Genomic DNA, 114,059 nt, shown 5'->3' with positions numbered 1-114,059 from the left:
TGCGGCTCGGGGTTGAGCCAGTGCGCGTGTTTGGCGGTTTCGACCAGACCGCGCAGCGTATCGACCCGCGGGTTGCGGTAATTGGTCCGGCCGTCGCCGAGGACGAGCAGCGAGGTGCGGCTGGTGACGGCGTCACCGAAGTTGTCGGCGAAGCTGGTGAAGGCCTGGCCGTAGTCGGAGTGGCCGTCGGAGTCGATGACGGTGGACTCGGTGAAGATTCTGGTGAGCACGTCGTCGAGACCGGTTTGCGGGCCGAAGTAGTCGGTGACCTCGTCGGTGCGGTCGACGAACGCGAAGATCCGCACCCGGGAGAACTGTTCGCGCAGGGCGCTCACCAGCAGCAGGGTGAAACCGCTGAAGCCGGCCACCGAGCCGGAGATGTCGCACAGCAGAACCAGATCAGGGCGCCCGGGGCGCGGTTTGCGCTGCACCAGATCGATCGGCACGCCACCGGTGGACATCGATGCCCGAAGGGTTTTGCGCAGGTCGATCTCGCCGCGACGGGAACGCTTGCGCCGCACCGCCAAACGCGAGGCGAGAATGCGCGCCAGCCGGTGGGTTCCCCGGCGCAGATCGGCCAGTTCGCGTTCGGAGGCGCGCAGGAAATCGGCGTCCTCCGCTTGCCGGGCCACCCCGTAGGTGGCGACCCGTTCCCGCCCGATCTGCTCGGCGACGCGGCGGTTCGTCTCCTCCTCCACGGTGGCGCGGAACCCGGCGATACGCATCCGCAGCAGGCGCTGCGCGATCTCGGCGTCGCGTTCGCTCGCGTCGGGTGGGAGGGCGAGACCGCCCAGCGCCCGCGCCAGCAAGGTCTGGGGCGCAAGGTCTTTGAGCGCCTGGTAGGCGGAGAACGACGGCCCACGCGCCGATTGGTACCGCCCGAGCTGCTCCACCACCTGGGCGGCGAGCAACTCGAGCTGGTTGCCGCTGTCGGGCGTGGCGAGCAATTCGGCGAGCTGTTCGCGCAGGGTGGGCAGATCGACGCGCCCGTCGGGTGTGCGCGGCAGTTCGGGCGCCTCGGCAGTGCGCTGCCCGACGGCGACCGGGAACCACAGGTCGAAGAGGCTGTCGAAGGTGGCGCGGTGGGTGGGCCTGCGCAGCAGAGCACAGGCCAGACCCTCCCGCACCGCTTCCCGATCGAGCAGGTCGAGCACGGTGAGTACCTGGCCCGCGTCGACGGTTTCCGACGGACCGACCGGCACGCCACGCGAGCGCAACGCCGCGACGAAACCCGCGACGTGACCACTGATGCCGTGGGGCGCGGGCGCGGTCATACCTCAGGCCAGTTTCAGCTCGGACAGTGCGCGCTGGTGGTCACTGCGGTGCTTGAGCACCACGCCGAGCGTGGCCCGCACGGTGGCGTCGTCGAGATCCTGGGAACCCAGTGCGAGCAGGGTGTTGCCCCAGTCGATCGTCTCGGCGACCGACGGCAGCTTCTTGAGCTGCATGCCGCGCAGCACATGCACGATGCGCACCAGCTGCTCGGACACCACCGCCGACAGCTCGGGTACCCGGCTGGCCAGGATGCGGCGCTCGAGATCCTCGTCGGGGAAGTCCAGGTGCAGGTACAGGCAGCGACGCTTGAGGGCCTCGGACAGTTCGCGGGTGGCGTTGGAGGTGAGCACCACGAACGGCTTACGGGTGGCGGTGATCGTGCCGAGCTCCGGAACGGTGACCGCGAAATCGCTGAGGACCTCGAGCAGCAGACCCTCGATCTCGACGTCGGCCTTGTCGGTCTCGTCGATCAGCAGCACCGTGGGATCGGTGCGCCGGATCGCGGTGAGCAGCGGACGGGAGAGCAGGAACTCCTCGGTGAAGACGTCGGCTTTGGTTTCGGCCCAATCGTTTTCGCTCGACGCCTGGATCCGCAGGATCTGCTTGGCGTGGTTCCACTCGTAGAGGGCGCGAGCCTCGTCGACACCCTCGTAGCACTGCAAACGCACCAGTTCGGCGTCGGCGACCTGGGCGACCGCGCGCGAGAGTTCGGTCTTGCCGACGCCTGCCGGGCCCTCGATGAGCAACGGTTTGCCCAGCCGGTCGGCGAGGAACACCGAAGTGGCCGTGGCCTTGTCGGCCAGGTAGCCGGTGGTGGCCAGCCGGGCGATGACGTCGTCGACCGAGGTGAAGATCGGTTCCTGTACCAGGGTCACGGTCACACCGGCCGAGTCTGGCCGTCGCCCCACACGATCCACTTGGTGGAGGTGAGTTCGGGCAGGGCCATCGGGCCGCGGGCGTGCAGCTTCTGGGTGGAGATGCCGATCTCGGCACCGAAGCCGAACTGCTCGCCGTCGGTGAACGCGGTGGAGGCGTTGACCATCACGGCGGCCGCGTCGACGCGGGCGGTGAACTCACGCGCGGCGGCCAGGTCGGCGGTGACGATGGCCTCGGTGTGGCCGGTGCCCCAGGTGTTGATGTGCTCGACCGCGGCGTCGAGGCCGTCGACGACCTTCACGGCGATATCCATGGTGAGGTACTCCTCGCCCCAGTCGGCATCGGTGGCGGGCACCTGACCGGGCAGGTCACCGTGAATGGTGACGCCCGCGTCCTCGAGTGCCTTGCTCAGCCGCGGCAGCGCGGTCTCGGCGACGGCGGCATCGACCAGGAGCGTCTCGGCGGCGTTGCACACGCTGGGACGGCGAGTCTTGGCATTGAGCACGATCGCCTCGGCCATGTCGAGATCGGCGGCGCTGTGCACGTAGACGTGGCAGTTGCCGGTGCCGGTCTCGATGGTCGGCACCTGCGCGTCGCGGACGACCGCGTTGATCAGGCCCGCACCGCCGCGCGGGATGACCACATCGACCAGGCCGCGCGCCTGGATCAGGTGGGTGACGCTTGACCGGTCGTTGCTCGGCAGCAGCTGCACCGAGTCGGCCGGAATGCCCTGGGCGGTGAGCGCTTCGCGCAGGATCTCCACGAGCGCGGCATTGGAGTTCGCCGCCGAGGACGAGCCGCGCAGCAGCGCCGCGTTGCCCGACTTCAGTGCCAGGCCGAAGGCGTCGACGGTGACATTGGGCCGTGCCTCGTACACCATGCCGACCACGCCGAGCGGCACCCTGGTCTGCCGGATCTCGAGCCCGTTGGGCAGGGTGCTGCCGCGCACGACCACACCGACCGGATCGGGCAGGCCGGCGACCTGACGCAGGCCCGAGGCGATCCCGTCGATGCGGGCCTTGGTGAGCCGCAGCCGGTCGAGCAGGTTCTCCTGGGTGCCCGCCGCGCGGGCGGTCTCGATATCGGCGTCGTTGGCCGCGAGCACGCGGTCGGCCGCGGCGAGCAGCGCATCGGCCGCGGCGTGCAGTGCGTCGTTCTTCTGCGCCGTGGTGAGCTGAGCGAGCGCACGGGACGCGACGCGAGCCCTGCGGGCGGCGTCGTGCACCGCTGCGCGGATGTCGAGCTCGGGGGTCACTTCTACCGTCATGGGTATCAGCGTACGCATTGTGCCTGTCCCGCTCGACGCCACCCGGGACCCGGAATGTGGCTCCGACCGGCAGCGGGACCGAGTTGTCCACAGGGTCTTGCCCGGTTGCCGCGCGCTGCACACGCCACTGATACCGAGTCGCGACGGACCGCGTCGCCTCGGCGAGCACGCAAAGGCTTGGTTCACACACCGACAGCCCGAAACCCGCATCGGCAACGCCGTCACCGCTAAATTCGACGCATGGACCGCTCCGCTGTGCCGACCGTCGTGGTGTTGGGCAGCGTCAACATGGATTTGGTCACCACCACGGCGCACCGGCCGGCTCCGGGCGAGACGGTGCTCGGGTCCGGATTCGCCACGATTCCGGGCGGCAAGGGCGCCAACCAGGCGATCGCGGCGGCCCGCACCGGTGCGCGCGTGCGTTTCCTCGGCGCGGTCGGCGACGACGCCTTCGGCGCCACCCTGCGCGCGACCCTCGACGACGCGGGCATCGACACCACCCTGCTGCGCACGGTCCCCGGCCCGAGCGGGGTAGCGACGATCGTGGTCGACGGTGCGGGCGAGAACAGCATCATCGTCGTGGCCGGTGCGAACGGCCGGATGACCGACCTGACCGAAGCGGAGCTCGCGGCGATCGGGGCCGCCGACATCCTGCTGTGCCAGCTCGAGATCCCCCTCGAAACTGTCACAGCGGCCGCACACCACGCCGCCTCCGCAGGAACACTCGTCGCCCTGAACCCCTCCCCCGTCCAGCCGCTGCCCGCGCGACTGTGGGCCGATGTCGACCTGGCGATCGTGAATTCGCTGGAGTACGAACAGTTCTCGTCGACCCTGGGGCCGGTCGCGCACGTGGTGCGAACCCTTGGCCCCGACGGTGCGGTCTACCGTGGCGGCGACACGGAACTGATCGCCGGTGGGCGCCGTGTCGACGTGGTCGACACGACGGGCGCGGGCGATGCCTTCACCGGCGCCCTCGTAGCAACCTGGTCACAGGGCGCGGCCGCCGCCCTGAACTGGGCGAACACGGCCGGTGCGCTGGCGACTACCCGCCTCGGCGCCAGCGCGTCCATCCCCGGCCGGGAACAGATCGCGGCCGCGCTCGCCGAGAATCGCTGATCCGCGGTGGCGAGGAAGGCACCGACCGCGCCGCCGCACTAGGAGCGAATGGGACACCGGCAACGTTCCACCCACCCGCGACCGCGTGGTAAATGGGGTGCGCCGCCCACGACACGGCCCCTACCGTTGGTATTACACCAAGGAAAGGACCGACCATGTTTCCCGTCGAGCTGCGCGGTACCCGAGCGCAGACGCTCATGTGGGCAGACGAGCACCAGATCGAGCAGGCCGCACTGAAGCAGCTCCGCAATATCGCGGAACTGCCCTGGGTGCACGGGCTGCGCGTGATGCCGGATGTGCACCTGGGCAAAGGCGCGACGGTCGGTTCGGTCATCGCCATGCGCGACGCGGTGGCGCCCGCCGCCGTCGGCGTCGACATCGGGTGCGGTATGGAGAGCGTGAAGACGGACCTGACGGCGGCGGATCTGCCCGACGACTTGCGCTCGCTCCGTTCGCGGATCGAGCAGGCGGTGCCGGTGGGTTTCAGCGCGCACAAGGAGGCGGTGAACGTCACCGCGCTGCATGCCGGGTCGCACGGGCAGTCCGCGCGTACCAAGGGATGGGACCGGTTCTGGCGTGAATTCGGCGAGCTGCACCCTGGTGTTTCCGCGTTGGAGTCCAAGGCGCACAAGCAGATCGGATCGCTCGGCGGCGGCAACCACTTCATCGAGATCTGCCTCGACCAGGACGACGCCGTGTGGATCCTGCTGCACTCCGGCTCGCGCAATATCGGCAAGGAGCTGGCGGAGCGGCACATGGCGATCGCGCGGACGCTGTCGCACAACCAGTCGCTGCCCGATCGCGATCTGGCCGTTTTCCTTTCCGGCACACCGGAGATGGACGCCTATCGCCGGGACCTCACCTGGGCCCAGGAGTACGCGGCGCGCAATCGCGCGGTGATGCTGTCGCTGGTGTGCCGGGCGGTGCGGGACGAATTCGGCGAGCGGCCGGTGCGTTTCGAGGAGCCGATCAGCTGCCATCACAACTATGTGGCCGAAGAGATCATCGACGATGTGCCGATGCTGGTGACCCGCAAGGGCGCGGTGCGGGCGGGTGCCGGTGAGCTGGCGCTGATTCCGGGGTCGATGGGCACACGGTCCTATGTGGTGCGCGGCAAGGGCAATCCGCTGTCGTTCCAGTCGGCCTCGCACGGCGCCGGACGACGGATGAGCCGCAACGCGGCCAAGCGGCAGTACACCGTCGCGGACCTGATCGCCCAGACCGAGGGCGTCGAGTCGCGTAAGGACGCGGGCGTGGTCGACGAGATCCCGGCCGCGTACAAGGACATCGACGAGGTGATCGCGGCCCAGACCGATCTGGTCGATGTGGTCGCGACCTTGCGTCAGGTCCTGTGCGTGAAGGGGTGACTCGGCGGGAGCTCTGTATCGCCGATCAAACCTGTCGGTGGGGTGGGGCAGCATAGAGCCCATGACCACAGCGGCAGGTAACGACGTGCTCGACCTGATGGCTCCCGACCTGCGCGAACGCGCCGAGGAGCTGCTCCGCGACCTCGCCGGGCCGCAAGCCCGGCTCCGCGAGGACCAGTGGACGGCGATCGAGGCGCTCGTCGTGCGGCGCAGCCGGGCACTGGTCGTCCAGCGCACCGGCTGGGGTAAGTCCGCGGTGTATTTCATCGCGGCCAAACTGCTGCGCTGGGCGGGTCGGGGGCCGACGGTGATCGTGTCGCCGTTGCTCGCCCTCATGCGTAACCAGGTGGCCGCCGCCGAACGGGCGGGGGTGGTCGCGGCCACCATCAACTCGGGCAATGTCACCGAGTGGGACGAGATCCATCAGCGGGTCGCCGACGGTGCGGTCGATGTGCTGCTGGTGAGTCCGGAACGCTTGAACAATCCCGACTTCCGCGACCAGGTGCTGCCGAGACTCGCGGCCGATGCGGGGCTGGTCGTGATCGATGAGGCGCACTGTGTGTCGGATTGGGGTCACGATTTCCGTCCCGATTACCGCCGCATCCGCACCCTCATCGCCGACCTCGGCACCGACGTGCCGGTGCTGGCCACCACGGCGACCGCCAACGACCGGGTCGTCACCGATGTGGCCGGGCAGATCGGCACCGACACGCTCGTGTTGCGCGGCACCCTGGATCGCGAGTCGCTGCACTTGTCGGTGGTCCGGTTCGACGACGCGGTGCAGCGCACGGCGTGGCTCGGCGCCCACCTCGATCGGATGCCCGGTTCCGGCATCATCTACTGCCTCACCGTCGCCGCGGCGAACGACCTGGCCGACGTGCTCGCCACCCACGGCCACACCGTCGCCGCCTACACCGGCCAAACGGACCCGGCCGAACGCGAAGCGCTCGAAGCGGCCCTGCTGAACAACGAGGTCAAAGCCCTGATCGCGACCTCGGCACTCGGGATGGGCTTCGACAAGCCCGACCTCGGTTTCGTGGTGCACGTCGGCGCGCCGTCCTCGCCGATCGCCTACTACCAGCAGGTCGGCCGCGCGGGACGCGGCACCGACCGCGCCGAAGTGGTGCTGCTGCCCGGCCCGGAGGACGCGCGCATCTGGAGTTACTTCGCCTCCGTTGCCTTCCCCCGCGAACACATCGTGCGCTCGGTGCTCGCGGCCCTCGACACGGATCGTGCGATGTCGACGGCGGCGCTCGAACCGCTCGTCGAGCTGAACCGTTCGCGGCTCGAGATGGTGCTGAAGGTGCTCGACGTCGACGGCGCGGTTCGCCGCGTGCGCGGCGGCTGGCTGTCCACCGGCCAGCACTGGACCTACGACACCGAACGCTACGAACGTCTCGCCGCCGCCCGCGACGCCGAGCAACAGGCGATGATCGACTACCAGTCGACCACGACCTGCCGCATGACGTTCCTGCGCCGCCAGCTCGACGACCCGGGTCTCGACGGCCTGGCCACCGCCGAGCTCGACTGCGGCCGCTGCGACAACTGCACCGGCACCCGTCCCGACACCAGCGTCGACGACGCCGCGATCGCCGCCACCCGGGCCCGGCTCGACCGCCCCGGCCTCGACCTCGCCCCCCGCAAACAGTGGCCGACCGGCATGGCGAAACTCGGAATCCCGTTGTCGGGCAAGATCACCGGCGGCGCCGAGACCGGACGGGTGCTCGGCCGGCTCACCGATCTGGGCTGGGGCCAGCGCCTGCGCGCCCTGCTCGACGGACCGGACGCCCCGGTACCCGACGCGGTGTTCGACGCCTGCATCGCCGTACTGCGCGACTGGGACTGGGCGGCTCGCCCCACCTCGGTCCTCGCCCTGGAATCGCCGCGCTACCCCCAGCTCACCACCAGTCTCGCGCAGCGGCTCGCCCAGATCGGCCGACTCACCGACCTGGGCACCTTGCACGCGCGCCCCGACCGCCCTCCGGTCTCGGCGGCGAACTCGGCCCACCGCGTGGCGGGATTGTTCGACTACTGGGAGGTACCCGACCTGTCGCAGGTGGACGGACCGATCCTGCTGGTCGACACCCTCACCGACACCGGCTGGACCATGACCGTCGCCGCCCACGCCCTCCGGACGAGCGGCGCGGACGCTGTGCTCCCGTTCGCGCTGGCCACGCCGACCTGATCCGCTCCCGCCCAGCGCGTCCGATCCCGTACTCTCAGCACGTACGCGCAGGTCGAACGGCCGACGATGGAGTCGTGATGACATCGAAGAAGCTGCCCCCGATTCCCGTGGTCCACGCGTTCGACCGGGTGCGTGACGCGCTGGCCAGACTCCACCGGCGGCTCGTCCCCGGCCACATCGCGCTGCTGGAACTGCAGTTCGCGGGGTTCCTCTCCCAGGCCATCAGCACCGCCGCCGAGCTCGGCATCGCCGACCAGCTCGCCGACGGCCCGCGCACTTCCGCGCAACTGGCGAGCGCGCTCGAGGTGGACGAGGACGGACTGCGCAGGCTCCTGCGGCTGCTCGTGAGCTACGAGGTATTCGCCCAGCGCCGCGACGGCAGCTACGCCCTGACCCGCATCGGTGAGGCGTTGCGCGGCGACGCGGCGGTGACCATGCGCGAGGTGGCCCGGTTCTTCGGCTCGCCCTACCACCGCAACCACTGGACCCACCTCGGCGATGCCGTTCGCACCGGCGAGGCGGTCGGGCAGGCGCTGGAGGGCGCGAGCTTCTTCGAATACGCCGCGCGCAATCGTGCGGTGGGCGACCTGTTCGACCGCGCGATGACCAGCATCGGCACGCTGTCGATCGAACCGCTGCTCGCCGCCTACGACTTCGGCCGGTTCGACACAGTCGTCGATGTCGGCGGCGGGCGTGGCAGTCTGCTCGTCGAGATTCTGCGCCGGCACCCGTCGTCCACCGGGGTGGTGTTCGATCTGCCGGGCGTGGTCGAGGATCTGAGCACCGATCTCGCCGCAGCCGGACTCGGCCGACGCTGCACGGTGGAAGCGGGCTCGTTCTTCGAGGCCGTGCCCGCGGGCGCCGACGCCTATCTGCTCAAGAACATCGTCCACGACTGGTCCGACGAGCACGCCGAACGCATCCTGCGTACCGTCCGCGCCGCCATGGGCCCGACCGCGACGCTGCTGGTGATCGAGCTGGTGCTGCCCGAGCATCATCGGCCGCACCCGGGCAAATTCGTGGATCTGGAGATGCTCGTCAATACCGAGGGCGGCCACGAACGCACCGAAGCCCAGTTCCGTGCCCTGCTCGACCGCAGCGGTTTCACCTTGAAGCGCACGGTGGAGACCGTGGCGCCGGTCTGTGTACTCGAGGCCGTCGCGCGCTGATCGGGCCCGACACGCCGTCGCCGATTGTGTATACCGCCGGTGAGCAGTGTTTCAATGCGGCTATGACCAGGACCACATTTGCTCGAACCCTGATGGCCGTCGCCACGGGCTGTGCGGCCGGCTTCACCCTTTTCACCGCCCCTGCCCAGGCGACGAACGAGAACCCGCTCGACTGCTCCGGTGTGCCGGGCGCCCAGGCCGCCGCCGACCGCGAAAGCGCACGGCGCGGCATCGCCATCACCCCGCTGTGCTTCAGCGGCGGTCTCTACAGCGGCATCCACGCGGGCATCCCGCTGGCGGTGCTCAACCCGTTGACGATGCCCGGCACCAACACCGTGTGCGTCGCCGAACGCGAAACCGTCGAGGCGGCGGCCAAGTTCGAATGGACCGAGCAGGTACATGTGATGCCGATGTGCATCCAGCACCGGGCTTTCGGGGTGTACGAGCTGTAGTCGCGCGCCACGCGGGTCCGCTACCCGGCCACGGGGCGGGCCCGCTCGTCTATCGTTGCGCGTGTGGCCAAGTCTGCGGCTCCGGCGGTCGAACTGCCGGTGGGTGAGCACACGGTACGGGTCAGCAATCCCGACCGGGTGTACTTCCCCGAGCTCGGCGTGACCAAGCTCGACCTGGTGAACTACTACCTCAGCGTCGGGGACGGCATCGTCGACGCGCTGCGTGACCGGCCGTGCATGCTGCACCGGTTCCCCAAGGGCCTGGCCGGTGACAAGGTCCATCAGAAGCGGTTGCCCGCCGGTGCGCCCGACTGGATTCCGACCGTGCGGGTGTACTTCCCGCGCTACGGCAGGCACGCCGACGAACTCTGTGTCGAGAAGCTCGCCGACGTCGCGTGGGCGGTGCAGATGTCCACCGTGGAGTTCCACCCCTGGAATTCCCGCTCGACCGACACCGAGTCACCCGACGAGTGGCGCATCGATCTGGATCCCATGCCCGATTGCCCGTGGTCACGGGTGCAGCGCGTCGCCGGGGTGGTGCGCGAGGTCCTCGACGAGTTCGGTGCCGTCGGCTGGCCGAAGACCTCCGGCGGTCACGGCCTGCACGTCTACGTGCGGATCGCGCCCGAGCACGGATTCCAGCAGGTTCGCCGAGCGGCGCTGGCCTTCGCCCAGGAAGTCGAGCGACGCGCGCCCGGCGATGTGACGACCGCGTGGTGGCGGCGCGATCGCGACCCGAGCGCCCTGTTCGTCGACTACAACCAGAACGCGCGTGACCACACCATCGCCGCCGCCTATTCGGTGCGTGGTGTCCCCGAGGCAACCGTGTCGACACCGGTGCGCTGGGACGAGATCGACTCCATCCATCCTCGTGATTTCACGATCCGGACCGTGCCCGCCCGCTACGCCGAGCTCGGTGACATCCAGGCCGACATGGACGACGCCGTCTTCGACATCACCCCACTGCTGGAACTCGCCGACCGCCACGGCGTGGACGAACCGGTCGATCTCGACGAATCGTGAGGTCCTGGCTCGACGCGGTCCCGGCGGTCCGGGAGAATCGGAACTCTGCCCGCCCCGGCACCAACCAGGAGGACTTTGTGCAGGAATCCGCGATCACCGTCGCGATCGGTCCGGACCCGAACGCTCCGCGACTGCTCGAGAAGGCGGTTGTGGGCGCGGGTGCCCGGGTCGGTCCGCTCACCGACGCCGACGCTCTGATCTGGACCGGGACGCCCGCTGACTTCCCGGCCGCATTGCCTGCGTCGGTGCGCTGGGTGCAGTTGCCCGCCGCGGGTATCGAGGACTTCTTCGATGCGGGCGTGTTCGCCGCCCACCCTGGCCCGACGTTCACCTCCGCGGCGGGCGCCTTCGCGCACAGCGTCGCCGAGCACGCGCTGATGCTGTTGCTGGCGGGCGTGCGGTATCTGCCCGAGCAGTTGCGCGCGACCTCGTGGCGGCAGCGCGAGTTCTTCCCGCACGTGGGGTCGTTGCGCGGCAAGACCGTGACGATCGTCGGCGCGGGCGGTATCGGCCGCGCGCTGATCCCGATGCTCGCCCCGCTCGGTGCGCACGTGATCGCGGTGAACCGGTCGGGCAACCGCGTCGCCGGACCCGGAATCGGCGCCGACGTGGAGACGGTGCCCGCCGACCAGCTCGGACGGGTCTGGTCCCACACCGACCACGTGGTCGTCGCGGCCCCGGCGACCGCGCAGACTCGTCATCTGATCGGGGCCGACGAGCTGGCCAGGCTCAAGCCGTCGTCGTGGGTGGTGAATGTGGCGCGCGGCAGCCTGATCGACACCGACGCGCTGGTCGACGCACTGCGGCGCGGCATCATCGGCGGTGCCGGACTCGATGTCACCGACCCGGAACCGCTGCCCGACGGGCATCCGCTGTGGGACCTGCCGAACGCGATCATCACTCCGCACGATTCCAATCCGCCGCAACTGCGCCTGGCCGCTTTCGCCGATCATGTCGGCGCCAACGTCGCCCGGTTCGTGGCGGGCGAACCCTTGCGGGCGATCGTGGATCCGCGGCGCGGTTACTGATCGATGCGGCCGCTGCCGACCCAGGACGCGATGCGGCTGCGGCTGGTGAAGCCGAGTTTGGTGAGAATGTGCTGCACATGGTTCTGCGCGGTGCGTTCGGACAGGACGAGCGCGGCAGCGATCTCCCGGTTCGTGAGGCCACGTGCCACGAGGCGGGCGACCTCGCGTTCGCGCGGAGTCAGTGTCGTGCCACTGTTTTCGTGCACCGCGACCATCCGCAACCGCTCGATCCACGGCGTCATCCCGACCGATTCGGCCACCGGCAACACACCCTCGGCCACAGCGACGGCTTCGGCGGTGGCGCCCCGGGCGAGCAGGAGTTCGGCCAGTTCGCAGTCGGCCTCGACGGCGAATCCGGGGGCGCCGATCGTGCGGGCGGTCCGCGCCGCCGCGCGCAGGTCCTTTTCGGCGGTATCCGGATCGTCCAGTGCGGCAGCGAATTTTCCGAGCCACATCGTGACGGGTCCGAGATAGTGCGCATTGCCACCGCCGCCGGTGACGTGGCCGTTGCGGTAGCGGGTCAGCCGCTCACGGAAGTAGGCCACGTCGTCGACGATGCCGAGACCGGCCGCGACCGCACCACCGACGGCGAGCACATCGAGCGCGAAATACGGTGGGAACACCCAGGTTCCGGGACGGCCGAGGCCACGGTAAAGGGACTCGGCCGCCGCGGTCATGCCGCTGTCCACCATCGGGAACGCGGTGCCGAGCGCGGCGAACAGCAGATTGCGCACCTCGCCACGCACCGGAGCCTGCGGCAATGTCAGTGCCTCCGGCGGATGGCCGCGGTGGTGCCCGACCACGATCAGCAGTGATCGGTAGGCGCCGAACGCGGCGGGATGGCCGAGCGCGGTGGCCAGCTCGTGCGCTCGCCGGGCTCGGTCGAGCGCGTCGTCGAACTCGGCGCGCGCCTGCGCCAGTGCGGCTTCCGCGACCAGCCGGTGCCACCGCGCCATCGGACCGCCGGTGTGCTCGGTACACCAGGACAGGCACGACAGCTCCCTGGTGATCGCGCCCAGATCACCCTGTTCCCACAGCGCATCGATGCGCCACAACCTGCCCCACATCTCCATGGCCGGGTCGCGCGCGTGCTCGCCCGCGGCGATCATTCTGGTGGCGAGTTCGCGATGTTCCTCGCGATGGTCGGGTCCGCTGCAGGCGAGCTGACGGGCCCGCAACGCGGCGGCGAGGACCGCCGGGTCGTCACTGCGCTCGGCCACCGCGAGCGCGACCCGGCTCGACGCGTCGACACCCTGTGAGCGGCCCAGATAGATCGCGGTTTCGGTGGACCGGGCCAGCAACCGGGCGCGCAGCGAAAGGGGCAAATCGGCGGCGGCGAGCGCTTCGGCGCACGCGTCGGCGATATCGCGGTCCCAGCCGCGCTCCCCGATCGGCTCGAGCACCAAGGCCGCCTCGGCCTGCAGGACCGGCTCCCCTGCCTTGCGGGCCAGTGCCTCGGCGGCGACGCAATCGGCACGGGCGGCGACGAGGCGACCCGCGCGGACCTGTGCGGCGGCCCGCTCCAGCAGCAACCTGCCACGCTCGAGCGGCGCCAGCTCGGCCGCATGGGTCATCGCCAGCCCGTAGAAGCGCACGGCGTCCTCGAAAGCCAGCTCCCGCAACGCCACCTGTGCGGCGCGGCGCGCCCAGCGCACGGCGGGTTCGTGTGCTCCGGTCACCGCCGCGTTCGCCCAGTGCCAGGCCAATGCGGCCGAATTCGCCTCCACCGCATCGGGATACAACGCCTCGATGGCCAGGGCCGCCCGCTGATGCAGCACCACGCGCTGGTGCAGCGACAGATCGTCGAGCAGGGCCGCCCGCACCAGCGCGTGCGCGAACCGCACAGTGCCCGGATCGTCGTCGGTCGCCAGCAAACCCGCGTCGACCGCTTCGTCCACCGCGGCCAGACAGTCGGCCGCCGAGCGCTCGACCAGCCGCGCGGCGACGGCGATCGAGAACCGCTCACCCAGAATCGAGGCCGCCCGCAACAGCTCGACGGCCCGGGCCGACCGCGGCACCATCCGCGCGCGCACCACCTCGCGCAGACTGGTCGGCAGGCGCAGCGCGTCGTCGGTGGCACCACGCATCGACCGGCCGAGTTCACGAAGGTAGAAGGGGTTTCCACCGGTCATGTCGAACGCACGGTCCGCGAGTTCGGCTGGCAAGGCGCGGCCGGCCTCGAGCTGCAGGCAGCGCGCCGAGTCCGCAGGCGAGAGGCCGCGCACAGGCAGCGAGGCGGTGACCGGTTCACGCAGCAGTTCGGGCTTGATCGCGGTCCAGCCGCCGTCCTCGGCACCGGTGCGCTCGGTGGCGCACACCATGACCCGGCGATCCCGCAGCCCGCGCACGACATAGAGCAGGGCCTGCAGCGACGGCTCGTCGGCCCAGTGGATGTCGTCGATCACCAGCAACGTGCCGGTTGCCGCGCTGTCGTCCAAGCTCGCCGCGAACGCCTCGAACAGCGCGACCCGGTCGCCGTCGGGCGCGGCGATCCCCGGACCGAGCGCCTGGCGCCACAACCAGAACGGCGGCGGATCGGGCAGCTCGAGCGCTCGCGCCCAGAGCGTGCGTACCCCGCGTTCACGTGCGCGCGCCGCCAGCTCGGCGACCAACCTGGTCTTGCCGACTCCGGCCTCGCCGGTACAGATCACCTGCTGTGGAACCGCGTGGACCGCATCGTCGAGCCGGGCCAGCAGGTCCGCCAGCTCCCACTCGCGCCCGATCAGCTCGGCGATCACACCTCACCTCCGAGTAGACGAGCCTACTCGCAGGTGAGGGGCTTGCAGAAGGGTCAGGAAGCGGTGCGATCGGTGAGCCCACCGACCGTCACCACATACTCGTCGGACGTATCGTCGAAGCTGATCGAATAGGTGGTCGGATACCGCGCGGTGCGCTGGTAGGCCTGTGGTTGCGGGATGTCACCGGTGAACGAGGGCTTGGTGAGCAACCATTCCAGGGTGAACATCGGCTCGGTGAAGATGTACTGGCCGTCCCAGGAGCCGTTGATCAGGGTGTGCGTGAATTGGCCCGGTGCGACCGGATTGCTCATATCCAGCCAGTGCACACCCATCGCGGGGACCGCCTGCACCTCGATCGGCTCGGGTGCCGTCACGTAACCGGCGGGCATGTATTTCGCGTCCGGGTTCACGGCCGCCTTCGCCAGGAACTGCGGATCCTGCGGGCTGATCGCCGTCACCGCCGCCGCGTCGATGAAATAGAAATGGGCGTCGAAGTGCGGCTTGTCGAACATGCCCACCGGTGGATGGCCGTGCGGCACCCAGTCGAAGGTGAGGTGGTCGACCACCGCGCCCGCCGCTTCCTTCGGCAGCGCCAGGGGTCTACCGGCGGGGGGTGGGCCCTCCGGCGCGCCGGCGGGCATGGGCAGCCCCTCCAGCGCCGCCTCCTGGATTCGCAGGCCGACCTCGGTCGGCTTGCCCGAGTCGTCGGTGGTCACGTAGGTGCGGATCTGCCCGTTGCCGAGGGCGAGTTCGTCGCCGTAGTAGGTCGTCGCGTCACTGTCGTCACCGCAGGCCGCGCCGAAGGCGAGCACGAGAACGGCGGCCAGTGCCGTGGTGATGCCGCGAGTACGCATGGTCATCACCTCAGTTCCGTGCGTCGGACGGCCGCCTCGAACACGTAGGTCATAGCTCCTCCAGTCAACGGATCTGTCCTGACGGTAGGAGTCACAGCGGCAACAGACGTCCGCCGAAATACTCATCCGGCTACTCATTGCGCCGCAGTTTCCATTCGGGCGGATGAACGGTGCGCCGGAATCGGACACTGCGGTTAGGCTGAGCTCGTCCTGGTTCGGTAAGGATGGGATCGGCAATGGGATGGACCTTCACCGCGGACGAGTTCGCGCACGTCTGGCGGGAGACCGGTCACGACCGGGTGCCTTTTCCGCTGCGGTTGCTCGAAACGCCGCGCACCGAGGACGAAGCGCGCCGATTACGTTCGACGCTCGACCAGCGACTGACGCCCGGCACCGATCCCGACCTCACCGCGTGCCTGCGGATCGTGGCCGAACCGCACGCCAGGATCGTGCTCGTCGGCGGCGGGCACACGCCGGGCAGCGAGATCCGGCTATTGGCCTGCGCTGTCTACGATCACGCGGTTCTCGTCGTGCAGGAACCCGGCACCCGGCCCGATTACGGTGGGCAGGTGCGGGTTTCGATCGGGCACAGTGCCGGAATCGGCGCGCGCGTCACCGCCTGTCTGCCCGACACACCACCCGGACGTGAACCCGCGCGTGAGGCGGCGGCCGACGCGGTGCGCGACGAGGAGACCGTGATCGCGGCCCATCCCGCGGTGCCTCGGATCCAGCGTTTGCTGCGCCGCCCGCACACCGCCGAGGGGCATATCCGCATCGAAACCGGACTCGACCGTGAAACCCCTTCCCCGCCGCTGCATTACAGCTGGATCGACGTCGCCGGCGACGGGCGCTACCTGCTGCGCGTGGGGGAAACGGTGCACGTGGTTCCCGCTTCGACCGGTCAGCTCGCCGCGCAACTGCAGCGCCGGGTGGCACCGGCGCACAGTTCGCACAATCGTAGGTCCGGCTAGCCTGGACACCGACGCTTGATCTGGAGGGGAGACGCGATGACGATCGACAGCAGCCGAGCCGAGATCTCCCGGTTCCGCAGCGCCGCCGCGGCGGGGACGGTGAAATTCACGCCCGAGGCCGCGCGCCGGTGTGCCGATCTCTACGCACAGCAGGCCGACCGGCTCGCCGAGTTGCGCCACGACCTCGAAAATGCCGCCGAGGCAGGCGGATTCGGTGGTTTCGTCTCCGCACAGCAATTACAGGCCGGCTTCGCCCACAAGGCGCGCGACGCCGCTGATCTGCTCGATCGCTACATCGAAGCGGCCTACCGGATGCGTGAGGCGTTCCTGCTCAGCGCGGGCCTCTACGAGGAAGCCGACGCCGCCGCGGCCGCCGCGCTGCGCGCCATCGATACGCGGGTGCACTGATGAGTACTGATCCCACCTACATCAGTGCGATGGAGCATTTCGAATCCATGCCGCACGAGCAGATCTACGCGCGCACCCAGCAGATCGACGCGGGCGAGATCCTCGGCGCCTCGATGGCCTGGCTGGAAACCGCCGCCGCCCTCGTCACCCTGCCCGTCGCCAAGGCCCATGCCGACCAGGTGATCGAGGAGGCGGGATGGGAAGGCGCGGCCGCCGAAGCCGCCGCGGCGAGCACCCGCAGCTTCGCCGCCGCCATCGACGAATTGGCCGCGGTGATGGCAGAAGTCGGCACCCGCCTCGGTGGGGTGGCGGCCGCCGCCGAAGCGGTGAAACTGGCGGTGGTCGCCCCCGGTGACTCCGGCCCGGTCGGCACCATCGCCCGTCTGCTGGCAGCCGCGGATGTCATCGACGCGCAGATGGCGGCCGAAGCGTTGCGCCAGGAAGCGCTCCTGGCCATGAACATGATCTACAAACCGGCCTACACCCTGGCCGGCACCGGCGTTCCCGCCCTTCCCCTGCCCACCGCTGATTCACCCGTCCCCCTGGACAACCCGCCCCGAACCAACGGCGCTCCCCCAGCAGAGAGCACCCCGCCGAACCCCGAAACCCCGGCACCCGGCAGTCCGAACAACTCCGCCCCCACCACCGAAAACCCGGGGCCCTCCAACGACGCACCTGCGCCCGAAGATCCGGCGCCCTCCACCGAAGCACCCTCGTTGCCAGAAGATCCGGCGCCGTCCGGCGAGCCCGCACCGCCGAACCCGAACCCCGCCACCCCCAGCGAAAGCCCCACCCCGACCACCGAACACCCGGCCCCGCCCAGCGAAAGCCCCTCCCCCACTACGGAACTCCCCGCACCGGCGAGCGAGATCCCGGCCCCCTCCAGCGCCCCACCGGAGCCACCGAGCGAAAACCCCATCCCGACAACCGAACTCCCAGCTCCGCCCAGCGAAGCCCCATCGCCGACGAGCGAGCTGCCGGCTCCGCCCAGCGAGAGCCCCTTCCCGACAACCGAACTCCCGGCACCGCCGACCGAGAACCCGCCGCCGAGCGAGCTCCCAGCTCCGCCGGGCGAGAGTCCGCTCCCGCCCAGCGAGGCTCCTGCTCCACCCACGGTGAATCCTGCTCCACCCCAGGCGGAGAGCCCGGCACCGCCGCCGAGCGCCCCACCGACTGCGAACCCTGCACCGCCGAGCGAGGCCCCGGCACCGCCCACCCAGCAGGACTCCAACCCGACCGCACCGGTACCCCAGAACGGCCCCGACATGTCCGACCCCGGCGGCCAACCCGGTGTCACCGGCCCGATCCCCGACGCCGAACCCCCATCGCAGCCCGCACCACCACGCCAATCCCCCAACGGCTTGGACCAACCCGGAGTAATACCCCCGCAATAGCCGTCGATCGGCCACCACCCCTCTTCGAGGTCGATGGCCAACAGAAGAGGAGTGATGTCGGAGTTCTTGTTGTGGTCGACAGCTGTGGCGGTGTGCTGTTTCGTGCTCGACCGTCTCGGGCTGTGGGTCGAGCGGCGGGGGTGGATCTACTGGCGCGCGACTCGGCGGTCCGGTAGCGCTGGTGCGGGGATGTTGGCGGCGGTGGACAGCGTGTTCAACCCGGCCGCGCATCACGTGGTGCAGGAACGGGAGTCTCGTCGGCTGATCCGACTCGACGCGGGCTCGGGCGCCGAACTCGAACTGTCGGGACGTGCGGTCTTCGTCAAAGCGCCGAAAGTTCGGGGCTCACACCTTGACCAGGTCGTCCGCGTGGATGACCGGGCGCTGCATGGTTTCGGGGAGGTCGGTGGTGGAGCGGCCGAGCATGGTTGACAGTTCGGTGCTGTCGTATTCGACGACGCCTCGGGCTACCACCTGGTCGTCGGGGCCGATGAGGTCGACCACGTCGCCGCCGAAGAAGCGGCCGCGGAGGCCGGTGATGCCCGCGGCGAGCAGGGAGCGGCGTTCGGCGACGGCGGCGACGGCTCCTTCGTCGATCAGGACGGCGCCGCGGGTGTCGGCGGCGTGGCGGACCCAGAACTTGCGGCCCGACAGACGGACGGGGCGGGCGGCGAAGGCGGTGCCGACGGTGCCGTCGGACAGGGCGGTCGCGGCGTCGGCGGCCGAGGCCAGCAGGACGGGGATGCCCGCGTCGGCGGCGAGGCGGGCGGCCGACAGTTTGGAGGCCATGCCGCCGGTGCCGAGCGCACCACCGCTGCCAGCGATGACGCCGTCGAGGTCGGCGCTGCCGCGCACCTCGGGAATGAAATTGGCTGGCCCTTTGCGCGGATCGCCGTCGTAGAGTCCGGCCACATCGGAGAGCAGGATCAGGGCGTCGGCGCCGACGAGGTGGGCGACGAGGGCGGCCAGGCGGTCGTTGTCACCGAAGCGGATCTCCTCGGTGGCGACGGTGTCGTTCTCGTTGACCACCGCCACGGCCCCGAGCGAACGCAACCGGTCGAGGGTGCGCTGCGCGTTGCGATGGTGCTCGCGGCGGGCGAAATCGTCCGCGGAGAGCAGTATCTGGCCGACGGTGCGGCCGTAGCGGGCGAACGAGGTTCCCCAGGAATGCGCCAGGGCGAGCTGGCCGACACTGGCCGCGGCCTGTTTGGTCGCCAGATCCTTGGGCCGCTTCGACAGGCCGAGCGGTGCGAGCCCGGCGCCGATGGCACCCGAAGACACGACGACCACATCGGACCCGGCGCGCATCCGCGCTTCGACGGCATCGGCGAGCAGATCGAGGCGGCCGGTGTCGAGACCGCCTTCGAGGCTGGTCAGGGCCGAAGACCCGATCTTCACCACCACGGTGCGCGCCGACACGATCGCGGCCCGCCCCTGACTCAGCTCCGAACCCACCTGCATCGCCCAACTCCCTGCACGAATCGTCGTCGACGGGCTCGCAGGAGCCCTACCGCAGTATGCCGACCGACTCGTCACGCCCGACAGCGAATTTCGCCGGGCGCGACACCACCGTCAACTCTTCCGTTCACCGTTCTCGTCGAGCAGACCACGCCGCGCCTGTGAGGCGAGCTTGCGCTCGGCCGCGCCGACCCGCTCGTTGTTCTCGAGCCGCAGGTCGGTGCCGCGCCCGGTCGGCTGCATGTCGACACCGGCCGAGATCTGCGGCTCCCACTCGAAGGTCACCTCGCCGATGGTCACCGGGCAGCCGGGTTCGGCACCCTGCTTCACCAGCTCCGCTTCGACACCGAGACGAGCCAACCGGTCGGCCAGGTAGCCGACGGCCTCGTCGTTGTTGAAATCGGTCTGACGGATCCAGCGTTCCGGCCGGGTGCCGCGCACGATGAAACCGCCGGGTTCCTGCGGATCGGCGATCACGCTGAAACCGGACTCGTCGGTCGCGATCGGGCGGATGATCGGACGCTTGGGCGCAGCCTTGGGGTGGTCTTCGCGGTACTGGCGGACCATGTCGGCCAGCGCGAAGGTCAGCGGGCGCAGACCGGCACGGCTCACGGCCGAGATCTCGAAGACCGGCCAGCCGCGGGCGGTGAACTCGGGCGTCACCATCTCGGCGAGCTCTTTGCCGTCGGGGACATCGGTCTTGTTCAGGATGACCACGCGGGGGCGGTCGGCCAGGTCGCCCAGGCTCTCGTCGCCGGAGAGCGCGGGTTTGTACGCGGCGAGCTCCGCCTCGAGCGCGTCGACATCGGAGACGGGGTCGCGACCGGGTTCGAGGGTCGCGCAGTCGACGACGTGGGCGAGCACCGCGCACCGTTCCAGGTGCCGCAGGAAGTCGAGCCCGAGGCCGCGACCCTGGCTGGCGCCGGGGATCAGGCCGGGCACGTCGGCGACGGTGAAGGTGGTGTCGCCGGACTGCACCACGCCGAGGTTCGGCACGAGCGTCGTGAACGGGTAGTCGGCGATCTTCGGCTTCGCGGCCGAGAGCACCGAAACCAGCGACGACTTACCGGCCGAGGGGAACCCGACCAGACCGACGTCGGCGACCGACTTCAGCTCGAGGACGAGATCTGTTTCCTCGCCCTCCTCACCGAGCAGCGCGAAACCGGGCGCCTTGCGCGCCTTGGACGCCAGCGAGGCGTTGCCGAGCCCACCACGACCACCACGGGCGATGATGAACCGGTTGCCGACGCCGACGAGGTCGACCACGACCTTGCCGTCGCTGTCCACGACCACGGTGCCGTCGGGCACCTGCAGCACCAGGTCGGTGCCCTGCTTGCCGTCGCGGTTGCCGCCCTCGCCCGGCTTGCCGTTGCCCGCCTTGGCGTGGGGATGGAAATGGAAATCGAGCAGGGTGTGCACGTTGGCGTCGACCTCGAGGATCACATCGCCACCGTTGCCGCCGTTGCCCCCGTCGGGACCGCCGAGCGGCTTGAACTTCTCACGGTGCACCGAGGCACAACCGTGTCCACCTCTACCGGCACGAACATGCAGCACGACGCGGTCGATGAATTTGGACATGGGTTGATCCTCCTCCTTCTGACTTGTCGTTTTCGGTAAGGTGTCCGGTCTTGCAGTGAAAGTCTACGAACACGACAGAGCGGGTCAGGGAAACCCTGACCCGCTCTGGTGTCCGTGGGGAGCTGACGCTCCAGGCGGTCAGGCCTGGACCGGCTCCGGGACAACGATGTTGACGGTCTTGCGGCCACGCTTGGTGCCGAACTCGACCGCGCCCGCCGCGAGGGCGAACAGGGTGTCGTCGCCACCACGGCCGACGTTGACGCCGGGGTGGAAGTGGGTTCCGCGCTGACGGACGAGGATCTCGCCCGCGCTGACCTTCTGGCCGCCGAAGCGCTTCACGCCGAGGCGCTGGGCGTTCGAATCACGACCGTTCCGGGAGCTGGATGCACCCTTCTTATGTGCCATTGCTTCGTCTCCTCGGGAATTCTTACTTGATGCCGGTGACCTTGATGACCGTCAGCGGCTGACGGTGACCCTGGCGCTTGTGGTAGCCGGTCTTGTTCTTGAACTTGTGAATCCGGATCTTCGGACCCTTGGTCTGATCGACGACCTCGGCGGCCACGGAGATCTTGGCCAGCTTGTCGGCATCGGTGGTCAGATCGGCGCCGTCGACGACGAGAACCGGGGTCAGGGCCACGGCGTCGCCGGGCTTGCCCTCGATCTTCTCGACCTTCACCAGGTCACCGACCGCGACCTTGTACTGCTTTCCGCCGGTCTTGACGATTGCGTACGCTGCCATCGGTCGGCTTCCTCCACTCACGTTGGTCCTGCACATGTCCACGCCGCAGCTGCGACGCGTATTCCTGGGCTCATCCCCGCACGTGCGGGGGAAGAACGTTAGCTGCCTGCCTGCGGTATCACCCGGCCGTCCGGCCAGATGCCCAATCGCTGGGCAGCGACCGACCTAGGTTACCAGAACGGTATGCCGTCCCCCAATTCGGCCGGTCAGGGCCGAATCGGGGGACGTCACCTCAGTTCGATTCCGGCGCAGGCGCGCCCGCCGGACGTGCCACCGCACGCCTGCGCGGTTTGCGCTGCGGGACGACGACGGGTTCGGCGTCGAAGTCCACGACGGCTGCCGCGGGCGGCTGCTCGTTCGCCGAGACGACGAACACCGCGCCCGCGCTGTCGGCGGCCGGAGCCGCCGTCGAACGGGCTACACGACGCCTGCGCGGCGCCCGGGCGGCCGGTTCCTCGGCCACCGGTGCGGGTTCCTCGGCGACGGGAGCGGTGGGCTCCTCGACGGGTTCCTCGGCGAGCGAGGACGATTCGACGGGCTCGACCGTCGGCGCCTCGTCGGCCGGGGCAGGCGTGACGACGACCTCCTCGACCACCTCGTCCTCGGCCGGGACGACCCCGGTCAGCGCGGGGCTGTCGATCGCGGTCTCGGTCTGCGCGGCGCGGTTGGACCGCCGCGACCGGGACCGGGAGCGCGAGCGGGTCGGCTCGGGAGCCGGCTGCTCGGTCTCGACCTCGGCCGACACCGTCTCGCCGTCTTCGTCGCCGTGGTGGGCGGCCATCGCCAGCGCGACCGGGTGGGCCCGCTTGACAGCGATGTCCTCCTCGTCGGGCTCGGCGACCGGTGCGGTGCCGTTGGTGGCCGGTGCGGCCGTCTGGACGGGCTTGGCGTCGCGGTCCTTGTCCTTGCCGCGACGACGCCGCGAACCGCTCTCCTTGCCGCGCGGTTCCTCGACACCCGACCCGGAATCGACCGGGTAGGAGTGCACGAGGATGCCGCGGCCGTGGCAGTGCTCACAGGTGGTGGAGAACGCCTCGACCAGGCCGGTGCCCAGCTTCTTGCGCGTCATCTGGACCAGGCCCAGCGAGGTGACCTCCGACACCTGGTGGCGGGTGCGGTCGCGGCCGAGCGCCTCGGTGAGGCGGCGCAGCACCAGATCGCGGTTGGACTCGAGCACCATGTCGATGAAGTCGACGACGATCATGCCGCCGATGTCGCGCAGCCGCATCTGGCGCACGATCTCCTCGGCCGCCTCCAGGTTGTTCTTGGTGACGGTCTCCTCGAGGTTCGAGGAGCCGGAACCGGTGAACTTGCCGGTGTTGACGTCGACGACGGTCATCGCCTCGGTGCGGTCGATCACCAGGGTGCCGCCCGAGGGCAGCCACACCTTGCGATCGAGCGCCTTGGCCAGCTGCTCGTCGATGCGGTAGGCGTCGAATACGTCGACACCGTTGTTCTCGTGCCGGTTCACCCGCGGCAGCAGGTCGGGGGCGACGGTGCGCACATAGTTCTCGACGGTGCTCCACGCGCGCTCACCCTCGATGACGAGCTTGGCGAAGTCCTCGTTGAACAGGTCGCGGATGACCTTGACCAGCATGTCCGGCTCTTCGTAGAGAGCCTTCGGCGCGTCCTTGGCCGCGTTCTTCGAGGCCTCTTCGATGGTGCGCCAGGTGGCCTGCAGCCGTTCCACATCGCGCGCCAGCTCGGGCTCGCTCACGCCTTCGGAGGCGGTGCGGATGATGACGCCCGCGTCGGCGGGCACGATCTCGCGCAGGATCTCCTTGAGCCGCTTGCGCTCGGTGTCGGGCAGCTTGCGGCTGATCCCGGTGGAGGTGCCACCCGGCACGTACACCAGGAAGCGACCGGCGAGCGAGATCTGAGTGGTCAGACGCGCGCCTTTGTGGCCGACCGGGTCCTTGGAGACCTGGACCAGCACGGTGTCGCCCGGCTTGAGCGCCTGCTCGATCTTGCGTTCCTTGCCGCCCAGACCGGCGGCCTCCCAGTTCACCTCACCGGCGTAGAGCACACCGTTGCGGCCGCGGCCGATGTCGATGAACGCGGCCTCCATGCTCGGCAGCACGTTCTGCACCTTGCCCAGGTACACGTTGCCGACCATCGATGCCTGACCGGAGCTGGTCACGAAGTGCTCGACGAGGATGTTGTCCTCGAGCACCGCGACCTGCGTGGTGGTCTGGTGACCCGGTGCGTGTTCGGCCGGATCGAACGCCTTCTCACGCACGACCATCACCCGGTCGACGGCCTCGCGACGGGCGAGGAACTCCGACTCGGTGAGGATCGGCGGACGGCGGCGGCCCGCGTCGCGGCCGTCGCGGCGGCGCTGACGCTTGGCTTCCAGGCGGGTGGAACCGGAGATGCCCTGCACCTCGTCGGAGGCACCGGCCCGGCTGCGGCTCTTGTTGCGCGGCTCGCGCTCGTGCACGACCGTGTTCGGCGGGTCGTCCTCGGCAACGCCGTCGGTGTCGGCGGACTCCCCGCCGACCTTGCGACGGCGACGGCGCCGACGGCGGCGGCTCGCGCCCTCGGGCTGGCTGTCGTCGTCTTCGTCGGTGTCGTCGGACTGCTCGGCCTCGGCCGGGGCGGACTGCTCGGCGGCGGGCTCGTCCTCGGTGTCGTGATCGTCGGAGTCGTTGTCCTCGCCGTCGGCGGACTGCTCGCCACGGCCGCGACCGCGACCACGGCGCCCACGACGACGGCGGCGCGGCTGCCCGTCGGCGTCGTTGTCGCTGTCGGAGTCGGTATCGGTGTCACCGGACTGGTCGGTGGCCTCGGTCTCGTCGAGCGCCTCGGGCTCCTCGACGGGCTCTTCCACCTTCTTGGGCGCGCGTTCGGCGCGACGGCGCTTGCGCGCCTCCTCGGCGGCGCTCGCGTCGGGCGGCAGGAACAGCGGCATGCCGACCGAGGGCGCCTCGAAGGCCACCGGTTCGGGAGCCGGTTCCTCGGTCGCCCGGTGCGTGAACAGCCCGGTGTGGGCGTCGTCGGCCATCGGGGCGAACACCTCGTCGGGGCGCGCGACCTCGGGCGCGGAGAACAAGGTGGTGGTCGGGTCGGCCGGCTGCTCGGCGACGGGTGCGGTGGCTTTCTTCCTACCCCTGGTGGTCGGGGCGGGTGCCGGGGGTTCGCCGGTTTCGGCGTCGGCGGCGGCGATCGCGTCGCGTACGGTCTCGGCGACCGCTCGGTCGACATTGGATTGCACGCTGCGCGCCTCGGCGCCCAGCTCGGCCAATTTGGCCAGGATGCGCTTGCTGGTCACTCCCAGTCGTTTGGCCAGTGCATGAACTCGAATTCGCTCCGGCAATTGATCGGCATCCTGTTGTGTTGTGTCCAGCGGCTCTTGTTCGGCCACGAAGTCTCCTCGGGCCCCCGGGCGCGTCCATCCCCGGTACGGGAGTGACGCGGCCGGCGCGGGGGCATCGTCCGTGCACCTCGTACCCGATGGTACGAGGGTCATCTGGTCTCGCCCCGCGTATCCGGTCGCGCCTGGAATCGATCATCTGGCGGGCCAACCGGTCACGCGGCGCCTGGCTGTACGGCGTGACGCCGCGCGCTGAGGCGCTCATCCAGCGTGCCCGGCAACCCCAGCAACAGGGTTGTCCATGGCAGCGATGATCGGCATCCAACTGCGGTGTCATCCGGTCATGTCCGTCGCCGCTGCCGCGTACCTGCGCGTCAGGCTGTCACCGACCGCCCTGGTGGGGCTTCGATGACATCGGTATCGAACACATCCGTCTTCAGTATCCCATATGGTTCGCGCGGTGATCGCCATCGGCGCAACTCGCGCGCGGAACCGTCACTCGAGCCCGTCGCGTCCGAACCGGACGCGACGAGCGAGGACAGCACTGTCAAGCAGGGAATTCGGGGAACCAGAGCGCGATCTCGCGCTTGGCGGACTCGGGCGAGTCGGAGCCGTGGACGAGGTTGTACTGGGTCTCGAGACCGAAGTCGCCGCGGATGGTTCCGGGGACGGCCTTCTCTACCGGGTCGGTGCCACCGGCGAGCTGACGGAACGCCGCGATCGCGCGCGGGCCCTCGAGCACGGCCGCGACGACCGGGCCGGAGGTGATGAATTCGATCAGCGAACCGAAGAACGGCCGCTCGGCGTGTTCGGCGTAGTGCTCGCCCGCCAGTTCGGCGGACACGTTCTTCAGCTCCAGCGCCTTGATGGTGAGGCCCTTGCGCTCGATGCGCGCCAGGACCTCGCCGACGAGGCCACGGGAGACACCGTCCGGCTTGATGAGTACCAACGTCTGCTCAGTCACGCGCTAACCCTAGCGTCGGGTAGGCGTCTACGCCGAACGACCCCGTTCAGGACTGAGTCCGCCGCATCCGCTGGCTCGGCAACAACCCGGCGTCCATGCGTCGTTGCACGTCGGCGCGCAGCAGCAGGATGAATGCCCACACGGCCGCGAACACCAGCCCGATGATCCCGATCGACAGGTGGATGAACGTCCCCGCCAGCACCAGGACCTGCAGCCCGAGGTTGAACGGGATGGCCCACGGCTTCCGCTGCAAGCCGGCGCCGAGGATCATCAGCAGCGCCAGGACCACGAGATAGGTGCCCGAGAACCAGGTCACCCCGCCGCCGACCGAACCGACGACCGGCAGTGCCAGCAACACCACGATCGCCTCGAGGATCAGCGTCCCGGCCATCACCCCCCGGAATCCCTTCCAGGGGTCGGTAGCGGGTGGGGGTACCTCACTCATGCTCGATCCGTTCGACGTGCTCGCGTCGTTTTCCGGCTGACCACTCACGCCGGCCCCTTCCCGAACAGTGCGCGGGCGGCGCCGGCGGTGACCACCGATCCGGTGACGATCACGCCCGCACCCGAGATCACATCACCGTCGTCGCCGGCCTGCTCGGCCAGGGCGATAGCCGATTCCAGGGCGTCGGGCAGGGTGTCGGCGGTGATCACGCGTTCGTCGCCGAAACGCTGGACAGCCAGGTCGGCGAGGGTGTCGACGTCCATGGCGCGCGGTGACCCGTTGCTGGTGACGACGATCTCGTCGAACACCGGTTCCAGGGCGTCGAGGATGCCCGCCGCGTCCTTGTCGCCGAGGACGGCGACCACACCGACCAGCTTGCGGAAGTCGAATTCGCCGGTGAGGGTGTTCGCCAGCGCCTGCGCACCCGCCGGGTTGTGGGCGGCGTCGACGAAGATGGTCGGCGCGTTGCGCATCCGTTCCATCCGGCCGGGACTGGTGACGGCCGCGAATCCGGCGCGCACCGCCTCGATGTCGAGCTGACGCTCGGCGCCCGCCCCGAAGAACGCCTCGACGGCGGCCAGCGCGAGCGCGGCATTGCGGGCCTGGTGTTCGCCGTGCAACGGCAGGAAGATCTCGTCGTAGACGCCGCCGAGCCCCTGCAGGGTCAGCAGTTGGCCGCCGATCGCGACGGCCCTTTCCAGCAGCCGGAATTCCGCGCCTTCGCGGGCGACCGCCGCGTCGGCCTCCACCGCCCGGCGCAGCAGCACGTCCATCACCTCGGGAGCCTGCTCGGCGATCACCGCGACGGTGTCGACCGGAACCAGTGCTTCCTTGGCGCGCTTGATGATGCCCGCTTTTTCCTTGGCGATCGACTCGAGGTCGGGGCCGAGGTACTCGGTGTGGTCCAGGCCGATCGGGGTGATCACGGCGACCTGGCCGTCGATCACGTTGGTGGCGTCCCAGGTACCACCCATGCCGGTCTCGACGACGGCCACGTCGACGGGTGCCTCGGCGAACGCGGCGTAGGCCATGCCGGTGAGCACCTCGAACTTGCTCATCGCCGGGCCGCCCGCCTCGGCGGAGCGCTGGTCGATCATGTCGATATACGGTGCGAGCTCGTGGTAGGTCTCCACGTACCGGGCGGGGCTGATCGGCGCGTTGTCGATGCTGATCCGCTCGGTCGCCAGCTGCAGGTGCGGGCTGGTGATCCGGCCGGTGCGCCGGTGCAGGGCGGTGAGCAGCGCATCGATCATCCTGGTCACCGAGGTCTTGCCGTTGGTGCCCGCGATGTGGATGGCCGGGTAGTTGTGCTGCGGGTTGCCGAGCAGATCCATCAGCGTGCTGATGCGCGTGAGCGACGGCTCGATCTTGGTCTCGGGCCAGCGTTTGTCGAGTTCGGCTTCGACGAGCGCCATTTCGGCCAGCTCGACCGGCGACGGACCGGTGCCGAGCTGGGCCGGGCGGTAGTCGTCGCCGCCGAAGCCCGCGTTCTCGGGTCCGAGATCGCCGTCGTCGGGGCCGATGTCGCTCACTTGGCGCTCAGCTCCGCCAGGCGCGCGCTGATCCGGGCGACCTCCGCGGTGGCCACCTCGCGGCGAGCGGTGATCTTGTCGACCACCTGCTGCGGCGCCTTGGCCAGGAACGCCTCGTTGGCCAGTTTGGCGGTGGTCTGGTCGAGGTCCTTCTGCGCGACCGCGAGATCCTTTTCCAGCCTGCGCCGTTCGGCGTCGAGGTCGATGGCGCCGGAGGTGTCGAGCTGGACGGTCACCGTGCCCGTGGACAGGCGAACCTCCACTTCGGCGGTGGTCGCGAAGTCGTCACCGGGTTCGGTGAGGCGGGCCAGGTTCGCCACCGACGCCGCGAAACCGGCGAGTCCGGCGTCCTCGATGCCGACCAGCGTGGCCTTCACCTTCTGCTTGTCGGCCAGGCCCTGATCGCCACGGAAGCGGCGGATCTCGGTGATGAGCCGCTGCGCGTCGGCGACCCGCTGAGCGGCCCGCTCGTCGGCGGCCACACCACTGGCCTGCGGCCACGGCGCGACCACCACCGACTCACCGCCGGTGAGCGCCTTCCAGAGGGTTTCGGTGACGAACGGGATCACCGGGTGCAGCAGGCGCAACACCGCGTCGAGCACCGTGCCGAGGACCACCGAGGTGCTCTCGGCGCGCGCGTCGGACTCGGCGAACTGCACCTTCGACAGTTCCAGGTACCAGTCGCACAGTTCGTCCCAGGCGAAGTGGTACAGCGCCTCGCAGGCCTTGCCGAACTCGTAGGCGTCGAACGCGGCGTCGACATCGGCGCGGACCTGATCGAGCCGGTCGACGATCCAGCGGTCGGCGTCGGTGAGAGTCTCGCGTGCGGGCAGGTCACCGGTGCGCGCACCGTTCATCAGCGCGAACTTGGTGGCGTTGAACAGCTTGGTGACGAAGCTACGCGAGGCCAGCGCGTGCGACTCACCGACCGAGAGGTCGCCGCCGGGCTGGGCGCCGCGGGCCAGGGTGAAGCGCAGCGCGTCGGCGCCGTAGGAGTTGATCCAGTCCAGCGGGTCGATGCCGTTGCCCCGCGACTTCGACATCTTCTTGCCGTGCTGGTCGCGGATGAGGCCGTGCAGGAACACGTCTTCGAACGGGACCTGCTTCTGTCCGCCCTTGCCCGCGGTCAGCGCCGGATCGTCGCTGACGTACATGCCGAACATCATCATCCGGGCCACCCAGAAGAACAGGATGTCGTAACCGGTGACGAGCACACTGGTCGGATAGAACTTCGCCAGCTCGGGGGTCGCGTCGGGCCAGCCCATCGTGGAGAACGGCCACAGACCCGAGGAGAACCAGGTGTCGAGCACGTCGGGGTCCTGCACCCAGCCCTCGGGGGCCTGCTCGTCCGGGCCGAGGCAGACGATCTCGCCTTCGGGCCCGTACCAGATCGGGATGCGGTGGCCCCACCACAGCTGACGCGAGATGCACCAGTCGTGCATGTTGTCGACCCAGTCGAACCAGCGCGGTTCCTGACTGGCCGGATGGATCTTCACGTCACCGTCGCGCACCGCGTCACCCGCCGCCTTGGCCAGGGTGTCGACCTTGACCCACCACTGCATCGACAGGCGCGGCTCGATCGGCTCGCCGGAGCGCTCCGAGTGACCCACCTGATGCTTGTAGGGGTACTTGCGCCCGACGATGCGGCCCTCGGCCTCGAGGCGTTCGCGGATCTTCACGCGCGCCTCGAAACGGTCCATGCCGTCGAATTCCGTTCCGGTGTCGGCGATCCGGCCCGCCTTGTCCATGATCGTCGGCATCGGCAGGCCGTGGCGCAGACCGAGTTCGAAGTCGTTGGGGTCGTGGGCGGGGGTGATCTTCACCGCGCCGGAACCGAACTCCGGGTCGACGTAGTCGTCGGCGACGATCGGGATCTGGCGGCCGGTGATCGGGTGGTACAGCGTGGTGCCGATCAGTGCCTTGTACCGCTCGTCGTCCGGGTGGACGGCCACGGCGGTGTCGCCGAGCATCGTCTCCACCCGGGTGGTGGCCACGATGACGTGTGGTTCGTCGTCGTTGAGGGAGCCGAAGCGCATGCTCACGAGCTCACCGTCGACCTCCTTGTGGTCGACCTCGAGGTCGGAGATGCCGGTCTGCAGCACCGGCGACCAGTTCACCAAGCGCTCGGCGCGGTAGATCAGGCCCGCGTCGTAGAGCCGTTTGAAGATGGTCTGCACGGCGCGCGAGAGCCCGTCGTCCATGGTGAACCGGTCGCGGCTCCAGTCGACGCCGTCACCGAGGCGACGCATCTGCCCCTGGATCTGGCCGCCGGACTCGCGCTTCCAGTCCCACACCTTGTCGATGAACAGCTCGCGACCGAAGTCCTCTTTGTTCTTGCCGTCGACGGCGAGCTGCTTCTCCACCACGGTCTGGGTCGCGATGCCCGCGTGGTCCATGCCCGGCAGCCACAGCACCTCGTACCCCTGCATCCGCTTGCGGCGGGTGAGCAGGTCCATGAGGGTGTGGTCGAGTGCGTGCCCCATGTGCAGGGTGCCGGTGACGTTCGGCGGCGGCAGCACGATGGAGTACGCGGGCTTGGCCGAGGTGGCGTCGGCGGTGAAGTACCCGGCGTTTACCCAGCCCTCGTACAGGTCGGCCTCTACCTCGCCGGGATTCCAGCTCTTGGGCAGGGCATCGGCACGATTACGCGAGTTGTCTGGGGCTGCGCTGGTCACGCCCCAATCCTAAGGGGAACGGACAACCAGGTTTCCCCCGCCTCACTCCCCAGCCCCAGCCCCGCACGACCCGACCTCGAGGAGGGTCCGCCGCGAACCTCGAGCGCGCCTGCGCTCCGACAAAACAGAGGCGAGGTCTTCGGTGGATGAGGGACACCGAAGACTTCGCCTCTCGCGGTCGACTCTACCGGCGATTTTCGGCCGCCCCTCGAATACATAGCCAATTCTCAGATTCTTCCAAGCGGTGGTCGGCGAGGTTTGTGAGTGTCTCCATCGACACGCGGAAACTGTTGTCCGACAGGCCGGTCGAGGCGAACTCAGGGTGTTCACCGATTGCCGAATTGTCTGTTTTCCCGGAGTCTGGAGAGGGTGACGCCTCCGCTCGATGCCAGCTCCCCTCCCGCCGATCGATCCGTGCCGTCCCGCACCGTCATTCCCGTCTCCTTGCTGGACTTACGCGCGGACCACGTCGACGAATTGCGCTACCCCGCCACGGCGGTGCTGATTTTCGCCGGGGTGCCCGGGGCGGGGAAATCCACTGCGCTGCATCGCCTTTTCGGCGCCGACCCGAACGCCGAGCTACCGGTGCGGACGGCAGCGGGTGCGCTGGTGCTCGATTCCAACCACGCCCGCAACCGATTGCGGCACCGGCTGGGCCGGGTGCCCTATCCCCTGTGGCGTCCGCTGGTGCACCTGGCGCACTACCGGGCGATCCGCGCGGCGCTGCTGGTCGCCGACGGACCGGTCGCCATCCACGACTGCGCGACGTTCGCCTGGAGCCGTCGCCTGATCGCGCGATGGGCGCGCTCGGGTGAGCGCGAGGTGCACATGGTGTTGATCGACGTGCCCGCCACCCAGGCCAGGCGTGGTCAGATCACCCGTGGCAGGCGGGTGAACACCGTCGCCTTCGGCGCGCACTGCCGCCGCTGGGAACGGCTGATGCGCGACCTCGGCGCCCGCGGCACCCAACCACGCACCCCGCTGCCCGCCGCGTCGGTGGTGATCGTCGACCGCCCGACCCTCACCGAGATCTCGCGAATCGCCTTCACACCTGCCGCCTGACCGCCGGAACTCCGGAGAAACACCCCGACTTCGCCACGGGTGCAGGTCAGGGCACCAGCACCGTCAACGCACCCGGCATCGCCTGGACGGTGACGGGAAGGGTGCCCGCCGGTTCACCGTCGGCGGTGGCGTACCCGCCCGACGCCGTGACGGTGATGCGGCGGGCGCGGTACCGCTTGGTCGAGGGGTGATCGATGCGCTTGCCCGCCGACAAAGCGGGCAGCAAGCGCGCCATCTCGAGTCGCGAGACCGCGCCGACCACCGTGATGTCGAGGTAGCCGTCGTCGGGCAGGGCCTCGGGACACACCAGCATGCCGCCGCCGTAGGTGCGGGTGTTGCCGATGGGCGTCATCACGGCGTCGGTGTAGATCACCGCGTGCGCGTCGTCGGGGTTGTCGAGCGCGCCGGGCGCCAGACCCGACATCTCGATCTGGAACGGCAGCGTGTAGCCGCGCATGAGTTCGGCTGCGGCGGCGAAGGTGTAGCGCAGCGGTCCACGCGGGCGTCGCATCGCGTTGGCGCGCAAGGTGACTCGGGCGTCGAAACCTGCCCCGACGATGGTGGCGAACCAGGTGGGCGTGGCGCCGGCGGATTCGATACGGCCCAGATCGATGGTCTTCGTGCGGCCGCGCAACACGATCTCGGCGGCGGCGCGCGGGTCACCGGTGGGGATGCCGAGTTCGCGGGCGAGGTCGTTGCCCGTGCCCGCGGGAACCAGCCCGAGCGGCATACCGGTGTGGGCGACGGCGGCGAGCAGCACGTTCATCAGACCGTCACCGCCCACGCAGACAACCGCGTCGGGCCGCCGGGCCGGGTCGGCGATCGCGGCGGCCACCTGCTCCACCGATTCCGCCGCGCTCGGCGCCCGCACCTGTGCGACCTCGACGCCACCGGCCAGCGCTACCGCCAGGACCGCCTCGGCGACACCGTCACCGCGACCGGCACCGGAGTGCGGGTTGGTGACGAGCAATAATCGCTGTACCGAATGCTGTTTCACGGCACCAGCTTTCCAGGATTCAGCACGCCTGCGGGGTCGAGTTCGTGTTTCACCGCCCGCAGCACCTGTACACCCAGGTCACCGACCTCGGCGCCCATCCACGGACGGTGGTCGGCGCCGACGGCGTGATGGTGGGTGATGGTGGCACCGGCCGCCATGATGGCGTCGCCCGCGGCGGTCTTGGCGACGCGCCACTGCGCGATCGGATCCTCGAGCTGCTTGGCCACGACGGTGAAGTACAGCGACGCACCGGTCGGGTAGGTGTGCGAGATGTGACACATCACCAGTGCGGGCGTGCCCTGGGCGGTGAGCGAATCCGTGAGCGCGGCAGTCACTTTCGCCTTCAGGTTCGCCAGGTTCGACCAGCTGGTCGCGGTTTCCAACGTCTCGCACAGCACCCCGACATCGAGCAGGGCGTCACGCAGGTAGGGCGCGGCGAAACGGCCGTGTGCCCACTGTTCGGCCGGGGCGGTCCCGAGCGCGGTTCCACCGGCGGCGCTGAGCAGTTCGCTCGCTTCGGCGCTGCGGGCCGCGACGTGGGCGGCGGTGCCCTCGAAGGTCGTCACCGCGAGGCAGCCGGAGACAGGCGCGCCGCCGATGTCGCTCGAGCGGGCCAGGTTCAGGCCGGTCTCGGCCTCGTCGGACAAGCGAAGCACCGTCGGCGCCGCACCCGTCTGCACGAGGGTGCGCAGGGCGGCCGCGCCGGTAGCGAAGTCGGGGAACGACCAGGCCTGGTAGGCGGTGGTTTCGGGGATCGGATGCACCCGCACGGTGACCGAGGTGATCACGCCGAGCGTCCCCTCGGACCCGACGAACAGTTCGCGCAGGTCGGGCCCGGCCGCCGAGGCGGGCGCGCGTCCGAGATCGAGGGTGCCCTGCGGGGTGGCGACCACGAGTCGCTGAACCATGTCGTCGAAGCGGCCGTAGCCCGCCGACGCCTGCCCCGACGACCTGGTCGCCGCGAACCCGCCGATGGTGGCGAATTCGAAACTCTGCGGGAAATGCCCGAGCGAAAGACCGTGTCCGGCAAGCAGTTTCTCCGCCTGTGGCCCGGTGAGCCCGGCGCCGAGGGTGGCGGTGCCACTCATCGCGTCCACCTCGGTGAGGGTGTCGAGCCTGCGCAGGTCGAGCGCGATCACGGTGGAAAATCGGCCGCGCACCGGGTCGACGCCGCCGACCACACTGGTGCCGCCACCGAAGGGCACCACCGCGATGCCGTGCGCGGAGCAGTACCGCAGTACCGCCAGCACCGCGTCGTGGTCGGCGGGCGCGACGATCGCATCGGGCGCGTCCTGCGGGCGGGTGTCGCGGCGGCGCAGCAGGTCGAGGGTGCTCTTGCCGCCCGCGTGCCGCAGCCGGTCGACGTCGTCGGTGCCGACGTGTTCGGCACCGACCAGGGCAGCGAGGTCCGCGCGGGTGGTGGCGGTGAGCGTGCTCGCGACCAGCGGCACGTCGCCCTCGTCGCGTCGTGCCGCCGGTTCACCCGAGATCCCGAAGACCTGGGTGAGCAGGCCACGGATCCGCGCCGACAGGGGTTGATGTCCGGCGGGCACACCCCAGGCGTCCCACACCATACTCGGCCGTTCCGCCGTGGATCCGGACATTTCGCTGTTCAACTCGACCATGCGTTACATCCTGACATATAGTGTCAAGCAGTAACTACACGAGAACTCCTCGAGTCGGCCTCCACCCAGTTGTCGGATGTCACTGCCGCGAATTCGCGGCGACGAACCCACCGGCGCGCTCGATACCCTTGGGCGTTCCGGCCAGACCACGGCGCCCCACCACGGCGCCGTCGAACACCATGGGGGTGTACACGATGATCGACCTCGCGGCTCGAGCTGACCAGCGGCTTTCGCCTACCGATATGGCGATTCTCGATGCCGCGCGGGCTTGCGTCGTCGATTTCGGGGTGCGTCGCACCACGCTGACCGAAGTGGCACGCCGCGCCGGTGTCAGCAGGCCGACGGTGTACCGGCGGTGGCCGGACACCGGCTCGCTGATCGCGGAACTGCTGGTGCGCGAGCTGCGCACCATCGTCGCCGAGACCATGCCCGACACCGGCCTCGGCCTGGACCGGCTGGTGCGCGGCATCGTGGCGGGCGCGGCGGCGGTGCGGGCGAACGCGGTGTTCGCCAAGATCTTTCGCACCGACACCGACCTCATGCTCACCTACGTGTTCGGCAGGCTCGGGCGCAATCAGCGCACGCTCATCGAACTGTTCGCCACCGCGATCCGGATCGGCCAGGAAGACGGGTCGATCCGGGCGGGCGAGCCCGAGCAGCTGGCCGCCATGCTGCTGCTCATCGCCCAGTCGGCGGTGCAGTCGGCGGGCACGATGGCGCCGTTGCTCGAGGGCGCGCAGTTCGACACCGAGCTGGCGAGGGCGATCGAGGGTTACCTGCTTCCCTGAACCCCGACAAGGATTGTGATGACTGCTGATTCACCCACCTCGCTCGACGCGGCTCGCCGCACCGCCGACCTCGCCGTGCTCGGCGACCACCCGGAGGTGGATGTGGTGGTGATCGGCGCGGGCGTCACCGGTGCCGGTGCCGCGCTCGATGCCGCCGCGCGCGGCCTGCGCACCCTGCTGGTGGAACGCAACGACTTCGCGTTCGGCACGAGCCGCTGGAGTTCCAAACTCGTGCACGGCGGGTTGCGCTACCTGGCCAGCGGGCGGGTCGGCATCGCCCACGAGAGCGCGGTCGAACGCGGCATCCTGCTGCGCACCACGGCACCCCATCTGGTTCGCCCACTCCCCCAGCTCGTTCCGTTGCTGCCCGGTTTGGGTGCGGCTCAGAGTTCGCTGATCCGGGCGGGTTTCGCCGCCGGTGACGCGCTGCGGGTGGCCGCGCGCACCCGGTCGGCGATCCTGCCGCGATCGCGCAAGGTCGCCGCCGCGGAGGCATTGCGGCTGGCGCCTACCGTGCGCCGTGACGGCTTGCGCGGCGGGTTGCAGGCGTGGGACGGGCAGCTCGTCGACGACGCCCGCCTCGTCGTCGCCCTGGCTCGCACGGCGGCCGGTCAGGGCGCGACCGTGCTCACTCGCATGGAAGCCGTTGCCGCTGACGGAAATTCGGTGCGGCTACGCGATACGCGCACCGGCGAGACGCTCGACGTGCGCGCCCGCGCCGTCGTCAACGCGACCGGAGTGTGGGCGGGCGAGGTCGACAGCAGCATCGAACTGCGCCCGAGCCGCGGCACCCACCTGGTGTTCGACGCCGCCGCCTTCGGTGGGCTCGGCGCGGCACTCACCGTGCCCGTGCCCGGCAGCATCAGCCGCTTCGTGTTCGCCCTGCCCGCCGCCCACGGCCGCGTCTACCTCGGCCTCACCGACGAGGACGCCCCCGGCCCGATCCCCGACGAACCCCAGCCCACCGAAGCCGAGGTCGACTTCCTGCTCGACACCATCAACACCGCGCTGCGGGAACCGCTGACGCGCAAGGACATCCGTGGCCGCTTCGCCGGGCTGCGGCCCCTGCTGAAGACCGCGGACGACAGCACCGCCGACATCTCCCGCGAGCACGCCGTGCTCACCGCACCCGACGGGCTCATCACCGTCGTCGGCGGCAAGCTCACCACCTACCGGCGCATGGCGCAGGACGCGATCGATGCCGCGATCGCGCACGCGGGCCTGTCGGCCGCGCCCTGCGGTACCACCCGCCTCCCCTTGGTCGGCGCGGTGTCCGGCGCGGCCCGCGACCGCATCGACGCCCCACCGGTCCTGATCGAGCGCTACGGGCACGAAGCGGGCGCCATCGTCTCGGCCTGGCTGGCCGACCCGGCCCTCGCCGAACCCGTCGCTCCCGGAATCGATGTCACCGCCGCCGAATTCGACTTCGCCATCACCCACGAGGGCGCCGAAACGGTGGACGATCTCCTCGACCGCCGCACCCGCATCGGCCTGGTCCCCACCGACCGTGCCGCCGCGACCCCGGCCGCCGAAGCCGCCCTCGCCCGCAACGCCGCGATCACCGGACGTCGCCCGTAAGCCGTCCGACTCCGGAAGCAGCCTTCGACCGACGCGACGGGTCAGTCGTACACCCAGCCCCGCAGATCGACGCGCATGCACGCGCGCGGCCATTCGTCGAGGCCGTTGGCGGATTCCTCGGCGCGGACAGCGCGCAGACCGGGCGGTTCGTCATCGACCGGGATGTAGGTGAAGCCGAGCCGCTCGTAGTAGGGACCGTTCCAGGGGACCTCGGTGAAGGTGGTGAGGGTGAGTTCGTGCAGGCCCTGGGATTTCGCCCAGGTGACGGCGTGGTCGATCAGGCTCTTGCCGATCCGCAGACCGGCGAAGGCGGGGTCGACCGACACCTGGTCGATGTGCGGTTGCCCGTCGACGATGCCGAGCAGCAGGTAACCGATCGGTTCGTCCTGCGCATCGGGCCACACCCAGGCGCGTTCGCCGACGAGGAACTCGCGCAGTAGTTCCGCCGACGGCGGCTCGTCCTCGGCGACGGCGACCATGCCGATCTGGGCGAACGGCGCACCGGCGCGACGTTCGATCTCCTGCAGCGTGGCGATATCACGTTCACGGGCCGGCCGGATCGGTCCGCCCGGCCGGACGAGTTCGCCGACCCGGCTCGGTTCACGGCGCCGACCGGGGCCGCCCGGTGCGATGGGGTAGCTGGTGACCAGCGCGGGTACGTGCTCCAGGCCGGTCATCGCACCTCCACGGGGGTGGTGAGAATGCCGTTGAGCAGCGCGTTCAGTGCCCACCGGGTGCGGGCGGCGGCGTCGCCCGCCAGGTGCTCGCGGGCGGCGCTGATGTTCGGGTAGCTCCGGGCGGGCAGGCCTGCGAGGCGGCGCGAGACGGTCGTGTCGTCGTAGACGGCCCGCTCGGCGGCCGCGGCGGTGATGTGCGGATACAGCAGGTCGACGGCCCAGGCGGCCCTGGCCGGGTCGAGCCCGCCCTCGCGCAGCAGGCCGAGCAACTGCTCGACCAGCCCGAGCGCGCGACCGGTGGACCGGGCGAACGCGACGAGCGCGAGACCTTCGTGACGGCCGAGCGCGTCGACGGCCGAGGTGACGAGGGCTTCCAGGCGCTCGCGCCAGTCGCCGTGAGTGGGTGTCGGTACGGCGGCCAGGACGTGATCGAGCATGCCCGTCATCAGGTCGTCGCGATTGGCGACGTAGACGTAGAGCGAGGCGGCACCGGTATCGAGTTCCTGCGCCACCCGGCGCATGGTGAGCGCGGCCGATCCCTCGGAGTCGAGGATGCGCAATCCGGTCTCGATGACGATGTCACGACTCAGTGGAGCTTTCGCCGGTCTGGCCCGGCGACTGACGGGTGCGGCATTCATGGCAGGTAATCCTACTCGCCACCCGAACGTCGTTTGCGACGAACAATGTTCGCGAGACCGTCCGGTCAGTTTGCGAAGCCTGCGACAACCCGCTTCCGAGCCCGCCGTGTCCCTCTATGCTGGCAGTGACCCCGTCCGACAAGGAGGCGTTGATGCGCGCGCATTCGTCCACCGTGGCAATCGTGCCCGGTACCGGAATCGTCGCTCGGTTCGGCGATGTCGTGGTCTATCTGGCCGGCGAGACACCGTCGACCGACCGGTTACTCGGTGCGGTCGAGACCGTCGCGCTCAACACCACAGCCTCGGCACCCGGTGCGGCACTCGCCCAGCGACTGGCCGGGGTGGTGTTCGGCGGCGCGTCGGCGCCACCGCCGTTCGGTGTGCTCGCCCCCACCGCCGACGGGATCCTGATCTTGTTGCGCGGCACCGTGATCGCGGAGGTCTCCGGCGCCGAGGGCAACCGCCGCCTGGCCGGGGATCGCGCCTTCACCTGGGTCGACGAGATCATTCGCGAACCGGTCCGCCGTATCGCCATCGGGGCCGAGATGGCCGACCCGACCAGCGCCAACCCGCGAACGGATCTGCGCGCGGGCATCGTCAACGGCAACGGGTTCGTGCTCAACCTCGGCCGTCGTCGCGGTCCCGCACCGCGCCGGGTGGAGGCGATCGACGAACCACCACCCACCGAAGCCACCGGTTTCCAGGCGGTGCGCCCGCGCAGCGAGGCCGAGCCCGTCGCGGCCCAGCCGTCGACCAATGGTTTCGCCGTGGCCGACGAACCGGTGACGAGCATTCCGGACGGTGAGACCGTGAGCGTTGGTGGCCGGCCCGATTCCGGCGAAGGCGCCACCGTGAGCACCGGTCCGCGCAATTCCCCCGCCGCACACGCACCGCTGGCGTGGTCACAGGCGATCGATGCCGCCAAGCGTGCCGAGCCGGTGGGGCTGCGCAAAAGCCAAGAGCACCTGGGCAATTCGACCAGTCCGCGGGGCGCCTTGGTCACCGAGGACGGACTGAGCTATCCCCTCGACCGGCCATATGTGCTCGGCCGCAACCCCTCTGGCGACAATTCCGTTCGCCAGTCCGCCGCCACGCCGATCCTGATCGAACGCGATCGGCTGGTCTCGCGGGTCCACGCCTTCGTCGATCCCGACCGGGGCAAGGTGTTCGTCCGCGAAGCGCCCGCCACCTCCGGCACCTATTTCGCCGCCCCCGACAGCGACCGCTGGTCGCGGGTCGGCACCCTCCCGATCGAACTGCAGCCGGGCTGGCGACTGCGTATCAATGATTTCCTGCTGACCTACTGCGTCTGAGCTCCGGCGAGCCCGAGACCATCCCGACGCCCGTGCGTGGTGCACCACGGGCGCCGGATCACGATCCGGCTCAGGCCTCGAGGGCGTCGAGCAGTGCCGCGCGCTGGCGTGCACCGAGACCACCGATACGACGATCCTCGGGGATCTCGGCCTGATCCATCAGCTTGGCCGCCTTCACCGGGCCAACGCCCGGCAGCGCCTTGATCACGGCCGCGACCTTGGTCTTCTTGACCAGATCGTCGCTGTCGGCCTTCTTGAGCAGATCGGCGACGGTGACCTTGCCCTCCTTCACCTTGCCGATCAGTTCCGAGCGCGCCTTGCGCACGGCAGCCGCTTTGGCCAACGCCTCGGTGCGCTGTTCGGCGGTCATCGTAGGCAGTGCCATGTCTCCTCCGCTTCCACTCGTCACTCGAACATCTGATTGACGGACCGAGTAAACAGCACGAAATCAGCAGCATCAGTCCGACACACCGCGAGGATACGCCGATGAGTTTTGCGAGGTGAGCCCGTCTTAATGGGTGAACGCCCTGCAAGGCGGACGAAAAGGACGAAACGAAAGTTTCCGAACACCAGGTAACACGCGGATGACCGGCAGCGACATCATCAGCAGAAGCACCGAACGGGACAAAGGTTCAACGGCGAACCACGGAGGATCAATGAAGCTCCTCGGCAACCGGGCGCGAACGATGCGAATCGTTCGTCACCGTGTCCACGACGGCCGCTGAAACAGCTACACAGTTGTGCGCCAGAAGTTTCCGGCATCCGCATGTTCGATCGACCCGGACCTCGGATGTGCCTCGGGCGCCTCGATGCGCAACAATGACGCGACCAGGCGAACCCTTTTGCACACTGGAGTTGCGATGCGCGAGGAACACCCGCTCGATGACGAAGTCCTCGCGTTGCCCGTCCGGGTGGAACGTGCCCGGCAACGCATCACCTATCAATCCGACCCGGCCCTGACCGACGCGCTCTCGGAAGACGAACTGCGCGCCGAACGCGAGCTGGCCGAGAAGATCCGCACCTACGAGCGCGATCAGCGCTGGAAGCAGATCAAAGCCGCCTCGACGCACGCCGACCGCCTGCGCGAGACGACCGCCGAGCTCGAACGTGCCGAGATGGCCGACCTCATGCTCGCCCGCAAGGCGATCGCCGCGCAGCGCCGCGAATCCAACCCGCGCGCCCGGCTGGCCTCCCTCTACCAGCACCGAACCTGGTCGTTGCGCGCGCTGGCCGGCGTGGTGATCGCGGGCATGCTGTGGTCGGCGGTGAACGTGCAGCACAACATCGCACCCGGCGGTCCGAGCGACCCGCTGTTCTGGGCGAGTTTCGGCCTGGAGGCGATGATCAGCGTCTGCCTGGTCATCATCATGATCGGCACCACCCGCGTCTCGGAGTGGGGCGTGATGGGCAACCGCACCCAGGTGTTCGTCGCCGAGGGTTTCCTGCTCGCGCTCACCATCGCCCTCAACACCTACCCGCATCTGAGCGCGGGTAACTGGTACGACGCCGCTGTGCACGCGGTGGCCCCGGTGATGATCGGTGTGGCCCTGCTCATCCACAACGCCGCCAGCGCGCGCTACAGCACCGCCATCGCCCGTGCCTCGGCCGAGATTCCCGCCGAGGACGACGAGGACATCGTGTCGGCGGCGCCTTCGTTCCGCGACAACTGACCCACCGCGACAACCGCCCACACAGCACAGCGCCCGCCGGATCGGATCCGGCGGGCGCTGTGGTGTTCGGGGACGGCCTAGGCCGACTTGTCGCGACGCTCCGTGCGCTGGGCCTTGCGCGGCACGATGGTCGGCAGGACGTTCTCGGTGACGGTGTCGGCGTTCACGACCACCTTGGCGACGTCGTCGCGGCCCGGGATGTCGTACATCACCGGCAGCAGGACTTCCTCCATGATCGCCCGCAGACCACGCGCACCGGTGCCGCGCAGGATGGCCTGATCGGCGACCGCTTCGAGGGCGTCGGGGGTGAACTCGAGGTCCACTCCGTCCATCTCGAACAGGCGAACGTACTGCTTGACCAGCGCGTTCTTCGGCTCCGAGAGAATCTTGACCAGCGATTCCTTGTCCAGGTTCGTCACCGAGGCGACGATCGGCAGGCGGCCGATGAACTCGGGGATCAGACCGAACTTGATCAGATCCTCGGGCATCACGTCGGCGAAGTGGTCGTCGGTGTCGACCTCGGCCTTGGAGCGCACCTCGGCGCCGAAACCGATACCGCGGTGGCCGGTGCGGTCGGAGATGATCTTCTCCAGGCCCGCGAACGCGCCCGCCACGATGAACAGCACGTTGGTGGTGTCGATCTGGATGAACTCCTGATGCGGGTGCTTGCGTCCGCCCTGGGGCGGCACACTCGCCTGCGTGCCCTCCAGGATCTTCAGCAGCGCCTGCTGCACACCCTCACCGGAGACATCGCGGGTGATCGACGGGTTCTCGCTCTTGCGGGCGATCTTGTCGACCTCGTCGATGTAGATGATGCCGGTCTCGGCGCGCTTCACGTCGTAGTCGGCGGCCTGGATGAGCTTGAGCAGGATGTTCTCGACGTCCTCACCGACGTAACCGGCTTCGGTGAGCGCGGTGGCGTCGGCGATGGCGAACGGCACGTTCAGCATCTTCGCCAGCGTCTGCGCGAGGTAGGTCTTGCCGCAACCGGTGGGGCCGAGCATGAGGATGTTCGACTTCATCAGCTCGACGGCCTCACCCCGGCTGTCGCGACCCTTGTCGCCCGCCTGGATGCGCTTGTAATGGTTGTAGACCGCGACGGCGAGGGTCCGCTTGGCGGTGTCCTGGCCGATCACGTAGTTCTCGAGGAAATCACGGATCTCCGAGGGCTTGGGCAGCTCGTCGAGCTTGACCTCGCTCGACTCGGCCAGCTCTTCCTCGATGATCTCGTTGCAGAGATCGATGCACTCGTCGCAGATATAGACCCCAGGGCCCGCAATGAGCTTCTTGACCTGCTTCTGGCTCTTTCCGCAGAACGAGCACTTGAGCAGATCGCCGCCGTCTCCGATGCGCGCCATCTCGTAGGTCCCTACTTCCTATGTCCGAGTGCGACCCTCGTCCTCCGATTGGGCCGGAATACGTTTCGGTGCCGACAATCAGAGCAATGGTCCCTGAGTCGACCGTACCTGCTGTGCGCGAGCCAGGTCGACAACTCGCGCATGTTCGATGTGTTGGGTTGTAGCAGAAAACCGGGTCCGCCGCCGGGTAGCAGGCGACGGACCCGGGCGTGTCACTTCTGTCCGCTGAGCTTGCGGTAGTCGAAGACCTGGTCGACGATGCCGTATTCCTTGGCTTCCTCGGCGGTCAGGATCTTGTCACGGTCGGTGTCCTTGCGGACCTGCTCCTCGGACTTGCCGGTGTGCCGCGAAATCGTGACCTCCATGAGACGGCGCATCCGCTCGATCTCGGCGGCGGCGATCTCGAGGTCCGACACCTGGCCCTGCACGCCACCCGAGGACGGCTGGTGGATCAGGATGCGCGCGTTGGGCAGCGCGGCACGCTTGCCGGGCGCACCGGCGGCCAGCAGCACCGCGGCGGCCGAAGCGGCCTGACCGAGGCACACGGTGACCACGTCGGGGCGCACGTACTGCATGGTGTCGTAGATCGCCATCAGCGCGGTGAACGAGCCACCGGGCGAGTTGATGTACATGGTGATGTCGCGATCGGGATCCTGCGACTCCAGCACGAGCAGCTGGGCCATGATGTCGTTGGCCGAGACATCGTCGACCTGGTTACCCAGGAAGATGATGCGCTCCTCGAACAGCTTGTTGTACGGGTCGGAGGTCTTGACGCCGAACGAAGTCTGCTCGGTGAACTGCGGCAGGATGTAGCGCGACTGCGGGTTGGCGGCGGCAGCGCCACCCAAGCCTGCGCGCGGGTCGATCAGATTGGCCATGGTTGTCTCCAGGGTCGAGTCGAGTGTGTCGGTGCGCGGCGGCGGTTACTTCGTCTGGTTCGCGTGGCTGACCACGTGGTCGATGAAGCCGTATTCGAGGGCTTCCTTCGCCGTGAACCAGCGGTCGCGGTCCGCGTCCTCGGTCACCTGCTCGACCGATTTGCCGGTGTGCAGCGCCTGCAGCTCGTTGAGTTCACGCTTGGTGTGCGCGAACTGCTCGGCCATGATCGCGATGTCGGCGGCCGAACCACCGATACCGGCCGACGGCTGGTGCATCATGATCCGGGTGTGCGGCAGCGCGAAACGCTTGCCCTTGGTTCCCGCGGTGAGCAGGAACTGACCCATCGACGCGGCCAGGCCCATCGCGACGGTCCTGATATCGCACTCGGCGAACTGCATGGTGTCGTAGATCGCCATGCCCGCGGTGACCGAACCACCCGGGGAGTTGATGTAGAGGGAGATGTCCTTGGTCGCGTCCTCGGCCGAGAGCAGCAGGATCTGCGCGCAGATCTTGTTGGCGATCTCGTCGTCGACCTGGGTGCCCAGGAAGATGATGCGCTCGCGCAGCAGCCGCTCGTACACGGAATCACTGAGGTTGAGACCAGCAGTAGCGGCTGTCATGACCCCTGCCTGGTTGATTGTCACGGATACCTGCCTTCTCTTCTCACCGATTGCAAACGGCCTACGGTTCGTCGTCGTCTCAAACACTAACGAAACAGGGCGGCACCGAACTCCCGGTACCGCCCTTCTTCGCTCACAGCGCAATCAAATCACGCCGGGAATAGTTACTCGGCAGCGGCTTCGCCCTGCTCGGTCTCGGCGGATTCCGCAGGGTCACCGAACATTTCGGTGGTGTCGACCTCGTTGCCGTCGGTATCGGTGACCTTCACCTGACCGACAACTCCGGCCAGCGCCTTGCCGCGACGCACGTCGGCGAACACCGCGCCGAGCTGACCGGCCTGCTGCACCTGCTGGATGAACTGCTCCGGCGACATGCCGTAGCGCTGGGCCTGGAACAGGATGCGCTCGGTGAGCTCCTGCTGGCCCACCTGGGTGCCCTCGGCCTCGGCGATGGCATCCAGCAGCAGCTGGGTCTTCACCGACTTCTCGGCGGCTTCCTTGGTGTCCTTGTCGAACTCCTCGCGAGAGGAACCCTGTGCCTCGAGCGCCTCGGCCAGCTTGGCCTCGTCGTGGTCGAAGCCGTGCACGGCGTCGTGCAGCACCGCGTCGACCTCGGCCTTGACGACGGCCTCGGGCAGCGGCACCTCGACGGTCTCGAGCAGGGTGTCGAGCACCTTGTCGCGGATCTGACCGGCCTGCTCGATCTTCTTGGTGCGCTCGACGCGGCCCTTCAGGTCTTCCTTGAGCTCGTCGATGGTGTCGAATTCGCTGGCCAGCTGGGCGAATTCGTCGTCGGCCTCGGGCAGCTCGCGCTCCTTGACCGACTGCACGGTCACGGTGATCACGGCTTCCTTACCGGCGTGCTCGCCGGCGACCAGGGTGGAGGTGAACTCGGCGGACTCGCCGGCCTTCAGGCCGATGACGGCCTCGTCGAGGCCCTCGATGAGCTGACCCGAACCGACCTCGTGCGACAGGCCGGTGGTCGCGGCCTCGGGCACGTCCTCGCCGTCGACGGTGGCCGACAGGTCGATCGAGACGAAGTCGCCGTCCTGCACGGCCCGCTCGACCCCGGTCAGGGTGCCGAAGCGCTGACGCAGCGAGGTGAGCTGCTGCTCGATGTCCTCGTCGCCGATGGTGAAGGAATCGACGGTGACCTCGATGCCCGAGTAGTCGGGCAGGGCGATCTCCGGGCGCACGTCGACCTCGGCGGTGAAGGCCAGCTCGTCGCCGTCCTCGATCTTGGTGATCTCGATCTCGGGCTGGCCGATGACCTTCACCTCGCCGGCCTGCACGGCCTCGGCGTACTTGTTGGGCAGCGCGTCGTTGACGACCTGCTCGAGCACGGCGCCACGGCCGACGCGGGTCTCGATCAGCTTGGCCGGGGCCTTGCCGGGACGGAAGCCGGGGATCTTCACCTGCTGGGCCAGCGCCTTGTACGCCTTGTCGAAGTCGGGCTTCAGCTCCTCGAAGGGCACCTCGACGTTGATCCGGACCCGGGTCGGGCTCAGCTGCTCGACGGTGCTCTTCACGGACATGCTCCTTGGTTCGTAGTTCATGGTGGTGGCCCCCGCATGGGGCGTCGCGCCCTGAGTCGGTGCGGACGCACGCATCCCGACCAGGGTAGTTGACCGCACGCGCGGTCGTGCAATCGGCGGTTGGTTGCGGTGGCGGCTAGCTGCCGACCTGCACCGCGTCGGTGACGAACACCAGTGTCTCGTTGGGCGCGACGCCGTTGCCGCCCTCGCCGTAGCCGAGATCCGGCGGCACGATGAGCAGCCTGCGCGCACCCTGCTGCACACCGAGCAGGCCCTTGTCCCAGCCCTCGATGACCTGGCCCGCGCCGAGCGTCAGGTCGAAGGGCGCACCGCGCTTGAACGAGCTGTCGAGGGTCTGCTTGTCCGACCAGGTGACCAACGCGTAGTTCATGGTGAGCGGCTGCATGGCCACCGCGCCGGGTCCGGTGCCGGGCACCAGGTCCTTGACGAGCAGCGACTTGGGCGGGGTGCAGTCGTCGGGGATGGTGATCTCCGGCGGGTCACCGAAGCCGCCCGCCACCTCGATGTCCTCGGCGATGCATTCGCGAGTGGGAGCCGCCTCGGATTCGGCCGATCCGCTGTCGGACCCGCACGCCGCGCTGACGAGGGCGGCGAGGGCGACCAGTCCGGTCCCGATGATCCTGGGGAGAGAAGCCATGGCCCGCACAGTAGTGGAGCGCGGGTCCGGCGGTGCGAACCGGCACGACCGGTAGGCTCGGCACTGCGTTTCTCCACCGGCGCCGCCGGGTGTCCTCCGGCGCGCCGACCAGTCCGGCGGCGGGCGACGCCGCAGCTCAGGCGAGTGCGAGGAGAGTCTGCGATGACCCGGCTCAGCAACAGCGAGGGCGATACCGCCGCCGACAACGTGGGCGGCGGCGGGGAGGGCGAGTCCCTTGCCCCCGAGCCCTATTCGCTCACCGAAACCCCTGGCCCGCTGACCGGCGAGGAACTGATCGCGGTCGACACGTGGTGGCGGGCCGCGAACTATCTCGCGGTCGGCCAGATCTACCTGATGCGCAACCCGCTGCTGCGCGAGCCGCTGCGTTCCACCGACATCAAGCCACGCCTGCTCGGCCATTTCGGCACGGTGCCCGGCCTGAATCTGGTGTGGGCGCATGCGAATCGGGTGATCCGCGCACGCGACCTGAACGCCGTCTTCGTCGCGGGCCCCGGCCACGGTGGGCCCGGTCCCAACGCCTGCGCCTGGCTCGAGGGCGCCTACGCCGAGCTCTACCGCGACATCCCCCGCGACGCCGACGGCATGCGCCGGTTGTTCCATCAGTTCTCGTTCCCCGGCGGCGTTCCGAGCCATTGCGCCCCCGAGACCCCCGGGTCGTTCCACGAGGGCGGTGAACTCGGCTATTCGCTGCTGCACGCCTACGGCGCCGCGCTGGACAACCCCGATCTCACGGTGTTCTGCGTGATCGGCGACGGCGAGGCCGAGACCGGTCCGCTGGCGGGCAGCTGGCACGCGAACAAATTCCTCAACGCGGCCCGCGACGGCGCGGTGGTGCCGATCCTGGCGCTCAACGAGTACAAGATCGCCAATCCGACCATCCTCGCGCGCATCCCCCGTGAGGAGCTCATCGAACTGCTGCGCGGGTACGGCTACGAACCGCTGATCGTGTCGGGCAACGATCCGTCGCGGGTGCATCAGAAGATGGCCGCCGCCATGGACGCCTGCCTCGATCGGATCGCCGGGTTCCAGCGCGCCGCGCGCGAGAACGGCGACACCACCCGCCCGCGTTGGCCGATGATCGTGCTGCACACGCCGAAGGGCTGGACCTGTCCCCCGGTGGTCGACGGCGAGCGGGTCGAGGGCACCTTCCGCGCCCACCAGGTCCCGTTGCCCGCCGCGCGCACCGACCCGGAGCACCGGCGGGTGCTCGAGGAATGGTTGCGGTCGTATCGGCCCGAGGAACTCTTCGACGAAGCGGGCAGACCGGTACCCGCCCTGCTGGACCGGGTTCCCGATCGGCCGATGAGCCTGAATCCGGTGGCCAACGGCGGGCTGTTGGTCCGCGATCTCGACCTGCCCGACTGGCGCGAATACGGCGTGCCGGTGGAGCAGCCGGGGGCGAGCAGGCACGAGCCGACCAGGGTGCTCGGCGGCTGGCTGCGTGACGTCACCGCTCGCAATCCACACAACTTCCTGACCTTCGCCCCCGACGAACTCGCCAGCAATCGGTTGCAGGACATCCTCGAGGTGACCGGCCGCGACTGGCAGGCCGAGGTCGGTCGCTGGGATGTGGCGTTGTCACCGACCGGCCGCGCGGTCGAAGTGCTGTCCGAACACATGTGCCAGGGGTTGCTCGAGGGCTATCTGCTCACCGGCCGCCACGGCGTGTTCACCTGCTACGAGGCGTTCATCCACATCGTCGACGCCATGTTCAACCAGCACGCCAAGTGGCTCGACGCCAGCCTCGCCGTGCCGTGGCGACGCCGCATCCCGAGCCTGAACTACCTGCTGAGTTCGCACGTGTGGCGCCAGGACCACAACGGCTTCACCCATCAGGACCCGGGTTTCCTCGATGTGGTGGTGAACAAGAGCCCCGAGATCGTCCGGGTGTACCTGCCGCCCGATGCCAACACCCTGTTGTCCACCTACGATCACTGCCTGCGTTCGCTGCACTACGCGAACGTGGTGGTCGCGGGCAAACAGCCCGGGCCGGACTGGCTTTCGGCGCCGGAAGCCGCCGTGCACTGTGCGCGCGGCGTCGGCATCTGGGAGTGGGCCGGGCACAACGACGACCAGGGCACCACCCCCGACGTGGTGCTCGCCTGCGCGGGCGACGTCCCCACGCTGGAGACACTCGCCGCCGCCGCGATCCTGCGCGACCGCCTGCCCGACCTGCGGGTACGCGTCGTCAATGTCGTTGACCTGATGCGGCTGCTGCCCGCCGAGGAGCATCCGCACGGCCTGTCCGACCCCCATTTCGACACCCTGTTCACCACCGACCGGCCGGTGATCTTCGCCTTCCACGGCTACCCGTGGCTGGTGCACCGGCTCACTTACCGCAGGCGCAATCACGCGGGCCTGCACGTGCGCGGATACAAGGAGAAGGGCACGACGACCACCCCGTTCGACATGGTGATGCTCAACGACCTCGACCGCTTCCACCTGGTGCTCGACGTGATCGACCGGGTGCCCGGCCTACGCACGCGGGCGGCGGGTCTGCGCCAGGAGATGGTCGACGCCCGGCTCGCGGCGCGCAGCTGGACCAGGGAGCACGGCGAGGACATTCCGGCCGTCGCGAACTGGACCTGGCCGGAGGCGTCGGTCCCCACTGTGACGTAACGCGGTTGCGGCACCGGTCGCGGCTGGCCGACGATGGAGGCGATGACCGAGCAACGCCGTATCGACATACTCCCGCGTGACCGCCGCGACCTCCGCGGTCCCTTCGACGTGATCGGGGACGTACACGGCTGCCGCGCCGAACTCGAGGCACTGCTCGGGAAGCTGGGCTACGTCATCGAGCGCGACGACAAGGACAGGCCGGTCACGGCCGCGCATCCCGAACGTCGCACGGCGGTGTTCGTCGGTGATCTCGTCGACCGTGGCCCCGACACGCCCGGTGTACTGCGGCTGGTCATGGGCATGGTCGCGGCCCGTACGGCCCTGTGCGTGGCGGGCAATCACGACTACAAACTGGTGCGCGCCCTCGACGGCCGCAATGTGCGCATCGCGCACGGGCTGGAGCAGTCACTGGCCCAACTGGCCGACGAGGACGACGAATTCCGCGCCGCCGCACAGGCTTTCCTGCGTGAGCTGCCCGGGCACTACCTGCTCGACCGGGGCAGGCTGGTCGTCGCCCACGCGGGACTGCCGGAAAGCCTGCACGGCAGCACATCCGGGCGGGCCCGCTCCTTCGCGCTCTACGGTGCGCCCACCGGCGAGGTGGACGTGCACGGTCTGCCGATCCGCTACGACTGGGCGCAGGATTATCGGGGCGCGCCGGTGGTCGTCTACGGGCACACACCCGTCACGGCGTTGCGGTGGGTCAACAACACGCTGTGCCTGGACACCGGCGTGGTGTTCGGCGGGACGCTGTCGGCTCTGCGCTACCCGGAGCTGGACACCGTCTCGGTGCCCGCCGAACAGGTCTGGTGCGAACGCGCGGGTATCACACCGGTGCCCGACTAGCGCCTACCATCAGCAGCGGACGACCCGACTCATCGACGAGGAGAGGTTCATGCGCCGTAGTTTGCTCGCACTGTCCGTTCTGGCCCCACTGATGATCGCCGGTGTGGCGAGCGCCGATCCGGCGCCGCCGGGAACCGGGACACTCACCGTTCGCGCGATCACCGGTTCCGAACCGATGCCGGTCAACCGGGCCGATATCGAGGTTCGCGCCTGCGGCGCCGAAGAGGTCGTCACCACGCTGGTGAGCGGCGCCGACGGCAGCGCGAGCATCGCGCTGCCGGACGGCTGCTACGAGGCGCGGGTGGCGACGGTGCCGGGCGGCTGCGGCCTGGCCGACACCGAACCGGTGCGGCGCACGGTTACCGCGGGCACCGAGGCCCGAGCGGAGTTCCGTTTCCGCTGCGCGTAGCCGTCAGTCCTTGGGACCGCCCGCCACATAGATCACCTGGCCCGACACGAAGCCCGCGCCTTCGCTCACCAGGAACGCGGCGGTGTGGGCGATGTCGTCGGGCGTACCCACCCGGTTCACCGGAATCTGTGCCGCCGCAGCCTGTTTGAAGGCCTCGAAGTCGACGCCGACGCGGGCCGCGGTGGCCGCGGTCATCTCGGTCTCGATGAAACCGGGGGCGATCGCGTTGGCGGTGACACCGAATTTGCCGAGCTCGAACGCGAGAGTCTTGGTGAAGCCCTGCATGCCCGCTTTGGCGGCGGAGTAGTTGGCCTGGCCCCGATTGCCCAGCGCCGAGGTGCTCGACAGGTTGACCACGCGCCCGAACTTCGCCTCCACCATGTACTTCTGCACGGCGCGCGTCATCAGGAAGGCGCCGCGCAGGTGCACGTTCATGACGATGTCCCAGTCCTGCACCGACATCTTGAACAGCAGGTTGTCGCGCAGCACGCCCGCGTTGTTCACCAGCACGGTCGGCGCGCCCAGTTCGCCGGCGATCCGTTCGACGGCCGCGGCGACGGCGTCTTCATCGGACACATCGGCACCGACGGCCAGCGCGGTCCCGCCGGCGGCTTCGATGGCCGACACGGTGTCGGCGCAGGCGGCTTCGTCGAGGTCGAGAACGGCGACGGCGTGACCGTCGGCGGCGAGCTTCTTCGCGACGGCGGCACCGATTCCGCGTGCGGCACCGGTGACGATCGCGACCCGTGAGGTAGTGGACATGCGCGCCACCCTATCGGGGCGCGTTCGTCGTGATGGTCGGGGTGACAGGATTTGAACCTGCGACCCTCCGCTCCCAAAGCGGATGCGCTACCAAGCTGCGCTACACCCCGATACCTCGGGGCGGTTCACGCCGTCGAGGGAAGTCATGTTTGAGCGGGTGACGGGAATCGAACCCGCACCATCAGCTTGGAAGGCTGAGGTTCTACCATTGAACTACACCCGCAGGCATACGACATCGATGGGATCGCCACGATGTCGTGTGCGCCACGACTGTACCGAATCCCGCGCGCCGAACGCCAATCCGGCCCCGCGAAACGTCTCGGCGCTGCGGTGAGCCCCCTCTTTCCGCGCCCGATTAGGGCCCTTAGGCCCTATTCCGGGACCACGGGTACCGGACACGATGGTGGTTGCGTCTCAGGGGACCGACGCCTGCTCCACCCGGGGGAATATAAAGGAGAATTTTCCTCGAAAACCTGGCACGGGGGCGGCGGGTAGGCCACCATAAAAGAGCGCGCGACGGCCCTACCGGTCGACGCGACACCTTTGCCAGGAGGGACCATGGCGACAACACGCCCACCGCCCGAATTCGGGCAACACGCTGCACGTTTCGGTGTTTCCAATGTTTTTTCGCGAAGTGTGTAACGCCCGGGCGGCTGTAGCGATGTCATAGCCGATCGCCATTCGCGAGAGACTGCAACGCGTTCTAGAACGCGGCTTTTGAGTCTCGAGTGGCTTGCTAGGATCCTTTTTGCCGGACGGGGGTATCTGGAAAGGGGGCGGTGAGCGTGTGCCGAACTCGGCGGACCCAACCGCGTAGCAGTGCGAACGATCGAGGTGGCAAGACCGTCGCCACCTTCCGCCGGTGATGTCGATGTCCGCACACATCGAGCCACCGGTCGCCGCGATGGCCCGCGCCTGGGCCCGCGCGGTGTGTGCCGAACCGGGATCGTCCGTGGCACCGCATCAGCTGGAGCCTGTGCTCATCGAGATCGTCGAGCGCCTGCTGCACCTGGCGAGGACGGAACCGTTCCCGGTACCGCAGGCGCGCAAGCTCGGCGCACGGCTGGCCGAGGCGCCGTTCGAACGGACGAGAATGCTGGCCCATGCCACCCGCTGGTTGCTCGGTTTCCCCTCGGGGGTGCCGGGTTCCCTGGTGGCGACCCGCTGGCCGCTGGTGGCCAGCCAGGCCATCGACAGCTACGCCCAGGCACTACAGGAGCGCGCACTGGCGCAACAGGAACAGAACATCTCGGCGAAGGTGTCGCTGCGCGTGCAGGAGATCGCCGCGCTGCAGCATCGCCTGCGCCACGAGGCCACCCACGACGCCCTGACCGACCTGGCGAACCGCACACTCCTGCAGGAACGGGTGCGTGCCTTCGCCGCCGACCCGACCCGTGGGGTCGGGGTGCTGGTGGTGGACCTGGACCGCTTCAAACAGATCAACGACGGCTACGGACATGCGATCGGTGACGAGGTGCTCGTGGAGCTGGCCAACCGGCTGCGCGAGGTGTGCCCGCCCGACACCGTGATCTGCCGGTACGGCGGCGACGAGTTCGTCGTGGCGGCCAATCCGCGCCGCGACACCCTGAGCGAGCTGGCGCACCGTGTGGTCGCGGCCCTGCGCGACCCGGTGTGGTCGAGCGCGGGCCCGGTGCCGGTGTCGGCCAGCGTGGGCACCGCGTTCTGCCCACCGGGAAAGACGTGCGATTTCACCGACCTGCTGCGTCGCGCCGACCGCGCGATGTATTCGGCGAAATCGGCGGGCGGGCGGCGTTTCGCCCTCGCCGAATCGGGCGACCCCGAACTGGGAACGGCGGTCGCCGGCTGAGTCCGGATCGCGAAGCCTGCACTTCGCGGCCCGGACTCGGTCGACCTTCTCTGCGCACCTCGGCCACGGTTTCGACCGTGGCCGAGGTGTTTTCGTCAGCGAGGCTGACAGACGTTGCACCAGAACAGGTTTCGGCCTTCCATCGTGCCGTGGGAGACCGGCGTGCCACAGACACGGCAGGGTTCACCCTGGCGTCGGTAGACGTAGGTGCGCGGACGGTCCTTGGCGTAGGACGGTGCGCCACTGTCGTGTTCGGGACGCACCACATGCATGCGTCCGGTTTCCACGCCGGTCGGCATGAGTTCGACGAGATCGGCCCACAGCGCGTCCCATTCGGTCGCCGTGAGTGAGGTGCCCGGCCGGAACGGTGAAATGCCGTGCCGGAACAGCACTTCGGCGCGGTAGACGTTGCCGACTCCGGCGATCAGCGACTGGTCCATCAGCAGCGCCCCGATCGCCCTGCGGGAGCGTCGGATCCGCGCACCCGCCAGCTCGTGGTCGGCATCGGGGCGCAGCGGGTCGGCGCCCAGGCGGGCGGTGAGCGCCTCCACCTCCGGCGGGTGCAGCACCTCGCACGCGGTCGGCCCGCGCAGGTCGGTTCCGAATCCCGTCGCGGCACCGACCATCCGCATCCGCACCTGCCCCACGGGTGCGGGCATCGGCAACTCCACCTCACTGAAGGTGCCGTACAACCCCAGATGCACATGCACCGTCAGCCCGGACGCGTAGTGATGCAGCAGATGCTTCCCGTACGCTTCGGCCCGCTCCAGCACCTGCCCGTCCACGAGCGCGGCGCCGTCGGCGAACCGACCCTGCGGGCTCGAAACCCGCACGGCCCCACCGGCAAACCGCTCCTGATGCAGCCGCGCGATCCGATGAAGGGTGTGTCCTTCAGGCATAAGAGCACACCCCTCGAAACAATCTCACCAACTGATCTCGCAAGCACATGGGTAACTCATCGGGCACGGGCTGACCCGGCCACCTCGAGAGAGCTTGCCGCGTCAGGGGCTCATCCCGCACCTGAGTCTGTCCAGAATTCGCGGGGAGGCGGATCAGTAGGCGGGCACAGCGGGGGCTTCGCCGGACTTCTCGTAGTCGGACAGGATGTCGATGCGGCGCTGGTGGCGAGGTTCCTCCGACCAGGGCTGGGCGAGGAACGCGTCGACGATGGCGAGGGCTTCCTCGGTGGTGTGCATGCGGCCGCCGATGCCGATCAGCTGGGCGTTGTTGTGTTCGCGGGCCAGCTTGGCGGTCTCGACGCTCCAGGCGAGGGCGCAGCGGGCGCCCGGGACCTTGTTGGCGGCGATCTGCTCGCCGTTGCCGCTGCCACCGAAGACCAGGCCGAGCGAGCCCGGGTCGGCGACGGTGCGCCGCGCCGCCTCGATGCAGAAGGCGGGGTAGTCGTCGAGAGCGTCGTATTCGAGGGCGCCGCAGTCGACGACCTCGTGTCCGGCCTCGAGCAGATGGGCCTTGACGTGATTCTTCAGTTCGAAACCGGCATGGTCGGCACCCAGGTAAACGCGCATGGCTGCGATTGTCGCAGGCGCGCTTAGAGTCGTTTCATGCACCCGCACGAACCGCATTCACCGCATTCGGCAGGTCCCCCACCGGAGCGTTCCGGCCAACCCGCCGACCGGCCGAGCGACGCCACACCCGCCGACCAGCCCGCACCGCGGCCGGGCGAATATCCGCCGCCGGCGTGGCCGCAGGGGCAGCCGGGGTTCGCCGGGTCGGCGCCGTGGCCGCAGCCGAGCCCACCGACCGGCGCGTTTCCCGCGCCGCCTGCGGGTGCGTATCCGTCTGTGCCGCAAGGTTTCTACCCGCCGGGCGGCCCGCCGGGGACGACGCAGCCGATGCCGCGTGGATTGTCGCCGTTCGGGATGCCCGCGCGGCATCCGTGGGAGATTCCGCTGCTCGTGGTGGTCATCATGATCACCGGCGTGGCCTACCTGCTGGCGATCCTGATGTTGCTTGTGGAGCTGGTCGCCGAACCGGTTGTCGACGCCCAGGGCCGGCCGGAGTCCGGTGATTCGCTGCTGACCAGCCCGTATGTGCTGGTGCTGTTGTTCGCGCCGGTGCTGCTGTGGGCCGGACGTGGCATGAATTTCGCGCGTATGCGGATCAACGGGGTGAAGATGTCACCCACCCAGTTCCCCGAGGGGTACCGGATGGTGCAGGAGGCGGCCGTGCGGTTCGGGATGTCGAAGGCGCCCGACGCGTACGTGATCCTCGGCAACGGCCAGATCAACGCCTTCGCCTCCGGGCACGGGTTCCGCCGGTTCGTCGTGGTCTACAGCGACCTGTTCGAGATCGGTGGCGCCGCACGCGAGCCCGACGCGCTCGCCTTCATCATCGGCCACGAGGTGGGCCATATCGCCGCTGGTCACGTGTCGTATTGGCGCCAGCTCGGCATGTTCGTCGCACCGTACCTGCCGATTCTCGGGTCGTCGCTGATCCGCGCGCAGGAGTACACCGCCGACAATCACGGCTTCTGCAACCGCCATCAGGGCGCGGCCGGTGCCATGGCCACCCTCGCGGCGGGCAAGTACCTCAATACGGCGGTCGGTTTCGACGAGATGGCAGACCGGGCCGCCACCGAGAAGGGCGGCTTCGTCCTGCTGGTGAACGCCATGTCCAGCCACCCGGTCCTCACCTGGCGAATGTGGGCACTGCGCGACCGCAGCAAGCCGGGCCCGATGTTCTGGCACCCGAGCCCACCACACCCAGGAATGGTCCCACCCCCAGGCGGATACCCCGTCCAGACCGCACCCCCAGCCATTCCCCCGAAAACGCTCTGAGCCCTAGCGCAACCACCACGGGTTTTCGGCCGCCTCGGATCCGAGGGGCGAGACGTAACGGCGAAGCCGCAGTATCGCCCCTCGGATTCGAGGCCCTCAGGGCCGAAGACCCCGCGGCGCCAGCCGCTAATCGAACACAGGCTCTTCGGTGCGGGTGCGCTTGAGTTCGAAGAAGTGGGGGTAGGAGGCGAGGGCGACGACGCCGTCCCACACCCGGCCCGCGTCCTCACCGCGCGGGATGCGTGAGAGCACCGGGCCGAAGAACGCGACCCCGTTGACGTGGATGGTCGGTGTGCCCACGTCGGGTCCGACCTTGTCCATGCCCGCGTGGTGGCTGACTCGCAGCGCCTCGTCGTAGTCGGTGCTGTCGGCGGCCTCGGCGAGTTCGGCGGGCAGGTCGAGTTCGGCGAGGGCGTCGGCGATCACGGCGGTCAGGCTTTCCTGCGTGGTCGCGCGTTCGAACTCGGCCTTGCGGTCGTGGATGCGGGTGCCGAGGGCGGTGTAGAGCGGGGCCAGGATCTCCTCGCCGTGCTTCTGGGCGGCGGCGATGGCGACGCGCACCGGGCCCCAGCCCGCGGCCATCAGTTCGACGTACTGCGGCGGCAGGTCCCTGCCTTCGTTGAGCACGGCCAGGCTCATCACGTGGAAACGGACTTCGATATCGCGTACCTGCTGGACTTCCAGGATCCAGCGCGAGGTGATCCAGCACCACGGGCACAGCGGGTCGAACCAGAATTCGGCGAGATCCTTGGTGGCCTGATCGCTCACGGGTCTTCCTCTCGGGTCAGCTGTGTGCGGGCAGGGCGGCCCGCTGGTTGGTGCAACCGTGCCTGCGCCGGATTCGTTCCCCTGATCGCCGCCCCCGGCTAGGCTCGACGGCGAGGGAAACCGGAACGTCCGTGAGAAGGAGTCCGTGTATGAGCTCGAATCAGCATTTCGTGATCGTCGGTGGTGGGCTGGCCGGCGCCAAACTGGCCGAGGCCTTGCGCGCCAACGATTTCGACGGCCAGGTGACGCTGCTGGCGGCCGAGGACGACCTACCGTACGAGCGCCCGCCGCTGTCGAAACAACACCTGGCCGGTGATCAGCAGCTGCCGGACTTCACGGTGGATTCGCCGGCCTGGTACCGCGATCACCACATAGACCTGCGTTTGGGTACCACGGTCGAGGCTTTCGATCCGGCTGCGAGAACGGTGTCGTTGCCGGACGGGTCGACCCTGTCCTACGACAAGCTCGCGCTCGCCACCGGGTCACGTCCGCGCACCCTCGACGTTCCCGGCGCCGAGGCGAGCAATGTGTACACCCTGCGCACCATCGGTGACTCCGATCGGTTGCTCGAGGTGCTGCGTTCGAAGCATCGGCTGGTGATCATCGGCGCGGGCTGGATCGGGCTCGAGGTCGCCGCACAGGCGCGGGCGCGGCAGCTGGAGGTGACGGTGCTCGAGGCGGCGCAGCTGCCGCTGGTGTCGGTGCTCGGTCCGCAGATGGGCACCGTGTTCGCCGAGTTGCATCGCGGCAACGGTGTCGACCTGCGTACCGGTGTCGTCGTCGACAGGATCCACACCGAGGACGGCGTGGCCACGGGTGTGCAGCTCGACGACGGCCAGGTGGTGGCAGCCGACGCGGTACTGGTCGCGGTGGGCGCGCAGCCGAATATCGAGATCGCCGAAGCCGCCGGGCTGGCCACCGGCACCGGCATCCTGGTCGACGAGTCCCTGCGTACCAGCGACCCGGATGTGGTGGCGGTCGGCGATATCGCCGAGGAGCTGCATCCGCTGCTGGACAAGCGGGTACGCGTGGAGCACTGGGCCAATGCCCTGAATCAGCCTGCGGTGGCCGCGCTGACGATGCTCGGCAAGTCAGCCACCTACGACCGCCTCCCCTATTTCTTCACCGATCAGTACAACCTCGGGATGGAGTACACCGGCTATGTCGGTCGCGACGACGACGTGCGGGTCGTCGTCCGCGGCGACGTGGCGAAACCGGAATTCGTCGCCTTCTGGCTGGACCGGGACAACCGCGTGCGCGCGGGCATGAACGTCAATGTCTGGGACGTCACCGATCGCATCAAGGAACTGGTGACCTCGGGCGAACCGGTCGACCCCGAGCGTCTGGCGGACCCGAACACCGCATTGTGAGCGTGCCGCGTTTCCCGCACCTGGCAGACTCGACGGCGTGGATGTCTACAGCGCGGGTGTTCTGGTGTTCCGGCGTGGCGAGGCCGGGATCGAGGTGTTGATCGGGCACATGGGCGGACCGTTGTTCGCGAAGAAGGACGAGTCGGCGTGGTCGATTCCCAAGGGCGAGTACGAGATCGGGGTCGAATCGGCGGAGGTGGCGGCCGCACGCGAGTTCACCGAGGAGCTCGGGTTGCCGGTGCCGGACGGGCCGTGGATCGCGCTCGGTGACGTGCAGTACGGCAGCGGATCGCGCCGCAAGACGGTCACCGTGTGGGCCGTGGAGGGCGACCTCGATCCGGACGCGATCGTCCCGGGCACCTTCACCATGGAGTGGCCGCCGCGCTCGGGCCGCCTCGGCGAGTTCCCCGAGATCGACCGGGTCGGCTGGTTCACCCCGGCGATCGCCGAACCCAAGCTGGTCAAGGGTCAGCGTCCGCTGTTGCAGCGGCTGGCCGAGCACCTCGCGGGTACCGCGCCGACACCATGACTCACACTCTCGCCAGGGCAGGCCGGCGCAGGGTGGAGCGGAATTCCGAAGGGCTCTGTCCGCGAAGACGTTTGAAGGCGGCGCTGAACCCGAACGCATCGGAGTAGCCGACGGTGGTCGCCACCTGGGCGACGCTGCGATTCGGGTCGGCGAGCAGTTCCTCGGCCTCGGCCATCCGCCATTCGGTGAGATAGGCCAGCGGCGTCTCACCCATCACCTCACTGAACCGGCGCGCGAACAGGGCCCGCGACACCGCCGCCTCGGCCGCGAGATCGGCCACCGTCCAGCGCCGGAACGGATCGTTGTGGATGGCCTCGAGCGCCGGCCCGACGACCGGGTCGGCCATGCCGCGATACCAGGCGGGCGCGCAGTGTTGCTGGGCAGCGAGCCAGGTCCGCAGCGTGCACACCAGCGCCCAGTCCAGGAGCCGGTCCATCAACGCCTGTGAGCCCGCACTGAGCCGGACCGCGTCGGCGGCGGACTGTTCCAGCCACGCGCAGACCTCCGGGTCGTCGCTGACGACCATCACCGGCGGCAGCGCGCGCAGCAGCCGCTCGTGCCGCCGCCCGGACGCCCGATAGGCGCCGACGATGAGCGAGGTCTCCTCGGGCGTGCCGGTCGCGGTCTCGACGAGTTCCGGTGTGGCACAGGCGAGATCGGCCGGGCCGAAACCACGGGGCACGAAGCACGACAGCTCGTAGCCCATGTGCGGGCGGTCGAGCGTGGCGCGGGTGTCGGCCAGGTGGAACGGCTCGCAGGCCTGGACGACGGCGGTGTCACCGGCCACCAGCCGGGTCGACGACCCGTCGGCGAGCACCAGAGTGCCGCCGCCACGCAGGACGGTGACCATGACCAGGGGCGCACGGTCGGCGAAGCGGATGGTCCACGGCGACCGCAGCACGGCGTGGGTGACGACCGATCCTTCGGCACGAATGCCGCTCAACAGCGAACTCAACGGATCCACGCCATCAGCGTAGACGAATTCCTATCGACCGGAGATGATCACCCATAGATCGTCCACGCGATTCACGGTTGACTCGAAGCACAGGGCGAACAGCCCGCACCACCGACGACCAGGGAGTCACCATGTCGCAGCCCTCCGCCACACCCGAATCCGCTCGCACCGCAACGTCTCCCGCGCCCACCGGCCTCGATCACGCCGCGAGCGCGGGCGAATCGGCGGTCGACCGGCGGGCCCTGGTGGTCCTGTCGCATCACCGCGCCGATTCGCTGTCGGCTCATGTCGCCGACCGCGCGGTCGCCCGGCTCACCGCCGCCGGGTACGCGATCGACTTCCTCGACCTGCACCGCGAGAACTTCGACCCCCGGATGACCGTCGCCGACCAGCCCGAATGGGGCAATCGCGACAAGGTGTACTCGGCGACCACCGAGGCGCACATGCGCCGGGTCCAGGCCGCCGACGTGATCGTCGTCGTGTTCCCCGTGTACTGGCAGAGCGTTCCCGCCATGCTCAAGGGCTGGATCGACAGCGTCTGGAACTACGGTTTCGCCTACGGCCGCAGCAAGCCCAAGCTGGCGGGCAAACGCATCCTGTGGCTGGGTCTGGCGGGCGCCACCGCGGGCGACGCGATCATTCCCGGCATGCAGCAGCTACTCGAGGCCCAGCTCAGCGAGGGGTTGGCGTACTACAGCGGCTTCGCCGATTCCCGCGTCGGCCTGCTGCCCGACGCCGAGGACCAGCCCCAATCCATCGACGCCGAAGGCAATCTGGTGATCGGTGAGGCCATCGCGGGGGACGCACGAGCCGCGCATTACGCCGCGTTCGAGGCCCGGGCCGAGGGTTTCGTCGACGAACTCCTCACCGCCGAGTTGGTCAACGCCTGACCCCGGCCCCGGTTACCCAGCGCGGTCCGATCGCGGAACATTCGCACGATCGGACCGCGCACTCGGGCTCAGATGCCGGGCACCGTCTTCAGGAGCACCTGAAGCAACTCGGAGGGGGTACCCGCCTCGTCCGCGGCGGTGTTGATGGTGGTGAGCGCGCCCGCGGTGAATTCGGCGCTCTGCTCGGGAACGTAGCTCGCCGGGTCGTCGATGCCTGGTGCGTACTGAGCGAACATCCCGGCCATCGCCTGCAGGAACGGGCCCATCAGAGTGGCCAGGTGGGCAGCCGAACCACCGGTGGTGCGCACCATCTTCCCGCCCTGCTGGAAGCCCGCGAACATCGAGTACATGCCGCCGAGAATCGCCAGGTCGTACATGGCTGCGGCACCGTAGTCCGTACCGACCCACTCGGCGCGCCCGAACAGATCCAAGACGTGCCGGAACCGGTCGAACGCGGCGGTGATACCGCTGTAGAGCAGGAAGGCCGCGGGCCCGCCGATCATCGACGGCACCGCCATGATGCCGCCGTCGATGAGTTCCACGCCGTTCGCCTCTGCCCAGCGGCCGAGCGAGCGCCCCTGTTCCGGGGTGGTGGTCGTCAGGTTCACCAGCACGCGGCCACGCAACTGCTCGGCGGCGGGCTCCACGTGCTCGCGCACCGCCGCGTCGTCGAGGACGCACAGGATCACCAGGTCCCCGGCCGCCATCGCCTCGGCCGAGGTGGTCGCCACCGTCGCGCCTTCGGCAACCAGCGGTTCGGCCCGTGCGGCGGTGCGATTCCACACCGTCACCTCGTGGCCACCCGCCAGCAGCGCCTTCGCGAGCGCGGCACCCATCGCGCCGAGACCGATCACCGAAACACGCTGTACCGCAGTCGAGTTACTCATTGCTCCCCTAGTCCGAAAGGTTGTCGCCGTCGCTCGGCGATGCACTCCCAGATTCGCCCGTTGCGCTAGACTTCACAAGTACCGACTGTGAAGTGCAATACCTACAAAAAAGTAAGTAAGGCGGAGATGAAGCAGCGACAGCATCCGTATTCGTGCGGCATCGATGCCGCCCTCGACGTGGTGGGCGGCAAATGGAAGGCCCTGATCCTGTGGGCCCTGTCCACCGGCACCCAGCGCTTCGGCGACCTGAAACGCCTCGTCCCCGGTGTCACCGAGAAGATGCTGATCCAGCAGCTGCGCGAGCTGGAGCACGACGGCATCATCAGCCGTGAGATCTACCCGCAGGTCCCACCGAAAGTGGAGTACTCCCTCACCGAGCGCGGGGTATCACTCAACGCCGCGCTGGTGACCCTCGGCGAATGGGGGAACGAGCAGATGGACCACATCTGCGCGGTGAAAGGTGTTGCCGCGCCCGTGCATTGACGAGCGCGGCGAAGACTATCCCCGGGTACCCGTCCAGCTCCGACCGGTGATGCGCTCGTAGGCTTCTTCGTATTTGCGCCGGGTCGCCTCGACCACGTCGGCGGGGATCTGCGGACCGGGGTATTCCTTGTTCCAGCCGGTAGAGGTGGACCAGTCGCGGACGAACTGCTTGTCGAACGAGCGCTGCGGGCGGCCGGGCTCCCATTCGTCGGCGGGCCAGAAACGTGAGGAGTCGGAGGTGAGCACCTCGTCACCGAGGGTGAGCACCTCACCGTCCCAGCCGAATTCGACCTTCGTATCGGCGACGATCACGCCCGCCTTCGCCGCGTGCTCGGCGCCGCGGGTGTAGATCTCGAGGGTGAGGTCGCGCAGTTTCTCGGCGACCTCGCGGCCTTCCTGGTTCACCACGTCGGCGAAGCTGATCGCCTCGTCGTGACCTTCGGCGGCCTTGGTGGACGGGGTGAAGATCGGCTCGGGCAGCTTGTCGCCGTCGCGCAGGCCGGGCGGCAGCGTGATGCCCGACACGGTCCCCGACTGCTGATATTCCTTCAGCCCGGAGCCGGTCAGGTACCCGCGCGCGATGCACTCCACCTGCAGCATCTTCAGCGGCTTCACCCGGATACCGCGCCCGGCGAATTCGGCGGGCACATCGGTGGCCGACACCACGTGGTTGGGGACGTCGGTGAAGTACTCGAACCACCAGTTCGACAGCTGGGTCAGCAGCGCGCCCTTGCCAGGGATCGGCGTCGGCAGCACCACGTCGTAGACCGAGACACGATCCGACGCGACGAGCAGCAGGGTGTCGCCGTCCTCGTAGAGGTCACGGACTTTCCCGGCGTGCACATGCTTCAACGTCGAGCCTCCTGGTAGGTGCGAACTTTTCCGTAGGCACTGTACCGAGGGGGCCGAAACTCGTGAGCGGGTGTCGGCGGCAAGTGGCATTGTGGACGCTGATGTGCGCGCGGCCGAGGCCGGCGCGCGCGAGGCGTGCCGTGTTCGTCGACGACGAAGGAGATCAATGTCTGCCCCGAATCTCACCCGCGACCAGGCGGTCGAACGCGCGGCCGTGGTGGCCGTGGACAACTACCGGATCGAGCTCGACCTCACCGATCAGCCGCGCGGGGCGGATTCGGCGGTGTCGGACACCTTCGGTTCGACGACGACCGTCACCTTCACCGCGAAGCCGGGGGCGAGCACCTACATCGATCTGGTCGCGGCGCGGGTGCGGTCGGCGGTGCTCAACGGCCGGGATCTCGATGTGAGTTCGTATGCCGAGGAGACCGGCATCGCGCTGCCGGATCTGGCCGAGAACAACGAGCTGGTGGTGGTGGCCGACTGCGAGTACTCGCACACCGGTGAGGGCCTGCACCGCTTCGTCGACCCGGCCGACGGCAAGGTGTACTTGTACTCGCAGTTCGAGACCGCCGACGCCAAGCGGATGTTCGCCTGCTTCGACCAGCCCGACCTCAAGGCCACCTTCGACGTCGTCGCGACGGCGCCGAGCGACTGGGTTGTCGTCTCCAACGGTGCCGACATCGACCAGCACGAGATCGGCGCGGTCGTGCGCCACACGTTCGCGACCACGCCACGGATGAGCACCTACCTGGTCGCCATGATCGCCGGTCCCTACGCCACGTGGACCGACACCTATGCCGACAGCCACGGCGAGATCCCCCTCGGCCTGTTCTGCCGGGCCTCGCTGGCCGAGCACATGGACCACGAGCGGCTGTTCACCGAGACCAAGCAGGGTTTCGACTTCTACCACAAGAACTTCGGTGTGCCGTACGCCTTCGGCAAGTACGACCAGCTGTTCGTGCCGGAGTTCAACGCGGGCGCGATGGAGAACGCGGGCGCGGTCACCTTCCTCGAGGACTACGTGTTCCGGTCCAAGGTGACCCGCGCGTCGTATGAGCGCCGCGCGGAGACGGTGCTGCACGAGATGGCGCACATGTGGTTCGGCGACCTGGTCACCATGAAGTGGTGGGACGACCTGTGGCTCAACGAGTCGTTCGCGACGTTCGCGTCGGTGCTGTGCCAGGCCGAAGCGACCGAATACACCAGTGCCTGGACCACTTTCGCGAATGTGGAGAAGTCCTGGGCCTACCGCCAGGACCAGCTGCCCTCGACCCACCCGATCGCGGCCGACATCCCCGACCTGCACGCGGTGGAGGTGAACTTCGACGGCATCACCTACGCCAAGGGCGCCTCGGTGCTCAAGCAGCTGGTCGCCTACGTCGGGTTGCAGCCGTTCCTGGCCGGTCTGCGCGACTACTTCGCCGAACACGCCTACGGCAACGCCACATTCGACGATCTGCTGTCGGCGCTGGAGAAGGCGTCGGGGCGTGACCTGTCGGACTGGGGTGCGCAGTGGCTCAAGACCACCGGCCTCAATATCCTGCGGCCCGATTTCACCGTCGCGGCCGACGGCACCTTCTCAAGTTTCGCTGTCGTGCAGGAGGGCGCCGCACCGGGTGCGGGCGAGTACCGCGTGCACCGGATCGCGATCGGTGTCTACGACGATGTCGACGGAAAGCTGGTGCGTGCCAAGCGCATCGAGCTCGACCTCGACGCCGCCGCGCGGACCGAGGTGCCGGAACTGGTCGGGGTGCCGCGCGGGGCCCTGGTACTGGTCAACGACGACGACCTCACCTACTGCTCGCTGCGCCTGGACTCCGAGTCGCTCGCGGTGGTCGTTGACCGCGTCGGTGACATCGCCGAATCCCTGCCGCGCACACTGGCCTGGTCGGCGGCCTGGGAGATGACCCGGCAGGCCGAGATGAAGGCCCGCGATTTCGTCGCGCTCGTACAGCGCGGGATCGGTGCCGAGTCCGAGATCGGGGTGGTGCAGCGGTTGCTCATGCAGGCCGCGACCGCCATCTCGAGTTACGCGGAACCCGGTTGGGCCGAGCGGGAGGGTTGGCCCGGTTTCGCCGATCGGTTGCTGGAGCTGGCTCGCGGCGCCGAGGCGGGTTCGGATCATCAGCTGGCGTTCGTCAACGCGCTCACCGGCGCCGAGCTCGACACCCGGCACACCGATGTGCTCGCCCGGCTGCTCGACAGCGATCCGGCGGAGGTCGGGCTGGGCGGGCTCACGGTCGACACCGATCTGCGCTGGCGCGTCGTCACCGCGCTGGCCGCCGCGGGCCGCATCGACGCCGACGGGCTCGAGTCCCCGGTGATCGACGCCGAACTGGACCGTGACCCGACCGCGGCGGGCCAGCGCCAGGCCGCCGCCGCCCGAGCGGCCCGCCCGCTGGCGGCGGTGAAGGAACAGGCCTGGAACACGGTGATGGGCGACGACACGGTCCCCAACATCACCGCCCGCGCCATCGTCGGCGGTTTCGCCCCCGCGGGCCAGGGCGAGCTGCTCGCCCCGTATGTCGACCGCTACTTCGCCGAGGTTCCCGCCGTCTGGGAACGCCGCTCGAGCGAGGTGGCCCAGACCGTCGTCGTCGGCCTGTACCCGCACTGGGCGATCACCGAGGAAGCGGTGGCCAAGGCCGACGAATTCCTCGCGGGTGACCACCCGCCCGCCCTGCACCGCCTGGTCTCGGAAGGTCGCGCCGGGATCGAACGCTCCCTGCGCGCCAGGGAATTCGACGCCAAGTAGCACCCGCGCCCGATGGCCCCGATCTCACCGGATCGGGGCCATCGGCCGTTCCGGCACTGCGTAGCTCGACCCGTTTCGCCACGGCGGAAATACTACTGAGAGTAGTATCCGAGTCGGGGGACTTCCTCCATGTCGATCTTCGAAGGAGAAGCGGGATGGAAACCATTGCGGCCGAGCGCTTTATCGCGGCGCCGATCGAGCAGGTCTTCGAATGGTGTGCCGACACCAGGAATTACGGGCGTTCGTTCTGGGTGCTACGTAATCGCTGGGTCCGGCCCGGGACAGACGCGCCCTATGGCGTCGGCGCGGTCCGGCAGCACCTGTGGATGATCGGCCGGTTCACCGAGCGGATCACTCGCTACGACCCGCCGCACGCCTTCGACTACCTCGTCGAACACAGCTTCCCGCCGTCGCGGCACCACGGCGGGACCATGACGTTCACGGCGGAACCGGGCGGGACCAGGGTGCGCTGGACGAGCGTCGGCGAGGTGAAAGCCCCGTTCGCCGCCGCCACGATCACCCGGCTCACCACACCGATCGCCGCGATGGTCTTCGGGAAGATCCTGGATGCGTGTGCGAGAGATCTCGGAGTCTCCGCCACCCGCTGAACCACCACATCGCTGTCATCACGGCACCTGCCGCCCGACGCCGCCGTGCTCCGGTGTCGCGGTGTTCGCTGCTGTGAGCAGATCTGCTGGAGGCAGCATCGGCGGCGAACAGTGGTGTGCGCGAGGCACCGTTGACTCATGGCACACGACGACAAAGCACCGATGTTCAGTTGGCGGATGCGTGAGCAGTTGTTCGGGCGGCGGATTCTCGTGCTCGACGGTGCGCTCGACGACGACAACGGGACCCTGCTCATCACCCAGATGCTCACCCTCGCCGCCCAGGCACCCGAAGCGGGGATCTCGCTGTGGATCCACTCCCCCGGCGGCTCGGTGCCGTCGATGCTCGCCATCCGCGACGTGATGCGGCTGGTGCCGTGCGAGGTATCCACCCTCGCGCTCGGATTGGCCTGCAGCGCAGGGCAATTCCTGCTGTCCTCCGGGACGCCCGGTAAGCGGTACGCGATGCCGCACGCCCGCATCCTCATGCACCAGGGTTCGGCGGGTATCGGCGGCAGCGCCGTCGAGGTGGAGGTACAGGCCGACGACCTGCGCTACACCGTCGACACCGTGCTCGGACTCATCGCCGAGGACACCGGCCAGCCGTTCGACCGCGTCTACGAGGACTCCCTGCACGACCGCTGGTTCACCGCCACCCAGGCCCTCGAGTACGGCTTCATCGACCACGTGGTCGAGTCCTTCGACCAGGTCGTCCCCAACCGCCGCCGCATCGGCATCACCGCATGAATTGCCCACGGCACCACGTGATCACGCGCGTACATGGGTAACTCACCGGGGACGGACAAACCCAACCCCCTACCCCAACAGCCTGCCGCCGACGCAACCTGGGCGGCAGACGAGTCAGGCCAGAATTCGCGGAGAGGCGGATATGTCCAGCTACACCATTCCGAATGTGGTTTCCCAGCACCGCGGCGGGGAACGTATCACCGACATCTACTCGCACCTGCTCAGCGAGCGCATCGTCTACCTGGGCACACCCATCGACTCGGGCGTCGCCAACGCGCTCATCGCGCAGCTGCTGCACCTGGAATCCGACAGCCCAGGCCAGGCGATCAGCCTCTACATCAACTGCGAGGGTGGCGACCTGTCGGCCATGCTCGCCGTGTACGACACCATGCGCTTCATCAAGGCACCCGTGCACACCACCTGTGTCGGTCAGGCCATCGCGGTCGGTGCGGTACTGCTCGCCGGTGGCGAGGCGGGACACCGGGCGATGCTCCCGCACACCCGAATCGTGCTGCACCAACCCGCGACTCGCGGCCAGGGCACGATTCCCGATCTGATCCTGCAGGCCGACGAGATCGTGCGCATGCGGGCGGCCATCGAGGCGATCCTGTCCAAGCACACCGGTCAGAGCCCGGAGACCTTGCGCCGCGATACCGATCGCGACCGGGTGTTCACCGCCGAGACCGCCCTGGAGTACGGGCTGGTCGACCAGGTTCTGCACGAACGGGAGTGATCTCGGCGCTATTGCTTCTCGATGCGATCGAGGTAGACCCGGCGCACGTCGTCGTCGACCCGGTTGATCGCGGCGTCGTCGTGAGCGGCCTTGCGCACCAGTCGGATCAGCGATTCCGGCAGCAGTGTGGCGGCGTTCGCGGCGACACCGACATACGACGGGACCGACGTCTCGGCGGCCCGGGTCTTCACCGTGCGGACCACGGCGGCGGCGATGTCTTCGGGCTCGACCGTCGGCAGGATGCCCACGTCGATGCCAGAGCTGAGTTCGGTGCGCACGGCCGAGGGCAGGACGGTGCTCACGCTCACTCCGGTGCCGTCCATCTCGAGCCGGGTCGCCGCGCTCAGCCCGACCACCGCGAACTTGCTCGCGTTGTACACCGCCAGCCCCTTGAGCGGGAACTTGCCCGCCAGCGATGCCACGTTCACCACGTGGCCGTAGCCGCGTTCCACCATGGCGGGCAGCACCAGCCGCATGCCGTGGATGACACCGTAGACGTTGACGTCCATAGTGAGCCGGTCGATGCGATCGGACTGTTCGAGGAACGGCGCGTTGGGCATGACGCCCGCGTTGTTGACCAGCACGTCGAGCGGGCGACCGTGCCAGTCGACGGCGGCATCGAGAAACCGTGCGTAGGAATCCTTGTCGGTGACATCGAGCGCGTGCCCCATCGCCCGGTCGCCGAATTCGGCCGCGGCCTGCACGACCAATGCCTCGTCGAGATCGCCGAGCGCCACCCGCGCGCCCGCCGCCACGAAGGCGCGCGCGGTGGCCAGGCCGATGCCACGCGCCGCGCCGGTGATGGCGACGAGCGCGCCGTCGAGTTCGATCTTCGGATAGCTCATGACAGCACCTTGCTCTCGGTGACGGTGAAATCGGCGGGATCGAACGAACTGACCCGGCTCGTCAGGGCCCCGGTCGACCACGGCCAGCTGAAGCTGTTGCGCCCGTTCACATCCAGGTAGTAGCTGCGGCAGCCGCCGGAGTTGTAGACGGTCCCCGGCAGCGCGGCCTGCACCTCGTCGACATACCGGGCCTGCACCTCCGGGCGCACGTCCAGCACGGGCCAGCCCTCGCGGCGGGCCCGGGTGACCGCCGAGACCAGGAAGGTGATCTGCGCTTCGAGAACGGCGAACGCCGAGGAGTGTCCGGTACCGAGACTCGGCCCGAGGACGGAGAACATGTTGGGGAAGCCCGTGGTGACGGTGCCGAGGTAGGCCTCGGGCGAACCCTTCCAGTGGTCGGCCAGGGAGCGGCCGTCGGCGTCGCGCACGATCTCGCCCAGTGGGGAGTCCAGGATGTGGAAGCCGGTGCCGAGGATGATCGCGTCCACCTCGGCACTGCTGCCGTCGGCGCCGATCACCGTATTGCCCCGGATCTCGGTGACGGCGGTGGCGTGCACGTCGACATTGGGTTCGGTGAGCGACTGTAGGTAGTTGTTGGAGAACAGGATCCGCTTGCAACCGAGCAGGTAGTCGGGAGTGAGCTTGGCCCGCAGCACCGGATCACGCACCACCGCGCGCAGATACGCCGAACCGATCCCCTGCACCGCCTGCATCAGGGGGCGCGGATGCCGGAAGGCTACCCCGAGGCCCTCCATCATGGCGTACTCGATGCCGCGTAAAGCCTTGTGCGCGAACGGTACACGCCGCATTACCTGCTTCTCGATGCCCGGCACCGGATGGTCCGGCTTCGGCAGCACCCACTGCGCGGTGCGCTGGAACAGGTGCAGTGCGGCCACCTCGGGCTGGATCTGCGGCACGAACTGCACCGCCGATGCACCGGTCCCGATCACCGCGACCCGCTTCCCGCGCAGGTCGTAGTCGTGATTCCAGCGCGCCGAATGGAAAACCTCGCCCTCGAACTCGTCCAGGCCGGTGATGTCCGGCAAGCGCGGTTCGTTCCACGGGCCCGCCGCCGAGACGACGAAGCGCGCTGTGAACTCGCCGGAAGTGGTGTCCAGGCGCCACAATTCGGCTGCCGCGTCCCACTGGGCGCCGGTCATCGTCACGCCGAAACGGGTGCGCTCGGCGAGGCCGTGCTCGCGTGCCACCCGGTCGACGTAGGCGAGGATCTCCGGCTGGGTCGCGAACAGCCGCGACCACTCCGGGTTCGGCGCGAAGGAGAACGAGTACAACCCCGACGGCACATCACACGCGCACCCCGGATAGGTATTGGCCCGCCACGTCCCCCCGAACGTCTCGGCCTTCTCGATGATCACCACATCGTCGACACCCGCCTCCCGCAACTTGATGGCGGCGCCGACCCCGGACACCCCCGCCCCGATCACGATCACCTCATGGTGCTGAGTCATCCGGCTCTCCTTCTTCACAGAATCTCGGGTCACTGTGCGCTCGTCGTGCGCATGGGCTCATGGGCCGGGTGCCGTACGCCGGTGGCCGCAACCCGCGCCCGGGGCACCTTCCGGCGGCCGGGGCCTGCCGCGCGTCGAGTGCGTGCTCTGATCTGCGAGCTACCGATCATCGCGCGAGACTCGCGGTGCGCAGTGCTTCGTGCACGCGGGCGTGGGCATTGGCGCGGGCGGCGGCGAGGGTCGCCTGGCGGCGGCGGGAATCCATGAAGTTGGGGCCGATCGCGGCCAGTTCCACCGGGCCCGGTTCGACGCGGATCACGCGAATGCCGTTGTCGCGCAAAAGCTTCACCTCGCGGTCGAGGCCGCGAGTCATCTGGGTGCGCAGGAGACGTTCGATACGGTCGAAGCCGGTGCCCGGGGCACCGCCCGCGGAGGTCATCGGGGCGATCACCACCACTTCGTCCAGGTCGAGTGGGAGCAGCAGGTCGGCCGAGACCGAGGAGACCGCACCGCCGTCGACGTAGTCCCGGCCGCCGATCCGCACCGGCGGAAACCAGCCGGGGATAGCCCAGGATGCGGCGATCGCGTCACCGAGGTCGACGGACGAGCCATCGGCGGACCGATGCGGCGAAGCGGCCTCGAACCCATCGGCCCCGAAGGTGATCCGTTGCCCGGTCGCGGCGTCGGCGGCCACCAACCAGGTCGCGGGGTGATCCACCCAGCCCTCGGCGTTGGCGAGGGACCGGCCGAACGAGCGGAGCCAGCTCGCGTCACCGCGCCCGCGCGGCAGCAGCCCGGCCAGGGCGCTGTAGGCCGAGCCCGCGCGGAGTCCGGCACCGATCAGGCCGAGGTTCGGCAGGCCGATACCGGGCAGCGGCGGGAACTTGCCGGGGTCCACGGCAAGGTGCGCCGCGAGGACCGGGTCGGCGTCGGGCTCGGCGTCGAGGGCAGCCAGGAGATCGGCGGGTGTGCGGCCGGAACCGAGGGCCGCCACGATCTCCGCGCCTGCCGACGTCCCGATCAGCACGTCGGCCGATCGAACATCCCAGTCCAGCGCGCGTTCGACCGCGTCGAGGGCAACGGCGGTCCAGGCGAACCCGAGGACACCACCGCAACCGATGGCAAGGCCACGTCGAGTGCTCATCATCCAGATACTAACGGTATTCGAATTCCGCCGGTACCCCTTCTTGCTAAACTGCCGCATATGACCAGGCTGACGCGCAAAGAGTCCCACGCACGGACGCGCGAAAGTCTCGTCGAGACCGCCAAACGCCTGTTCCTGGCCGACGGCTACAACGTGACCTCCCTGGAGAAGGTCGCCGCCGAGGCCGGCTACTCCAAGGGCGCGGTGTACTCGAATTTCGCCACCAAACACGAACTCGGCCTCGCCGTGCTCGACGTGGTGCACGTGGAACGGGCCGAATCGCTGTCGGCCGCGATCCTCGGACCCGACACCATGGCCGAACGGATCGAGGGCTTCGCGCGCTGGGCCGACGAGAACATCGGCGATGTCGGCTGGACAGCCCTGGAAGTCGAGTTCGCCACCAGCACCCGCCATCTCCCCGATATCCGCACCGAACTGGCAGAACGCCGCCGCTCCCTCACCGCCGTCCTGGCCTCCCTCATCGAAATCCAGACCACCGAACTCGGCATCGACCTCCCCCTCCCCGCCGACGAAGCGGCCCTCCGCATGCTCGCCCTCGGCATCGGCCTCGGCGTCCAGCGCGCGATCGACCCGGAAATGCCGGTAACCGCCCTCGTCGACATGCTCCGCGAACTGACCACCGTCCGAACCAGCTGAATCGGCCCGCTACCCGGGCACCAAAGCTCGAACCGAATTACGCCGGTCCAGTGGGCATCAGACGCGGGCGGCATGGCTATGCCACCCTCAGCCACGCGTCCGGAGCGTCACGGGAATGACCAGTCGCCCGCACGAAGAAGTGCGATCCCGCGATCACGCATCGTTCTTCTCCGAGCAAGCTGCCGGGCTGATCCGCGGCGTCGGGTTTCCAGTACGCGGGTGCGGCATGCCGTAACCGAGCGGGGTTCGTCGTGTGGTTCGGCGCAGCGGGAGCAGGTGCAGGTGAAGCCGGCTTTCACATCGGGAACCGGACCTTCATCGCCGGATCCGCCAGCCACTTCTATGAGCAGCCCGTCACCAATCTCGCCCGGCCAGCAGCTCCTCCGAATCCGCATCCGGGAAGCCGTAGGCCGCCGCGATCAGGCAGAAGTCCTCGGCGATCAGTTCGCGTGCGACCGTTTCGATTTCGCTGTCGGCTGCCTCGAACTCCGCCTCCAGGTCGTTGAACTCCGCCGTGGCGGCTTGGGTGAGCACGTACAGAGCCGCCAGATCCGATGGGCGTTCCGACTCGATGGTCCCGCACAAGCGCAGCAGGACCGCCTTGCACCGGTCGAGCACGGCGTCGGGATAGTACGGGTCTTCGTACATCTCTCGCAGGAACGGATGCTCTGTGATCTGACGGTTCGTGATCGGCATCGGTCGATCATGCATGGCACCACCGACAGCTAGGCGGGCTCAGCGACGAGGAGACCCTCCGGATACTCCGGCGGGTGCAGCGGAAGCGGCGCGCGGTGCGATCTACGGCCACCGCCGAGCGGATCGAGTTGGCTTCAAGCCGCCATCAGCAGCGCGTTGGGGGCGGTCATCGTGGTGTGTGGCAGAGCAGGGGCGGCGATGCGGCGGTCGCCGCCGACGACGACGGCTGTGCGTCGGCGCATCATTTCTGCCACTTGGCCGACGAGGTCGCCCACGCTGGTGCCCAGTGCACCGGCCAGGGCGGCGATCATTTCGCTGGAGGGTTCCTTGCGGCCGCGTTCCACCTCGGAGAGGTACTGCGGGGAGATGCCCGCGCGGCCCGCCGTGTCGACCAGCGTCGAGCGCTGCTCTTGGCGCAGCGTGCGCAGGCGTTCGCCGAGGGCCTCGCGCCACAGCGGTTCGGGGCGTGCCCGCCGCTCCTCGCGCCCGCCCGGAATCACCCGCAAACCCTTGTGCTCGCCCATGGTCCGAGCGTAAGTACTGTCGGCGCGACACACCCGGTTCTTCTGCTGTGGGCGTAACTCAGCGGCAGTGCCTGGACAGCGCCTTCAGCCGGGTGACACCCACCGCAGCGCGTCGATCCGAGGGCGTACGCGTCAACGGGTGATGCCGAAGCGGGTGTCGACCCAGCCGAGGGCGTCGGTGAACGACGCGGAGATGATCTCGCTGTGGTCGACCCCGTCGTATTTGCGGTAGTCCACCGATTGACCGCGCATCTGCTGTTGGGCCACCATCGCGTCGGTCGACTTCAGCGGAACGGTGTGATCGTCACGGCCCTGTAGCACCAGCACCGGTTCGGTGAAACTCAACCCGCTCGGGTCGTTGTCGTCGAGGACGCGCAGCAGCCCGGACAGGTCACCATCGCGCTCGAGAACGTCCTTGACCGACAGCCCACCCCATTTGCCCGATTCACTCAGCGCCGCCGCGCAGTCGGTGTCGGCGAGCGGCAGCATCGACACCGCACGCTCGGTGAGGAACCGGGCCGGGTCCAGCTCGGTGACGGTCTGCGCGCCGCGAACCAGCATCGGCAGGTACACCGCCAGCCCACCGGTCCCGACCGAGCCGAGCGGGTTCGACACCGCCCACTTCGCCATCCGCACCTGCTCCGCCAGGTGGGACGCGGGTGCGAGTGCCACCGCACCGAGCAGATCGACCGCGGGAGCCCAACCGCCCGACGCGCTCGCGGCGAACAGGGCCGCGTGCCCACCCTGGGAGTGGCCCATCGCCACCCAGCGGGCACCGATATCGCGGTTGAATTCTCTTGCCGCGACGACGATATCGGCGACTGCGCGTTGCTCGGTCTCGCCGATGAGGTAGCCGTGGCCGCCGGGTGTGCCGAGCCCCTGGTAGTCGGTGCGGGCCACCGCGTACCCGGCGGCGACCCAGCGGGCCAGCTCGTCTTTCGTCGGTGACGCGCCGTCGGCCCGCGAAGGCGCGCACACGTCGGCGACGCCGTTGGTGCCCGGCGCGAAGGAGATCAGCGGCCAGCCGCCCGCCGGCGGTGTCCCCGGCGGCACCGATACCGTTCCCGAGACGGCGACCGTCGCCCCGTGCGCGTCGATCGAGCGGTAGAGGATCAGCTCGGTGCGGGCACCCGGTACGGCATCGGGCAGCGACCGGGTGCGGATCACCGAACCCCGTGCGCCCGGCAGGGTTTCACTGTCGGCGGTGTAGAAGTCCGAGGTGGGCGCACCGGCGGCGGGTTCGGTGTCGCGGAACGAGTCGTCGACGCAACCGACGGTCGACAAGCAGGTCACCGCTACCGCGGCGACGATCCGAGCCACTGCTGTGCGCATGATCCCCCTTCACCGGCGACCGGCCGTGCCGGCCGCGAAAGCCGCCGCTCAGGGTACTCGATCACGCGCGGACGGCCGGGCGGGTGCCCGGCCGTCCGCAGGTGGCTCAGCGCAGGACCCGACCGAGGAAATCACGGATCAGCGCGGCGATCTCGGGACCGTGCGTCTCGAGCGCGAAGTGCCCCGCGTCGAGCAGGTGCAGCTCGGCCTCGGGCAGATCGCGCAGGTAGGCACGGGCGCCGTCGGCTCCGAAGATCTCGTCGTGCGCACCCCAGGCGATGAGCGTCGGGGGACGGTGCTCGGCGAAGTACTTCTGGAATTCGGGATAGCCGTCGAGGTTGTTCTTGTAGTCGGCGAACAGGTCGAGCTGGATCTCCTTGTTGCCGGGACGGTCCAGGTAGGCCTGGTCGAGAGTCCAGGTGTCCGGGCTGACCAGCGTCAACCGGTCGGCCGGAACGCCGTGGGTGTACTGCCATTTCGTCGCTTCGAGCTCGAGCAGCTCGCGGACCTCCGGTTCGTGGGCGGCGCGGTCGTTCGCGTGTGCGAACAGCGGCTCCCAGAACGGCGTGAAGCCCTCCAGATAGGCGTTGCCGCTCTGGGTGATGAGGGCACTGACGCGCTGCGGGTTGCGTGCGGCGATACGCAAGCCGATGGGGGCGCCGTAGTCCTGGATGTAGAGGGCGAACCGGTCGACGCCGAGGGTATCGAGCAGTTCCAGGGTGAGGGCAGTGAGGTTGTCGAAGGTGTAGTCGAACTCGTCGGCCTTCGGCATCCCGGACTGCCCGAAGCCCAGATGGTCGGGCGCGATCACGTGATAGTCGGCGGCGAGGGCCGGGATCAGGTTCCGGAACATCGCCGAGCTCGTCGGGAATCCGTGCAGCAGAACAACAGTCGGCGCCGACGGGTCACCCGCCTCACGGTAGAAGATGGACTGGCCCTGGATCCGGACCGTGTTGTGACGGACTTCGCTCATGATGGATCTCTCTTTCTCGGTGGGTATTTCGGAGGTTCAGGCGGTGACCGGTTCGCGACGGCGAACCGGTGCGACGAGGACAGCGGCGGCCACGGTGAACACCACGGTGAGCGCGAAATAGCCGCGGTAGCTGTCGGTGAGGGTGTGGATCAGGGCGGCGACGCCCAGCCCGGCGGCCGCCGACAGCTGATGAATCACCCAGGCCGGAGCCAGGGTTCGGCCCATCCGCGCCGGCTCGAGTCCACGCGACACGATGGCCATGGTGAGTGGGATGACCGGGAAGGAGGCGATGCCGAACAGCACCGCGACCAGCACCAGCGAACCCGGCACGAACACCGCGAGCAGCAGCGCGGACAGCCGCACCACGAACAGGATTCGCAGCAGATCTTCGGGTCGGTGACGGCGCAACAGCGGAACCAGGGCTGCGGAGGTCACGCCGGCCGCGAGCGCCGCGACAGCGACCAGCCGGCCCGCACCGGTAACCGACCAGCCCAACTCCACCGCGTGCTTGGGCAACATCAGCACAACCACATAGAGGGTCGCGGAGTGTAACCCGAACGCCACCAGCACCTTCCACCGATCAGCCAGCGACTGCCCCGCACCTGTCACACCGGTGGCCCGCCGATCGTCGGGCAGCAGCAGCCACAACACGGCCGTGACGGCCAGGCCGACCGCACCGAGCAGGGCGAAGGTGGCGCGTACGCCGATCGGCTCGAACAACGCGGTCGCCGCCCACGGAGTGAGGAGCTGACCCAGATTGATGCCGATCGCCGCCCGTGCCATGGCGGGTCCCGCCTGCGCGCCGTGCGCCCGCCCGAGCAGGGTGGTGACCGTGAGTGTGGACGCCGAGGCGAACCCGAGCCCGCCGAGCACCATGTAGGCCACGATGAACTGCCAGGTCTGGGTCACCGTGGCGAGCACGAGGTAACTGCTCGAGATCAGGCTGAGCCCGCCGGTCAGCACCATCTTGGGCCCGAACCGATCGAGCAGCCGCCCGATCCCCTGCTGCGCCACCCCGGTCACCGCCGTCCCCAGCGCGGCGGCCACGGCGAGCGCCGTCGACGACACCCCGTACGACGCGGCGGTCGGAGCGAAGAACACCCCCATGGTGAAGTTCAGGCCGAACGACACGCTCATCGCCGCCAGTCCCGCCCAGGCAAGATTCTCTCGCCGCATGCTCGCCACTTCCTAACCAGTAAAAGTAGTTTCACTGGTTAGAAGTCGACAGTCGTCGGGTTGATTCCCGATGCGCGGAAATTTTTCGCGCCGAAACACGAACGGCGCGTTCACCTCTGCAGGTGAACGCGCCGGTGCGCGGCGAAAGGGACTAGCGGCCGATAGCGGCGGCCATCACCCGGACAGCCGAGATCAGCCCATCGATCAGGTTGCCCTGACGGAAGGAGGCCAGGGCGGCGGTGACGCCGAGCTGGCAGATACGGTCGTTGGCGCGCTCGGCCACCGCGGCACCCGAACGGACCTCGACGGCACCCTGGTTGGGCGAGACCGCGATGAGCACCGAGTCGGCGGACTCGGGGGTGTTCGGCAGCAGCGCGTCGGCACCGGCAGCCGGGTCGGCACCCAGGTCGCCGAGGTAGATGTTGAAGCGCACCTTCGTGGCGCGGGTGGCGTCGGTGAGCGCGTTGTCGAGGGCTACCCGCTCACGATCGGTGAACGGCACCTCGTCGAACACCGTGCCGGGCTCGTGCACACCGGAGACGCGGCCACTGCTGGTCAGCGCGTACCCGTGCGGCAGGTCGGCTTCGACAACCGCGGGCCAATTAGAACTTGCCACTTGCCCGGCCTCCGATCAGCTCCGCGTGCGCGGGTTCGAGAACCGCATGGCTGCCATGCGGTTCGGCGTGGTGGTGACCGGACGCAGCGGTCACCTCGTCGGTAGCGCTCCACAGCACCGGCGGGTGGGTCCACTTCTGCCCGAGCTCGAAGTGGGCCGGCTTCTCACCGGGCAGTGGCTTACCGAGATAGGACAAACCCGCGATCGCGAAGTAGATCGCGGCCGGGATGCCGACGAAGATCAGCACTGTCTCGAGAATGCTCACGAGTGAAACGTTAGACGATGCTCTGTAGTAGTTGAACCTCCGGCCGCCGGAAAGGCGCGTGTCAGACCAACCAGGCCGCCGCGTTCGCGGGCAGGCGGTCGTCGGCGACCGGCGCGCTGGACAGCAGCAACTCCCCCGGCGGCAGCTGAATCGGCCCGTCGGAGGCGTTGAGCACACACACCAGCCCGCCCGGGCGACGGAACGCCAGACATCCGGCCGGACTGCCGTACCAGTCGATCCGGTCACCCGCGAATTCCGGCCGGGTACCGCGCAGATCGATCGCCAGGCGGTACAGCGACAACGTCGAGTGCAGGGTTTCCAGCTGGGCTTCGACGGTGCGATCGGACCACTCGGCGGGCATCGGCAGCCACGGCGTGCCCGTGGTGAAACCGAACGGCGACGTACTGCCTTCCCACGGAATGGGCACCCGGCACCCGTCGCGTCCACGCTCGGTGTGGCCCGAGCGTTCCCACACCGGATCCTGCAGCGCCTCCTCTGGCAGATCGTCGACATTCGGCAGCCCGAGCTCCGCGCCGTTGTAGACGAATACCGCACCCGGCAGCGCCAATTCGACCATCATCATCGCCCGCGCTCGCGCCACCCCGGTCTTGCCGCCGCCGTAGCGGGTGACCTCACGTTCGATGTCGTGGTTGGACAGGGTCCAGGTGGGTGGGGCGCCGACCGCGCTCACCGCCTCGAGCGAATGGGTGATGGCGGTGCGCACGTCCTCGGCGGTGAAGGCGGCCTCGGCCAGCCGGAAGTTGAACGCCAGATGCAGTTCGTCGGGGCGCACGTACTCGCCGAAGCGCACGTTGTCATCGACCCACACCTCACCGATGGACACCGCGTGGGGATAGTCGTCGAGCACGGTGCGGATGCGGCGGTGGATGGCGTGCACCCCGGGGTTGTTGAAGCGGGGATCGTCGTCGTCGTGCACCAGCATCTTGGTGTCGACGCGCGCCATGTCGGGCAGGCCCTCCGGTTTGGCCATGCCGTGGGCCACATCGAGACGGAAACCGTCGACCCCGCGGTCGAGCCAGAACCGCAGCGTCTTCTCGAAATCCGCGGCGACATCGGGGTTGTCCCAGTTCAGATCGGGTTGTTCGCGCGCGAAGATGTGCAGGTACCACTGGCCCGGCGTGCCGTCGGGCTCGGTGATCCTGGTCCAGGCCGGGCCGCCGAAGATGCTCGGCCAGTTGTTGGGCGGCTCGGCGCCGTCTTCGCCACGACCGTCGCGAAAGATGTAGCGCGCCCGTTCGGGACTGCCCGGTGCGGCTTCGAGCGCGGCCGCGAACCACGGATGCTCGGTGCTGGTGTGGTTGGGCACCAGGTCCATGGTGACCTTGATCTCACGATCGTGCGCCTCGGCGATGAGTTCGTCGAGGGCTTCGAGGCCTCCGAAGAGCGGGTCGATGTCGCGTGGATCGGACACGTCGTAGCCGCCGTCGGCCTGCGGTGAGCGCATCACCGGACAGATCCACAGCGCGTCGACACCCAATAGCTCCAGGTAGCCCATCTTCTCGCGCACACCGCCGAGATCGCCGACTCCGTCACCATCGGAGTCGGCGAACGAACGCGGATAGACCTGATAGAACACGGCGGTTTTCCACCACGGAGCGGTGCTGTTGTCCCCCGGCACCGGCGAGGCAGGTGTCTGTGTCACAACCGCAATATTGCCAAAGAACGCCCACAATATTCATGCGGCGCGAGACTTTCTTCGAATCCGGCAAATCGCCAGCGTTCGCCACGCCGGACGGAAACATCGCGGTAAACCGGGCCGCAGGTCCGAAATCGGGCCGCTACCTGGACGTCATCAGCGAATCCCGAGCGTCCCGGGCTCAGTGCGGGGCGTTCTGCAACGAGGCCGCTGCCATCTGGAAATAGTCCAGCATCGCCTTCCGGTGCTCGGCGTCCAGGATCGACGGCTCGATCTCGTCGACCGCGATCCGCATACAGCGCAACCACGCGTCCCGCTCGAGCGCCCCGATGACGAACGGATGATGGCGCATCCGCAGCCGGGGGTGGCCGCGCTCGTCGGAGTAGGTGCGCGGCCCGCCCCAGTACTGTTCGAGGAACATCCGCAACCTGCGCTCGGCCGGCCCCAGATCCTCCTCCGGATACAGCGGGCGCAGGATCTCGTCGGCAGCGACCTCGCGATAGAACACCGACACGATGCGGCGGAAGGTCTCCGCGCCACCCACCGCGTCGTAGAACGAGGTCGTTGTCTGCTCACCTGAAGTCACGCGCTCCATTGTGCCCCGAGCGCGCGCCGGGCCTTCAATCACAGTTCACCCGAAAGTTTGAAAAATAACCGTGCAATACGGGCTCAACCGTGGTCAACTGGGGGACAGTATCGACCCCAGATACCACATGATCCTGCCAATCATGAAATTGAGGTCACACAATGAAGCAGCGGCCAAGCGCCCGGTCACACGAGGCGCGCGCGCACCGACAACTCCAGCCCGCCGACGTCCACAATCGTGGCTCGGGGGCTATTCCGCTGCACATCTTGTCCGATCACCATCCGGGCGCACACGGTCTGCACGACCTGCCGCATCGCCCCGCGCCACTGCATCTCGCCGGCGATCACGACGCCGCCGCCTGGCGTAAACGCCGGGTGCTGCTTCTCAACGCCACCTACGAACCACTCACCGCACTGTCCGCTCGCCGCGCTGTCGTTCTGTTGATCTGCGCGAAGGCCGACGCGGTCCACGACGATCCCGCCGCCCCGGTCCTGCATTCGGCGGGCGCGACGGTTGCCATTCCCTCCGTTATCCGGCTGCGCACCTATGTGCGGGTCCCCTACCGCGCCCGGGTACCGATGACCCGGGCGGCACTCATGCACCGCGACCGCTACCGCTGCGGATACTGCGGCGGCAAAGCCGAAACCATCGACCACGTCATCCCGCGCAGTCGCGGCGGGGAGCACTCGTGGGAGAACTGCGTGGCCAGCTGCGCGCCGTGCAACCACCGCAAAGCCGACAAGATGCTGACCGAACTGGGCTGGACACTGCGTCATCCGCTGGTCTCGCCCAAGGGCCCGCACTGGCGGCTGCTGTCGACCACCGCCGACCTCGACCCGCTCTGGTTGCAGTACCTGGGCGAAGGGGCCGCCTGATCAGGCGCTCTCGATGACCATCGTGGCCCACGTGCCCGGTTCGAGAGCCTCGAAGACGTGCGGGAGATCACCCAGGTAGCGGATGTAGTCACCTGGGCGCATCTCGACGGGCTCGTCGGCGGGACCGACGATGGCATGACCGGCCGCGAGGACAACGTGCTCGACCACACCGGGCGTGTGCGGTTCCGAGCGACGAATCTCACCGGGTTCGGCCGCGATCCGGTACACATCGCAGCGCGTGTGTGATTGGCCTGCCGCGAGCAAGGTGACCCGGTAGTCGGCGTCGGCCGAGGGCACCGGCGACCCTTCCGCGGCGCGGATCACCTGCACATTCGGGCGCGGTGGATCGAGCAGTCGCGAGAACGGCATCTCCAGGGCGACGCACAGCGCCCACAGGGTTTCCAGGCTGGGATTACCGGTGCCCGATTCCAGTTGCGACAGTGTGGACTTCGCCACACCCGCACGGCTGGCGACCTCGGTGAGCGACAGGCCGGCGCGGGCGCGTTCTCGTCGTAGGGCCGCCGCGATCACCGCTTGGGGTGGTCCGGCGACCGGATCCTGCCGGTCCATCAACGCCTCCTGGGAGCTGTTTCCGCGTTGACTTTACCGACCCGCAGCGTTCACTATGAAAAACATGCGTTCGATCTGGCGAACACTCGATCGGCGGACCGCCGCCGCCGTGGCCGCGGCCTGCCTGGCCGTCGGCCTCTTCGGCGTCTCCTACGGCGCCTCGACCATCGCTGCCGGATTCCCGGTGTGGATGCCGATCGTCGCCGCGGTGACGGTGCTGGCCGGCGGCTCGGAACTGCTGTTCTTCGGAATCGTCGCGGCCGGTGGGAGCCCGCTCGCCGCCGCCGTCGCCGGGCTGCTGCTCAATGCCAGGCACCTGCCGTACGGGCTGGCCGCCCCCGATGTGTTCGGGCACGGCTGGCGTCGGCTGTTCGGGATCCACGTCCTCAACGACGAGTCGGTGGCCTTCGCGACCGCGCCCGGTGCTCGGGAACGCAAGCGTGCGGCGTATTGGGCCTGCGGAATCGGAGTCGCCCTGTGCTGGCCGCTCGGTGCGACCCTCGGCGCCGCCCTCGGTTCTCTCGTCCCCGACACCTCCGCGCTCGGCCTCGACGCGGTGTTCCCGGTCATCCTCCTGGCGCTTCTGCTACCCGCGCTGCGTGATCGCGCGACGCTGCGCCCGGTACTGGCCGGGGCCGGGCTGGCAGTCGCGATTGCGCCATTCGTGCCTGCCGGGTTGCCGGTGTTGATCGCGCTGATCGGGTTGGTGCTGGCGTCCCGGCCTGCGAAGCCAACGGATTCCGCAGCGGCACAGCCGGAGAGTGTCGGCGGAGTCGGCCACGCGCAAGTCGACGCGGCGGGGGCGACACCGCCGGCGACACCACAGCGCGTCCCGGAGCTTGGCTATGCGGAAGCCGATGCACCGGACGCCACAGCCTTGGCAGCACCACAAGGTGTCCGATCGGCTCCTCATGCGAACGTCGGCGCTCGGGGCGTGGTTTCAGCGGTGGACGATGGTTGCGCAGCAGGCGTCGGCGCGGCGGGTGCCGGCGTGCGGCCGGGTGTGTGGGTCGCCGCCGACTCGGATTGCTGCCCAGCTGCGGCGTTCTCGCGCGGGGGTTCGTCGTGAACGCGCTCTACCTGGTACCCGCGATGATGGCGCTGGCGGTCGGCACCTATGCGTTGCGGTGGGCGGGGCCGGCTTTGCGGGATCGAATCCGGTTGTCGGCGCGCACTATCGCGCTGCTCGACACCGGGGCGTTGATTCTCCTGGCCGCGCTGGTGGCGACGGCGACGTTGCCGACGGGCACCGGGGAACTCGGCGTCGCCTTGCCCGCCGGCGTCGCGGTCGGCGGTGTGCTCGCCTGGCGGCGGGCGCCCTTGCTCGTCACCGTAATCGCCGCCGCCGCCACGACGGCACTGCTTCGACTCGTCGGAGTGCACTGACCCCCTTGTCGCGCTCGGCAGGTCGGCATAACGCCGCCGGTGGCATAGTTCGGCGCCCGGGTAAAACCCGACGTCTACGTGCCGGCCAGTCGGCATGAAGCACCCTGCCGTGAGTTCAACTGGGCGACAGCGGGATTCCACCACCCAATCGACGGGCAACGGAACCGTAGCGGGCGTCGAGGCGCAGCCAGGTGCGGGTGGTGCGGACGCGAACCAGTTCGGTCGGCTGGATGCGCCGGGATTCGGCCTTCTCCCCCGCGTGCGGGATGAAGTCCATGGCGGTGAGGGCAAAGACGACGCGCATCGGGACCTCGACCGCGAGATCACCCGCGCCGGTCACCGTGAGCACCGACTGGTCGAGCAGGGACGCCGGCGGCCCGTGGGCGCCACCGTGCTCACGCGCCAGATCCGCTCCGCGCTCGGCCAATTCGACGAGCGCGCGGGCCGGCACATCGTCGACGTGGGCGAAGCCGTCGGTCGGCGGGAGCGCACCGCGCCAAGCCGAGTCCATCGAATAGCCGAGGTCGATCGGATGCCCGGTGCCGAGCCCGGCCAGCACCATGTCGGCGCCGACCGTGACATCGTCGACACCGAGTTCGGCCGTGATCGTGCGCACCGCCAGCGTCTCGAAACCCGTTGCCACCCAGGCGGAGACGAGACTCGAGCCGCGGCGGCGCAACCGCACCACCGCCGCCTGGTCCAAGCGCAATGCCCGCGACAGGAAGGTGGCCAGGTTCTCGCGTTCGGCCGGGTCGGGCGTATGCAGCACGCGCTGTTCGGAACTCACGAAATCAGGCCCGCCACAACGCCAGGTAGTCGCGTTCGGTGTCGGTGAGCCTGCGCAACCGCTGGGTGTCGATGTCGAACGCCGCGAGCTGGGTGGTCGCGGTGACCGCGGGCGGCGAGTCCGGTGCGGCGCCGCTGGCCCGCACCTCGTAGCCGACGGTGAAGTCGACGGCGCGCAACTGCTTGATCCACATGGCGATGTCGAGCGGTGTGTCCTCGTGGCGCAGCTGCCCCCGGTATTTCACGTGCAAATCGACGAGCACACAACCCTGCCTGCCCATCGACGCGGTCGGCTTGTCGTCGTCGAACAACCACGGAATTCTGGCCTCCTCCAGCAACGTCACCATGCGGGCATGGTTGACGTGCTGGAACACGTCCATATCCGACCAGCGGATCTCGACCTTCGCGTGGAAACGTTGTGGCAGAACCAGCTGCGCTTCCGGCGCGGCGGTGCTGCCGTTCGGCGAACTCGTCACCGTGGTACCTCCGATTGGGCACCCACCCCGCTCACCATGCTCCGCACCTGTCGCGCGGCGACCGACAGTGTGGCGAGGTCGTGGGTCCCGGACTCGAACAGTTCCGACAGGGCAGCGCGCGCACGACCGAGCCGGGACTGGTTCTTCGACTCCCAGTATGCAATTTTCTCGTCGGGCGTTTCCTCCGGGTCGCCCGCCGACAGCACATCGAGGGTCAGCGAGCGCAGCGAACCGTACATGTCGTCGCGCAATGCGAGCCTGGCCAGTGCGTGCCAGCGGTCGCCGCGTTCGAGGTGACTCACCGCCTCGAGCAGCCAATCGATCTTGAGGTGCTCGTTGAGCGCGTAGTACAGCGCACCCACCTCGGCGCCGTCACGGTCGGTGATGTCGGCGATGTCGACCACGTCGAGCAGCGGGAAGAGACCGAGCAGGCCGAATACTTCGGTGGCCAGTTCGGTCGGTGCGCCACGCGCGATGAGTTCGGCCGCACCCTGGGTGAGCGAGGTGACGTGGTGCCCGCGCAACCAGCCGGGCACCTGCGGCGCCAGCTCCTGCACCCGCCGGTGATAGCGGTTGATCTCCGCGCCGACGGCGATGGGCTGCGGGCGGTTGCTCAGCAGCCAGCGCGAGGCCCGGTCCAGGGTGCGCTTGGATTCCAGTTCGAGCAGGTCGCAAACCGAGGCGGGGGCGTCGGCGCTGCGGATGCGCGACCACACATCGTGCAGCTGGAAGATCTCGGTGGCCGCGGCGAACGCGCGAACCGTGTCCGAGGTGGTCGCGCCGACCTCTTCGTTGAGCCGGTGGGCGTAGGTGATGCCGCCGTAGTCGACCACCTCGTTGACGAGCATCGTGGTGACGATCTCGCGGCGCAGCCGGTGTTTCTTGATCTCGGCACCGAACCGTTCGCGCAGTGGGGTGGGGAAATACAGCGGCAGCCTCCCCGCGAACGCGGCGCTGTCGGGCAGGTCCGTGTCGAGCAGGTCGGCCTTGAGACCGAGCTTCACGTGGGCGAGCAGGTTCGCCAGCTCCGGCGAGGTGAGACCGACGCCCTCCGCCTCCCGCTGTTGCAACTCGGTTTCCGACGGCAGCGCCTCGAGCTCACGATCCAGACCACGCCGCTGTTCGAGATCGGAGATCACTCGCGCGTGCACGCTGGCCATCTGCGGCGCGTCGGTGCGGGCGATACCGATCAGGAAGTTCTGATCAACGTTGTCCTGCAACACCATTCGGGCGACCTCGTCGGTCATCGAAGCGAGCAGCGGGTTGCGGTCCCGCGGTGCGAGCGCGCCCGCGCTCACCACGCCGTCGAGCAGCACCTTGATATTGACCTCGTGGTCGGAGCAGTCGACGCCCGCCGAGTTGTCCAGGGCATCGGTATTCATCTTGCCGCCCGCACGGCAGAACTCGATGCGCCCGAGCGCGGTGGCGCCGAGGTTGCCGCCCTCGCCGATCACCTTGACGCGCAACTGGTCTCCGTTCACCCGGACCGCGTCGTTGGACTTGTCGCCCACCTCGGCATTGGTCTCGGTACTGGCCTTCACATACGTGCCGATACCGCCGTTCCACAGCAACTGCACGGGCGCGAGCAGGATGGCGCGCACCAGTTCCGGCGGCGACAGCGCCTGCACCGCGTCGGGCAGGCCGAGCGCCGCCCTGGCCTGCGGCGAGATCGGCACCGACTTCACGGTCCGTTCGAACACGCCGCCACCCGCGCTGATGAGGCTGCGATCGTAGTCGGCCCATGACGAACGCGGCAGCGCGAACAGCCGCTCCCGTTCGGCGTAGGACGTGGCCGCGTCGGGGTTCGGGTCGAGGAAGATGTGGCGGTGGTCGAAGGCCGCGACCAGCCGGATGTGCCGCGAGAGCAGCATGCCGTTGCCGAACACGTCGCCACTCATGTCGCCGACGCCGACCACGGTGAAGTCCTGGCTCTGGGTGTCGATGCCCATCTCCCGGAAATGGCGTTTCACCGACTCCCACGCGCCCTTGGCGGTGATGCCCATGGCCTTGTGGTCGTAGCCTGCCGATCCGCCGGAGGCGAAGGCGTCACCGAGCCAGAAGCCGTAGCGCTTGGCGACATCGTTGGCGATGTCGGAGAAGCTCGCTGTGCCCTTGTCGGCGGCGACGACGAGGTAGGTGTCGTCGCCGTCGCGACGGACCACGCGCTCGGGCGGCAGCACCGCGCCCGTGGCCAGGTCGACATTGTCGGTGACGTCGAGCAGGCCGGAGATGAAGGTGCGGTAGCAGTCGATGCCCTCGGCGATGCTCGCCTGACGGTCCGCGGCCGGGTCGCCGGTGGCGGCAGGCGGCCGCTTCACCACGAACCCACCTTTCGCGCCGACGGGCACGATCACCGCGTTCTTGACCGCTTGGGCCTTCACCAGACCCAGGATCTCGGTGCGGAAGTCCTCGAGCCGGTCCGACCAGCGCAGACCGCCACGCGCCACCGAACCGAAGCGCAGGTGCACACCCTCGACCCGAGGCGAGTACACGAAGATCTCGAACTGCGGTCGCGGTTTGGGCAGTTCGGCGATTTCTCGCGGCTCGACCTTCAGTGACAGGTAGCCGCGCGGTGCGCCGTCGGCATCGATGACGTAGTTGTTGGTGCGCAGGGTCGCCTTGATGAGACCGAGGATGGCACGCAGGATGCGGTCGGCATCCATGCTGACCACCTCGTCGATGCCGGCGCGCACCCGTGTCTCCAGTTCGGCGGCGTGCTCGGCCGAGACGGTGTCGGGGTCGAATCGCGCGGCGAACAGCGCGACGAAGTCGCGCGCCACCTCCGGATGCGCGAGCAGGACGCGGGCGATATTGACCTGGCTGTAGGGAAAACCCGCCTGCTGCAGGTACTTCGCGTAGGCACGCAGGATGGCGACCGAGCGCCAGGGCAGACCTGCCCGCAGCACGAGTTCGTTGAGGCCGTCGGCTTCGGCACGGTCGTACCAGACCGCCTCGAACGCCTCGGTGAAGCGGGCGCGCAGGCCGTCGGCCTGACCGGGATGTTCGAGCAACTCCGCGTCGAGATCGCCGCCGAGGGCGTTGCGCAGCAGTTCGGGACGGGCCTGCAAGCCGAAATCATAGATCCAGCGTTCGGTTCCGCTGTCGAGTTCGAGCTGGTAGGGCCGCTCGTCGACGACCTCGACGCCGAGACTCTGCAGCACCGGAAGTACCTGGCTCAGCGACACACCACGCCCGGCGATGTAGAGACTGAACCGCCACGAACCGGGCGCGGCCTCGGATCGGCGGTACAGATGCTGATCGATGCCACCCTCGGACAGCTGCTCGAGGCGCGCGATGTCGGCCAGGGCGCGGGCGGGTGCGAAGTCCTCCTTGTAGCTCTCCGGCAGCGCCTTCGAATAACGCGAGACCACGGCGGGATCGAGCACCGTCGACGACGCGACCTCGTCACCGATCCGGTCGTCCCAGGAGTGGCTGGCCGCGTTCAGCAGCGACTGCAGGCGTCGCCGGTTCTCCTCGGAGGTGTCGGGGCCGTCCTGACCGGCGGCCTCGGGCGGGAGCATCACCGTGAAATACACGCTGGCGAGCTCGCTTTCGCTCACCCGGGCCGAGTAGTCGATGTCGACGCCGCCGAGTTCACGCACCAGGATGGACTGCATCTCCAGCCGCACCGCGGTGGTGTAGCGGTCGCGCGGCAGGTACACCATGCAGGCGACGAACCGGCCGTAGGTGTCGCAGCGCAGGAACAGCCGCACCTGCCTGCGCAAACCGACGCCGAGGACCGCGACCGCGGTGCGCCGCATGGTGGCGGTGTCGGCGGAGAACAGCTCGGTGCGCGGGAACGACTCGATCACCTCGAGCATCGCCTGCCCGGAGAACGAGTCCTTGTCGAAGCCCGCGGCCTCGATGGCCGTACGTACGCGACGATTGACGACGGGAATGTCGAGCACGTTCTCGTGCACGGCGCTCACGGTGAACACGCCGATGAACAGGTGGACACCGACCACGGCACCCGCGTCGTCGACATCGGCGACCCCGATGAAGTACGGGTACACCGAGCGGTGCACGGTCGCGCGGACCAGGCCCTGCGTGAGCATCAGCAGCGGGCGGTCACCACCGTTGATCGGCACCTGGAAGTCGGTGCCGATATCGGGGCGAAGCACCCCGAGGCTGGTGCCCGAAACCCGCGCGGAGACGGTGTGGCCGTTCTCGATGGCGCGCTGGTAGCGCGTGTAGCCGAGCAGGGTGAAGTTGCCGTCGGCCAGCCAGCGCAGCAACTGGGCGCAGTCGGCGAGATCGACCGACGGGAAGGGCGCGGTGCCCGCCGCGGCGGTCCGGTCGAGATGATCGGCGAGCGAACTCTGCGCCTCGACCATCGCCTCGGTGTCGTCGATCACCTGACGCACGTCGGCGAGCACCTCGGGCAGGGTGCGTTCGATCTCGTCGAGCTGGGCCTGCTCGGTCGACGGGTGCAACTGCAGATGCATCCACGACTCGGCCAGCCCCTCGGCGCCGTTGCCGTCCACCTCGTGCGGTGCCGCGCCGACGAGCGTGCCGTCGGTGTCGCGAGTGACCTCGAAGATCGGGTGGATCAGTTCGCTCACGCTCACCTGCATGCGCCCCAGCGCCGCCGTGATCGACTCGACCAGCAGCGGCATATCGTCGGTCACCACCTGCACGGCGGCTCCCAGGCCCGACCCGTCGTCGGGATGGTGCACCTCGACCAGGGCCTTACCCGGTTGACGGCGGGCGGCGAGTTCCATGTGATGGCGGAAGATCTGGGTGATCCCGGTGATCGGAAAATCCACGTCCCCCGCGTCGACGTGTCGGAAATACGCCTCCTCGAGTGTCGCGAGATCGTCGCGCAAACTCGGTGGCATTCCCGCCGCCCAGCCCGCACTCGACATTTCCGACGAGACCGTCATCTTTCGCCTGCTCCCATGTTTCGGTTGGCTTCGATTCCGTAAAGTCCGGTGACGCGATTCCGAGACTAACGCCGCCGCGCGAGCCGTGCCGTCGGAAATCCGGCTTCCCCGCCGGTAACTTGTGAAACGCCGACGGCCCGGCCGTTCGATCGACAAGTCGATCGTCAGGCCGGGCCGTCGATGCGGTCCGCGCGGATATCAGTCGCGAGTGAGCTTGCGGTGCGTAACCCGGTGCGGGCGAGCGGCTTCCGCACCCATACGCTCCACCTTGTTCGCCTCGTAGGCCTCGAAGTTGCCCTCGAACCAGAACCACTTGGCTTCGTTGTCGTTGTCGCCTTCCCACGCCAGGATGTGGGTGCAGGTGCGGTCGAGGAACCACCGGTCGTGGGAGATCACGACGGCGCAGCCCGGGAACTGCTCGAGCGCGTTCTCGAGCGAGCTCAGGGTCTCGACGTCGAGGTCGTTGGTCGGCTCGTCGAGCAGGATCAGGTTGCCGCCCTGCTTGAGGGTGAGCGCCAGGTTCAGGCGGTTGCGCTCACCACCGGAGAGCACCCCGGCCGGCTTCTGCTGGTCCGGGCCCTTGAAACCGAACGCGCTGACGTAGGCACGCGAGGGCATCTCCTGGTTGCCGACCTCGATGAAGTCGAGCCCGTCGGAGACGACCTGCCAGACGTTCTTGTTCGGGTCGATGCCCGCGCGGTTCTGGTCGACGTAGCTGAGCTTGACGGTCTCGCCGACCTTCACCTCGCCGCTGTCGGGCTCCTCGAGCCCGACGATGGTCTTGAACAGCGTGGTCTTACCGACACCGTTGGGGCCGATCACACCGACGATGCCGTTGCGCGGCAAGGTGAACGACAGATCCTTGATGAGCTGACGATCGCCGAAGCCCTTGTCCAGGTGCGAGACGTTGACCACGATGTCGCCGAGGCGCGGACCCGCGGGGATCTGGATCTCCTCGAAGTCCAACTTGCGGTGCCGCTCGGCCTCGGCCGCCATCTCCTCGTAGCGGCCGAGACGGGCCTTGTTCTTGGCCTGCCGAGCCTTGGCGCCGGAACGAACCCAGGCCAGCTCCTCCTTGAGGCGCTTCTGCAGCTTCTGGTCCTTCTTGCCCTGCACCTCGAGACGCTGAGCCTTCTTCTCCAGGTAAGTGGAGTAGTTGCCCTCGTAGCCGATGGCCCGACCGCGGTCGAGTTCGAGGATCCACTGCGCGACGTTGTCGAGGAAGTACCGGTCGTGGGTGACGGCGAGCACGGCGCCCGGGTAGGAGGCGAGGTGCTGTTCGAGCCACAGCACGCTCTCGGCGTCCAGGTGGTTGGTCGGTTCGTCGAGCAGCAACAGGTCGGGCTTGCTCAGCAGCAGCTTGCACAGCGCGACGCGGCGACGCTCACCACCGGAGAGGTTGGTCACCGGCTCGTCCGGCGGCGGGCAGCGCAGCGCGTCCATGGCCTGCTCGAGCTGGGAGTCGACATCCCACGCGTCGGCGTGGTCGAGGAACTCCTGCAGCCGGCCCATCTCGTCCATGAGCTCGTCGGAGTACTCGGTGGCCATGAGCTCGGCGATCTCGTTGAAGCGATCCAGCTTCACCTTGACCTCGCCGAGGCCCTCCTCCACGTTGCCGCGGACGGTCTTCTCCTCGTTCAGGTCCGGTTCCTGCATGAGGATGCCGACCGAAGCGCCGGGCGCGAGGAACGCTTCACCGTTGTTCGGCCGGTCCACCCCCGCCATGATCTTCAGCACGCTGGACTTACCCGCGCCGTTCGGGCCGACCACGCCGATCTTGGCGCCGGGCAGGAAGTTCAACGAAACGTCGTCGAGAATGACCTTGTCGCCGTGCGCCTTGCGAACTTTGATCATCGAATAAATGAACTCAGCCATATATGGAAGCCTATCGGTGCGGGTAACGGGCGTGCGATGCGGAGCGGGGGCCGGTGCCGCGGACCTGCCCTCAGGCGTCGACCTGCGCGGGAATGCCTTCGATCGGCATCTCGTCCGGCGATCGCGCCGGGAGGGAATCCGCCGCGGACGTAGAGGCTACGGCAGAACGGTCGTCGGGCGCATACTCGCCCTCCGCCCCCGGCGGTGCGGCAGCCGACAATACAGCGCCCTGATCGCCCGGAATATTCCGTACCACGTGCGGGGTGAACCGCGCCGCCTCCGATCGTCGCTGGATCGTGGCGCTGCACCGACCAATCTGCGCCAGCAGCAGGCACCGCCGACATCTGGGGACAACTTCTCGGGTTGTGGATATCCGTCGTGTCAGAGCATGGGCAGTTCGGTATTCGCCCCGCACAACACCACGATCGGCCGCACGCCCGGCTCCGGGGTGTAGGCCCCGCTCTGCACCGCCGCCAGCGCGGACGCGCCCTCGAGCTCGACGACCACCCGGAATTCGCGCCACAGGTACTCGCGCGCACGGGTCACCGCGTCGTCGGCCACGCCCAAGGCCCGCATCTGCTGTCTGCTGGCGATGTCGTAGGCGATATCGCCGACCCGGGTCGCGCACATCGGTTCGTCGCCCGGGGACGGCGCGGCGACCTCGACCGGCCTGCCCGCCGCGAGCGCGGCCGACAGTGCGGGCGTGTGCTCGGATTCCACACCGACGATCTGCCGTCGCCTGCCGAGCGCGGCTCCGAGCCCGGCGATCAGCCCGCCGCATCCCACGGCCGCCAGTACCGGCGGTCGCCCACGGACCTGTTCCTCCAGCTCTAGACCGATGACGCCCGCGCCGGCCACCACCGCGGGAATGTCGTCGGCACGCAGGTGCCCGGCGCCGCGCTCGGCCGCCAGGGTCACCGCGTGGCGCTCGGCCTCGGCGAAGGTCGCGCCGTGCCAGAGCACCTCCGCACCGTGCGCCCACATGGCCGCGACCTTCGTGTGCGGTGCCGATTCGGGCACGACGACCGTGCATTCCTTACCGAGCTGCGCCGCTGCCAGCGCGAACGCGATCCCGGCGTTGCCACCCGAGGCGACGACAACGTGCTCGGCGGACGCCTCGGCCAGCAGCGCGTTGAACGCGCCGCGCACCTTGAAGGTGCCGCCGTGCTGCAGGAACTCCATTTTCAACGACACCGGAACCGGTCCGTCGGGCCCGTCGACGCTGGTGTGGAACACCGGTGTCTTACGCACCCGCCCTGATAATCGGCGCCGAGCCGTGCGCACATCGGTCCGCAGCACACGCGGGGTCCCGACCGGTCGGCTCGTCTGGCTCGCCGGTATACCGCATTCGGTCACGGACGCACCTCGCGGTCGCGACGCGCGAGTTCGGCGTACATCGCGTTGTAGGCGTTGAGTTCGGCGTCGTTGTCGCGGTCGGCCGCGCGGTCGGTGCGCTTGGCGAGCCGCTGATCGCTGCGTGACCACTGGATCAGCAGCGCCAGCATCACCACGACCAGCGGCACCTCGCCGCTTGCCCAGGCGAAGCTGCCACCGTTGCGCTGGTCGGCGAGCAGGTCGATATTCCAGCCCAGGTCGAGGGCGCGATAGAACCAGCCACCGAGGACGGTCGTCATGCTCATCAGAGCGATACCGAAGAAGGCGTGGAACGGCAGGGTGCCGAACACCATGGCCAGCTTGGTCAACGGCGCCACCTCACGCGGTTTGGGATCGATGCCGATCACCACCCAGTAGAACAGATAACCGCTGATGAGGAAGTGCGCGTTCATCATCAGGTGGGCCGCGTGCGAATCGACGGTGGCGTCGAAGATCCCACCGAGGTAGAGCGCGTAGAACCCGGCCACGAAGATCACCGACGCGACCACCGGCTGGGTGAGGAACCGCGAGACCGGGTTGTGCACGGCCGCGAGAATCCACTCGCGTGGACCGGGAATCCCGCCGCGACCGGCCGGCGTGAGCGCGCGCAGGGCGAGAGTCACCGCACCGCCGAGGGCGAGCAGGATCGGCGCGAGCATCGACAACGCCATGTGCGCGCCCATGTGCACGCTGAACATCGCAGGCGCGTACCGGCCCACACCCGAGGAGGTGGCCAGCAGCAGCACGAGGCAACCGCTGACCCAGGCGATGGTCCGGCCGAGCGGCCAGGCGTCGCCGCGGGCGCGCAGCCGGTACACACCGAGCAGGTACAGGGCGGCGAGCACGATGGCGAGGGTGCCGAAGATCAGGTCGAACCGCCAGTCGAACAGCAGCCTGCCGACGGTCGGCGGGCCGTCGACGGTGTAGCCCAACTCCACCTCCGTCGGCGTGGGGATGGATGTCGGCGGCGGAGGTGGCGTGCGCCCGAGACCCACGGCGAGGCCGATCGTGGCGGCGAAGATCAGCATCTCCACGCCGGCGAACCGGATCAGCGCCGCGCGATCGCGCGCGTCGGCCGCCAGCGCGGGCAGTGCGGCCCGTCGCTGTAGGAAACCGATGCCGGCGAGCAGCACGAGGGCCGCCGTTTTGGCGAGCACGAGCCTGCCGTACGTGGTGGTGAACAGCTCGGCGGCCGGCACCCGAACCCAGGCGTTGATCACACCGCTGAGCGCGATGACGACGATCGCGACGGTCGCGGCCAGCGAGAAACGCCGGGCGGCGACGTCGGTATCGGCGCCGCCGCGCATCGCGTGGGCGAGCACCGCGACCAGCCCACCGACCCACACCGCGGCCGAGATCATGTGCAGGATGAGCGAGTTGGTCGCCACGTCGTGCGAACCGCCCGAGGACGAGTGCCCGGTCAAGGCCAACGGCATCATGGTGCCGATCGCGAGCGCGAGCAGGATCGGCGTCCAGCTCCAGCGCAAGGCCAACCGGCACCCGATCGCGAGAACGAGGGCGAGCACGGCGGTCGTTCGCCACGCGCCCGCCACCTCGACCTGAGCGATCACCGGCCACAGCACCTCGGGCCGCCAGATCGAACCCACCGGCTGACCCGTCGTATCCGACACCGTCAGCGGCACGAGCAACGCCGCGCACACCGCCCAGACGATCGCCGCGTCCGAGGCCCGTCGCACCGCCCGGTACCCGCCCGCCTCGAGCAACCCGCTGTCTTTCGGCGGCAGCAGGAACGCCGCGAACAGCAGGGAGCCGACCGTCACGGCGGCGGACAGGTCGGCGAGGGCCCGCAACGCGGGCAAGCCGTACGTGGTGAGCGCGCCGGGATCGGGAATCCCCAGCAGACTCAGCGCCTGCGCCGCCGACAACGCGACGACGATCGCCGCGACCGCCGCGGTCATCGCCCCGGCAATCGCACCGAGCGCGCCGAACGCCCGCCCACCCGCCGAGGAACCGCTGCCCGTCGCGGCCGCCCGATCCGTCTCCGCCGGTCCAGCGCCGTCGCCGACGGTTCCTGCGGAGCGGTCTTGCGATAACGACATGTCAACGAGGGTAGTTCGACCTGCTCCCCCGCGCGCCCATGGGGCGTCGCTCCCAACCCTGCCCACCACCCGGTCGGTCGCTATACTTTTCGCGCTGGACACCGACGCCGACATCGACAAAGGTGAATGCGTCTGCCTCCGTAGCTCAGTTGGATAGAGCAAGGGCCTTCTAATCCCTAGGTCGCAGGTTCGATTCCTGCCGGGGGCGCAGTGCCGATGGGCACGGAGTCGGCGCGTTGCGAACGACGCGCCGATTCCGTCCTCCTGGCTGGTAGCTCGCGCTCACCGACAACCTGCGTCGTCGTCTCATGAGAACGGGAGAACCAGGATGAGTGTTTCGCTGGCGTCGCTGGGACATTCGACGGTGAGGCTGACCGGCGAAGACGGCGTGGTCGTGGTCGATCCCGGCGTCTTGGCGCCTGCGGAAGCCTTCGAAGGCGTCGCCGCGTTCCTGGTCACCCACGACCACGACGACCACGTCGACATCGGACGAATGACTTCCGCGCTGGCCACGCGACCCAGCACCCGGGTCCTTGCTCCGCAATCAGTTGTCGACAAACTGGCGGCCGCAGGCGCCGAATCTCGGCAGCTGGAACGAGCCGACGAGAACAAGCGTGTCGATCTCGCGGGCCTCGGGGTGCGGACGATTGTGGGCGAGCATGCCGCGATCCATCCCAGCTTGCCGACCTCGCCGAACGTCGCCTACCTGATCGACAACCGGATCCTGCATCCCGGCGACGCCTTCCCGCCCTTGCCCGGCGGCACAACGCTCGACGTGCTGTTTCTGCCGGTGAGCGGGCCCTGGATGCGTTACGCCGATGCCGTGGACTACGTCGACGCGACCCGGCCGGACCTCGTGATCCCCATCCACGACGGTGACCTCAACGACATCGGCCGGACCCTGACCGATCAACTGGCAGGCCTGCTGCCCGAGAACGTCCGCTACCAGCGCCTCGAAATCGACACACCGATCACCGTCTGAACCGTCCTCGACTCCGCACCCGGGTCTCGGTGCCTCAGCTGTCCTGGTCCGGGCCGAAGAGGTCGGCGACCGGGGTATGGGCGTCTACGGCCACGCCGATGTCGGCCAGGGTGACGGCGATCGTGTTGACGATCCAGCGTTGCAGGACCCGTGACAGCTCGTCGGCGGTGAGCGGTTGCATGCCTCGGCTGAGCCAGCGGTTGACCGAGTTGTCGACCATTCCGACGAGACCGAAGGCCAAGGGCTCGGCGACCTCGGTTGTCCCGCCGTGGCGGGCGATGCTGATCGCGAAGAGGCGTGCGGTCTGCACCGCGACGGCCGTGCGGGCGTCGGAGACCGACGGGGAGCTGCCGACGACTCGTTTCGACCCGGCGGCCAGGAATCGATGTAGGTGCGGATTGGTGACGATCCAGCCGATATAGGTTTCGACCGCTCTGGTGACCGCGTCGCCGACGGTGCCCTCCGGGTTGAGGACGGGGGTCAGCCGGGTCATCAATTCGGAGATGATGCGGGTGCGGACCTGTTCGTCGAGGTCGTCGCGGTCGCCGAAGAGGCGGTAGACCACCGAGCGTGGGACGCCCGCGCGTGCGGCGATGTCCTTGACGCCGACCCGCGCGCCGTCCTCGCGGATGGCGACGACGGCGGCGGCCAGGATCTGGTCACGCCGTTCGGCCTTGTGCCCGTCCCACCGCTGCGATCGACCGTCGGACGAGGTAGCGGGCGCGGCGGATTCCAGATTCGGCACAGTCGGACCCTACACCGCGAGGTCGGAGGTGGATTTGCCCGCGAACAGGGCATCGACGCAGGGCGGGTGCTGTCCGGCCGTCACGTGATGACAGCCGGACAGCGGACCGTTCAGCATGGTTACGCGCTCGGCGCCGCGTCGCGCGGCAGCCCGAGCATGCGCTCGCCGATGACATTGAGCTGGACCTCGGTCGTGCCACCGTAGATGGTGGTGGCACGGCCGGCGATGAGCTGTTCCATCGCGTGATCGCTACGCTCGCCCGGCACCGAGACGACACCGGCGACCCCGAGTTCGGCGACGATGAACTCCGAGATCGCCTGTCCGAGACCCATACCGAGCAGCTTTCCGACGCTCGAGGTGGTGGAGACATCGATGCCGGACAGCTGCTTGAGCACCACCCGGGAACCGATCACATCCACCGCCCGGCTCTCGGCCATCAGCTCGCCGACCCGGTAGCGGGCCACCGGCGACAGGTCGCGCCCGATCGCGAATCGCAGCAGGTCGGTGTCGGTGGCGTAGGCCTCCATCTTCTGGCTCAGCGCCACCCGCTCGCCCGCCAGGGTCGTGCGGGCCACGTGCCAGCCGTCGTCGACCGCGCCGACCACGTTCTCGTCCGGGATGAACACGTCGTCGAGGAACACCTCGTTGAACAGCGCCGACCCGGTCATCTCCCGCAGCGGACGCACCGTGATACCCGGGCTCGACATGTCGAGCACGAAATAGGTGATGCCCTCGTGCTTCGGCTTGTCCGGGCTGGTGCGCGCGATCAGCATCGCCCACTGCGCGAACTGCGCGACCGTGGTCCAGATCTTCTGGCCGGTGACCCGCCAGCCACCGTCGACCTTGACGGCCTTCGTGGTCAGGCTCGCCAGGTCGGACCCGGCACCCGGTTCGCTGAACAACTGGCACCACACGAGTTCACCGCGCAGCGTCGGCACGACCAGTTCGCGCTTCTGCCGTTCGTCACCGTGCGGGACGATGGCGCCGACCGCCCAGGTGCCCATCAGCAACTGCGGCATCGCGATACCGGAGGCCTTGATCTCCTGCGAGATCACCACCTGCTCGAGCGGCGAGGCCGAACGGCCGTACGGGCGGGGCAGGTGGGGCAGGTTCCAGCCGCCGTCGCCGAGGGCGACGAGCTGGTCGTCCTCGTCCTCGATCGCCGCGATCTCGGCCAGCTCGGCCCGGATACCCGCCCGGATCTGCTCGGCTTCCTCGGGCAATTCGAGCTCGTTCGAGAGGGTGACCCCCGACAGCGCGTACCCGGCGACAGTCTCGGCCCGTTCGTCGCGCCCGCCCAGCTGACCACGCAACGCGAGCGCGCGCCGGTAGTACAGGTGCGCGTCGTGTTCCCAGGTGAAGCCGATACCGCCGTGCACCTGGATGCAGTCCTGAGCCACCTCGACGGCGGCGTCGGGAATGATCAGCGCGGCGATCGCGGCCGCGTAGTCGGCGGTGTCGTCGTCGCGGTCGAGGGCGTAGGCGGCGTCCCACAGCACGGCGCGCGCCTTCTCGAGCGCGATTCCCATGTGCGCGCACTTGTGCTTCACACCCTGGAACTGCCCGATCGGGCGACCGAACTGCACGCGGGTCTTGGCGTACTCCGCCGCGGTCGAGACGCACCACGACATCACGCCGACGGCCTCGGCGCCGAGCACGACCGCCGCCACCGAGCGCACCCGGGTCGAGGTCACCGTGAGCACCCGCTCGGCGGGCACCTCGACGGCGTCCGCCTGCAACCGCCCGGCACCGCGCAGCACGTCGACGTTGTCCTGCGTGCTCACGCTCAGCTCGACGTTGTCGAGCGCGATCCACTGCCGTTCACCGTCGACGGTGACCGGTGCGATGAGCACATCCGCCGACAACGCCCCGATCACACCGTCGGCCGTGCCGTCGACGATCAGCGCGCCGTCGCGCAGCTCACCGGTCAGCGACGACGACAGCGCGACCGCACCGGTACGCGAGCCGTCGGCGAGACCGGGCAGCTGGGCACGCGCCCACGCTCCCCCGTCCTGTGCGAGCACCGCGCTCGCCAGTACCGTCGGCACGAACGGCCCGGTGTGCAGGCCGCGGCCGAGCGGCTCGAGGGCGACGGCCAGCGTCAGCAGGCCCGCACCCTGTCCACCGAGGTCCTCGGCGATGTGCAGGCTCAGCAGATCCTGCGCGACGAGGGAGTCCCAGTAGGGCAGCTTGCCCGCATCGGTGGATTCGACTGCCGCACGGACGGTTTCGCTGGTGATAGTGCGCTCGACGAATCCGCTCACCGCGTCGGCGAGGGCCAGGTGGTCCTCGCTGACGCCGACACCGAGCTCATAGCTGTTGCGCGCCATGACTAGCTGCTCTCTTTCAGCTGCGCGGCGACCCCGTCGATGGTCCACGGGCCGTCGGTCTCGACCGTTCGCACGTCGTGCCAGCCGCCGAGTTCGATGATGGCGCCGCCCTGCACCGCGAAGACCTTGCCGGTGAGTGGGCAGTCGGCCTCGGCCAGGTGCGCGACCAGCGGGGAGATGTTGGCCGGGGAGAACGGGTCGAACTCGCCCTCGGGCACCTCGGCGGCGAACAGCGCGCCCATGCCAGGGGTGGCCAGGGTGAGCCGGGTCCGCGCGATCGGGGCGATCGCGTTCACCCGCACGCCGTAGCGCTCGAGCTCGTCGGCGGCGACCAGTGTGAGCGCGGCGATGCCCGCCTTGGCGGCGCCGTAGTTGCCCTGGCCCGCGTTGGGCATGAAGGTGCCCGAGGCCGAGGCGGTGTTGATCACCGACGCCGAGACCTGGTTACCGGCCTTGGTCTGCGCCTTCCAGTACGCGGCGGCGTGGTGCAGGGTGGCGGCGTGGCCCTTGAGGTGCACGGCGATGACCGCGTCCCACTGGGATTCGTCCATGCTCGCGATGAACGCGTCGCGCAGGATGCCCGCGTTGTTCACCAGTACGTCGAGCGATCCGTATTCGCTGATCGCCTGGTCGACAAGGGCTTTCGCACCTTCCCAGGTGGCGATGTTGTCGGTGTTGGCCACGGCCTGGCCGCCCGCGGCGACGATCTCGTCGACCACCTGCTGGGCCGGGCCTGCATCGGTTCCGGTGCCGTCGTTGGCGCCGCCGAGATCGTTGACCACGACCTTGGCGCCCTCGCGGGCGAACAGCAGCGCGTGTTCGCGACCGATACCGCGACCGGCACCGGTGATCACCGCGACGCGACCGTCAAGCTTTCCCATAAGTCTTGTCTCCTAATTGAATTCGACGCGGCCGTCGGTGATGGCGATCTGGCCCGCGGCTTCGGTCTCGAAGGCGTAGGCGCGCACGCCGGAGTCGGCGGACCCGGTCGGCCAGAAGGTGGTGGTGATCTCCTGGCCCGGCAGGACGGGCTTGGCGAAGCGCACGGCCAGTCGGCGCAGGCGGGCGGTCTGGCTGTCGGCGAGTTCGGTCAGCGCCGCCCAGGAGGTGAAGGCCATGGTGCACAGGCCGTGGTTGATGATGCCGGGGAGCCCGGCCATCTGCGCGATCTCGTCGTCGAGGTGGATCGGCATCGGATCGCCGGAGGCCGGCGAGTACCGGAAGGTCTGATCCTTATCGATGAGGGCGGTGACCCGGGCGGCGGGCTCGCCCGCGCGATCGGCGTCGGTGATGCGGTGCTCCGGTGCGGCCTCGCCTTCACCGGGGCCCGCGTCGACCTTGCGGAAGAACGCGGTCATCCATTGCTCGTTGACGAGTTCGCCTGCCGCGTCACGGGTTTCGGCGTAGACGACGACGGTCGATCCATTGGGCCTGCCGACGTACCCGATCGGCTTGGCTCGCACGACCAGTTCGTCGCCGGGCCGGATCGGTCGGTGGAACAGGAAGTCCTGCTCCCCGTGCACCAGCTTCATCAGCAATTCCACCGGGGCCACGGACAGCGCGGCGGGCGCCATCGAGGTGAACACCGGCACCACCGCGAACACCGGCGGTGCGACTTCCCCGTTGCGGTGGGCCGCGATCGGATCATTGGTCGCGGCAGCGTATTCGGCGATCCGCTCGGCGGTGACCGAGAAACGCTCCTCGTCGGTCCATTCCCCCAGGCCGGAGCCGTCGAAGACGACTCCGGCCGTGGTCGCGTCGGCGCTGCTCACGCCGCGGACCCGACGAGCTCGGTGAACTTGGCCATCGACTCCTTCAGATCCGCCTCGGCGTTCTTGGCGACGGCCTTGCCGATCGGGCCGACGATCATGGTGCCCTTGAACGAGGCGTCGAAGGCGGCCGAGGAACCGGTGGCGGTCGGCTCGACCTTCAGCACGAATTCCACGGAGACACCCGCCATGCCGGTGCCGGTGATCTTCAGGTACTTCAGCGGGTCGACCTCGGCCACGGTCCACTCGATCTTGTTGGCCATGTTCATCACCGAGACGACCTCGATGAATCGCGATCCGACGGTCAGCTCGGCGGGCAGATCCGAACGCCAGCCCTGGTGGATGGTCAGCCACTCCTCCCACGTCGCGAGATCACTCAGCTTCGCCCAGGCGGCTTCGGGGGTGATGGGCAGTTCGGTGGAGACGGACACAGATGCCATGGGAATACTCCTCGGTGAGCTTGGTGGAAATCAGCGGTTGGCCGGGCGGTAGGCGGTCACCACGACCGCGCCACCGAGACCGATGTTGTGTTGCAGGGCGATGCGCGCGCCGTCGACCTGACGGGCGTCGGCGGTGCCGCGCAGCTGCCAGGTGAGCTCGCTGCACTGGGCGAGTCCGGTCGCGCCGAGCGGGTGGCCCTTCGAGATGAGGCCACCGGAGGGGTTGACGACCCACTTGCCGCCGTAGGTGGTGGCCTTGTCGTCGACGAGACGACCACCCTCGCCCGCGGCGCAGAGGCCGAGCGCCTCGTAGGTGAGCAGTTCGTTGGTGGAGAAGCAGTCGTGCAGCTCGATCACGTCGATGTCCTCGGGCCCGATTCCGGCCTGGGCGTAGACCGCTTCGGCGGCGGTGCGCGACATGTCGGCGCCGACCAGGTTGATCGCGCTCTTGGTGGAGAAGGTGGTCTCGAGGTCGGTGACCATCGACTGCCCGACCATCTCGATCGCCTGGTCGGCGAGGTTGTGCTTGTCGACGAACGACTCGCTCGCCAGGATCACCGCGCCCGAACCGTCGGAGGTCGGTGAGCACTGCAACTTGGTGAGCGGGCCGTAGATCTGCTTGGCGGCCAGCACTTCTTCCAAGCTGTATTCCTTCTGGAACTGCGCGTACGGGTTGTTCACCGAGTGCCGGTGGTTCTTCACGCCGATCTGGGCGAACTGCTCGGCGGTGGTGCCGTAGCGCTCCATGTGCTCCTTGCCCGCCGCGCCGAACATGTACGGCGCGGGCGGCATGGCGAACTCCTGCAGTTCGGCCAGCGCCAGCAGGTGCCGCATCATCGGCTGCTCACGGTCGTCGTAGGTGGAGCCGAGCGAGCCCTTCTGCATCTTCTCGAAGCCCAGCGCCAGGGTGCAGTCGGCCAGGCCACCACGGATCGCCTGGGCGGCGAGGTAGAGCGCGGTCGAGCCGGTGGAACAGTTGTTGTTGACGTTGACCACCGGGATGCCGGTCATGCCGAGCTCGTAGACAGCGCGCTGTCCGGCGGTCGACTCGCCGTAGACGTACCCGACATAGGCCTGCTGGACCTGGTTGTAGTCGATTCCGGCATCGGTGAGCGCCTTGGTGCCCGCCTCGCGGGCCATGTCCGGGTAATCCCACTCCAGCGCGCCGGGCTTCTCGAACTTCGTCATGCCGACGCCGACGACGAACACCTTCTGTGTCATGTACGCACTCCTGTGTGTCGCGCGTCCCAAGTACGTGGGACTACGTGTACCAGGAAGGTATATTGGACATCGTGTCCCAGTCAATACCTTGAGGTGCGCAAATTCGCCGGTCACGCCGATGTTCGAATCATGGGAAGTTGCGACCCGTCGTGTAAGTGAGACACGATGTCCAGGTCAGCGCATGCAGAGTGATGGAGGGAAGACGATGGTCGGATGGGGCACCGCGGTGCGCAACATCGGCGCCTTGTTCCGGGAGGGGATAGAGCCCTACACCCCCACACCGTCGGTCGACGTGTACGACCACCCCCATCGGCGGCTGCGGTGCTATCGCCGCACCACACCGGCCGCCGGCAACCCGATCCTGCTGGTCCCGCCGCTGGCGGTCACGATCTCGTGCTACGACCTGCGGCCCGACCAGAGCCTGGTCGAGTTCCTCCTCGGCCTCGGCCGTGCGGTGTACGTCATCGACTACGGCGAGATCACCTACGCCGACCGTGATCTCGGCTTCGAGGAGTGGGTCGACGACATCGTGCCCGACGCGATCCGCCGGGTCAGCGCCGAGCACGCCTACGCCCCGGTCGAGGTGATCGGCTGGTCGTTCGGCGGCACCATCAGCCTGTTGACCACCGCGGCCGACCCCGAACTCCCCGTCGCGTCGGTGACGGCGGTCGGAACCCCGTTCGACCAACGACGCAACGGGTCGATGTCGCTGGCCAGGTCGCTCGGCCGCCTCGCGCCGACCAAGATCGTCACCACGCCGGTGCGCCTACTCGGCGGCATCCCGAAACAAGCCGTGCGGATCGGCTTCCGCGCCCAATCGCTCGACCGCGAACTGACCAAACCGCTCTACATCGCGCGCCACGCCAACGACCCCGAATCCCTGGCCAGAATGCAGGCCGTCGACCGATTCATGGACACGATGCCGGGCTACCCCGCGCGCTTCTACTCGCAGGTGTACCGCCAGCTGATCATCCGCAACGAAATGTGGACCGGCACAGTGCATCTCAATGCCGAACACGCCGTCGACCTGACCGCGATCACCGTTCCGGTACTGCTGATCGGCGGAAACCGCGACACCCTCGCCTCCGCCGCGTCGGTAGCCGCCGGAATCGACGTCCTCACCGGAGCCCCCGTCACCTTCGTCGAAGTCGACGGCAGCCACCTCGGCATCATCGCCGGCCCCGACGCCCGCACCACCGGTTGGGCCGCGATCGCCGACTTCCTCGCCGCCACCACTGTCGACACCGACGAACTCCTGACCGGGACCGTCACCGCACACTGACGGTCCGGCCACGAGGGCACGTGATGAGCCGGACCGATGCCGTGTCAAGAGTGGGCGACAGGTAATCTTGCCCCTCATGTGGATCATTCTCGCCATCTCTGTGGTCAGCTCGGTCGCCATCGCGATCCTGTTCGCGACGGGGTTCCCCAAGGACTGACAACGATCGGCGAACAACGCCGTTTTCGTCCTGATCCAGGGTCGGCCGCCTAGAGTTGACTGATTGTGCGGGGCAATGCGGAGGGGGACGCGGGGATCGTTCTCGCGGTGCGCCGACGCAGGTGCCGACGGCGCACACCAGGTACCGCCGGGGTGTATTGGACCCTGGTGCGGGCGGGTTTCAAGAGACAGGCGCAGTACAAGCTGGCGATGTTCGCCGGGCTGTTCACCAACTGCATCTTCGGGTTCGTCCGTGCCGCGGTGATGGTCGCGGCCGTGCGATCGGCCGGGGATTTCGGCGGGTACGACGAGGCGACCATCGCCGCGTACGTGTGGTTGTCGCAGGCCCTGCTCGGGGCGACGCAGTTCATGGGCCCGCCGATCGATCTGGTCGAGCGCATCAAGACCGGCGACGTCGCCATCGATTTCCTGCGCCCGGTCGACGTGCAACTCGGCTACCTCGCCACCGATATGGGCCGTGCGGCGTGCACGTTCCTCCCCCGCGCGGTGCCGAGCATCCTGATCGGCGCGACGATCTTCGGCTTGTCGATGCCGGACTCACCGCAGGCGTACCTGCTCGGCCTGCTGAGCGTGTTGCTCGCGGTCGCGCTGTCGTTCCTGTGCTTGTTCGCGGTCGCGCTGTGCGGTTTCTGGGTGGTGGAGATCCGGGGCATCCGGATGCTGTACCAGATCGTCGGCACGTTCCTCGCAGGCCTTTTCGTACCGGTTCACATGTTTCCCGAGTGGTTGCGTCTGCTCGCGCACGCAACCCCGTTTCCCTCCATCCTCCAGTCCCCGATCGATACGCTGTCAGGGCGGGTCGCCGGAATGGAAGCCTTGTCAGTCGTTGCGGGACAAGGCTTCTGGGTACTGGCGATCGGACTGCTCGGCAGGGTGTTGTTGCGAGCGGGACAACGCAGGTTGGAGGTACAGGGTGGCTGAACCGGAGACCGCGCGCATTGTGTCCGGGACCTGGTTCACCCCCTACCTCGCAGTATTGCGTTCGCGTGTCAAAGCACAGCGGGTCTACCGGGTGTCGTTCGCCATCGAGGTGTTCAGCGCGTTCCTGATCGGCCTGGTGGAGTTCGCCGAGGTGTGGGTGATCTTCCACAACGTCGGCACCCTCGGCGGCCTCGACGTCGACGCGGCACTGCTGCTGTTCGGCCTGTCCAACACCGCTTTCGCGCTCGCCCAGGTGCTGGTCGGCCACCTCGACTCACTCCCGGCGATGATCCGCATGGGCACCCTCGACGCGTATCACCTTCGCCCACAACCACTGCTACTCCAGTTGATCACCAGCGACATCTCGCTGCGCCGGATCGCCCGTGCCGCCGTCGCGGTGATCGTGCTCGGCATCGGGCTGTGGCGCAACGAAATCGACTGGGGCATCGTCCCGGTTACCTTGATCGTGATCACCCTGCTGAGTGGAATCGCGCTGTTCTGTGGCCTTTTCGTATGTGCGGCGGGGCTACAGTTCTTCTTGATAGACGGTGCCGAGCTCACCAATAGCTTCACCTACGGCGGCTCGTTCGCCGCGATGCAGCCGGCCTCGGTGTTTCCGACACCGCTGAAATTGTTGTTCGGGTTCGCGATTCCGGTCGCGTTCACGGCGTACGTGCCGACCATCGCGCTGCTCGGACTGCAGGGCCCGCCGCTGCTGCCCGCGTGGTCGGCGTGGCTGACCCCGCTGGCCGCCGCCTGGGTGTGGTTGCTCGCGGCGGCGGCGTGGCGGGTCGGGACGAGGCACTATCAGGGAGGAGGCGGATAACGATGGACGACAACGCCACATCGGATCCGATCATCGACATCGACGACCTCACCCGGCAATTCAGCGTGTACCGCAAGAACGGCAGGCGTTGGCGCAGACATCGTGACATCATCACCGCCGTCGACCGGATGAGTTTCCGGGTCGAACGTGGCTCGGCCGTCGGCTATATCGGCGCCAACGGCGCGGGCAAGTCGACCACGATCAAGATGCTCACCGGCATCCTCGTCCCCACCAAGGGCACGGTCCGCACGTGCGGTCTCGAACCCGTGCGCCAGCGGCGGGAACTGGCCTCGCGCATCGGTGTGGTTTTCGGGCAGCGGTCGCAGCTGTGGTGGGATCTGCCGCTGCACGAATCGTTTTCGATCCTCGCCGCGATCCACCGGCTCGATCCGGAGGTCGCGGGCAAGCGGACACACGAGCTCGTCGAGCAGCTGGAGATGGCCGATACCCTCGACACACCGGTGCGTCAGCTCTCGCTCGGTCAGCGCATGCGCGCCGAGGTGGCCGCCGCCCTGCTGCATTCGCCGGAACTGGTGATTCTCGACGAGCCGACGATCGGTCTGGACGTGTTGTCCAAGCAGCGATTACGCGAGTTCCTGCGCGCCGAGCGCATGGAACGCGGAACCACTTTGCTCCTCACCACCCACGACATGGGCGATATCGAACGACTCTGCGAGCGGGTGCTCGTGGTGGATCACGGCACCCTCGTCTACGACGGTTCGCTCACCGGCCTCGGCGCCACCGTCGGCGCGCGCCGGGTGCTCGTCGTCGACCTGGCCGAGCCGACACCGGATCTCGACGATCTGCCGTGTGGTGCGCAACTGCTGTCGAGCGCGGCGGGCGGCATGCGTCAGCGCCTGGCCTTCGACGCCGAACACACCACCGCCGCGGCATTGCTCGCGGCGGTCTCGGATCGGGCGAAGGTGCGCGATCTGTCCATCGAGGAGCCGGGCATCGAGGACGTGGTGCGCCGAATCTACGAGTCCGCGCGCTGAATTCAAGCGTTCGGGTTACCGGAGTACATGCTCACCTCGCCGCCTTCGCCGATGAAGGCGTTGACCAGCATGATCCGCTGCGCGCGCAGCTCGTCGGCGTCGGGGGCGCTGGTGGTGATGGCGATCTGCGGGATGGCGGCCCAGTTCACCACATAGCGCTGCGGTGGTCCTTCGTCGTCGGACAGCCGGGCGAGCCGGAACACCGACACCGCACGGCGTTCCATCAGGTCGCGGACCACATCGGCGATTCGCTGCGGGTCTTCCAGCGCGAAGAGAAAGCCGAAGGTCAGCTCGGGCGAGGACACGTAAGCCGGCACATCTACCGAGGCTAGTGCATACGCGGGTTTTGTCACCGGTGAGATTGCCATGAATGTGCCGCATAGGTTTTGTCGGTCACCGCCCGGTGACTCGCCCGTCATCGGCACATAACAATTTCTGCCTGCCCGGAGATTTGTACACCATACTATTGCGCGTCGATCCCGGATCGCGCTTTCCTGAAAGGGTCCCGATATTTCCCGGGCCGTCATCCTCACCGCAGCGTCGCGGAATACGTCGGCGCCTGGGCGGGGCTACGCCGGTGCCGGGGCGCGTCCCGGCGATTCCCCGGCCCCGGCGTATCCACCTCGCGAGCTTTTCAGGGGCGTGCACCATGCCGATCCACTCCGGCCACCTGACACAACCACCGTCACCGTCGGCCTTGTTACGGGCATTCGTCCGGCCGATCGATCGGAACCGGCCCCATCACCGGGTACTCGACGCGGCCGCCGCCCTCGCCGAATGCCATGCACGCAGGCGCGCGGTGATCGAGGAGGCCCGCGACCCGGCCGTGTCGAGCGCGCGGATCCTGCGCCTGATCGACGAGATAGACCGCGAACGCACCACGCAGATGGCGCTCATCGACAACTGGGTGGCCACCAACCTGGCCCACCGCGCGGGCGCCTCGCTGCACACCGAGACCCTCGGCGCGGTGATCGACCGGATGGCACGAAAATGGATCGCCGCCCAGCATGCGCTGGACGGCGATCCGGAGTGTCGAACCCATCTGCACTGGTCCCGGCTGGCCGAGCTGGCCGACGGCTACCGCGATCTCATCACCGATGTGATCGAGCACCGGCGCCGGTTGCCGGTGTGGTGATCAGTGCTGTTCGGGAACCGGCTTCGGCGAGACCACCTCGGTCTCGTCGACGATCTCGGCCTCGGTGACGGGCTGCTCGGGCGCCCGCACCTCGTCGTCGGTGGCGTCGTAGGCCGGTTCGGCCGCGGCCGCGTCACGGCGAGCCGCGGCGGCCGCTTCCTTCATCTCGATCGCGTCGGTGATGAACTCACCGATCTCCCGGGCCACTCCCGCGACGGTTCCGGTGATCAGCGCGGCGATATTGCCCACCCGCTGCGCGCCGGAGGTCGTCAATTCCTGGACGAGATCCTTGTTGGTTTCGAATTTGCCGACCATTACACGCCCACTTCGGTTGCCTTCCGATTACGCATAACGATAACACCGGGCTTGGGCGCCCTCTTGGTGATGTTGTCGGGGAGCGCGAGCTGGAAGATCTTGGCCCACACCGAACCGATCTGCTTGGAGAAACGGCCGGTGTTGTAGGGCAGACCGTACTTCTCGCACAGCGCCTTCACCTCGGGCGCCATTTCCGGGTACCGGTTGGCCGGGATATCCGGGAACAGGTGGTGCTCGATCTGGTGCGAGAGGTTGCCCGACATGATGTGGAACAGGCGCGAGCCGTTGATGTTGGCCGAGCCGAGCATCTGGCGCACGTACCACTCACCACGGGTCTCCTCCGCGGTCTCCTCCTTGGTGAACGTCTGCACGCCCGCCGGGAAGTGACCGCAGAAGATGATGGAGAAGGTCCACAGGTTGCGCACCAGGTTCGCGGCCGCGTTGCCCGCCAGAGTGTGCAGGAACAGCGGGCCGGTCAGTGCCGGGAACACCACGTAGTCCTTGAGGACCTGTCTGCCCGCCTTCTTGAACTGCCCCTTGAGCAGCGGCTTGAGGTCGGACCACTTGCGCTTGCCCTTGATGATGTTGTCGGCCTCGAGGTCGTGCACCATCACGCCCCACTCGAACAGCACCATCAGCAGGAAGGCGTAGACGGGGTTGCCCAGGTAGTAGGGGTTCCACTTCTGGCCCTCGTCGATGCGCAGGATGCCGTAACCGATGTCGCGGTCCATGTCGTGGATGTTGGTGTAGGTGTGGTGCATGTAGTTGTGCGAATGCTTCCACTGATCGGCCGGGCACACGGTGTCCCAGTCGAATTCGCGGGAGTTCACGCCGCGCTCACGCATCCAGTCGTACTGGCCGTGCATCACGTTGTGGCCGATTTCCATGTTGTCGAGAATCTTCGACGCGCCGAGCGCGGCGACACCGGCCAGCCAGAACGGCGGGAGGAAGCCGAGGTACATCAGACCGCGGCCTGCCACCTCGAGACCACGCTGGGTCTTGATGATCTTGTAGATGTATTCGCGGTCGCGTTCGCCGAGGTCGGCGACGACGCGGGCACGCAGGTCGTCGAGCGCCTTGCCGAGCTCTTCGACCTGGTCGGGGGTCAGGATGACCGGGCCGTCTGCGGTTTCGGTGAGGATCGTCATAGCAGTATCTCCCCTGGGTTGTTTCGCGGTGATCGGTTGACTAGAGGGCGATGTCGACGTCGCCGACGGGTGCGTTCACGCAGATCTGGATCTGCTTGTCGGGGTCGGCGTCGAGTTCGCCGGTGCGCAGGTTGCGGGTGCAGCCGGACACCTTGGTCGCGGTGCAGGAGAAGCAGATCCCCATGCGGCAGCCGTATTCCGGGGTGAGCCCCGCCGATTCGGCCTGTTCGAGCAGCGAGGAACCGTTGTTCTCGGCGGCGACGTCGCTGCCGGAGAAGGTGACGGTGCCGGTGGCCTCGGACGGGTCGACCGGAACGGTGGTGAGGGTGAACTCCTCGCTGTGCACCCGATCCGCGAGACCCTCGGCCTCGAAGATGTTCTTCACCGCGCGCATCAGCGGCGGCGGACCGCACACGAAGGTCTGCGCGTCGGCGAACCAGGGCGCCACGCGCTCGAGCTCGTCGTAGTCGAAAAAGCCACTGCCGGTGGAGGTCTCACCGTTGACGACCGTGCCCGGCTCCACCGGGAAGCGGTATTCCACCCGGAAGTTGGGGCGCCGGTTGGCGATCGCGGCCAGTTCCGCGCGGTGCGGAATCATCTCCGGCTGGCGCGCGTAGTGCAGGAAGGTGACCTCGCCGGTGTACGCCTCGGCGTCGAGGGTGCGCAGCATAGACAGCACCGGGGTGATGCCGCTGCCGCCACTGATGAGCAGCACCTTCGAGGGCCGCTGCTCGGGCAGCGCGAACACCCCGCTCGCCGGCTCGAGGTTGACGACCATGCCCGGTTCGGCGTGATCGTGCAGGTAGTTCGAGACCAGCCCGCCGGGGTGCGCCTTGACGGTGAGCTGCAGGAATCGGTCGCTGCCGCCCTCCGGGTCGATGGGCGAGTAGCAGCGGACGTGGCGCACGCCGTCGATCAGCACCCCGATCTGGATGTACTGCCCGGCCTTGTGTCCACGCCAGCGGCGCGATGTACGCAGGGTCAGGGTCACCGAGCCGGGCACCGCGCGGGATACATGGGTGACCTCGGCACGCAGTTCCCGCGCGGTCAGCGCCGGGCTGACGAGTTCGAGGTACCGGTCCAGCGGATGCGGCGTCGTCAACGTCTGCACCAGGTCGATCAGTCCCACCATGTGTGTTGCCCCTCTGCGGATGTTCCGTGGACGTGCTGGCGAAAATTTCAGTGCACGCCTGTACACTCACCAGTGTGCCGGATGGACCCGGCCCACTGTCAACCGGCAACGATGTGAGCCGGACTACATTTCCAAGGAAGCGACTATGGTGAACGGATGTATGCTCACCGATGTGACTGAGCAGGCAGGAACCCGGAATGAGCGCAAAGCGCACACTCGGGCGGCTCTCCTCGACGGCACGCTGGCCCTGGCCGCGGAACGCGGGTTCGCCGCACTGAGCCTGCGCGAGGTCGCACGCTCGGCCGGGATCGTGCCGACGGCGTTCTACCGCCACTTCGCGTCGCTGGACGATCTGGGCGCCACCCTCGTCGACGAGGGTGTCACCGCGCTACGGCTGGCCTTGCGCGAGGTCAGGCGCAAGCCCGACGCCCACCTCGCCGATACCGTGCGCTTCGTGTTCGAGCAGGTCGCCGCCAAGCGCGCGCTGTTCGGCTTCCTGCTGCGCGAACGTCACGGCGGCTCGGCGCCGCTGCGCCAGGCCATCGCGATGGAGCTGCAGCTGATCGTGCGCGAGATCGTCGCGGATCTGTCGCGGTTGCGCGCGCTGGATTCGTGGAGCACGACCGAACTCGAGATCGCGGCGGACTTGCTGGTCAGCACGGTCACCGACGGCATCGCGGCCTTCGTCTCGGCGACGCCGCGTGAGGAGTCGGCGGTCGTCGAGCGTACGGTGATGCAGATGCGCCTGATCGCCTTGGGTATCGCCGCCTGGCAGCCGGACCTCCCCGAGAAATAGGGCCAGGCTCGTGCGCGAGCGGAATCGCGTCGGCGGCCAGACTTTCGGGGGTGGTCGGGTCAGCCCGTCCCCGGTGAGTTACCCATGCGCTCACCTGCCTCTCCACGTCGAGCCATACTTTCGGGCCCCGGCCGGTTCAGCCCGCGTCTTGTGAGTTACCCACGTGCCCGCGAAATCTGTCGGCGATTTCGTTCGGAGTACAGGTGTTCACAGGATTGCGTGGGCGAAATCGGTGACGCTACACAGGTTTGGCGTCCTGAACGGTGCTCGGTGCACGGACCGGGAGCAGGACCAGCAGGCCGACGGTGAGCACCACGAGGAGGCCGACGATGCCCGCGCGATCGTTGTGGAAGGCCCAGGCGAACAGCCCGAACAGGGCGGGCGCGAGGAACGAGACGGCGCGGCCGGTGGTGGTGTAGAGGCCGAACAGCTGGCCCTCGCGACCGGGTGGGGCGAGGCGGGCCAGGAACGACCGGGCCGAGGCCTGGGCGGGGCCGACGAAGACAGTCAGTGCCAAACCGAAGACCCAGAACATCAGCGGGCCGGTCACCACCAGCAGCACCGCGCCGCAGATGATCATCCCGATCAGCGAACCGACGATCACCCGCTTGGGGCCGAGCCGGTCGTCGAAGCGACCCGCCGTGATCGCCGCCGCGCCCGCCACCACGTTCGCGGCGACACCGAACAGCAGCACATCGGCGTCGGCGAAGCCGTACACGCCGACCGCGAGCACCGCGCCGAAGGTGAACACCCCGGCCAGCCCGTCCCGGAAGATCGCACTGGCCAGCAGGAACCACACCGTATGCCGGTCGGTGCGCCACAGTTCGCGCACATCACGCCACAGCACCCGGTAGGAACCCAGGAAACCGACCCGGTCCGCGCCCGGATCGGCGCCCGTGCGCGGCAGCTCGGGCACGGTGAACAGCACCGGCAACGCGAACACCGTGAACCAGACGGCGGCGAGCACGATCACCAGCCGCACATTGAGCCCCTGATCGGTCGGCATGTCGAGCAGGCCGCGGCGATCGCCGTCACCGGCGAGGAAGCCGGCGTAGCAGGCGAGCAGCAGCACGATGCCACCGAAATAACCCATCGCCCAACCGAAACCGGACACCCGGCCGACCGTCGCCGGCGTCGACACCTGGCGCATCATCGCGTTGTAGGGCACCGTCGCCAATTCGAAGGTGGCCGAGGCGAAACCGAGCAGGGCGAGACCGAGCCACAGGTCGCGGTAGTCGGCGTGGACGAAGAACATCAGCGCCATCGCACCTACGGTGAGTGCGGTCAGCGTGGCCAGCGCGCGCTTGCGGGAGCCGACCGCGTCGAAGTACTGCCCGCACACCGGTGCCGTCAGCGCGACCACCAGACCCGCACCCGCCAGCGCCCACCCGAGCCACGCGCTCGCGGAGATCGTTCCCGGCAGGTCCTTGCCGACCTTGTCGGTGAGATACACCGAGAACACGAAGGTGAGCGTCACTGCCTGGAACGCCGAGGACCCCCAATCCCACAGCCCCCACGCCATCACCTGTCCGCGTCCGGCCGCCTCGCCGATGGTCGCGGACGCGCTCACCTCGGTCATGCACCGAGCGTAACGGCGGGTTCGGCACCCGGCAGGGCATCGACGATCCGCCACGCCGTCAATCCATATGAACCTGGTTGCATAGAACCGTTGGTTGCGCATATCCTCGTCGCATGGCACTCGAGCACGCGCTCCTGGTCTCGCTGAGCGAGCGAGCAGGCTCCGGCTATGAACTGGCCCGCCGGTTCGACAAGTCGATCGGCTACTTCTGGAGCGCCACCCACCAGCAGATCTACCGCGTGCTCAAGCGGATGGAGGAAGCCGGCTGGGTCACCGTGGAATCGGTCGCCCAGCAGGGCAAACCCGACAAGAAGGTGTACTCGGTCGCCCCCGCGGGAGCCGAGGAATTGGCCCGCTGGATCGCCGAGCCCACCGAATCGGTGCCCACCCGCGACGAACTCGGTGTCAAGGTGCGTGGCGCCGCGCACGGCGATATCGACGCCGTCTGCGCCGAGGTCGCCCGCCACCGCGCCGAACACGCGCAACGCCTCGAGGAGTACCAGCTCAGCGAGAAGAAATTCTTTCCGGCGCCGGACCAGCTCTCCGGCACCGCTCTGCACCAGTACCTGGTGCTGCGCGCGGGTATCCGCGCGGAGACCGGTTACGTCGAATGGTGCGACGAAGTACTGCAGGCCCTGCGACCGCGAAAAGGTGACCATCGCCCATGACTGCCTATCCCCATCTGTTCGAGCCACTCGACCTCGGCCACACCACCCTGCGTAACCGGGTGGTCATGGGCTCCATGCACACCGGCCTCGAAGACCGCGCCTGGGACACCAACAAGCTCGCCGCCTACTTCGCCGAACGCGCACGCGGCGGTGTCGGGCTCATCATCACCGGCGGGTACGCACCCAACCGCACCGGCTGGCTCCTCCCGTTCGGCGGCAAGCTCACCACCAAGACCGAGGCCTACCGGCACCGGCGCATCACCAAGGCGGTGCACGACGAGGGCGGCAAGATCGCCATCCAGATCCTGCACGCGGGCCGCTATTCCTATATGCCGACCAGCGTTTCGGCTTCGGCGATCAAATCGGCGATCAACCCGTTCAAGCCGCGCGCACTGTCGGCCAAGGGCATCGAACGCACCATCGACGACTACGCCCGCTGCGCCGGGCTGGCCAAGTTCGCCGGGTACGACGGCTGCGAGATCATGGGCGGTGAAGGGTATTTCATCAACCAGTTCCTCGCGCCACGGGTGAACAAGCGCACCGACAAGTGGGGCGGTACCCCGGAGAACCGGCGGCGGCTGCCCGTGGAGATCGCCCGCCGCATCCGCGCCGAAGTGGGCCCCGATTTCATCATCGTGTTCCGGTTGTCGATGGCCGAGCTCGTGGAGAAGGGCCAGACCTTCGACGAGATCGTCGCGCTCGCACAGGAATTGGAGGCCGTCGGCGTCGACATCCTCAACACCGACATCGGCTGGCACGAGGCTCGGGTCCCGACCATCGTCACCTCCGTGCCACGCGCGGCGTTCGTGGAGTTCACCGCCAAAATCGCTCGGGTCGTGAACATTCCGGTGTGCGCGTCGAACCGCATCAACATGCCCGAGATCGCGGAGGAGATCCTCACCCGCGGTGACGCGGCCCTCATCTCACTGGCCCGCCCCCTGCTCGCCGACCCCGACTGGGCGAACAAGGCCCGCGGTGACCGCGCCGACGAGATCAACACCTGCATCGCCTGCAACCAGGCCTGCCTAGACCACGCCTTCGGCAACAAAAAGGTGTCGTGCCTGGTGAACCCGCGCGCGGGCAGCGAAACCACCCTCAACCTGCTGCCCACCCGCCGCACCAAGCGCATCGCGGTGGTCGGCGCGGGCCCCGCGGGCCTCTCGGCAGCCGTGAACCTCGCCGAACGCGGCCACCACGTCGACCTGTTCGAAGCCGACGACAAGATCGGCGGCCAGTTCGACATCGCCCGCCGCATCCCCGGCAAGGAAGAATTCGACGAGTCGATCCGCTACTTCCGCCGCAAGATCGAGCTCACCGGCGTCCGACTGCACCTCGAAAAGCGCGTCAGCGCAACCGAACTCATCGACGGTGGCTACGACTCGGTCGTCCTGGCCACCGGCGTGCGCCCCCGCATTCCCAACATCCCCGGCATCGACCATCCGATGGTGCTGTCGTACGCGGAGCTGGTGAAGCAGGAGAAGCCGGTCGGCAAGAAGGTCGCAGTGATCGGCGCGGGCGGCATCGGTTACGACGTCAGCGAATACCTCACCGTCGAAGGACATCCGACCCTCAAGCTCGACGAGTGGAAGGAAGAGTGGGGCGTCGACTCCGACAACGAGCAGGTCCCCGGCCAGCTCAAGAAGCCCAACCCCTCCCCCGCCGCCCGCGATGTCGTCCTGCTGCAACGCAAGTCGACCCCCTTCGGCAAGGATCTCGGCAAAACGTCCGGCTGGGTGCACCGCGCTGCGCTCAAAGCCAAGGGTGTCGAGCAGATCGGCGGGGTGAATTACGAGCGCATCGATGATGCCGGGCTGCACATCAGCTTCGGGGAGAAGCGCGAGAATGCGCGGGTGATCGAGGTGGACAACGTGATCGTCTGCGCCGGGCAGGAATCGGTGCGCGAACTCGAGGAACCATTGCGAGCAGCCGGTATCGAGCTGCATCTCATCGGTGGGGCCGAACTGGCTGCCGAACTGGATGCGAAGCGGGCCATCGACCAGGGCACCCGCCTGGCCGCCCGCCTCTAGACCCGGTCGTCCGACGCGACGGACGGCCGTTGCGACGCCCCCATCCACCGAACTCGCATCCGGTGGGTGGGGGTGTTGTCTTCGGTTGGGAGGTTGCCCGGGAGTTTGGGGCGTGGCCGGCTCTTTTTGGATCGCGCCCAAATGGTGCTGGCTGTGTTTTTGGAGCGCTGGCGCGCTCGAGCGCGGCCCCTGGAGGGCCGCGCGAACAGCGCTCGAGACTCGCGCCTGCGGCACATGCGCTTCGAGCGCTGTTCGCGCGGC

Annotated in this window: 102 protein-coding genes and 3 tRNA genes (1 of these 105 running past the window's edge); 42 read left to right on the top strand and 63 right to left on the bottom strand. The window is 68.5% G+C overall.

Annotation, left to right across the window (positions count from 1 at the left end; genetic code table 11):
- The 3 genes in view from AB0I35_RS24930 to AB0I35_RS24920 are tightly spaced (at most 3 nt apart) and all read right to left on the bottom strand, a layout consistent with a single transcriptional unit that may run on beyond the window.
- Positions 1-1,274: the 5' portion of a VWA domain-containing protein gene (locus AB0I35_RS24930; protein ID WP_357398687.1), read on the bottom strand. The gene continues 118 nt to the left of window position 1, outside the view; only the first 1,274 of its 1,392 coding nucleotides appear in the window; the start codon lies at positions 1,272-1,274; the stop codon falls past the left edge of the window.
- Between the two features lie 3 nt (positions 1,275-1,277).
- Entirely contained in the window at positions 1,278-2,156 is an 879-nt protein-coding gene (locus tag AB0I35_RS24925; protein WP_157105062.1) for a MoxR family ATPase, read from the bottom strand.
- The gene (locus AB0I35_RS24920) at positions 2,153-3,418 is read right to left on the bottom strand and encodes a glutamate-5-semialdehyde dehydrogenase (RefSeq protein ID WP_357398686.1); all 1,266 of its coding nucleotides are present in this window, start codon (positions 3,416-3,418) and stop codon (positions 2,153-2,155) included. Before AB0I35_RS24920 ends, AB0I35_RS24925 begins: the two co-directional genes overlap by 4 nt.
- A gap of 240 nt (positions 3,419-3,658) precedes the next feature.
- On the opposite strand from AB0I35_RS24920, the gene AB0I35_RS24915 reads away from it, so the two are divergent.
- From AB0I35_RS24915 to AB0I35_RS24885, 7 genes are all read left to right on the top strand, one after another.
- A complete protein-coding gene (locus AB0I35_RS24915; RefSeq protein ID WP_357398685.1) occupies positions 3,659-4,534 on the top strand; it encodes a ribokinase in 876 nt (291 codons plus the stop codon).
- A 155-nt stretch (positions 4,535-4,689) separates the two neighbouring features.
- A complete protein-coding gene (locus tag AB0I35_RS24910) occupies positions 4,690-5,901 on the top strand; it encodes an RtcB family protein (protein ID WP_357398684.1) in 1,212 nt (403 codons plus the stop codon).
- Between the two features lie 61 nt (positions 5,902-5,962).
- Positions 5,963-8,086 carry an ATP-dependent DNA helicase RecQ gene (locus AB0I35_RS24905; RefSeq protein ID WP_357398683.1) on the top strand — a complete coding sequence of 708 codons (2,124 nt, stop codon included), beginning with the start codon at positions 5,963-5,965 and terminating at the stop codon, positions 8,084-8,086.
- Positions 8,087-8,163: 77 nt separating this feature from the next.
- Entirely contained in the window at positions 8,164-9,255 is a 1,092-nt protein-coding gene (locus AB0I35_RS24900; protein ID WP_357398682.1) for a methyltransferase, read from the top strand.
- A gap of 62 nt (positions 9,256-9,317) precedes the next feature.
- Positions 9,318-9,707: a hypothetical protein gene (locus AB0I35_RS24895; RefSeq protein ID WP_225281022.1), complete on the top strand. Its 390-nt coding sequence runs from the start codon at positions 9,318-9,320 to the stop codon at positions 9,705-9,707.
- Between the two features lie 63 nt (positions 9,708-9,770).
- Positions 9,771-10,730: a non-homologous end-joining DNA ligase gene (gene ligD / locus AB0I35_RS24890; protein ID WP_357398680.1), complete on the top strand. Its 960-nt coding sequence runs from the start codon at positions 9,771-9,773 to the stop codon at positions 10,728-10,730.
- Between the two features lie 77 nt (positions 10,731-10,807).
- Entirely contained in the window at positions 10,808-11,758 is a 951-nt protein-coding gene (locus AB0I35_RS24885) for a D-isomer specific 2-hydroxyacid dehydrogenase family protein (protein ID WP_357398679.1), read from the top strand.
- Here AB0I35_RS24885 and AB0I35_RS24880 read toward each other — a convergent pair.
- Together AB0I35_RS24880 and AB0I35_RS24875 are read right to left on the bottom strand one after the other, a co-directional pair.
- Complete coding sequence (locus AB0I35_RS24880) at positions 11,752-14,496, bottom strand: AAA family ATPase (RefSeq protein ID WP_357398678.1); 2,745 nt, start codon at positions 14,494-14,496, stop codon at positions 11,752-11,754. The genes AB0I35_RS24885 and AB0I35_RS24880 overlap by 7 nt on opposite strands.
- Positions 14,497-14,549: 53 nt before the next feature.
- Positions 14,550-15,356 carry a DUF5602 domain-containing protein gene (locus tag AB0I35_RS24875; protein ID WP_357398677.1) on the bottom strand — a complete coding sequence of 269 codons (807 nt, stop codon included), beginning with the start codon at positions 15,354-15,356 and terminating at the stop codon, positions 14,550-14,552.
- Positions 15,357-15,586: 230 nt separating this feature from the next.
- Between AB0I35_RS24875 and AB0I35_RS24870 the strand changes: the two genes are divergently transcribed.
- Genes AB0I35_RS24870 through AB0I35_RS24860 form a run of 3 tightly spaced genes read left to right on the top strand, consistent with a single transcriptional unit; the run spans position 15,587 to position 18,123 of the window.
- Positions 15,587-16,321, top strand: coding sequence for an ESX secretion-associated protein EspG (locus tag AB0I35_RS24870; protein ID WP_357398676.1), 735 nt, complete (start codon positions 15,587-15,589; stop codon positions 16,319-16,321).
- A 36-nt stretch (positions 16,322-16,357) separates the two neighbouring features.
- Complete coding sequence (locus tag AB0I35_RS24865; protein ID WP_357398675.1) at positions 16,358-16,729, top strand: hypothetical protein; 372 nt, start codon at positions 16,358-16,360, stop codon at positions 16,727-16,729.
- Entirely contained in the window at positions 16,729-18,123 is a 1,395-nt protein-coding gene (locus tag AB0I35_RS24860) for a hypothetical protein (protein WP_357398674.1), read from the top strand. Before AB0I35_RS24865 ends, AB0I35_RS24860 begins: the two co-directional genes overlap by 1 nt.
- A 345-nt stretch (positions 18,124-18,468) precedes the next feature.
- On the opposite strand, the gene proB is transcribed toward AB0I35_RS24860, so the two are convergent.
- The 9 genes from proB to AB0I35_RS24815 all read right to left on the bottom strand — a co-directional run bounded on the left by proB (position 18,469) and on the right by AB0I35_RS24815 (position 30,827).
- The gene (gene proB, locus AB0I35_RS24855) at positions 18,469-19,584 is read right to left on the bottom strand and encodes a glutamate 5-kinase (protein WP_357398672.1); all 1,116 of its coding nucleotides are present in this window, start codon (positions 19,582-19,584) and stop codon (positions 18,469-18,471) included.
- Positions 19,585-19,695: 111 nt separating this feature from the next.
- Positions 19,696-21,159, bottom strand: coding sequence for a GTPase ObgE (gene obgE / locus AB0I35_RS24850; protein ID WP_357149877.1), 1,464 nt, complete (start codon positions 21,157-21,159; stop codon positions 19,696-19,698).
- Between the two features lie 138 nt (positions 21,160-21,297).
- A complete protein-coding gene (gene rpmA / locus AB0I35_RS24845; RefSeq protein WP_067486232.1) occupies positions 21,298-21,564 on the bottom strand; it encodes a 50S ribosomal protein L27 in 267 nt (88 codons plus the stop codon).
- Positions 21,565-21,586: 22 nt separating this feature from the next.
- A complete protein-coding gene (gene rplU, locus AB0I35_RS24840; protein ID WP_067486230.1) occupies positions 21,587-21,898 on the bottom strand; it encodes a 50S ribosomal protein L21 in 312 nt (103 codons plus the stop codon).
- 232 nt (positions 21,899-22,130) lie between these two features.
- Entirely contained in the window at positions 22,131-25,262 is a 3,132-nt protein-coding gene (locus AB0I35_RS24835; RefSeq protein ID WP_357398671.1) for a translation initiation factor IF-2 N-terminal domain-containing protein, read from the bottom strand.
- A gap of 496 nt (positions 25,263-25,758) precedes the next feature.
- Positions 25,759-26,175: a nucleoside-diphosphate kinase gene (gene ndk, locus AB0I35_RS24830; protein WP_067486226.1), complete on the bottom strand. Its 417-nt coding sequence runs from the start codon at positions 26,173-26,175 to the stop codon at positions 25,759-25,761.
- Positions 26,176-26,221: 46 nt separating this feature from the next.
- A complete protein-coding gene (locus AB0I35_RS24825) occupies positions 26,222-26,620 on the bottom strand; it encodes a DUF4233 domain-containing protein (RefSeq protein WP_067642365.1) in 399 nt (132 codons plus the stop codon).
- A 44-nt stretch (positions 26,621-26,664) separates the two neighbouring features.
- The gene (locus tag AB0I35_RS24820; protein ID WP_357398718.1) at positions 26,665-28,035 is read right to left on the bottom strand and encodes a folylpolyglutamate synthase/dihydrofolate synthase family protein; all 1,371 of its coding nucleotides are present in this window, start codon (positions 28,033-28,035) and stop codon (positions 26,665-26,667) included.
- Positions 28,036-28,148: 113 nt separating this feature from the next.
- Positions 28,149-30,827 carry a valine--tRNA ligase gene (locus AB0I35_RS24815; RefSeq protein ID WP_357398669.1) on the bottom strand — a complete coding sequence of 893 codons (2,679 nt, stop codon included), beginning with the start codon at positions 30,825-30,827 and terminating at the stop codon, positions 28,149-28,151.
- A 414-nt stretch (positions 30,828-31,241) separates the two neighbouring features.
- On the opposite strand from AB0I35_RS24815, the gene AB0I35_RS24810 reads away from it, so the two are divergent.
- Entirely contained in the window at positions 31,242-31,889 is a 648-nt protein-coding gene (locus AB0I35_RS24810; RefSeq protein WP_357398668.1) for an AAA family ATPase, read from the top strand.
- 46 nt (positions 31,890-31,935) lie between these two features.
- On the opposite strand, the gene AB0I35_RS24805 is transcribed toward AB0I35_RS24810, so the two are convergent.
- On the bottom strand, positions 31,936-32,886 hold the full coding sequence (locus AB0I35_RS24805; RefSeq protein WP_357398667.1) for a diacylglycerol kinase family protein: 951 nt from the start codon (positions 32,884-32,886) through the stop codon (positions 31,936-31,938).
- Positions 32,883-34,460 carry an FAD-binding oxidoreductase gene (locus AB0I35_RS24800; RefSeq protein ID WP_357398716.1) on the bottom strand — a complete coding sequence of 526 codons (1,578 nt, stop codon included), beginning with the start codon at positions 34,458-34,460 and terminating at the stop codon, positions 32,883-32,885. Before AB0I35_RS24800 ends, AB0I35_RS24805 begins: the two co-directional genes overlap by 4 nt.
- Positions 34,461-34,753: 293 nt before the next feature.
- Here AB0I35_RS24800 and AB0I35_RS24795 point away from each other — a divergent pair, with 293 nt between their 5' ends.
- Positions 34,754-35,299, top strand: coding sequence for a helix-turn-helix domain-containing protein (locus AB0I35_RS24795; protein ID WP_308017143.1), 546 nt, complete (start codon positions 34,754-34,756; stop codon positions 35,297-35,299).
- Between the two features lie 18 nt (positions 35,300-35,317).
- On the top strand, positions 35,318-36,877 hold the full coding sequence (locus AB0I35_RS24790; RefSeq protein WP_357398666.1) for a glycerol-3-phosphate dehydrogenase/oxidase: 1,560 nt from the start codon (positions 35,318-35,320) through the stop codon (positions 36,875-36,877).
- 41 nt (positions 36,878-36,918) lie between these two features.
- Here AB0I35_RS24790 and AB0I35_RS24785 read toward each other — a convergent pair whose 3' ends face one another.
- Together AB0I35_RS24785 and AB0I35_RS24780 are read right to left on the bottom strand one after the other, a co-directional pair.
- On the bottom strand, positions 36,919-37,554 hold the full coding sequence (locus AB0I35_RS24785) for a GNAT family N-acetyltransferase (protein ID WP_357398665.1): 636 nt from the start codon (positions 37,552-37,554) through the stop codon (positions 36,919-36,921).
- Positions 37,551-38,192 carry a TetR/AcrR family transcriptional regulator C-terminal domain-containing protein gene (locus AB0I35_RS24780; RefSeq protein ID WP_357398664.1) on the bottom strand — a complete coding sequence of 214 codons (642 nt, stop codon included), beginning with the start codon at positions 38,190-38,192 and terminating at the stop codon, positions 37,551-37,553. Before AB0I35_RS24780 ends, AB0I35_RS24785 begins: the two co-directional genes overlap by 4 nt.
- Before the next feature lie 152 nt (positions 38,193-38,344).
- On the opposite strand from AB0I35_RS24780, the gene AB0I35_RS24775 reads away from it, so the two are divergent.
- A complete protein-coding gene (locus AB0I35_RS24775; RefSeq protein WP_357398662.1) occupies positions 38,345-39,505 on the top strand; it encodes an FHA domain-containing protein in 1,161 nt (386 codons plus the stop codon).
- A gap of 70 nt (positions 39,506-39,575) precedes the next feature.
- Here the strand turns inward: AB0I35_RS24775 and mihF are convergent, their stop codons facing one another.
- Entirely contained in the window at positions 39,576-39,890 is a 315-nt protein-coding gene (gene mihF / locus AB0I35_RS24770) for an integration host factor, actinobacterial type (protein ID WP_019045768.1), read from the bottom strand.
- Positions 39,891-40,365: 475 nt separating this feature from the next.
- Between mihF and AB0I35_RS24765 the strand changes: the two genes are divergently transcribed.
- Entirely contained in the window at positions 40,366-41,175 is an 810-nt protein-coding gene (locus AB0I35_RS24765; protein WP_067486980.1) for a hypothetical protein, read from the top strand.
- A 77-nt stretch (positions 41,176-41,252) separates the two neighbouring features.
- On the opposite strand, the gene clpX is transcribed toward AB0I35_RS24765, so the two are convergent.
- The 5 genes from clpX to AB0I35_RS24740 all read right to left on the bottom strand — a co-directional run bounded on the left by clpX (position 41,253) and on the right by AB0I35_RS24740 (position 46,225).
- Positions 41,253-42,533 carry an ATP-dependent Clp protease ATP-binding subunit ClpX gene (gene clpX / locus AB0I35_RS24760; RefSeq protein ID WP_067486214.1) on the bottom strand — a complete coding sequence of 427 codons (1,281 nt, stop codon included), beginning with the start codon at positions 42,531-42,533 and terminating at the stop codon, positions 41,253-41,255.
- Positions 42,534-42,745: 212 nt separating this feature from the next.
- Positions 42,746-43,411: an ATP-dependent Clp protease proteolytic subunit gene (locus tag AB0I35_RS24755; protein ID WP_067486212.1), complete on the bottom strand. Its 666-nt coding sequence runs from the start codon at positions 43,409-43,411 to the stop codon at positions 42,746-42,748.
- Positions 43,412-43,456: 45 nt separating this feature from the next.
- Complete coding sequence (locus AB0I35_RS24750; protein WP_220139703.1) at positions 43,457-44,032, bottom strand: ATP-dependent Clp protease proteolytic subunit; 576 nt, start codon at positions 44,030-44,032, stop codon at positions 43,457-43,459.
- A 164-nt stretch (positions 44,033-44,196) separates the two neighbouring features.
- Positions 44,197-45,561 (bottom strand): trigger factor, encoded by a 1,365-nt coding sequence (tig, locus tag AB0I35_RS24745; RefSeq protein ID WP_181700579.1) that lies wholly within the window; start codon positions 45,559-45,561, stop codon positions 44,197-44,199.
- Positions 45,562-45,703: 142 nt separating this feature from the next.
- Positions 45,704-46,225, bottom strand: coding sequence for an FKBP-type peptidyl-prolyl cis-trans isomerase (locus AB0I35_RS24740; protein WP_357398661.1), 522 nt, complete (start codon positions 46,223-46,225; stop codon positions 45,704-45,706).
- Positions 46,226-46,387: 162 nt separating this feature from the next.
- On the opposite strand from AB0I35_RS24740, the gene AB0I35_RS24735 reads away from it, so the two are divergent.
- From AB0I35_RS24735 to AB0I35_RS24725, 3 genes are read left to right on the top strand one after another with little or no spacing between them, the layout of a single operon-like run.
- Entirely contained in the window at positions 46,388-48,865 is a 2,478-nt protein-coding gene (locus tag AB0I35_RS24735) for a phosphoketolase family protein (protein ID WP_357398659.1), read from the top strand.
- Between the two features lie 42 nt (positions 48,866-48,907).
- Entirely contained in the window at positions 48,908-49,711 is an 804-nt protein-coding gene (locus AB0I35_RS24730) for a metallophosphoesterase (protein ID WP_357398657.1), read from the top strand.
- A gap of 49 nt (positions 49,712-49,760) precedes the next feature.
- Entirely contained in the window at positions 49,761-50,120 is a 360-nt protein-coding gene (locus tag AB0I35_RS24725) for a hypothetical protein (RefSeq protein WP_357398656.1), read from the top strand.
- Positions 50,121-50,123: 3 nt separating this feature from the next.
- On the opposite strand, the gene fabG is transcribed toward AB0I35_RS24725, so the two are convergent.
- The 3 genes from fabG to AB0I35_RS24710 all read right to left on the bottom strand — a co-directional run bounded on the left by fabG (position 50,124) and on the right by AB0I35_RS24710 (position 51,105).
- On the bottom strand, positions 50,124-50,882 hold the full coding sequence (gene fabG, locus AB0I35_RS24720; RefSeq protein ID WP_357398655.1) for a 3-oxoacyl-ACP reductase FabG: 759 nt from the start codon (positions 50,880-50,882) through the stop codon (positions 50,124-50,126).
- Between the two features lie 33 nt (positions 50,883-50,915).
- Positions 50,916-50,992 (bottom strand) — tRNA-Pro (locus AB0I35_RS24715).
- 42 nt (positions 50,993-51,034) lie between these two features.
- A tRNA-Gly gene (locus AB0I35_RS24710) sits at positions 51,035-51,105 on the bottom strand.
- Positions 51,106-51,753: 648 nt separating this feature from the next.
- Between AB0I35_RS24710 and AB0I35_RS24705 the strand changes: the two genes are divergently transcribed.
- Positions 51,754-52,710, top strand: coding sequence for a GGDEF domain-containing protein (locus AB0I35_RS24705; RefSeq protein ID WP_067486965.1), 957 nt, complete (start codon positions 51,754-51,756; stop codon positions 52,708-52,710).
- 95 nt (positions 52,711-52,805) lie between these two features.
- Here the strand turns inward: AB0I35_RS24705 and AB0I35_RS24700 are convergent, their stop codons facing one another.
- Positions 52,806-53,609: a DNA-formamidopyrimidine glycosylase family protein gene (locus tag AB0I35_RS24700; protein WP_357398654.1), complete on the bottom strand. Its 804-nt coding sequence runs from the start codon at positions 53,607-53,609 to the stop codon at positions 52,806-52,808.
- A gap of 153 nt (positions 53,610-53,762) precedes the next feature.
- Positions 53,763-54,236, bottom strand: a complete 474-nt coding sequence (locus AB0I35_RS24695; RefSeq protein WP_357398652.1) for a ribose-5-phosphate isomerase — start codon at positions 54,234-54,236, stop codon at positions 53,763-53,765.
- A gap of 327 nt (positions 54,237-54,563) precedes the next feature.
- Here AB0I35_RS24695 and AB0I35_RS24690 point away from each other — a divergent pair, with 327 nt between their 5' ends.
- Positions 54,564-55,508: a M48 family metallopeptidase gene (locus AB0I35_RS24690; RefSeq protein ID WP_357398715.1), complete on the top strand. Its 945-nt coding sequence runs from the start codon at positions 54,564-54,566 to the stop codon at positions 55,506-55,508.
- 126 nt (positions 55,509-55,634) lie between these two features.
- On the opposite strand, the gene AB0I35_RS24685 is transcribed toward AB0I35_RS24690, so the two are convergent.
- Positions 55,635-56,276, bottom strand: coding sequence for a DsbA family protein (locus AB0I35_RS24685; protein ID WP_357398650.1), 642 nt, complete (start codon positions 56,274-56,276; stop codon positions 55,635-55,637).
- A 149-nt stretch (positions 56,277-56,425) separates the two neighbouring features.
- Between AB0I35_RS24685 and AB0I35_RS24680 the strand changes: the two genes are divergently transcribed.
- A complete protein-coding gene (locus AB0I35_RS24680; RefSeq protein ID WP_357398648.1) occupies positions 56,426-57,646 on the top strand; it encodes an FAD-dependent oxidoreductase in 1,221 nt (406 codons plus the stop codon).
- A 37-nt stretch (positions 57,647-57,683) separates the two neighbouring features.
- Complete coding sequence (locus AB0I35_RS24675; protein ID WP_357398647.1) at positions 57,684-58,175, top strand: NUDIX domain-containing protein; 492 nt, start codon at positions 57,684-57,686, stop codon at positions 58,173-58,175.
- Position 58,176: 1 nt separating this feature from the next.
- Here AB0I35_RS24675 and AB0I35_RS24670 read toward each other — a convergent pair whose 3' ends face one another.
- Positions 58,177-59,139 carry an AraC family transcriptional regulator gene (locus tag AB0I35_RS24670; RefSeq protein ID WP_357398646.1) on the bottom strand — a complete coding sequence of 321 codons (963 nt, stop codon included), beginning with the start codon at positions 59,137-59,139 and terminating at the stop codon, positions 58,177-58,179.
- A gap of 122 nt (positions 59,140-59,261) precedes the next feature.
- Between AB0I35_RS24670 and AB0I35_RS24665 the strand changes: the two genes are divergently transcribed.
- Entirely contained in the window at positions 59,262-60,020 is a 759-nt protein-coding gene (locus AB0I35_RS24665; protein WP_357398645.1) for an NAD(P)H oxidoreductase, read from the top strand.
- A 68-nt stretch (positions 60,021-60,088) separates the two neighbouring features.
- Here the strand turns inward: AB0I35_RS24665 and AB0I35_RS24660 are convergent, their stop codons facing one another.
- Positions 60,089-60,952: an NAD(P)-binding domain-containing protein gene (locus tag AB0I35_RS24660; protein ID WP_357398644.1), complete on the bottom strand. Its 864-nt coding sequence runs from the start codon at positions 60,950-60,952 to the stop codon at positions 60,089-60,091.
- 81 nt (positions 60,953-61,033) lie between these two features.
- On the opposite strand from AB0I35_RS24660, the gene AB0I35_RS24655 reads away from it, so the two are divergent.
- The gene (locus tag AB0I35_RS24655; RefSeq protein ID WP_181697913.1) at positions 61,034-61,390 is read left to right on the top strand and encodes a helix-turn-helix domain-containing protein; all 357 of its coding nucleotides are present in this window, start codon (positions 61,034-61,036) and stop codon (positions 61,388-61,390) included.
- Positions 61,391-61,405: 15 nt separating this feature from the next.
- On the opposite strand, the gene AB0I35_RS24650 is transcribed toward AB0I35_RS24655, so the two are convergent.
- Positions 61,406-62,242: a phosphoribosylaminoimidazolesuccinocarboxamide synthase gene (locus tag AB0I35_RS24650; protein WP_357398643.1), complete on the bottom strand. Its 837-nt coding sequence runs from the start codon at positions 62,240-62,242 to the stop codon at positions 61,406-61,408.
- A gap of 166 nt (positions 62,243-62,408) precedes the next feature.
- Here AB0I35_RS24650 and pepN point away from each other — a divergent pair, with 166 nt between their 5' ends.
- The 4 genes from pepN (at position 62,409) to AB0I35_RS24630 (ending at position 67,085) form a co-directional block, all read left to right on the top strand.
- Positions 62,409-65,000, top strand: a complete 2,592-nt coding sequence (gene pepN / locus AB0I35_RS24645; RefSeq protein ID WP_357398642.1) for an aminopeptidase N — start codon at positions 62,409-62,411, stop codon at positions 64,998-65,000.
- A gap of 155 nt (positions 65,001-65,155) precedes the next feature.
- On the top strand, positions 65,156-65,608 hold the full coding sequence (locus AB0I35_RS24640; RefSeq protein WP_357398641.1) for an SRPBCC family protein: 453 nt from the start codon (positions 65,156-65,158) through the stop codon (positions 65,606-65,608).
- Between the two features lie 138 nt (positions 65,609-65,746).
- Positions 65,747-66,352 (top strand): ATP-dependent Clp protease proteolytic subunit, encoded by a 606-nt coding sequence (locus AB0I35_RS24635; protein WP_067486178.1) that lies wholly within the window; start codon positions 65,747-65,749, stop codon positions 66,350-66,352.
- A gap of 142 nt (positions 66,353-66,494) precedes the next feature.
- Positions 66,495-67,085, top strand: coding sequence for an ATP-dependent Clp protease proteolytic subunit (locus AB0I35_RS24630; RefSeq protein WP_357398639.1), 591 nt, complete (start codon positions 66,495-66,497; stop codon positions 67,083-67,085).
- An 8-nt stretch (positions 67,086-67,093) separates the two neighbouring features.
- Here AB0I35_RS24630 and AB0I35_RS24625 read toward each other — a convergent pair whose 3' ends face one another.
- The 3 genes from AB0I35_RS24625 to AB0I35_RS24615 form a co-directional block, all read right to left on the bottom strand.
- The gene (locus AB0I35_RS24625) at positions 67,094-67,930 is read right to left on the bottom strand and encodes an SDR family oxidoreductase (RefSeq protein WP_357398638.1); all 837 of its coding nucleotides are present in this window, start codon (positions 67,928-67,930) and stop codon (positions 67,094-67,096) included.
- Complete coding sequence (locus AB0I35_RS24620) at positions 67,927-69,399, bottom strand: NAD(P)/FAD-dependent oxidoreductase (protein WP_357398636.1); 1,473 nt, start codon at positions 69,397-69,399, stop codon at positions 67,927-67,929. Before AB0I35_RS24620 ends, AB0I35_RS24625 begins: the two co-directional genes overlap by 4 nt.
- Positions 69,400-69,565: 166 nt before the next feature.
- Positions 69,566-70,543, bottom strand: a complete 978-nt coding sequence (locus AB0I35_RS24615) for a patatin-like phospholipase family protein (protein WP_357398634.1) — start codon at positions 70,541-70,543, stop codon at positions 69,566-69,568.
- A 60-nt stretch (positions 70,544-70,603) separates the two neighbouring features.
- Here AB0I35_RS24615 and AB0I35_RS24610 point away from each other — a divergent pair, with 60 nt between their 5' ends.
- Positions 70,604-71,200: a TetR/AcrR family transcriptional regulator gene (locus AB0I35_RS24610; protein WP_357398633.1), complete on the top strand. Its 597-nt coding sequence runs from the start codon at positions 70,604-70,606 to the stop codon at positions 71,198-71,200.
- Positions 71,201-71,554: 354 nt separating this feature from the next.
- Here AB0I35_RS24610 and AB0I35_RS24605 read toward each other — a convergent pair whose 3' ends face one another.
- The 9 genes from AB0I35_RS24605 to AB0I35_RS24565 all read right to left on the bottom strand — a co-directional run bounded on the left by AB0I35_RS24605 (position 71,555) and on the right by AB0I35_RS24565 (position 79,034).
- On the bottom strand, positions 71,555-71,896 hold the full coding sequence (locus tag AB0I35_RS24605) for a DUF5713 family protein (RefSeq protein ID WP_357398632.1): 342 nt from the start codon (positions 71,894-71,896) through the stop codon (positions 71,555-71,557).
- Positions 71,897-72,030: 134 nt separating this feature from the next.
- A complete protein-coding gene (locus tag AB0I35_RS24600) occupies positions 72,031-72,420 on the bottom strand; it encodes a helix-turn-helix transcriptional regulator (RefSeq protein WP_357398630.1) in 390 nt (129 codons plus the stop codon).
- A 132-nt stretch (positions 72,421-72,552) separates the two neighbouring features.
- Positions 72,553-73,752 (bottom strand): lipase family protein, encoded by a 1,200-nt coding sequence (locus AB0I35_RS24595; RefSeq protein WP_357398629.1) that lies wholly within the window; start codon positions 73,750-73,752, stop codon positions 72,553-72,555.
- Positions 73,753-73,858: 106 nt separating this feature from the next.
- A complete protein-coding gene (locus AB0I35_RS24590) occupies positions 73,859-74,725 on the bottom strand; it encodes an alpha/beta hydrolase (protein ID WP_357398628.1) in 867 nt (288 codons plus the stop codon).
- Between the two features lie 36 nt (positions 74,726-74,761).
- A complete protein-coding gene (locus AB0I35_RS24585; RefSeq protein ID WP_357398627.1) occupies positions 74,762-75,901 on the bottom strand; it encodes an MFS transporter in 1,140 nt (379 codons plus the stop codon).
- Between the two features lie 151 nt (positions 75,902-76,052).
- Complete coding sequence (locus AB0I35_RS24580) at positions 76,053-76,517, bottom strand: DUF5130 domain-containing protein (protein WP_067486151.1); 465 nt, start codon at positions 76,515-76,517, stop codon at positions 76,053-76,055.
- Positions 76,504-76,782 (bottom strand): hypothetical protein, encoded by a 279-nt coding sequence (locus AB0I35_RS24575; RefSeq protein WP_067486150.1) that lies wholly within the window; start codon positions 76,780-76,782, stop codon positions 76,504-76,506. The genes AB0I35_RS24580 and AB0I35_RS24575 overlap by 14 nt, the downstream gene beginning before the upstream one ends.
- Before the next feature lie 61 nt (positions 76,783-76,843).
- Positions 76,844-78,445: a glycoside hydrolase family 13 protein gene (locus AB0I35_RS24570; RefSeq protein ID WP_357398626.1), complete on the bottom strand. Its 1,602-nt coding sequence runs from the start codon at positions 78,443-78,445 to the stop codon at positions 76,844-76,846.
- Between the two features lie 175 nt (positions 78,446-78,620).
- Positions 78,621-79,034, bottom strand: coding sequence for a globin (locus tag AB0I35_RS24565; RefSeq protein ID WP_067486149.1), 414 nt, complete (start codon positions 79,032-79,034; stop codon positions 78,621-78,623).
- A 152-nt stretch (positions 79,035-79,186) separates the two neighbouring features.
- Here AB0I35_RS24565 and AB0I35_RS24560 point away from each other — a divergent pair, with 152 nt between their 5' ends.
- Positions 79,187-79,900 carry an HNH endonuclease gene (locus tag AB0I35_RS24560; RefSeq protein WP_225280980.1) on the top strand — a complete coding sequence of 238 codons (714 nt, stop codon included), beginning with the start codon at positions 79,187-79,189 and terminating at the stop codon, positions 79,898-79,900.
- Here the strand turns inward: AB0I35_RS24560 and AB0I35_RS24555 are convergent, their stop codons facing one another.
- Positions 79,901-80,470, bottom strand: a complete 570-nt coding sequence (locus tag AB0I35_RS24555; RefSeq protein WP_357398625.1) for an XRE family transcriptional regulator — start codon at positions 80,468-80,470, stop codon at positions 79,901-79,903.
- A gap of 64 nt (positions 80,471-80,534) precedes the next feature.
- Between AB0I35_RS24555 and AB0I35_RS24550 the strand changes: the two genes are divergently transcribed.
- Both AB0I35_RS24550 and AB0I35_RS24545 read left to right on the top strand, forming a co-directional pair.
- Entirely contained in the window at positions 80,535-81,539 is a 1,005-nt protein-coding gene (locus tag AB0I35_RS24550; protein ID WP_357398623.1) for an AzlC family ABC transporter permease, read from the top strand.
- Positions 81,536-81,856 (top strand): AzlD domain-containing protein, encoded by a 321-nt coding sequence (locus AB0I35_RS24545; protein ID WP_357398621.1) that lies wholly within the window; start codon positions 81,536-81,538, stop codon positions 81,854-81,856. The genes AB0I35_RS24550 and AB0I35_RS24545 overlap by 4 nt, the downstream gene beginning before the upstream one ends.
- A 115-nt stretch (positions 81,857-81,971) precedes the next feature.
- Here AB0I35_RS24545 and AB0I35_RS24540 read toward each other — a convergent pair whose 3' ends face one another.
- From AB0I35_RS24540 to AB0I35_RS24515, 6 genes are all read right to left on the bottom strand, one after another.
- A complete protein-coding gene (locus AB0I35_RS24540; protein ID WP_067642432.1) occupies positions 81,972-82,643 on the bottom strand; it encodes a hypothetical protein in 672 nt (223 codons plus the stop codon).
- 4 nt (positions 82,644-82,647) lie between these two features.
- Positions 82,648-83,073, bottom strand: a complete 426-nt coding sequence (locus AB0I35_RS24535) for a thioesterase family protein (RefSeq protein WP_067486948.1) — start codon at positions 83,071-83,073, stop codon at positions 82,648-82,650.
- Between the two features lie 41 nt (positions 83,074-83,114).
- Positions 83,115-88,001, bottom strand: coding sequence for an NAD-glutamate dehydrogenase (locus AB0I35_RS24530; protein ID WP_357398620.1), 4,887 nt, complete (start codon positions 87,999-88,001; stop codon positions 83,115-83,117).
- Between the two features lie 198 nt (positions 88,002-88,199).
- Positions 88,200-89,876, bottom strand: a complete 1,677-nt coding sequence (gene ettA, locus AB0I35_RS24525; RefSeq protein WP_357398619.1) for an energy-dependent translational throttle protein EttA — start codon at positions 89,874-89,876, stop codon at positions 88,200-88,202.
- Between the two features lie 381 nt (positions 89,877-90,257).
- A complete protein-coding gene (locus AB0I35_RS24520; protein ID WP_357398714.1) occupies positions 90,258-91,160 on the bottom strand; it encodes a serine/threonine dehydratase in 903 nt (300 codons plus the stop codon).
- 68 nt (positions 91,161-91,228) lie between these two features.
- Positions 91,229-93,310 carry a cytochrome c oxidase assembly protein gene (locus AB0I35_RS24515; RefSeq protein ID WP_357398618.1) on the bottom strand — a complete coding sequence of 694 codons (2,082 nt, stop codon included), beginning with the start codon at positions 93,308-93,310 and terminating at the stop codon, positions 91,229-91,231.
- Positions 93,311-93,444: 134 nt separating this feature from the next.
- Between AB0I35_RS24515 and AB0I35_RS24510 the strand changes: the two genes are divergently transcribed.
- Positions 93,445-93,518 (top strand) — tRNA-Arg (locus AB0I35_RS24510).
- 120 nt (positions 93,519-93,638) lie between these two features.
- Entirely contained in the window at positions 93,639-94,292 is a 654-nt protein-coding gene (locus AB0I35_RS24505) for an MBL fold metallo-hydrolase (RefSeq protein WP_357398617.1), read from the top strand.
- Positions 94,293-94,326: 34 nt separating this feature from the next.
- Here AB0I35_RS24505 and AB0I35_RS24500 read toward each other — a convergent pair whose 3' ends face one another.
- The 6 genes from AB0I35_RS24500 to AB0I35_RS24475 form a co-directional block, all read right to left on the bottom strand.
- Entirely contained in the window at positions 94,327-95,037 is a 711-nt protein-coding gene (locus AB0I35_RS24500) for a TetR/AcrR family transcriptional regulator (protein ID WP_357398615.1), read from the bottom strand.
- A 119-nt stretch (positions 95,038-95,156) separates the two neighbouring features.
- Entirely contained in the window at positions 95,157-97,367 is a 2,211-nt protein-coding gene (locus tag AB0I35_RS24495; RefSeq protein WP_357398613.1) for an acyl-CoA dehydrogenase, read from the bottom strand.
- A gap of 2 nt (positions 97,368-97,369) precedes the next feature.
- Entirely contained in the window at positions 97,370-98,248 is an 879-nt protein-coding gene (locus AB0I35_RS24490; RefSeq protein ID WP_357398612.1) for an SDR family oxidoreductase, read from the bottom strand.
- A 12-nt stretch (positions 98,249-98,260) separates the two neighbouring features.
- A complete protein-coding gene (locus AB0I35_RS24485; RefSeq protein WP_357398609.1) occupies positions 98,261-99,139 on the bottom strand; it encodes a MaoC/PaaZ C-terminal domain-containing protein in 879 nt (292 codons plus the stop codon).
- The gene (locus AB0I35_RS24480) at positions 99,136-99,576 is read right to left on the bottom strand and encodes an SRPBCC family protein (protein ID WP_357398607.1); all 441 of its coding nucleotides are present in this window, start codon (positions 99,574-99,576) and stop codon (positions 99,136-99,138) included. Before AB0I35_RS24480 ends, AB0I35_RS24485 begins: the two co-directional genes overlap by 4 nt.
- Before the next feature lie 30 nt (positions 99,577-99,606).
- On the bottom strand, positions 99,607-100,797 hold the full coding sequence (locus AB0I35_RS24475; RefSeq protein ID WP_357398606.1) for a lipid-transfer protein: 1,191 nt from the start codon (positions 100,795-100,797) through the stop codon (positions 99,607-99,609).
- Between the two features lie 181 nt (positions 100,798-100,978).
- Between AB0I35_RS24475 and AB0I35_RS24470 the strand changes: the two genes are divergently transcribed.
- The 4 genes from AB0I35_RS24470 (at position 100,979) to AB0I35_RS24455 (ending at position 104,998) form a co-directional block, all read left to right on the top strand.
- On the top strand, positions 100,979-102,079 hold the full coding sequence (locus AB0I35_RS24470) for an alpha/beta hydrolase (RefSeq protein WP_357398605.1): 1,101 nt from the start codon (positions 100,979-100,981) through the stop codon (positions 102,077-102,079).
- Between the two features lie 309 nt (positions 102,080-102,388).
- The gene (locus AB0I35_RS24465; RefSeq protein ID WP_357398603.1) at positions 102,389-103,177 is read left to right on the top strand and encodes an ABC-2 family transporter protein; all 789 of its coding nucleotides are present in this window, start codon (positions 102,389-102,391) and stop codon (positions 103,175-103,177) included.
- Positions 103,170-104,003, top strand: a complete 834-nt coding sequence (locus AB0I35_RS24460; protein ID WP_357398602.1) for an ABC-2 family transporter protein — start codon at positions 103,170-103,172, stop codon at positions 104,001-104,003. Before AB0I35_RS24465 ends, AB0I35_RS24460 begins: the two co-directional genes overlap by 8 nt.
- A gap of 2 nt (positions 104,004-104,005) precedes the next feature.
- Positions 104,006-104,998 carry an ATP-binding cassette domain-containing protein gene (locus AB0I35_RS24455; RefSeq protein WP_357398600.1) on the top strand — a complete coding sequence of 331 codons (993 nt, stop codon included), beginning with the start codon at positions 104,006-104,008 and terminating at the stop codon, positions 104,996-104,998.
- Positions 104,999-105,000: 2 nt separating this feature from the next.
- Here AB0I35_RS24455 and AB0I35_RS24450 read toward each other — a convergent pair whose 3' ends face one another.
- Positions 105,001-105,315, bottom strand: a complete 315-nt coding sequence (locus AB0I35_RS24450) for a hypothetical protein (RefSeq protein WP_067642455.1) — start codon at positions 105,313-105,315, stop codon at positions 105,001-105,003.
- Between the two features lie 332 nt (positions 105,316-105,647).
- Here AB0I35_RS24450 and AB0I35_RS24445 point away from each other — a divergent pair, with 332 nt between their 5' ends.
- Positions 105,648-106,133: a DUF4254 domain-containing protein gene (locus tag AB0I35_RS24445; RefSeq protein ID WP_357398599.1), complete on the top strand. Its 486-nt coding sequence runs from the start codon at positions 105,648-105,650 to the stop codon at positions 106,131-106,133.
- On the opposite strand, the gene AB0I35_RS24440 is transcribed toward AB0I35_RS24445, so the two are convergent.
- The 3 genes from AB0I35_RS24440 to AB0I35_RS24430 are packed head-to-tail and all read right to left on the bottom strand — an operon-like array spanning position 106,134 to position 108,728.
- A complete protein-coding gene (locus AB0I35_RS24440) occupies positions 106,134-106,448 on the bottom strand; it encodes a hypothetical protein (RefSeq protein WP_067486107.1) in 315 nt (104 codons plus the stop codon).
- Positions 106,448-107,596 carry an acyl-CoA desaturase gene (locus AB0I35_RS24435; protein ID WP_357398598.1) on the bottom strand — a complete coding sequence of 383 codons (1,149 nt, stop codon included), beginning with the start codon at positions 107,594-107,596 and terminating at the stop codon, positions 106,448-106,450. The genes AB0I35_RS24440 and AB0I35_RS24435 overlap by 1 nt, the downstream gene beginning before the upstream one ends.
- 40 nt (positions 107,597-107,636) lie before the next feature.
- On the bottom strand, positions 107,637-108,728 hold the full coding sequence (locus AB0I35_RS24430; protein WP_357398597.1) for a ferredoxin reductase: 1,092 nt from the start codon (positions 108,726-108,728) through the stop codon (positions 107,637-107,639).
- Between the two features lie 145 nt (positions 108,729-108,873).
- Here AB0I35_RS24430 and AB0I35_RS24425 point away from each other — a divergent pair, with 145 nt between their 5' ends.
- On the top strand, positions 108,874-109,524 hold the full coding sequence (locus AB0I35_RS24425) for a TetR family transcriptional regulator (RefSeq protein WP_357398596.1): 651 nt from the start codon (positions 108,874-108,876) through the stop codon (positions 109,522-109,524).
- A 238-nt stretch (positions 109,525-109,762) separates the two neighbouring features.
- Here the strand turns inward: AB0I35_RS24425 and AB0I35_RS24420 are convergent, their stop codons facing one another.
- A complete protein-coding gene (locus tag AB0I35_RS24420) occupies positions 109,763-111,103 on the bottom strand; it encodes an MFS transporter (RefSeq protein WP_357398594.1) in 1,341 nt (446 codons plus the stop codon).
- Positions 111,104-111,216: 113 nt separating this feature from the next.
- Between AB0I35_RS24420 and AB0I35_RS24415 the strand changes: the two genes are divergently transcribed.
- The gene (locus AB0I35_RS24415; protein ID WP_357398592.1) at positions 111,217-111,771 is read left to right on the top strand and encodes a PadR family transcriptional regulator; all 555 of its coding nucleotides are present in this window, start codon (positions 111,217-111,219) and stop codon (positions 111,769-111,771) included.
- Positions 111,768-113,798: an NADPH-dependent 2,4-dienoyl-CoA reductase gene (locus AB0I35_RS24410; protein ID WP_357398590.1), complete on the top strand. Its 2,031-nt coding sequence runs from the start codon at positions 111,768-111,770 to the stop codon at positions 113,796-113,798. Before AB0I35_RS24415 ends, AB0I35_RS24410 begins: the two co-directional genes overlap by 4 nt.
- Positions 113,799-114,059 lie beyond the last annotated feature (261 nt).

This window comes from Nocardia sp. NPDC050378 (assembly GCF_040655675.1).
GTDB classification, from domain to species: domain Bacteria; phylum Actinomycetota; class Actinomycetes; order Mycobacteriales; family Mycobacteriaceae; genus Nocardia; species Nocardia coubleae.
This window is presented reverse-complemented; position numbering and strand designations above follow the sequence as displayed.

What these genes read in the sequence shown, in the direction of transcription:
- AB0I35_RS24920 (WP_357398686.1), bottom strand. Translation starts at nt 3,418, where the DNA reads ATGACGGTAGAAGTGACCCCCGAGCTCGACATCCGCGCAGCGGTGCAC.
- AB0I35_RS24915 (WP_357398685.1), top strand. Translation starts at nt 3,659, where the DNA reads ATGGACCGCTCCGCTGTGCCGACCGTCGTGGTGTTGGGCAGCGTCAAC.
- AB0I35_RS24910 (WP_357398684.1), top strand. Translation starts at nt 4,690, where the DNA reads ATGTTTCCCGTCGAGCTGCGCGGTACCCGAGCGCAGACGCTCATGTGG.
- AB0I35_RS24905 (WP_357398683.1), top strand. Translation starts at nt 5,963, where the DNA reads ATGACCACAGCGGCAGGTAACGACGTGCTCGACCTGATGGCTCCCGAC.
- AB0I35_RS24900 (WP_357398682.1), top strand. Translation starts at nt 8,164, where the DNA reads ATGACATCGAAGAAGCTGCCCCCGATTCCCGTGGTCCACGCGTTCGAC.
- AB0I35_RS24895 (WP_225281022.1), top strand. Translation starts at nt 9,318, where the DNA reads ATGACCAGGACCACATTTGCTCGAACCCTGATGGCCGTCGCCACGGGC.
- AB0I35_RS24875 (WP_357398677.1), bottom strand. Translation starts at nt 15,356, where the DNA reads ATGACCATGCGTACTCGCGGCATCACCACGGCACTGGCCGCCGTTCTC.
- AB0I35_RS24870 (WP_357398676.1), top strand. Translation starts at nt 15,587, where the DNA reads ATGGGATGGACCTTCACCGCGGACGAGTTCGCGCACGTCTGGCGGGAG.
- AB0I35_RS24865 (WP_357398675.1), top strand. Translation starts at nt 16,358, where the DNA reads ATGACGATCGACAGCAGCCGAGCCGAGATCTCCCGGTTCCGCAGCGCC.
- AB0I35_RS24860 (WP_357398674.1), top strand. Translation starts at nt 16,729, where the DNA reads ATGAGTACTGATCCCACCTACATCAGTGCGATGGAGCATTTCGAATCC.
- proB (WP_357398672.1), bottom strand. Translation starts at nt 19,584, where the DNA reads ATGCAGGTGGGTTCGGAGCTGAGTCAGGGGCGGGCCGCGATCGTGTCG.
- obgE (WP_357149877.1), bottom strand. Translation starts at nt 21,159, where the DNA reads ATGTCCAAATTCATCGACCGCGTCGTGCTGCATGTTCGTGCCGGTAGA.
- rpmA (WP_067486232.1), bottom strand. Translation starts at nt 21,564, where the DNA reads ATGGCACATAAGAAGGGTGCATCCAGCTCCCGGAACGGTCGTGATTCG.
- rplU (WP_067486230.1), bottom strand. Translation starts at nt 21,898, where the DNA reads ATGGCAGCGTACGCAATCGTCAAGACCGGCGGAAAGCAGTACAAGGTC.
- AB0I35_RS24825 (WP_067642365.1), bottom strand. Translation starts at nt 26,620, where the DNA reads ATGAGTGAGGTACCCCCACCCGCTACCGACCCCTGGAAGGGATTCCGG.
- AB0I35_RS24820 (WP_357398718.1), bottom strand. Translation starts at nt 28,035, where the DNA reads ATGGCGCTCGTCGAAGCCGAACTCGACAAACGCTGGCCCGAGACCAAG.
- AB0I35_RS24800 (WP_357398716.1), bottom strand. Translation starts at nt 34,460, where the DNA reads ATGGTGTGGGACGCCTGGGGTGTGCCCGCCGGACATCAACCCCTGTCG.
- AB0I35_RS24795 (WP_308017143.1), top strand. Translation starts at nt 34,754, where the DNA reads ATGGCGATTCTCGATGCCGCGCGGGCTTGCGTCGTCGATTTCGGGGTG.
- AB0I35_RS24790 (WP_357398666.1), top strand. Translation starts at nt 35,318, where the DNA reads ATGACTGCTGATTCACCCACCTCGCTCGACGCGGCTCGCCGCACCGCC.
- AB0I35_RS24785 (WP_357398665.1), bottom strand. Translation starts at nt 37,554, where the DNA reads ATGACCGGCCTGGAGCACGTACCCGCGCTGGTCACCAGCTACCCCATC.
- AB0I35_RS24780 (WP_357398664.1), bottom strand. Translation starts at nt 38,192, where the DNA reads ATGAATGCCGCACCCGTCAGTCGCCGGGCCAGACCGGCGAAAGCTCCA.
- AB0I35_RS24775 (WP_357398662.1), top strand. Translation starts at nt 38,345, where the DNA reads ATGCGCGCGCATTCGTCCACCGTGGCAATCGTGCCCGGTACCGGAATC.
- mihF (WP_019045768.1), bottom strand. Translation starts at nt 39,890, where the DNA reads ATGGCACTGCCTACGATGACCGCCGAACAGCGCACCGAGGCGTTGGCC.
- AB0I35_RS24765 (WP_067486980.1), top strand. Translation starts at nt 40,366, where the DNA reads ATGCGCGAGGAACACCCGCTCGATGACGAAGTCCTCGCGTTGCCCGTC.
- clpX (WP_067486214.1), bottom strand. Translation starts at nt 42,533, where the DNA reads ATGGCGCGCATCGGAGACGGCGGCGATCTGCTCAAGTGCTCGTTCTGC.
- AB0I35_RS24755 (WP_067486212.1), bottom strand. Translation starts at nt 43,411, where the DNA reads ATGGCCAATCTGATCGACCCGCGCGCAGGCTTGGGTGGCGCTGCCGCC.
- AB0I35_RS24750 (WP_220139703.1), bottom strand. Translation starts at nt 44,032, where the DNA reads ATGACAGCCGCTACTGCTGGTCTCAACCTCAGTGATTCCGTGTACGAG.
- AB0I35_RS24740 (WP_357398661.1), bottom strand. Translation starts at nt 46,225, where the DNA reads ATGGCTTCTCTCCCCAGGATCATCGGGACCGGACTGGTCGCCCTCGCC.
- AB0I35_RS24735 (WP_357398659.1), top strand. Translation starts at nt 46,388, where the DNA reads ATGACCCGGCTCAGCAACAGCGAGGGCGATACCGCCGCCGACAACGTG.
- AB0I35_RS24730 (WP_357398657.1), top strand. Translation starts at nt 48,908, where the DNA reads ATGACCGAGCAACGCCGTATCGACATACTCCCGCGTGACCGCCGCGAC.
- AB0I35_RS24725 (WP_357398656.1), top strand. Translation starts at nt 49,761, where the DNA reads ATGCGCCGTAGTTTGCTCGCACTGTCCGTTCTGGCCCCACTGATGATC.
- fabG (WP_357398655.1), bottom strand. Translation starts at nt 50,882, where the DNA reads ATGTCCACTACCTCACGGGTCGCGATCGTCACCGGTGCCGCACGCGGA.
- AB0I35_RS24705 (WP_067486965.1), top strand. Translation starts at nt 51,754, where the DNA reads ATGTCCGCACACATCGAGCCACCGGTCGCCGCGATGGCCCGCGCCTGG.
- AB0I35_RS24700 (WP_357398654.1), bottom strand. Translation starts at nt 53,609, where the DNA reads ATGCCTGAAGGACACACCCTTCATCGGATCGCGCGGCTGCATCAGGAG.
- AB0I35_RS24695 (WP_357398652.1), bottom strand. Translation starts at nt 54,236, where the DNA reads ATGCGCGTTTACCTGGGTGCCGACCATGCCGGTTTCGAACTGAAGAAT.
- AB0I35_RS24690 (WP_357398715.1), top strand. Translation starts at nt 54,564, where the DNA reads ATGCCGCGTGGATTGTCGCCGTTCGGGATGCCCGCGCGGCATCCGTGG.
- AB0I35_RS24680 (WP_357398648.1), top strand. Translation starts at nt 56,426, where the DNA reads ATGAGCTCGAATCAGCATTTCGTGATCGTCGGTGGTGGGCTGGCCGGC.
- AB0I35_RS24665 (WP_357398645.1), top strand. Translation starts at nt 59,262, where the DNA reads ATGTCGCAGCCCTCCGCCACACCCGAATCCGCTCGCACCGCAACGTCT.
- AB0I35_RS24655 (WP_181697913.1), top strand. Translation starts at nt 61,034, where the DNA reads ATGAAGCAGCGACAGCATCCGTATTCGTGCGGCATCGATGCCGCCCTC.
- pepN (WP_357398642.1), top strand. Translation starts at nt 62,409, where the DNA reads ATGTCTGCCCCGAATCTCACCCGCGACCAGGCGGTCGAACGCGCGGCC.
- AB0I35_RS24640 (WP_357398641.1), top strand. Translation starts at nt 65,156, where the DNA reads ATGGAAACCATTGCGGCCGAGCGCTTTATCGCGGCGCCGATCGAGCAG.
- AB0I35_RS24635 (WP_067486178.1), top strand. Translation starts at nt 65,747, where the DNA reads ATGGCACACGACGACAAAGCACCGATGTTCAGTTGGCGGATGCGTGAG.
- AB0I35_RS24630 (WP_357398639.1), top strand. Translation starts at nt 66,495, where the DNA reads ATGTCCAGCTACACCATTCCGAATGTGGTTTCCCAGCACCGCGGCGGG.
- AB0I35_RS24625 (WP_357398638.1), bottom strand. Translation starts at nt 67,930, where the DNA reads ATGAGCTATCCGAAGATCGAACTCGACGGCGCGCTCGTCGCCATCACC.
- AB0I35_RS24620 (WP_357398636.1), bottom strand. Translation starts at nt 69,399, where the DNA reads ATGACTCAGCACCATGAGGTGATCGTGATCGGGGCGGGGGTGTCCGGG.
- AB0I35_RS24615 (WP_357398634.1), bottom strand. Translation starts at nt 70,543, where the DNA reads ATGAGCACTCGACGTGGCCTTGCCATCGGTTGCGGTGGTGTCCTCGGG.
- AB0I35_RS24610 (WP_357398633.1), top strand. Translation starts at nt 70,604, where the DNA reads ATGACCAGGCTGACGCGCAAAGAGTCCCACGCACGGACGCGCGAAAGT.
- AB0I35_RS24605 (WP_357398632.1), bottom strand. Translation starts at nt 71,896, where the DNA reads ATGCCGATCACGAACCGTCAGATCACAGAGCATCCGTTCCTGCGAGAG.
- AB0I35_RS24600 (WP_357398630.1), bottom strand. Translation starts at nt 72,420, where the DNA reads ATGGGCGAGCACAAGGGTTTGCGGGTGATTCCGGGCGGGCGCGAGGAG.
- AB0I35_RS24595 (WP_357398629.1), bottom strand. Translation starts at nt 73,752, where the DNA reads ATGCGCACAGCAGTGGCTCGGATCGTCGCCGCGGTAGCGGTGACCTGC.
- AB0I35_RS24590 (WP_357398628.1), bottom strand. Translation starts at nt 74,725, where the DNA reads ATGAGCGAAGTCCGTCACAACACGGTCCGGATCCAGGGCCAGTCCATC.
- AB0I35_RS24585 (WP_357398627.1), bottom strand. Translation starts at nt 75,901, where the DNA reads ATGCGGCGAGAGAATCTTGCCTGGGCGGGACTGGCGGCGATGAGCGTG.
- AB0I35_RS24565 (WP_067486149.1), bottom strand. Translation starts at nt 79,034, where the DNA reads ATGGAGCGCGTGACTTCAGGTGAGCAGACAACGACCTCGTTCTACGAC.
- AB0I35_RS24560 (WP_225280980.1), top strand. Translation starts at nt 79,187, where the DNA reads ATGAAGCAGCGGCCAAGCGCCCGGTCACACGAGGCGCGCGCGCACCGA.
- AB0I35_RS24555 (WP_357398625.1), bottom strand. Translation starts at nt 80,470, where the DNA reads ATGGACCGGCAGGATCCGGTCGCCGGACCACCCCAAGCGGTGATCGCG.
- AB0I35_RS24550 (WP_357398623.1), top strand. Translation starts at nt 80,535, where the DNA reads ATGCGTTCGATCTGGCGAACACTCGATCGGCGGACCGCCGCCGCCGTG.
- AB0I35_RS24530 (WP_357398620.1), bottom strand. Translation starts at nt 88,001, where the DNA reads ATGACGGTCTCGTCGGAAATGTCGAGTGCGGGCTGGGCGGCGGGAATG.
- ettA (WP_357398619.1), bottom strand. Translation starts at nt 89,876, where the DNA reads ATGGCTGAGTTCATTTATTCGATGATCAAAGTTCGCAAGGCGCACGGC.
- AB0I35_RS24515 (WP_357398618.1), bottom strand. Translation starts at nt 93,310, where the DNA reads ATGTCGTTATCGCAAGACCGCTCCGCAGGAACCGTCGGCGACGGCGCT.
- AB0I35_RS24505 (WP_357398617.1), top strand. Translation starts at nt 93,639, where the DNA reads ATGAGTGTTTCGCTGGCGTCGCTGGGACATTCGACGGTGAGGCTGACC.
- AB0I35_RS24495 (WP_357398613.1), bottom strand. Translation starts at nt 97,367, where the DNA reads ATGGCGCGCAACAGCTATGAGCTCGGTGTCGGCGTCAGCGAGGACCAC.
- AB0I35_RS24490 (WP_357398612.1), bottom strand. Translation starts at nt 98,248, where the DNA reads ATGGGAAAGCTTGACGGTCGCGTCGCGGTGATCACCGGTGCCGGTCGC.
- AB0I35_RS24480 (WP_357398607.1), bottom strand. Translation starts at nt 99,576, where the DNA reads ATGGCATCTGTGTCCGTCTCCACCGAACTGCCCATCACCCCCGAAGCC.
- AB0I35_RS24475 (WP_357398606.1), bottom strand. Translation starts at nt 100,797, where the DNA reads ATGACACAGAAGGTGTTCGTCGTCGGCGTCGGCATGACGAAGTTCGAG.
- AB0I35_RS24470 (WP_357398605.1), top strand. Translation starts at nt 100,979, where the DNA reads ATGCAGAGTGATGGAGGGAAGACGATGGTCGGATGGGGCACCGCGGTG.
- AB0I35_RS24455 (WP_357398600.1), top strand. Translation starts at nt 104,006, where the DNA reads ATGGACGACAACGCCACATCGGATCCGATCATCGACATCGACGACCTC.
- AB0I35_RS24445 (WP_357398599.1), top strand. Translation starts at nt 105,648, where the DNA reads ATGCCGATCCACTCCGGCCACCTGACACAACCACCGTCACCGTCGGCC.
- AB0I35_RS24440 (WP_067486107.1), bottom strand. Translation starts at nt 106,448, where the DNA reads ATGGTCGGCAAATTCGAAACCAACAAGGATCTCGTCCAGGAATTGACG.
- AB0I35_RS24435 (WP_357398598.1), bottom strand. Translation starts at nt 107,596, where the DNA reads ATGACGATCCTCACCGAAACCGCAGACGGCCCGGTCATCCTGACCCCC.
- AB0I35_RS24430 (WP_357398597.1), bottom strand. Translation starts at nt 108,728, where the DNA reads ATGGTGGGACTGATCGACCTGGTGCAGACGTTGACGACGCCGCATCCG.
- AB0I35_RS24425 (WP_357398596.1), top strand. Translation starts at nt 108,874, where the DNA reads ATGGTGAACGGATGTATGCTCACCGATGTGACTGAGCAGGCAGGAACC.
- AB0I35_RS24420 (WP_357398594.1), bottom strand. Translation starts at nt 111,103, where the DNA reads ATGACCGAGGTGAGCGCGTCCGCGACCATCGGCGAGGCGGCCGGACGC.
- AB0I35_RS24415 (WP_357398592.1), top strand. Translation starts at nt 111,217, where the DNA reads ATGGCACTCGAGCACGCGCTCCTGGTCTCGCTGAGCGAGCGAGCAGGC.
- AB0I35_RS24410 (WP_357398590.1), top strand. Translation starts at nt 111,768, where the DNA reads ATGACTGCCTATCCCCATCTGTTCGAGCCACTCGACCTCGGCCACACC.